General features: G+C 63.7%; 91 protein-coding genes, 2 tRNA genes and 1 other RNA gene (1 of these 94 running past the window's edge). 51 read left to right on the top strand and 43 right to left on the bottom strand.

Going from position 1 to position 89740, the window contains the following annotated elements; all coding sequences use genetic code 11:
• The coding region (locus tag ACTJKX_RS26455) for a transposase (RefSeq protein WP_440727036.1) at positions 1-221 on the bottom strand (221 nt) is incomplete at its 3' end.
• Positions 222-919: 698 nt separating this feature from the next.
• On the opposite strand from ACTJKX_RS26455, the gene ACTJKX_RS26450 reads away from it, so the two are divergent.
• The 3 genes from ACTJKX_RS26450 to ACTJKX_RS26440 all read left to right on the top strand — a co-directional run bounded on the left by ACTJKX_RS26450 (position 920) and on the right by ACTJKX_RS26440 (position 3104).
• Positions 920-1129, top strand: a complete 210-nt coding sequence (locus ACTJKX_RS26450; protein WP_367625459.1) for a cold-shock protein — start codon at positions 920-922, stop codon at positions 1127-1129.
• A gap of 1402 nt (positions 1130-2531) precedes the next feature.
• Positions 2532-2807, top strand: a complete 276-nt coding sequence (rpsU, locus tag ACTJKX_RS26445) for a 30S ribosomal protein S21 (protein ID WP_440727035.1) — start codon at positions 2532-2534, stop codon at positions 2805-2807.
• Between the two features lie 90 nt (positions 2808-2897).
• Positions 2898-3104 carry a hypothetical protein gene (locus tag ACTJKX_RS26440; protein WP_367625457.1) on the top strand — a complete coding sequence of 69 codons (207 nt, stop codon included), beginning with the start codon at positions 2898-2900 and terminating at the stop codon, positions 3102-3104.
• 849 nt (positions 3105-3953) lie between these two features.
• Here the strand turns inward: ACTJKX_RS26440 and ACTJKX_RS26435 are convergent.
• The 9 genes from ACTJKX_RS26435 to ACTJKX_RS26395 form a co-directional block, all read right to left on the bottom strand.
• Positions 3954-4030, bottom strand: a tRNA-Met gene (locus tag ACTJKX_RS26435).
• Positions 4031-4166: 136 nt separating this feature from the next.
• Complete coding sequence (locus ACTJKX_RS26430; RefSeq protein ID WP_311940142.1) at positions 4167-4955, bottom strand: inositol monophosphatase family protein; 789 nt, start codon at positions 4953-4955, stop codon at positions 4167-4169.
• A 138-nt stretch (positions 4956-5093) separates the two neighbouring features.
• Positions 5094-5432: a pyridoxamine 5'-phosphate oxidase family protein gene (locus tag ACTJKX_RS26425; protein ID WP_394313053.1), complete on the bottom strand. Its 339-nt coding sequence runs from the start codon at positions 5430-5432 to the stop codon at positions 5094-5096.
• Positions 5433-5471: 39 nt separating this feature from the next.
• A complete protein-coding gene (locus ACTJKX_RS26420) occupies positions 5472-5639 on the bottom strand; it encodes a pyridoxamine 5'-phosphate oxidase family protein (RefSeq protein ID WP_394313051.1) in 168 nt (55 codons plus the stop codon).
• Between the two features lie 55 nt (positions 5640-5694).
• On the bottom strand, positions 5695-6801 hold the full coding sequence (locus ACTJKX_RS26415; protein WP_440727034.1) for a tetratricopeptide repeat protein: 1107 nt from the start codon (positions 6799-6801) through the stop codon (positions 5695-5697).
• Positions 6798-7448: a thiamine phosphate synthase gene (locus ACTJKX_RS26410; RefSeq protein WP_440727033.1), complete on the bottom strand. Its 651-nt coding sequence runs from the start codon at positions 7446-7448 to the stop codon at positions 6798-6800. Before ACTJKX_RS26410 ends, ACTJKX_RS26415 begins: the two co-directional genes overlap by 4 nt.
• A gap of 129 nt (positions 7449-7577) precedes the next feature.
• Positions 7578-8642 carry a class II fructose-bisphosphate aldolase gene (fba, locus tag ACTJKX_RS26405; RefSeq protein ID WP_440727032.1) on the bottom strand — a complete coding sequence of 355 codons (1065 nt, stop codon included), beginning with the start codon at positions 8640-8642 and terminating at the stop codon, positions 7578-7580.
• A gap of 50 nt (positions 8643-8692) precedes the next feature.
• Positions 8693-9883, bottom strand: a complete 1191-nt coding sequence (locus ACTJKX_RS26400) for a phosphoglycerate kinase (protein ID WP_311939939.1) — start codon at positions 9881-9883, stop codon at positions 8693-8695.
• A gap of 226 nt (positions 9884-10109) precedes the next feature.
• Entirely contained in the window at positions 10110-11006 is an 897-nt protein-coding gene (locus tag ACTJKX_RS26395; protein WP_415086459.1) for a LysR family transcriptional regulator, read from the bottom strand.
• Between the two features lie 97 nt (positions 11007-11103).
• Between ACTJKX_RS26395 and ACTJKX_RS26390 the strand changes: the two genes are divergently transcribed.
• Complete coding sequence (locus ACTJKX_RS26390) at positions 11104-11979, top strand: NmrA/HSCARG family protein (RefSeq protein WP_311939943.1); 876 nt, start codon at positions 11104-11106, stop codon at positions 11977-11979.
• Positions 11980-12075: 96 nt separating this feature from the next.
• On the opposite strand, the gene ACTJKX_RS26385 is transcribed toward ACTJKX_RS26390, so the two are convergent.
• The gene (locus ACTJKX_RS26385; RefSeq protein ID WP_394313045.1) at positions 12076-12255 is read right to left on the bottom strand and encodes a hypothetical protein; all 180 of its coding nucleotides are present in this window, start codon (positions 12253-12255) and stop codon (positions 12076-12078) included.
• 48 nt (positions 12256-12303) lie between these two features.
• Positions 12304-12663 (bottom strand): SPW repeat protein, encoded by a 360-nt coding sequence (locus ACTJKX_RS26380; RefSeq protein ID WP_440727031.1) that lies wholly within the window; start codon positions 12661-12663, stop codon positions 12304-12306.
• Between the two features lie 108 nt (positions 12664-12771).
• On the opposite strand from ACTJKX_RS26380, the gene ACTJKX_RS26375 reads away from it, so the two are divergent.
• The gene (locus tag ACTJKX_RS26375; RefSeq protein WP_440727030.1) at positions 12772-13512 is read left to right on the top strand and encodes a TetR/AcrR family transcriptional regulator; all 741 of its coding nucleotides are present in this window, start codon (positions 12772-12774) and stop codon (positions 13510-13512) included.
• Between the two features lie 27 nt (positions 13513-13539).
• On the opposite strand, the gene ACTJKX_RS26370 is transcribed toward ACTJKX_RS26375, so the two are convergent.
• The 4 genes from ACTJKX_RS26370 to tkt all read right to left on the bottom strand — a co-directional run bounded on the left by ACTJKX_RS26370 (position 13540) and on the right by tkt (position 19670).
• Positions 13540-14253, bottom strand: a complete 714-nt coding sequence (locus ACTJKX_RS26370; protein ID WP_440727029.1) for a DUF3142 domain-containing protein — start codon at positions 14251-14253, stop codon at positions 13540-13542.
• 2 nt (positions 14254-14255) lie between these two features.
• Positions 14256-16373, bottom strand: coding sequence for a hypothetical protein (locus tag ACTJKX_RS26365; RefSeq protein WP_394313038.1), 2118 nt, complete (start codon positions 16371-16373; stop codon positions 14256-14258).
• Between the two features lie 160 nt (positions 16374-16533).
• Positions 16534-17544 (bottom strand): type I glyceraldehyde-3-phosphate dehydrogenase, encoded by a 1011-nt coding sequence (gene gap, locus ACTJKX_RS26360; RefSeq protein WP_311939954.1) that lies wholly within the window; start codon positions 17542-17544, stop codon positions 16534-16536.
• A 137-nt stretch (positions 17545-17681) separates the two neighbouring features.
• A complete protein-coding gene (gene tkt / locus ACTJKX_RS26355) occupies positions 17682-19670 on the bottom strand; it encodes a transketolase (RefSeq protein WP_440727028.1) in 1989 nt (662 codons plus the stop codon).
• A gap of 294 nt (positions 19671-19964) precedes the next feature.
• On the opposite strand from tkt, the gene ACTJKX_RS26350 reads away from it, so the two are divergent.
• The 10 genes from ACTJKX_RS26350 (at position 19965) to ruvB (ending at position 26578) form a co-directional block, all read left to right on the top strand.
• Positions 19965-20216 carry a DUF4164 family protein gene (locus tag ACTJKX_RS26350; RefSeq protein ID WP_376717717.1) on the top strand — a complete coding sequence of 84 codons (252 nt, stop codon included), beginning with the start codon at positions 19965-19967 and terminating at the stop codon, positions 20214-20216.
• Between the two features lies 1 nt (position 20217).
• A complete protein-coding gene (locus ACTJKX_RS26345; RefSeq protein ID WP_068285691.1) occupies positions 20218-20583 on the top strand; it encodes a cell division protein ZapA in 366 nt (121 codons plus the stop codon).
• A gap of 198 nt (positions 20584-20781) precedes the next feature.
• Positions 20782-20939, top strand: a non-coding RNA gene (ssrS, locus tag ACTJKX_RS26340) — 6S RNA.
• A gap of 37 nt (positions 20940-20976) precedes the next feature.
• The gene (locus ACTJKX_RS26335) at positions 20977-21555 is read left to right on the top strand and encodes a 5-formyltetrahydrofolate cyclo-ligase (protein ID WP_311939962.1); all 579 of its coding nucleotides are present in this window, start codon (positions 20977-20979) and stop codon (positions 21553-21555) included.
• 1 nt (position 21556) lies between these two features.
• Positions 21557-22375 carry a TIGR00282 family metallophosphoesterase gene (locus ACTJKX_RS26330; RefSeq protein WP_311939964.1) on the top strand — a complete coding sequence of 273 codons (819 nt, stop codon included), beginning with the start codon at positions 21557-21559 and terminating at the stop codon, positions 22373-22375.
• Between the two features lie 140 nt (positions 22376-22515).
• Positions 22516-23262, top strand: a complete 747-nt coding sequence (locus tag ACTJKX_RS26325) for a YebC/PmpR family DNA-binding transcriptional regulator (protein ID WP_415086449.1) — start codon at positions 22516-22518, stop codon at positions 23260-23262.
• Between the two features lie 123 nt (positions 23263-23385).
• A complete protein-coding gene (gene ruvC, locus ACTJKX_RS26320) occupies positions 23386-23895 on the top strand; it encodes a crossover junction endodeoxyribonuclease RuvC (protein ID WP_311939967.1) in 510 nt (169 codons plus the stop codon).
• Between the two features lie 99 nt (positions 23896-23994).
• Positions 23995-24807: an isocitrate lyase/PEP mutase family protein gene (locus tag ACTJKX_RS26315; RefSeq protein ID WP_311939969.1), complete on the top strand. Its 813-nt coding sequence runs from the start codon at positions 23995-23997 to the stop codon at positions 24805-24807.
• 83 nt (positions 24808-24890) lie between these two features.
• Complete coding sequence (gene ruvA, locus ACTJKX_RS26310) at positions 24891-25508, top strand: Holliday junction branch migration protein RuvA (RefSeq protein ID WP_440727027.1); 618 nt, start codon at positions 24891-24893, stop codon at positions 25506-25508.
• Positions 25505-26578 (top strand): Holliday junction branch migration DNA helicase RuvB, encoded by a 1074-nt coding sequence (ruvB, locus tag ACTJKX_RS26305; RefSeq protein WP_311939972.1) that lies wholly within the window; start codon positions 25505-25507, stop codon positions 26576-26578. Before ruvA ends, ruvB begins: the two co-directional genes overlap by 4 nt.
• Before the next feature lie 170 nt (positions 26579-26748).
• Here the strand turns inward: ruvB and pal are convergent, their stop codons facing one another.
• Positions 26749-27279: a peptidoglycan-associated lipoprotein Pal gene (gene pal, locus ACTJKX_RS26300; RefSeq protein ID WP_068285675.1), complete on the bottom strand. Its 531-nt coding sequence runs from the start codon at positions 27277-27279 to the stop codon at positions 26749-26751.
• A gap of 361 nt (positions 27280-27640) precedes the next feature.
• Here pal and ACTJKX_RS26295 point away from each other — a divergent pair, with 361 nt between their 5' ends.
• The 6 genes from ACTJKX_RS26295 to ACTJKX_RS26270 all read left to right on the top strand — a co-directional run bounded on the left by ACTJKX_RS26295 (position 27641) and on the right by ACTJKX_RS26270 (position 34285).
• Positions 27641-28690, top strand: coding sequence for a sulfate ABC transporter substrate-binding protein (locus tag ACTJKX_RS26295; RefSeq protein WP_440727026.1), 1050 nt, complete (start codon positions 27641-27643; stop codon positions 28688-28690).
• A gap of 222 nt (positions 28691-28912) precedes the next feature.
• Positions 28913-29953 (top strand): sulfate ABC transporter substrate-binding protein, encoded by a 1041-nt coding sequence (locus ACTJKX_RS26290; RefSeq protein ID WP_376717719.1) that lies wholly within the window; start codon positions 28913-28915, stop codon positions 29951-29953.
• Positions 29954-30157: 204 nt separating this feature from the next.
• Positions 30158-31012, top strand: coding sequence for a sulfate ABC transporter permease subunit CysT (gene cysT, locus ACTJKX_RS26285; protein ID WP_311939975.1), 855 nt, complete (start codon positions 30158-30160; stop codon positions 31010-31012).
• Complete coding sequence (gene cysW, locus ACTJKX_RS26280; protein ID WP_311939976.1) at positions 31005-31910, top strand: sulfate ABC transporter permease subunit CysW; 906 nt, start codon at positions 31005-31007, stop codon at positions 31908-31910. Before cysT ends, cysW begins: the two co-directional genes overlap by 8 nt.
• Complete coding sequence (locus ACTJKX_RS26275) at positions 31876-33033, top strand: sulfate/molybdate ABC transporter ATP-binding protein (RefSeq protein WP_415086443.1); 1158 nt, start codon at positions 31876-31878, stop codon at positions 33031-33033. The genes cysW and ACTJKX_RS26275 overlap by 35 nt, the downstream gene beginning before the upstream one ends.
• A gap of 235 nt (positions 33034-33268) precedes the next feature.
• Positions 33269-34285, top strand: coding sequence for a bile acid:sodium symporter family protein (locus tag ACTJKX_RS26270; RefSeq protein ID WP_440727038.1), 1017 nt, complete (start codon positions 33269-33271; stop codon positions 34283-34285).
• Between the two features lie 136 nt (positions 34286-34421).
• Here ACTJKX_RS26270 and tolB read toward each other — a convergent pair whose 3' ends face one another.
• From tolB to ybgC, 5 genes are all read right to left on the bottom strand, one after another.
• Positions 34422-35756, bottom strand: coding sequence for a Tol-Pal system beta propeller repeat protein TolB (tolB, locus tag ACTJKX_RS26265; protein ID WP_440727025.1), 1335 nt, complete (start codon positions 35754-35756; stop codon positions 34422-34424).
• Positions 35757-35787: 31 nt separating this feature from the next.
• Complete coding sequence (tolA, locus tag ACTJKX_RS26260; protein WP_394313025.1) at positions 35788-37152, bottom strand: cell envelope integrity protein TolA; 1365 nt, start codon at positions 37150-37152, stop codon at positions 35788-35790.
• A gap of 140 nt (positions 37153-37292) precedes the next feature.
• Positions 37293-37748 carry an ExbD/TolR family protein gene (locus tag ACTJKX_RS26255; RefSeq protein ID WP_311939984.1) on the bottom strand — a complete coding sequence of 152 codons (456 nt, stop codon included), beginning with the start codon at positions 37746-37748 and terminating at the stop codon, positions 37293-37295.
• A 40-nt stretch (positions 37749-37788) separates the two neighbouring features.
• A complete protein-coding gene (gene tolQ / locus ACTJKX_RS26250; protein ID WP_068285660.1) occupies positions 37789-38508 on the bottom strand; it encodes a protein TolQ in 720 nt (239 codons plus the stop codon).
• Positions 38509-39087: 579 nt separating this feature from the next.
• Positions 39088-39531 (bottom strand): tol-pal system-associated acyl-CoA thioesterase, encoded by a 444-nt coding sequence (gene ybgC / locus ACTJKX_RS26245; RefSeq protein WP_376717721.1) that lies wholly within the window; start codon positions 39529-39531, stop codon positions 39088-39090.
• 188 nt (positions 39532-39719) lie between these two features.
• Here ybgC and ybgF point away from each other — a divergent pair, with 188 nt between their 5' ends.
• The 6 genes from ybgF (at position 39720) to ACTJKX_RS26215 (ending at position 45907) form a co-directional block, all read left to right on the top strand.
• Positions 39720-40880: a tol-pal system protein YbgF gene (ybgF, locus tag ACTJKX_RS26240; protein ID WP_367625442.1), complete on the top strand. Its 1161-nt coding sequence runs from the start codon at positions 39720-39722 to the stop codon at positions 40878-40880.
• A 65-nt stretch (positions 40881-40945) separates the two neighbouring features.
• Positions 40946-42013, top strand: a complete 1068-nt coding sequence (gene tilS, locus ACTJKX_RS26235; RefSeq protein ID WP_440727024.1) for a tRNA lysidine(34) synthetase TilS — start codon at positions 40946-40948, stop codon at positions 42011-42013.
• Positions 42014-42257: 244 nt separating this feature from the next.
• Positions 42258-44186, top strand: a complete 1929-nt coding sequence (gene ftsH / locus ACTJKX_RS26230; protein ID WP_311939993.1) for an ATP-dependent zinc metalloprotease FtsH — start codon at positions 42258-42260, stop codon at positions 44184-44186.
• 301 nt (positions 44187-44487) lie between these two features.
• Entirely contained in the window at positions 44488-44904 is a 417-nt protein-coding gene (locus tag ACTJKX_RS26225) for a hypothetical protein (RefSeq protein ID WP_367625440.1), read from the top strand.
• Between the two features lie 127 nt (positions 44905-45031).
• Positions 45032-45427 carry a DUF6152 family protein gene (locus tag ACTJKX_RS26220; RefSeq protein ID WP_440727023.1) on the top strand — a complete coding sequence of 132 codons (396 nt, stop codon included), beginning with the start codon at positions 45032-45034 and terminating at the stop codon, positions 45425-45427.
• 15 nt (positions 45428-45442) lie between these two features.
• Positions 45443-45907 (top strand): DUF6644 family protein, encoded by a 465-nt coding sequence (locus ACTJKX_RS26215; protein WP_440727022.1) that lies wholly within the window; start codon positions 45443-45445, stop codon positions 45905-45907.
• A gap of 10 nt (positions 45908-45917) precedes the next feature.
• Here the strand turns inward: ACTJKX_RS26215 and ACTJKX_RS26210 are convergent, their stop codons facing one another.
• Positions 45918-47696 carry an ABC transporter transmembrane domain-containing protein gene (locus ACTJKX_RS26210; RefSeq protein ID WP_440727037.1) on the bottom strand — a complete coding sequence of 593 codons (1779 nt, stop codon included), beginning with the start codon at positions 47694-47696 and terminating at the stop codon, positions 45918-45920.
• 357 nt (positions 47697-48053) lie between these two features.
• Between ACTJKX_RS26210 and mgtE the strand changes: the two genes are divergently transcribed.
• On the top strand, positions 48054-49427 hold the full coding sequence (gene mgtE / locus ACTJKX_RS26205; protein WP_311940002.1) for a magnesium transporter: 1374 nt from the start codon (positions 48054-48056) through the stop codon (positions 49425-49427).
• Positions 49428-49574: 147 nt separating this feature from the next.
• On the top strand, positions 49575-49802 hold the full coding sequence (gene rpmE / locus ACTJKX_RS26200; protein ID WP_068285651.1) for a 50S ribosomal protein L31: 228 nt from the start codon (positions 49575-49577) through the stop codon (positions 49800-49802).
• Positions 49803-50105: 303 nt separating this feature from the next.
• Here the strand turns inward: rpmE and ACTJKX_RS26195 are convergent, their stop codons facing one another.
• A complete protein-coding gene (locus ACTJKX_RS26195) occupies positions 50106-51314 on the bottom strand; it encodes an MFS transporter (RefSeq protein WP_440727021.1) in 1209 nt (402 codons plus the stop codon).
• Positions 51315-51446: 132 nt separating this feature from the next.
• On the opposite strand from ACTJKX_RS26195, the gene ACTJKX_RS26190 reads away from it, so the two are divergent.
• Positions 51447-52076, top strand: a complete 630-nt coding sequence (locus ACTJKX_RS26190) for a TetR/AcrR family transcriptional regulator (RefSeq protein ID WP_440727020.1) — start codon at positions 51447-51449, stop codon at positions 52074-52076.
• Here the strand turns inward: ACTJKX_RS26190 and ACTJKX_RS26185 are convergent.
• On the bottom strand, positions 52066-52257 hold the full coding sequence (locus ACTJKX_RS26185; protein WP_394313013.1) for a DUF1192 domain-containing protein: 192 nt from the start codon (positions 52255-52257) through the stop codon (positions 52066-52068). The two genes, ACTJKX_RS26190 and ACTJKX_RS26185, sit on opposite strands and share 11 nt — an antisense overlap.
• A gap of 19 nt (positions 52258-52276) precedes the next feature.
• Positions 52277-53191, bottom strand: a complete 915-nt coding sequence (locus ACTJKX_RS26180; RefSeq protein ID WP_440727019.1) for a DUF1444 family protein — start codon at positions 53189-53191, stop codon at positions 52277-52279.
• A gap of 213 nt (positions 53192-53404) precedes the next feature.
• On the opposite strand from ACTJKX_RS26180, the gene ACTJKX_RS26175 reads away from it, so the two are divergent.
• Positions 53405-54124 carry a DUF1013 domain-containing protein gene (locus tag ACTJKX_RS26175; RefSeq protein WP_322434799.1) on the top strand — a complete coding sequence of 240 codons (720 nt, stop codon included), beginning with the start codon at positions 53405-53407 and terminating at the stop codon, positions 54122-54124.
• Between the two features lie 220 nt (positions 54125-54344).
• Here ACTJKX_RS26175 and ACTJKX_RS26170 read toward each other — a convergent pair whose 3' ends face one another.
• The gene (locus ACTJKX_RS26170; protein WP_440727018.1) at positions 54345-54635 is read right to left on the bottom strand and encodes a hypothetical protein; all 291 of its coding nucleotides are present in this window, start codon (positions 54633-54635) and stop codon (positions 54345-54347) included.
• A gap of 130 nt (positions 54636-54765) precedes the next feature.
• Here ACTJKX_RS26170 and gcvA point away from each other — a divergent pair, with 130 nt between their 5' ends.
• Entirely contained in the window at positions 54766-55686 is a 921-nt protein-coding gene (gene gcvA, locus ACTJKX_RS26165; protein WP_311940016.1) for a transcriptional regulator GcvA, read from the top strand.
• Between the two features lie 63 nt (positions 55687-55749).
• Here the strand turns inward: gcvA and ACTJKX_RS26160 are convergent, their stop codons facing one another.
• Positions 55750-55974 (bottom strand): YdcH family protein, encoded by a 225-nt coding sequence (locus ACTJKX_RS26160; protein ID WP_068285637.1) that lies wholly within the window; start codon positions 55972-55974, stop codon positions 55750-55752.
• Positions 55975-56341: 367 nt separating this feature from the next.
• On the opposite strand from ACTJKX_RS26160, the gene ACTJKX_RS26155 reads away from it, so the two are divergent.
• The 3 genes from ACTJKX_RS26155 to ACTJKX_RS26145 all read left to right on the top strand — a co-directional run bounded on the left by ACTJKX_RS26155 (position 56342) and on the right by ACTJKX_RS26145 (position 58775).
• Positions 56342-56521: a YdcH family protein gene (locus ACTJKX_RS26155; protein ID WP_068285636.1), complete on the top strand. Its 180-nt coding sequence runs from the start codon at positions 56342-56344 to the stop codon at positions 56519-56521.
• 172 nt (positions 56522-56693) lie between these two features.
• A complete protein-coding gene (locus ACTJKX_RS26150) occupies positions 56694-57869 on the top strand; it encodes a DUF6600 domain-containing protein (RefSeq protein ID WP_440727017.1) in 1176 nt (391 codons plus the stop codon).
• 81 nt (positions 57870-57950) lie between these two features.
• Complete coding sequence (locus tag ACTJKX_RS26145) at positions 57951-58775, top strand: creatininase family protein (protein WP_440727016.1); 825 nt, start codon at positions 57951-57953, stop codon at positions 58773-58775.
• A 143-nt stretch (positions 58776-58918) separates the two neighbouring features.
• Here the strand turns inward: ACTJKX_RS26145 and ACTJKX_RS26140 are convergent, their stop codons facing one another.
• From ACTJKX_RS26140 to ACTJKX_RS26125, 4 genes are all read right to left on the bottom strand, one after another.
• A complete protein-coding gene (locus ACTJKX_RS26140; protein WP_367625434.1) occupies positions 58919-59998 on the bottom strand; it encodes an ABC transporter ATP-binding protein in 1080 nt (359 codons plus the stop codon).
• Between the two features lie 20 nt (positions 59999-60018).
• Positions 60019-60804 carry an ABC transporter permease gene (locus tag ACTJKX_RS26135; RefSeq protein ID WP_311940024.1) on the bottom strand — a complete coding sequence of 262 codons (786 nt, stop codon included), beginning with the start codon at positions 60802-60804 and terminating at the stop codon, positions 60019-60021.
• The gene (locus ACTJKX_RS26130; RefSeq protein WP_376717722.1) at positions 60801-61700 is read right to left on the bottom strand and encodes an ABC transporter permease; all 900 of its coding nucleotides are present in this window, start codon (positions 61698-61700) and stop codon (positions 60801-60803) included. Before ACTJKX_RS26130 ends, ACTJKX_RS26135 begins: the two co-directional genes overlap by 4 nt.
• 71 nt (positions 61701-61771) lie before the next feature.
• Complete coding sequence (locus ACTJKX_RS26125; RefSeq protein ID WP_311940152.1) at positions 61772-62815, bottom strand: ABC transporter substrate-binding protein; 1044 nt, start codon at positions 62813-62815, stop codon at positions 61772-61774.
• Positions 62816-63266: 451 nt separating this feature from the next.
• Here ACTJKX_RS26125 and ACTJKX_RS26120 point away from each other — a divergent pair, with 451 nt between their 5' ends.
• On the top strand, positions 63267-64556 hold the full coding sequence (locus ACTJKX_RS26120; RefSeq protein ID WP_068285624.1) for an adenylosuccinate synthase: 1290 nt from the start codon (positions 63267-63269) through the stop codon (positions 64554-64556).
• 290 nt (positions 64557-64846) lie between these two features.
• Positions 64847-66157, top strand: coding sequence for a hypothetical protein (locus ACTJKX_RS26115; RefSeq protein ID WP_440727015.1), 1311 nt, complete (start codon positions 64847-64849; stop codon positions 66155-66157).
• 16 nt (positions 66158-66173) lie between these two features.
• On the opposite strand, the gene rnk is transcribed toward ACTJKX_RS26115, so the two are convergent.
• Together rnk and rpoH are read right to left on the bottom strand one after the other, a co-directional pair.
• Complete coding sequence (rnk, locus tag ACTJKX_RS26110) at positions 66174-66575, bottom strand: nucleoside diphosphate kinase regulator (protein WP_367625431.1); 402 nt, start codon at positions 66573-66575, stop codon at positions 66174-66176.
• Positions 66576-67081: 506 nt separating this feature from the next.
• Positions 67082-67969, bottom strand: a complete 888-nt coding sequence (rpoH, locus tag ACTJKX_RS26105; RefSeq protein ID WP_311940031.1) for an RNA polymerase sigma factor RpoH — start codon at positions 67967-67969, stop codon at positions 67082-67084.
• 536 nt (positions 67970-68505) lie between these two features.
• Between rpoH and ACTJKX_RS26100 the strand changes: the two genes are divergently transcribed.
• Both ACTJKX_RS26100 and ACTJKX_RS26095 read left to right on the top strand, forming a co-directional pair.
• Entirely contained in the window at positions 68506-68871 is a 366-nt protein-coding gene (locus tag ACTJKX_RS26100) for a DUF883 family protein (protein WP_311940032.1), read from the top strand.
• Positions 68868-69266 carry a hypothetical protein gene (locus ACTJKX_RS26095; protein ID WP_394313002.1) on the top strand — a complete coding sequence of 133 codons (399 nt, stop codon included), beginning with the start codon at positions 68868-68870 and terminating at the stop codon, positions 69264-69266. Before ACTJKX_RS26100 ends, ACTJKX_RS26095 begins: the two co-directional genes overlap by 4 nt.
• Before the next feature lie 7 nt (positions 69267-69273).
• Here ACTJKX_RS26095 and ACTJKX_RS26090 read toward each other — a convergent pair whose 3' ends face one another.
• Positions 69274-70320, bottom strand: coding sequence for an RluA family pseudouridine synthase (locus tag ACTJKX_RS26090; RefSeq protein ID WP_440727014.1), 1047 nt, complete (start codon positions 70318-70320; stop codon positions 69274-69276).
• A 221-nt stretch (positions 70321-70541) separates the two neighbouring features.
• On the opposite strand from ACTJKX_RS26090, the gene ACTJKX_RS26085 reads away from it, so the two are divergent.
• Positions 70542-70617, top strand: a tRNA-Glu gene (locus ACTJKX_RS26085).
• A 161-nt stretch (positions 70618-70778) separates the two neighbouring features.
• On the opposite strand, the gene ACTJKX_RS26080 is transcribed toward ACTJKX_RS26085, so the two are convergent.
• Positions 70779-71078 (bottom strand): hypothetical protein, encoded by a 300-nt coding sequence (locus ACTJKX_RS26080; protein ID WP_068285434.1) that lies wholly within the window; start codon positions 71076-71078, stop codon positions 70779-70781.
• A gap of 624 nt (positions 71079-71702) precedes the next feature.
• Between ACTJKX_RS26080 and ACTJKX_RS26075 the strand changes: the two genes are divergently transcribed.
• Entirely contained in the window at positions 71703-72371 is a 669-nt protein-coding gene (locus tag ACTJKX_RS26075; protein ID WP_311940039.1) for a FecR family protein, read from the top strand.
• 84 nt (positions 72372-72455) lie between these two features.
• Here ACTJKX_RS26075 and ACTJKX_RS26070 read toward each other — a convergent pair whose 3' ends face one another.
• Complete coding sequence (locus ACTJKX_RS26070) at positions 72456-73031, bottom strand: DNA-3-methyladenine glycosylase (protein ID WP_440727013.1); 576 nt, start codon at positions 73029-73031, stop codon at positions 72456-72458.
• Positions 73032-73197: 166 nt separating this feature from the next.
• On the opposite strand from ACTJKX_RS26070, the gene ACTJKX_RS26065 reads away from it, so the two are divergent.
• From ACTJKX_RS26065 to ACTJKX_RS26045, 5 genes are all read left to right on the top strand, one after another.
• On the top strand, positions 73198-74793 hold the full coding sequence (locus ACTJKX_RS26065; protein WP_440727012.1) for a glucan biosynthesis protein: 1596 nt from the start codon (positions 73198-73200) through the stop codon (positions 74791-74793).
• Positions 74794-75353: 560 nt separating this feature from the next.
• Positions 75354-75878: a 5-(carboxyamino)imidazole ribonucleotide mutase gene (purE, locus tag ACTJKX_RS26060; protein WP_311940044.1), complete on the top strand. Its 525-nt coding sequence runs from the start codon at positions 75354-75356 to the stop codon at positions 75876-75878.
• Positions 75875-76957, top strand: coding sequence for a 5-(carboxyamino)imidazole ribonucleotide synthase (locus tag ACTJKX_RS26055; protein WP_440727011.1), 1083 nt, complete (start codon positions 75875-75877; stop codon positions 76955-76957). Before purE ends, ACTJKX_RS26055 begins: the two co-directional genes overlap by 4 nt.
• A 150-nt stretch (positions 76958-77107) precedes the next feature.
• A complete protein-coding gene (gene rpsU / locus ACTJKX_RS26050; RefSeq protein ID WP_068285423.1) occupies positions 77108-77341 on the top strand; it encodes a 30S ribosomal protein S21 in 234 nt (77 codons plus the stop codon).
• Between the two features lie 452 nt (positions 77342-77793).
• On the top strand, positions 77794-78663 hold the full coding sequence (locus ACTJKX_RS26045) for a tetratricopeptide repeat protein (RefSeq protein WP_311940048.1): 870 nt from the start codon (positions 77794-77796) through the stop codon (positions 78661-78663).
• Between the two features lie 171 nt (positions 78664-78834).
• Here ACTJKX_RS26045 and ACTJKX_RS26040 read toward each other — a convergent pair whose 3' ends face one another.
• On the bottom strand, positions 78835-80244 hold the full coding sequence (locus ACTJKX_RS26040) for a hypothetical protein (RefSeq protein ID WP_440727010.1): 1410 nt from the start codon (positions 80242-80244) through the stop codon (positions 78835-78837).
• A gap of 360 nt (positions 80245-80604) precedes the next feature.
• Between ACTJKX_RS26040 and ACTJKX_RS26035 the strand changes: the two genes are divergently transcribed.
• From ACTJKX_RS26035 to ACTJKX_RS26025, 3 genes are all read left to right on the top strand, one after another.
• Positions 80605-81660 carry a CobW family GTP-binding protein gene (locus tag ACTJKX_RS26035; protein WP_394312986.1) on the top strand — a complete coding sequence of 352 codons (1056 nt, stop codon included), beginning with the start codon at positions 80605-80607 and terminating at the stop codon, positions 81658-81660.
• A 206-nt stretch (positions 81661-81866) separates the two neighbouring features.
• A complete protein-coding gene (locus tag ACTJKX_RS26030) occupies positions 81867-82877 on the top strand; it encodes a WD40 repeat domain-containing protein (RefSeq protein ID WP_440727009.1) in 1011 nt (336 codons plus the stop codon).
• A 1-nt stretch (position 82878) separates the two neighbouring features.
• Positions 82879-83142, top strand: coding sequence for a hypothetical protein (locus ACTJKX_RS26025; RefSeq protein WP_311940055.1), 264 nt, complete (start codon positions 82879-82881; stop codon positions 83140-83142).
• 60 nt (positions 83143-83202) lie between these two features.
• Here ACTJKX_RS26025 and ACTJKX_RS26020 read toward each other — a convergent pair whose 3' ends face one another.
• Positions 83203-84114 carry a LysR family transcriptional regulator gene (locus tag ACTJKX_RS26020; RefSeq protein ID WP_440727008.1) on the bottom strand — a complete coding sequence of 304 codons (912 nt, stop codon included), beginning with the start codon at positions 84112-84114 and terminating at the stop codon, positions 83203-83205.
• A gap of 153 nt (positions 84115-84267) precedes the next feature.
• Between ACTJKX_RS26020 and ACTJKX_RS26015 the strand changes: the two genes are divergently transcribed.
• Positions 84268-85707, top strand: coding sequence for an MFS transporter (locus ACTJKX_RS26015; protein ID WP_440727007.1), 1440 nt, complete (start codon positions 84268-84270; stop codon positions 85705-85707).
• A gap of 24 nt (positions 85708-85731) precedes the next feature.
• Entirely contained in the window at positions 85732-86505 is a 774-nt protein-coding gene (locus ACTJKX_RS26010) for a siderophore-interacting protein (protein ID WP_311940060.1), read from the top strand.
• Between the two features lie 27 nt (positions 86506-86532).
• Here the strand turns inward: ACTJKX_RS26010 and ACTJKX_RS26005 are convergent, their stop codons facing one another.
• The 4 genes from ACTJKX_RS26005 to ACTJKX_RS25990 form a co-directional block, all read right to left on the bottom strand.
• The gene (locus ACTJKX_RS26005) at positions 86533-87174 is read right to left on the bottom strand and encodes an amino acid ABC transporter permease (RefSeq protein ID WP_311940062.1); all 642 of its coding nucleotides are present in this window, start codon (positions 87172-87174) and stop codon (positions 86533-86535) included.
• Positions 87171-87839 (bottom strand): amino acid ABC transporter permease, encoded by a 669-nt coding sequence (locus ACTJKX_RS26000; RefSeq protein ID WP_311940064.1) that lies wholly within the window; start codon positions 87837-87839, stop codon positions 87171-87173. Before ACTJKX_RS26000 ends, ACTJKX_RS26005 begins: the two co-directional genes overlap by 4 nt.
• Before the next feature lie 198 nt (positions 87840-88037).
• On the bottom strand, positions 88038-88829 hold the full coding sequence (locus ACTJKX_RS25995) for a transporter substrate-binding domain-containing protein (RefSeq protein WP_149252043.1): 792 nt from the start codon (positions 88827-88829) through the stop codon (positions 88038-88040).
• A gap of 48 nt (positions 88830-88877) precedes the next feature.
• On the bottom strand, positions 88878-89740 hold the 3' portion of the coding sequence (locus ACTJKX_RS25990) for an ABC transporter ATP-binding protein (RefSeq protein ID WP_311940066.1). Its footprint extends 229 nt past the window's final position; the window shows 863 of its 1092 coding nt (coding positions 230-1092); the start codon falls outside the window, past its right edge; its stop codon occupies positions 88878-88880.

The following is an 89740-nucleotide window of genomic DNA, read 5'->3' as shown; positions in this document are numbered from 1 at the left end:
ACTTCCTTGCGCAGCCGGTCAATCTCCTGCTGCTCCGGCTTCATCTGCCCATGACCGGGAAACGCACGCAGCGGATCGGCCGATAAATCGCGCACCCATTTGCGCAGCACATTCTCGTGGACATCGAGGTCGCGGGCAGCCTGGGCCACCGCAACGCCCCGATCCTTCACCAATCTCACCGCCTCAAGCTTGAACTCGCGACTGAATTTCCTTCGTTGCATTCCCACTCTCCAGTTCCGTCAAACACCTTATCTCGATGTCCACGAAACCGGCAGCAGGCCAGTGAATCACATCTCAGCACAAATTAATAGGTCCTGAGCCTAGTCGGCCTGAGTACTTCAGGCCGAGCTCAGGACTTTTCTTGTCCTATAGGTAAGACGGCGGCGTGTTTGGACTACTCGGACAAAGTCTGCGACTCTACCTTTGGCGTGTGCGTTAGAAAAAATCTCAATGTTTCGACGAACTGACGTGTTTCCCTGGTGGTTTCGTTTGCAAATCAGACATGGAAAGCTTGAGGAAAAAGGCACTTGAGTAGCCGGCAATTACGATGACTTTAGATCTTGTATCAACCAAGCGTCGGATATGGACGCCATTAGGCAGTGCATCAACCTAGATAATATCAGGCGCTGATATGGCTGAGCATTGCCATCGAGGGCCACAGCCAATGCTAAGTTCCGAAGCAAGGAATCCCGGCCAGGGCTACGCGGGAATAAGCGCCCCTGACCGGTTCCCATCGGCAGTTCGTGCCTCCTGCCGAGTGCTACTGCCATAGCAGCTTCTCAACCAGCTTGCTTGATAAATCGAAGCCCCGCGCACTTAGCATCGTTCGCCCCTGGCAGAAACCGTGACTTGTTCGGGAGCCACAATCAAGGGTATAAGCTCGACGCGCCGAAAGGCTTCTTACTCGGAAAAGGTCGACATGAGCACTGGAACGGTCAAATGGTTCAACGAGCAAAAGGGTTACGGCTTCATTCAGCCGGATGACGGTTCCAAGGATGTGTTCGTTCACATCAGCGCTGTCGAGCGGGCCGGATTCCGCACGCTGCAGGAAGGCCAGAAGATCAGCTACGAAATTACCGAGGATCGGCGCTCCGGCAAGATGTCGGCTGGGAACCTGCGGGCCGACTAAGCGCCCTTGAAACCGTCCTCGGTCCTTCGGGGCCGGCGAGTTCGCAGACACCTGTTTGCGCCCGGCGTTTCGACAGCGCCGGGTTTTTCTTTCAGCACCGGATAGAGTGTCGCCTTGAAAACGGGCCGCCGGGATTCGCGCGGATCTCCGTTTGCTGTTAGAGGTGGGCGGCCAGTTCGTGATACCCGTTCTGCTCCGACATAGTCCCGGCTTCGGAACATGCGGGTATGGGTGAGGTGCCGAGGCGTTCGGAAGGAATGACTGATGGCCCGAAGTCCCCCGCCTCCCAGCAGATCGGAGAAGCGACACGCCGAAACCGATATCGTCGCCAACGCTCTTATCGAAGGTGAGACGCAGGCTCGCGACGCAAAAATTGCACGCCTAAAAGCCTTGCGGGAAAAGCGCGATGGGACCGGTGAGGAACCCAAGCCATCCGTTCAACATGCTCCAGTGAAACGGCAGCGCATTCGCCGTGCCACGACACAGGGGCGACGATAGGCCCAACGCCGGCATCGGAAGGGATGAGCAATGCCCAATAGCGTCGATCCAATTGAGCGCGTCTGTCGCGCCTTGTGCCGGTTTCACGGCAATCCCGAGAACTCGCAATTCGACGGCAGCCCGATGTGGGAGTCCTACAGGGACGAGGCAATGGTCATTCTGTGGGCGTTGAGAGAAGACGATTGGCTACCCAATGGCTTGGTCGTGAGGAAAGACATACGCCGAAGTGTGTGACCGTCGCGGCAGCGCCTCAGCATCGCTTGAGCACGAATAATCAATGACATATCGAAAGTGATGTGCTATTCCAACATATGTCAAAATTAGATTTTCTCGTTCCTGCCGAACTTTTTGTTAAATCAAAATCGGCCGGACGGGCCCGAAATTCCATAAGATATCGGCGCTTTGACAATTTATATTCTGCCGTTCATTTTGCTATGGACGAGTATGGGGCGGACCTTAACAGCATCTCCATACAAACGGATACAGATGAATATTTAGGGTTATCGATCCGATCTCTTTATGAGAATGAGGAATACCCACTAAAGGGAAGACCGGCCGTCAAGCAACGCGCCACGAGTTCAACGTCTAGCACAACTCCCTCGACTATCCGTAAATTCAAGATTGGCGACACCGTCAGATATTCACGTTCTGGTCTGACGGGCCAGGGTGGGCATTACGAGGTGGTCAAAGTCCTTCCTATCGAAAATGCCGAACCAGCCTATCGCATTAAGAGCAAGAGCGAGCAGCACGAGCGCGCTGTCAAAGAGCACGAGATAGCACTGGCCTAATGCCCTGCCGCAGTCGGCCGTATTCGTTCGCTTAGCTTCAAATACTCGACCTCTCGAAGCAATGGACAGTGTCCAGATTGCCTTGAGTTTCACTCAACCGGAAAGGAAATGAGTCGTTGCAAGTATTGGTGCGGGACAACAATGTCGATCAGGCTTTGCGCGTTCTGAAAAAGAAGCTGCAGCGCGAAGGCCTCCTCCGCGAAATGAAGCGCCGCAGGGCCTATGAGAAGCCTTCCGAAAGAAAAACCCGGGAAAAGGCTGAAGCAGTACGTCGAGCAAAAAAGCTGGCCCGAAAACAAGCTCAACGTGAGGGTCTTCTTCCGCCTCCCAAGCCACGTGATACCACGGCCAAGCGTGGAGGTTTAAAGCCACGTCCTGGTCCAGCTGCATAATAGAAGCAGCGGCGATCCATCCCTTTGGTTGTGTGGTCTTGCATTGCCTAGTCGGCACGGCGGCGCTCAGGGCGCCGCACAGGAGACGACGTGATTAGCTTCAAAGGCTATGTCTACGAATCCACCAGCCCCGATATGCCCATTATCGCCGTAATTTTCGATGGCGAGGATAACCCAATTCAATTGCAAGTCGTCGCAAACATCGAGCAGGGAATGCAATTTCTCGCTGATTTTATATCCAATGGCGATGAACTCCGCGAGGTTCTGGGGCGAAGCCAACATTGGACCGCGCATTGAAAAGAAGCCAATACCTGATCACGAGGGCTTCCAGATGAAACCCGTTTTTCTTGTTTTCACACGCGTCGCAGCACCCCGGCTAAGTGTCGCGGTGAATGTTGCGCAAATTCAGTATGTCGAACCCATGCAATCGGGAGGTGGATCGCAGATATATTTTTCTGATAGCTCCCAAGTGAATGTATATGATCCACTCGATGAAGTGTTACGCAAGATCCGTCAGGCTACCAGCGAAGCGTATGCATGATGACGAGGCGTGTCCATCGAATCACGATAGTATAGTTGTCTTGGCTCGCTTCGGCCACCCTCTGTGTGGCGGGCGCTTTTTCGCGGGGAACAACCTGCTGTCCACTTAGTTTGGAGGTCTCTACTCCCGTGGGGACCTCGACCCTATCCCGCTCGCTGGTTCCCCTCGCGCGGCAGGCATTTTTCGCACTTGTCACGCCCAAACACATGGGCAGAAAAGATACGGCAAACCGCCATGGATGCCGCCCAAGACGAGTTTCTTCTCGCGTGTTATCGCCATTGGGCGAGGGATGCGGGTCTGTCGGAAATCGAGATCCAAATGGTTGAGCACGAGGCCAGAAGAAAGAGTGGCCTCGCCATCGAGCACACGATCGCTGAGCGTTTCTACGCGTTGATTTGCCACCTGATTGAGAGTGGGCACTCGTCAGCTGGGCCAGAGTAATGACGAGAAAAAATTATGGTGATGGTGCATTCAATTGGCGACGTGCGGCGCGCAAAGCTACCGCTTTGCCAAAGCCGGCAAAAACACCCGGAGGAACGCAGCCATTCGCAATGGCGGCACACGAAAACCGCTCACTACTCGATCATCTTTTTTCTGAAGAGAAATGGTAGCGGGAGAGGGACTTGAACCCCCGACACGCGGATTATGATTCCGCTGCTCTAACCAGCTGAGCTACCCCGCCACGAGGCCCGGCGCTGCCGGACGGGCGGCTTATGCAAGGCTGGGCCGAAACTGTCAAGCGGGTGGGAGAGGAAATCTTCTCCCCTCCCCGTTTTTGCCACAGCTCCGGCCCTGCAGTTGCGATGCCAGGCCCGATATCAGGCCTTGGCGAAGAGGCCGAGCAGGCCCTTGTGGATGGCCTCGTTGCCGGCCACGATGTCACCGGTGTCCAGCATGGTGTCGCCGCCACGGATGTCGCTGACGAAGCCGCCGGCTTCACGCACCAGCACGATGCCGGCCGCCAGGTCCCAGGAGGAGAGCCAGCGCGAGGCAAGGCCGTCGAGGCGGCCGGAAGCGACATAGGCCAGGTCCAGGGCAGAAGCGCCGAAATTGCGCACGCCGGCGACCTTGCCCATCACGGCGCCGAGATCGGCAAGATTGGTCTGGTGCTGGCCGCGGCCGAGGCGCGCCAGGCTCATGCCCACCATGGAATCCTCCATCAGGCGGCGGCCGGAGACGCGGATGCGGCGTTCGTTGTGGAAGGCGCCCTTGCCGCGCTCGGCCACGAACAGGTCCTCGGTGGCGGGATTGTAGACGACGCCGGCCACCAGCAGGCCCTCGCGCTCCAGCGCCACCGAAACCGCGAAGAAGGGCACGCCATGCAGGAAATTGGTGGTGCCGTCGAGCGGATCGATATGCCAGCGATGGGTCTTGTCCGCGCCTTCGACGACGCCCGCCTCCTCCATCACGAAGCCATAGCCCGGGCGGGCCCGCTCCAGTTCCTGATGCAGCGTGCGCTCGGCCTTCTTGTCGGCGATGGAGACGAAATCGCCCGGCCCCTTGGCCGAGACCTGCAGGTTCTCGAGCTCGCCGAAATCGCGTTTGAGACCCTTGCCGGCCTTGAGCACGGCAGCAACCATCACATTCATCAAAGGTGAACGCAGCATCATGGAACTTTCAAATAACGGTCGCCCCGGAGATCGAGGCGCGGGAATGGGAAGCGGCCTGTCTAATGGAAAATGCCGCCGATATGAACGGGAAAATGCGACCTGTGTGAAAATTCGAATCGCCGTGGCCTGCGACGCTCACAGGGCCTGATAGTAGGCTTTCCAATGGCTGCGCAGCGCCTCTTCCTCGGCGCCGATGTCATAGGCGGGCGATGTGATCGGCTTCACAGCCTCGACGCGCACCCGCACGAAATGGCGGATGCGGTCGGCCAGCGCGCCCCAGCGGTCGAAAGCAGGGCGCAGGGCCGCGAAGGCCACATCCTCGCGCGAGATGATCTCGCAGCGGCCACGGATGCGCACGCCCTTGCGGGCGAGCACGTCGACGAAATTGATCTCCACCACCGGGCGCTCGCGGATGTTGCGCAGGGTACCGGGGGAGCGTGCCTCCCCGAAAACGACATGGTGATCGTCCAGCACCAGAGCAAAGCGCGTTTTAGTAGAAACGCGCTTTTGCTCTCACTCTTTGGCTCGACGCGTCTTTGCGATTCGAGGTGAGGCCTCAAATCGCAAAACGCTTGGCATCATGCCCTTGGGCGACAGGTCGGGCGTACCGTCAGGATTGACGCTCGCCACATAGCCGAGCGAATGGCGCTCGATCACTACCCTCGCCGCTGCATCCAGCACCGCCGGCCTCCCCTTGTCGATCCCCTGGCCACCCCACGGAAAATACCGGTTGGCATCACATGCCGTAGAAGCGGGCCCCCTGAATGGCCGCCGCCCGTACCTCCGGCGTCTGCCGTGCGACATATTCGTCGAGCTGCTTGTCCTCGAGCCCGGCCGCCTTGGCGAGCAGATGCCACATGCAGGCCAGAACCGGATTGGGCGCCAGGCCCATGCCGGCCGCATACATCCGCGCCAGGCGGTTGCGGGCGATCGGCGAACCGCGCAGCGCGGCGCGCTCGAACCAATCGGCCGCCATTTCCTGATCGCGCGGCACGCCCTCGCCGTTGAAGAGGGCGATGGCATATTCCACCATGCCGTCGACATTGTTCGTATTGGCGGAGGCGAGGAAGTAGTCGGCCGCTTTCTTCTTGTCGGCCGCGACGCCCTTGCCTTCCTTGGTGAGTACGCCGAGCGAGTAGAGGGCATCGCCATTGTTGGCGAGCGCCGCCTGGCTGAAACGCTTATAGGCGGTGGCATAGTCGGGCGGGCCATTCGTCGTGCGCAGGGCGATGATGCCGAGATTATAGGCCGCCTCCGGCACGCCCAGCTCGGCGGCGCGGTTGAGCAGCAACATGCCGCCCGGCTCGTCCTTGGGTACGGTCTTGCCCAGGAGCTTGGTCATGCCATAGGCGAACATGGCATTGCGGTCACCACGCTCGGCCGCCTCGGAATACCACTGCGCCGCCTTTGCCGGATCGGGCGGCACACCCAGGCCATTGGCATAGAGCTGCGCGATCAAGGTCATCGCCGCGGGGTCCTTGTCGGACACCACGCGCTTGGTGGCCTCCTCCAGCGCCTTGAGATAGTAGCCGCGCTGGAAGGCGCCATAAGCCAGATCCGGTGGCGGGCCAGCCGGTGCGGCGGGAGCCGCGGCCTCGGCAGGCTTGGCCGGATCGGCCGGGGCGGCGGCTTCTCCAGGCGTACTCTCAGCCGGCTTGGCAGCGTCAGGCGCGGGTTGCGCCGCCGTCGCGGGCGTGCCCGTCTCCACGCGCTTGGCCGCCTCGCCGCCATCGGCGCCGGCGGATTGCGCGGCATCGGCCGGAGCCGATGGCTCCGCCCGGCCCGGCAGCGAGGCAAGAAGGACCGGCAGCGCCAGCGCGGCTGCAACAGCGATGCGCTTCATGCGAGACTCCCTCTCTGCTTCAGCAGCCGGTCCGCCAGCGCAACCGCTTCGGCAGGCCCCTGCTCGTGATTCCAGACGGCATTACCGAGCGCCACGAAATCGGCACCGGCGTCGGCGAGCAGCGGCACGGCCGCCAGATCCGGCGCAAAGGCGACACAGGGCACCTCGAAGAGCTCGGACCACCAGGCAGTGCGCTCAACCACCCCCTCAAGTGGCGGCAGGCGCCCGTCGCGCGCCGGCTCACCGAACATGACATAGTCGACCCCGCTTTCGGCGACGGTCATGGCCTCATCGCGCGTCCGGATGCCGCCTGCCCCGACGATGCGCTCCGGCTTGAAACTGTCGAGTGCATCGGCGAGGCCCTTGCGGCCGTCATTGAGATGCACGCCGTCGGCACCCGCTCGTGCCACCACGGCGCTCCAGCCGCTGACGAGCAGCGCCGCGCCGGCGGCTTGCACCACCGGCGCGATCTCCTTGATCAGCTTCTTGGCGCTGCTGTCGTCGCCGGCCACCGGCGTGAACAGCACGCAGGCAATGTCGCCGGCCGACAGCGCGGCCCGCAGGGCCGGCAGGAAGGCAGCGACATCGTCGATGGCAGGGGTGACCAGATAGATCTGGACGGGGGGGCGGGGTGGAACTTCAGCCATGGCAGGAATCCCGGGTGTCCTTCTTCTCACTACGGCATCGGGGCCGATCCCGGAATCGGCGCCGATGCTGTAAGGTTTCGCCATCGCTTCGCATCGACTGGGGAACGCGAAACGGTTTTCCGGCGCCGCTCAAGCGAATTTCGGCTCGAACTTGCCGGCCTTGTAGTCCTTGGCCATCTCGTGAAGCGGAATGACCTTGATCTTGGCAGCCTGGCCGGCCGTGCCGAATTCCTCATAGCGCTGCTTGCACAGCTTGATCATCGCATCCTGGGCCGGCTTGAGATATTTGCGCGGATCAAATTCGCCCGGATTTTCGGCAAAGATGCGGCGGATCTGGCCGGTGATCGCCATGCGGCAATCGGTATCGATATTCACCTTGCGCACGCCATGCTTGATGCCGAGCTGGATTTCCTCCACCGGCACGCCCCAGGTCTGCGGCATCTCGCCGCCATATTTGTTGATGATGTCCTGGAGTTCCTGCGGCACCGAGGAGGAGCCATGCATGACCAGGTGCATCTCGGGCATGCGCTGGTTGATCTCCTTGATGACATTCATCGCCAGGATGGCGCCATCGGGCTTGCGCGAGAACTTGTAGGCGCCATGCGAGGTGCCCATGGCGATGGCGAGCGCATCGACCTTGGTGTCCTTGACGAACCTCACCGCCTCGTCGGGATCGGTCAGCAGCAGGTCATGCGAGAGCTCGCCTTCGGCACCATGGCCATCCTCAGCCTCGCTCATGCCGCTTTCCAGGCTGCCGAGCACGCCGAGCTCGCCCTCCACCGAGGCGCCGACCCAATGGGCCATGTCGACGACACGGCGGGTGATGCCGGTATTATAGGCATAGTCGGCCGGCGTCTTGCCGTCCTCCTTGAGCGAGCCGTCCATCATCACCGAGGTGAAGCCGGCCTGGATGGCGGTCAGGCAGGTGGCTTCGTTGTCGCCATGGTCCTGATGCACGCAGACCGGGATGTCGGGATAGATCTCGACCGCCGCATCCATCATCTTGGTCAGCATGATGTCGTTGGCATATTGGCGCGCCCCGCGGGAGGCCTGCATGATCACCGGCGAGCCGGTGGCCTTGGCGGCCTCCATGATGGCGATCACCTGCTCCATATTGTTGATGTTGAAGGCAGGGACGCCATAGCCTTGCTCGGCGGCATGGTCGAGCAGCTGGCGAAGGGTGATGCGTGCCATTGCGAGATCTCCGAGACGATCGGCGTGGACGGCGAGCCGTACGGCGCCGTTCAGGCGCGCAGGATCTCCACACCCGGCAACGGCTTGCCTTCCAGCCATTCCAGGAAAGCGCCGCCCGCGGTCGAGACATAGGAGAACTGGTCGGCGACCCCGGCATGGTTGAGCGCCGCCACCGTGTCGCCGCCGCCGGCAACCGACAGCAGCTTGCCGGCCTTGGTGCGCGCGGCGACATGCTTGGCCGCCGCCACCGTGCCGTGGTCGAAGGGGTGCAGCTCGAAAGCCCCCAGCGGGCCGTTCCACACCAGCGTCTCCGCCTCGTCGATGGCGCCCTTGATGCGCTCCACCGATTGCGGGCCGGCATCGAGGATCATGCCGTCGAGCGGGATCGAATCGAGGCCATAGGCATGGTTCGGCGCATCGGCGGCGAAATGATAGGCCACCACGGCGTCGACGGGCAGGATGATGGCGCAATTGGCCTTCTCCGCCTTGGCGAGGATGGAGCGGGCGGTATCGGCAAGGTCACGCTCGGCCAGCGATTTGCCGACGCCGACGCCCTGGGCATGCAGGAAGGTGTTGGCCATGCCGCCGCCGATGATCAGGGCATCGACCTTGGCGACGAGATTGCCGAGGAGCTCGAGCTTGGTCGAGACCTTGGCGCCGCCGACCACCGCGACGACCGGGCGCTTGGGCTGTTCGAGGGCGCGGGACAGCGCCTCGATCTCGGCCTGCATGGTGCGGCCGGCATAGGCGGGCAGGACGTGCCCGAGGCCTTCGGTGGAGGCATGGGCGCGATGCGCAGCCGAGAAGGCATCGTTCACCCAGATATCGCCATTGGCGGCCAGCGCCTTGACGAAGTCCGGATCGTTCTTTTCCTCGCCCGGATGGAAGCGGGTGTTCTCCAGGCAGAGAATGTCGCCCGGCTGCATCGCCGCCACCGCCTTGGCCGCGGCTTCGCCGATGCAGTCCTCGGCAAAGGCGACCGGCCGCTTGGCGATCTCGGCGAGCTTGGCGGCGACGGGCTTCAGGCTTTCCTTGGGGTCCACGCCCTTGGGCCGGCCGAAATGGGCGAGCAGAATGACCTTGGCCTTGGCACGAGCGAGTTCGAGGACGGTGGGGATGATGCGCTCGATGCGGGTGGCATCGCCGACGACACCGTTCTCCATCGGGACGTTCAGGTCGACGCGGACCAGAACGCGCTTGTTTTCCACATTCACGTCGTCGAGGGTGCGAAAAGCGCTCATGCCTGTCCTGTCCATCTGTTTTCGGCAAAGTGCCCGAGGCGTCAGCATGGATTGGCACCAAGCCATACTCACCACACGCCCTAGCACACCCCGCCTGCCTCGCAAAATCACCGGCGAGCAATAGAGCAAGCCGGCGGATCGATAAAGCGTTCAAGACAGCCAAAGGATCTAAATTGCATCGAGAGATAGCTCGGCACGGACATATCGATCCTTTCGGCGTCGGCACTCATCGGAACAATTGCGTGTCGAGCTTTCGCACCGCCAGCTCGATGAAAGCCTTGACCAAAGGCGACAGATGCCGGCTGCTGGGATAGACGACATAGAGACCACCGGCTGACATGGTATGATCTTCGAGAATACGCTGCAGCCGCCCATCCTGCAGGGCCGGTCTTGCGAGCTGGTGGGGCAGTTGGGCGATGCCATAGCCGGCAATGGTCGCCGATAGCGCCGAATGCATGTCGTTGACGGCAAAGCGGCCTGAAACTGCCACTGTTTCCTGGCTCTCCGGCCCCTCAAGCAGCCATGACGCCCCCTCCACCGAGGGGCCGACGATCACGCAGGCATGCCGGGCGAGATCCGCTGGCACCTGCGGCGTTCCGAATCGCGTGAGATAGTCCGGGCTGGCGCACAAAATTCGATGCGTGGTGCCAAGCTTGCGCGCGATCAAAGTGGAATCCGGCAGGATCCCGGTCCGGAAGGCCAGATCGATGCCATGCTCGATCAGGTTGAGCCGGTCGTCGGTCAGGATCAATTCAGCCTTGGTCTTGGGATGGGCGGCCAGGAAGTCGAACACGGCACTATTGAGCAGATGATCGGCAAATCCGGCAGGGGCGGAGATGCGGATCGTCCCCGAAGGTTCCGTTCTTGCTTCGGCAAGGCGCAGGTTTGCCTCGTCGATCAGCCTCAGCGCCTCGCTGCTGCGTTCGTAATAGAGACGCCCGGCCTCCGTCATGGCGAGGCTCCGCGTCGTGCGCTGCAGCAGGCGCGCACCGACGGCCTGTTCGAGTGCGGCGATCCGGCGGCTCACTGTCGTCTTGGGCGCGCGGAGCAGCCGGGCAGCCCCGGTGAAACTGCCGGCCTCGACCACCCGGGCAAAGACCAGAATATCGTTGAGATCGAGCATTATATCCAAATTTGGGACGATGTTTTCCGATAATAGCCCATTATGGTTCGATGCGGCAGCGCTAAATTGGCTTCATCACAAGCAATGGAGCGATGCAATGACCACGAAGCGGACTATATTGGTGACCGGCGCCACGGGTCAGCAGGGAGGTGCCGTTACCCGCGCCCTGCTTTCCAGGGGACACAACGTCAAGGCATTGAGCCGCAGGCCCGACAGTGCCGGCGCGCAGGCCCTGGCGGCGGCGGGTGCACAGATCGTGCCTGGCGATCTCGACGACACGGCCTCCATCGTCAAGGCAGCCAGCAACGTCGACACCATGTTCCTGATGGGAACCATGCTGGCTGATGGCACAGACGGAGAAACCCGCCAGGGCATCGCCGCCGCCGATGCGGCCAAGGCGGCCGGCATCGGGCACTTGATCTACTCGTCGGTCGCCGACGCCGACAAGGCCACCGGCATCCCGCATTTCGACAGCAAATATCAGGTCGAACGGCATATTGCGGGGCTGGGTGTGCCCTATACGATCAGCGCCCCAGTCTTTTTCATGGAAAACATCGTGGCCTCCTGGTCGATCGGCGGCCTGCGCCAAGGCGTGCACGCCCTCGCTGTCCCGGCCAAGCGCGCCTTGCAGCAGGTGGCGCTGGCCGATATCGGTGCATTCAACGCCGCTCTGGTCGAGCGTCGCGAAAGGGTCTTCGGCAAACGCTTCGACTATGCGGGAGACGAACTCTCCGGCGAGGAACAGGTGCGAATTCTCTCGCAGGCAACCGGCCGTCCGATCCGTTACCAGGAAGTACCGACCGCCGCGATCCGCCAGCAGAGCGAGGATGCCGCCATCATGTTCGAGTGGTTCGATCGGATCGGCTACGACGTCGACATCGCTGCCCTGCGCAGGGATTTTCCCGAGGTGAACTGGCACAGCTTCGCCGATTGGGCCGGCAGCTTCGACTGGCGCATCCTCGACCCGCAGTGAACCCGGAGCCACTGCCAGCGGCGGTGATGCACATGACGGCGCCGGGATGACGGGGCGCCGTCGGCTCGAAACGGCAGGCGCACCGGTCCGCCGCCGTCAGACCCTTTTGCGCTCGAGCAGCACCGGCAGATCCTCCACTGCGAAAGACGGGTGTATCCTCAGATCGATGCTGACGACCCGCCAGCCCTCGGCCGCATATTCGTTCAGCCGCTGCACGATATAGGCGGAGCGATCGGCCCGGTCGGCGATATGGATCTTTTCGAGACGATATTCCATCACAAAAGCCTCCTTTGTCGGCAAGGCAGGCGAGCAGTGCGTTCGGCTTCAACTCGTCCGGGCATGGCGAAAACGCCACTCAGCCGCCAGGGAAATCACGATCACCAGCCCGCCCACCAGCCAATGGGCGCGTTCGGGCGCTGTGTCGGAGGAAAAGCGCAGCACCCATGGCGCCACGATGAGCCAGAGGCCCAGTCCCAGCGTCACCCATTCCTCCCATTGCCTGGCCTCGCTCAAAGCCGCCAAGGCCAGATAGGCAAGCAGGAAAGCCATCACCCAGGCGTGCCAAGTCGGCACCTCCATCGCCCTGAACCCGGCGAGCCAGGGCGTACTGAACAGACCGAGCGCCAGCAGGAGCAGCAACCAATCCTGTACCCGCTTTCCGGAAAAAAGAGTCGAAATCATCATGGTCTCCGCGGTTGTCGCAAACGTACTTGTGCATGACATTTATATCGTAATACGATATAAATTTCCAATGCGAAGCTATCGCTCGCGAGGCTGTGAAGGGAGCCGACCGTGACTGCAGATCCCAACTCCGACCTATCCTCCCCTCTCATGACAATGAAGGGCAGTGACGATGCGATCGTCTGCGCCCGGCACTTGCTGCGTGCCGCCCGGAGGAAGTTCTTCACCAGGCCCTACGATGCCGTCAGCATGGAGGACATCGCCGCAAGTGCCGGCATTGCCGAGGCCAAGGCTTGCGGCCTGTTTGCCAGCAAGGAAGAGCTGTTCGCATCGCTCGTCGTGCAGGAGATGGCCGCCGCTGCGGTCGAGATCTGGTGCAGGACGGTCGGATCGACCGACATGGAAACCGTCTTGCTGCAGGTGGCGCGCAACTATGTCGGACTGTTCGGCTCGAACCGGGCCACGGAGATCTATCGCTCGCTGATCTGCGTGTCGGCACGCTTTCCCCATCTCGGCCGCATCATCTACGAGCACGGCGCACGGGTGCTGCTCGAAAGATTGTCCGCCTATATCGCGGCCCGCAGCGCGGAAGGCTGCCTGGCCGTCTCCGATCCCGATCTCGCCGCGCAGCAATTCCTGAGCCTGGTCCACGGCAATCTGCACCTGCGCGAAGTGCTCGCTGCCCAGCCCGTCAGCGATACCGAGATCGACCGCGTGATCGAAAGCGGCGTCCGGCTCTTCCTGTCCGGATATCGGCGGGACCAGCGCCAGGAGTCACGCGTAGCGCGCTCCGAACATCTCGGGAGATCTGCCGATGAGTGCCGCTCCGCCGGCGGCGCGACATCTCATTGAACGAGCGGCAACTGCACGATCCCAAGATCAACGCCGCGCCGGATTCTGCAGGAACACGACATAGCCGCGAAACCAGGGATTGTCGGTGAGGCCAGGCGGCTCCTGCCAGTCGCCGGCCTGCACGAGGCCGATGCGGAAGGGCATCCGCAGCCGGCCCAAACGCGAAAGATAGGCGGCATAGCCGGGGATCGTGCGGCGTCCCTGATAGGTCTGGATGATCACTTCGTCGACGACGCCGCCGAGCGCTTCCAGCCCCTTGGGATCGCCATTGCTGCTCCAATCCATCAGGCCGGTGATGCCGAGCCGGTATTCCACCGGCAATTGACGGCGCAGGCCCGCGAGGAAGGAAGCGTAGCTCTCCAGATGGCGCGTCCGGGCGTCGAAATCGATCTGCAGGCCGATGACGCGGTTACCTGCCGCACGCCAGCGCCCGAGCTGGGCGAGAACCTGGCCGTAGATCTGCGGCGGCCATGCCAGGGTCTCGACGCGCACCACCAGCCACAGCGGCGTATCGGGAAGGTGGGGAACGGCGCTTCGCCGCGAAAGGAGGCGAACCGGTTCCCGTCCACCGACCTCCGACGCCAGGAGATAGAGCTCGCGGGCCCGTGCGAGTTCGGGCTGCGTCCTCACGCCCGCCCACAACCAGAAACTGTAATGGCGGGCGGCATCGACGGGAGCTTCCGCGGCCGCGACACCGCCAGCCGCCAGGGCAATGACGAGGGCACATGCCGAGCGCAGCATGTCTACCAGTAATATTCGAGAGACTGCGCCCAACGTGATTGCGCATAATCGCGTTTCAGCTTCTGGAACCAGGCCTTTCGCTGGGCAACGGGCACGACACTGTCGTCGCAGCCATTCTTGCTCGTCGGCGCGAAGCACCAGATGGCACGATAGAGAGCATAGGCCTTTTGATCGGCGGTCGCACCCGCCGCGCCTGCAACGGAGCGATACACTTCGAGCCGCGAGAATTTCCGGCCCGGGAAAAGTACCCCATTGCCGCCGAGCTCATCCTTCGCCGGCAGCGTGTCCAGGAAAGCCTGATCGAGGCCGTTGAGACGGATGAACTCCCCCAGACACAAGCGTGCCCCGATGTGGCGTGGAGTGGCGGACAGCGTTGCAATGCTGCTCTTGAGATCGGGGCAAGGGAAATCCGACGCCGTTTCCGGTTTGATGAACACATCCGAGGATGGCGCGCCGTCGCCTTCGGCGTCACCGGGATCCGCCTCAGGCTTGGCATCGGTGGGCACCAGCGCCAAATCCCCTGGAAAGGCCTTGTAGGCGCCGCGGGTGAGATCGCGATAGAGCAGCGTGTACAGGGCGGTCGCCCGCTCGGCCGGCGAGGCGGCGGTATCCTTTGCCTGGCCGCGCAGCAATTGGGGACCGGCGCTGTAGCGCAGCAAGGTTTGTCGAATGATCTCGTTGCGCACCGGCGAGGCCGGCTCGAAGCTGCGTTCGGGCTTGCCCGCCCGCTCGTCATGCATGGCCACGGCCAGTTCGATGACGACACGCTGGCTGGTTGGGTTCGCCCCACCGACGAGGTCGAGCCAAAAGCCGCGCGCATTGCGGTCCTTCACAGAATCCAGCGCGACCCCACGCAACACCTGCCGGCTGAATTCCAAGTTGTCATAGTTTTTCTGCTGCGCCCGATCGGCGATGAGGCCCAGCACGGCGCGCGGCTGGCGGGCGACATGCAACTGATAGGACGCGAGCAGAAAATCGAACAGCTCCGTCTTGCCTGCGAAGAATTCGCGTTGTCCGTTCAACTCATCCAAGGTCAGGGCCTTGCTGCAGCACGCCTCGCCGCTGAGGGCACCGCCCTTACGCATGCGGACCAGGTCCAGGGTCGCCAGCAGCAAAGGCGAGCGCACCTGTTCGGTCCCGAGCAGGGGCAACAGCTTGGTATCCAGTTCCTCGGCAAGGTCGGCAGCGGAAACACCCCGCTCGCTCGCCTTCTGGCCCAACAGGCGCTCATAGTCGGCGAGCAGCTTGGCGTTGGCGCCGCTCATCCAATAGACCCGGCGCAGCAGACCGCGGGCAGAGGCGGCATAGCGCCCGTTCGGATAGGCTGTCAGATAGCCCTGCAGGGCCGTTTCCGCCTCGGTCGCCTTGCCGATGTCGCGCTGCGCAACCTCCCTCAGATTGCCATACTCGTCGAAGGCCCCAGCCTGCAGCCTGTTCACCTCGACGCGGCCCAGAAGATAGCGCCCGCTCTCCTTCAGCCAGGGCTGTGCTGAACCGTTCAGAGCAGCAAAATGCCGGGCGGCCGCGTCGAAATCGCCGGCATAGAAGGCCGCCGCTCCCGACAGGTAGGCGGCAAAGTCCCTGGCCCGGGGCGAGCGCGCATGCGCGGCAGCCGCGGAAACGGCCTCCTGCCCAGCGCCGGCTCCCGTGCAATCGGGCCTGAGGCCCTGCCGGGCGGCGATCAACTCGTCCCTTTCGCCCGCCGTCACGCCCTGCTCCGCCTTGAGCGTCGCCACGAAATCGGCGGCGCCTGCATCATTGCTGCGGCAGCGCGAGCCCTCGCCCGCAGCGTAGGGCCCATTGCCGCCGATTGCAGCCGAGGGATAGAGCGTGCCGCGGAAGGTCGCCCAATCGCTCGGTTCTATGAGCGTCTTTTCCGCCCCCTCCTGATCCGGCCGAACCGGGGCAGGCTGCTTGTCCTCCAGATCGGCGAGCAGGAGCAGCAGATTGGCGCGTGTGTCATTACCGGGCTGCAGGACGGCCAGATTGCTGCAGCTGTTGAATTCGGTACCCGCCACTCTCCAGCCCGGTTTGCAGTCGCTATCGGAACTGGCTCGAGCCGCCATCGGGCTCAAAACGACGAAGAGCAGAACGAACAACCAGACGCCTCGCCGAGCCATGTGGCTTCACTCCCCTTCGCTGCAGCACCAGTCAATCACAGCCGCCTGCCCGGGGACAAGCAACCGATTTCGGCCGGCAGTACTTCCGGTCAGGAAGCTACTCAAAAGAAAAGGCGCCGCAGTTACCCGCGGCACCTTGCTCATTTCATTGAAAACGAACTCAGATCAGGCTGGCGAAATGCACCGCCGTGTCGGACATGCGGTTCGAGAAGCCCCACTCATTGTCGTACCAGGTCAGGATGCGCACGAACTTCTCGTCGATGACCTTGGTCTGATCGAGCGCGAAGATCGAGGACGCCGGGTTGTGGTTGAAGTCGCGGCTCACCAGCGGCTCGTCGGTATAGGTCAGCACGCCTTTGAGCGGGCCGCGCTTGGCAGCCTTGATGATGGCCTCGTTGACCTTCTCGACGCTGGTCTTCTTCTTGGTGTTGATCTTGAGGTCGACCACCGAGACGTTGGGCGTAGGCACGCGGACCGAGGTGCCGTCGAGACGGCCCTTCAGCTCGGGCATCACCAGGCCGACGGCCTTGGCGGCACCGGTCGAGGTCGGGATCATCGACAGCGCCGCAGCGCGGGCGCGGTAGAGATCCTTATGCATCTGGTCCAGCGAGGGCTGGTCGTTGGTGTAGGAGTGGATCGTGGTCATGAAGCCGCGCTCGATGCCGAAGGCATCGTGCAGCACCTTGGCCACCGGCGTCAGGCAGTTGGTGGTGCAGGAAGCGTTGGAGATGACCAGGTGATCCTTGGTCAGGTCCTGGTGATTGACGCCATAGACCACGGTGAGGTCGGCGCCGTCGCAGGGCGCGGAGACGATCACGCGCTTGGCGCCGGCCTTGAGATGGGCGGCCGCCTTGTCGCGGGACGTGAAGATGCCGGTGCATTCCATCGCGATGTCGATGTTCAGCTCCTTGTGGGGAAGCTGGGCCGGATCCTTGATCGCAGTGACCTTGATCTTCTTGCCCTGCACGACGATGGAATCGCCCTCGACCTTCACCTCGGCGGGGAAAGTGCCATGGATCGAATCGTAGCGCAGCAGATGGGCGTTGGTCTCCACCGGCCCGAGGTCGTTGATGGCGACGACTTCGATATCCTTGCGCTTGCCTTCGACGATGGCGCGCAGGATGTTGCGGCCGATGCGGCCGAAGCCGTTGATGGCGACACGAACTGTCATCCGATATTTCCTTTCTCTGCCTTCAGCTAGAGCATTTTCCGGAAAAGCCGATCGACTTCTCGATTAGGAAAACGCGTCAAAACAAAGAGTTAGAGCGGAGCGCACTCATATGCGCCCCGCCCGTTTACAGCTCATGCTCAGCCGTTGTGGCGGCGCAGGGCGGTTTCGGCCACGGCTTCCGCCGTGATGCCAAAATGGTTGTAGAGGTCCTTGATCGGGCCGGAGGCGCCGAAACCGGTCATGCCGACAAAGCCGCCATCGGGACCGATCACGGCATCCCAGCCGAAGCGGACGGCCGCTTCCACGGCGACCTTCACCGGTGCATCGCCGATGATCTTGGCCTTGACCTCTTCCGGCTGTGCCAGGAGCAGTTCCAGCGAAGGCACCGAGACCACACGGGTCGGCACGCCGCGCTGGTTCAAGATGGAGCGGGCATTCATGGCGATCTCGACCTCGGAGCCCGAAGCGAACAGCGTCACCGCGGCCTTGCCGCCGCCGGTGCCCGCCAGCTCATAGGCGCCCTGAGCGCACAGATTGGCCGTGGTGGCTTCGCGCAGCAGAGGCAGATTCTGGCGGGTCAGCGCCAGGATGGTCGGCCCGTTGGTGCGCTCCAGCGCGAGCTGCCAGCACTCGGCGGTCTCGATCGCGTCGCAGGGTCGGAAGACGCGCATGTTCGGGATCGCGCGGCAGGCGGCCAGATGCTCGACCGGCTGGTGGGTCGGGCCGTCCTCGCCGAGGCCGATCGAGTCATGGGTCATGACATAGACCGGGCAGGTGCCCATCAAGGCCGCCAAGCGAATGGCCGGGCGGGCATAGTCGGTGAAGACGAAGAAGGTGCCGCCGGCGGGCACGAAGCCGCCATGCAGATAGATGCCGTTCATCGCGGCGGCCATGCCATGCTCGCGAATGCCCCAATGGATATAGCGTCCCTTGAAATCCTTCGGGGTGATCTCGACCAGGCCCTTGGCCTTGGTGTTGTTGGAGGGCGTCAGGTCGGCCGAACCGAGCACCAGTTCCGGCATGACCTCGACGATCACGTTGAGGGCTGCTTCGGACGACTTGCGGGTGGCCATCGCGGTGGGATTGGCGGCGAGCGCCTTCTTATGGGCGAGAATGGCCTTGCCGAGCTTGGCGGGGCGCACGTGATCCATGCGGCGCGTGAACTCGGCCTGCTTGCGCTCGGAGAGGGTCGCGAAACGCTCTTCCCAGGCCTGACGGGCGCCGGCGCCACGCGAGCCGGCCTCGCGCCAGGCCTTGAGCACGTCGGCGGGCACCTCGAAGGGTGCACCGGTAATGCCGAGATTCTCCTTGGAGAGCTTGGCTTCTTCCGGCCCCAGCGGTTCGCCATGGGCCTTGGAGGTGCCGGCGCGGTGGGGCGAACCGAAGCCGATGGTGGTCTTGCAGGCGATCAGCGTCGGCTTGTTCGACTTCTGGGCGGCCTCGATGGCGGCAGCGATGGCATCCTGGTCATGGCCGTCGACATTCACGGCGCGCCAGCCGGCGGACTGGAAGCGCTTGATCTGGTCGACCGAGTCCGAAAGCGTCAGCGGGCCGTCGATGGAGATGCCGTTGTGATCCCACAGGACGATCATCTTGTTGAGCTTGTAGTGGCCGGCGAGCGCGATCGCCTCCTGGCTGACGCCTTCCATCAGGTCGCCGTCGGAAGCGATCACATAGGTGAAATGGTCGACCACCTTCTTGCCGAACTGGGCAGCCAGCATCTTCTCGGCGAAGGCAAAGCCGACGGCAGTAGAGATGCCCTGGCCGAGCGGGCCGGTGGTGGTCTCGACGCCGACGGTGTGGAAGTTCTCCGGATGGCCGGGGGTCTTGTAACCAAGCTGGCGGAAATGCTTGAGCTCCTCGACCGTCATGCCCGGCACGCCAGTCAGATATAGCAGCGAATAGAGCAGCATCGAGCCGTGGCCGGCCGACAGAATGAAGCGATCGCGATCGGCCCAATGGGGATTGGCTGCATCGAACTTCAGGAAACGCGTGAACAGGACGGTGGCGACATCGGCCATGCCCATGGGCATGCCGGGATGGCCGGACTTGGCGGCCTCAACCCCATCAATCGCCAAGCCACGGATGGCGTTGGCCAGGCGGTTCTGCATTTCGGTGAGTGCCATGGAGTGTTTCCTGATGAAATTCGCCGGAATTTGGCAAAAAGAGCGGTGGGTTCTTAGCACCTCATCCCCGACTGTCAATGATCCCCGGGCTTGTGCCTGAAATTCACGCAACCGATGGTGGGGTGATCGAAAGCAGGAGGTATCATCAGGGGAAGGCCGGCGGCTTTCGCTTGGCCGTGGTGCGAAACCGCGATACTTTGATATTTAAGCAAAAACGCGGAGCGGTCCCGTCATGATTCGATGGAATGCCGCCATAGGGAAAGAGTGAGTAGGCCCTTGTCTGTGGATGCAGCCTTGCAACGATTGAATACGGCCCTGGCCCAGCTCGAGGAGGCCGCCGAACATCGCGCGGAACTCGATCGCACCATCGGCGGACATCGCATCGAAGTGCAGGCACTCTCTGAGGATCGCAACCGTCTGGCTCTGGAACTCGACGCGAGCTATGCACGGTTCGCTGCTATGGAAACCGCCAATCGCGATGTATCGCGACGCCTCGACCAGGCGATGGATTCCATCCGTTACGTGCTTGAGCCGCAGGACAGCTAGCATGGCGCATGTATCCGTTACCATTGCGGGCCGCGCCTATCGCATGGCGTGCGACGAGGGCCAGGAAGAACATCTCCTCGGCCTCGGTCGTCAGCTCGACGCCAAGATCGATGCCCTGCGTTCCTCTTTCGGCGAGATCGGCGACATGCGCCTTGCCGTGATGGCCGGCATCATGGTCGCAGACGAATTGTCGGAAATGCAGCGGCGGGCGGCTTCCCTGCAGCATGATCTCGATGAATTGCGCCAGACCCGCGACAATGCGCTGCAGCGCGAGCAGCAGACCCAGATGCGCGTGACGCAGGCCCTGACGGACGCCGCCAGCCGAGTCGAGAAGCTGATCGATTCCTTGTCCAAGACCGGCGTCTAGCGCTTCCGTATTTTCTGGGATCGCAGGCATCCCTGCCTGCTCTTGGAAACACTGTGCTTGCAGAAACGGCAGACAATCGCGACATGCAAGCACGTCGCTGAGATGCCTGCGATCCCGGGAAGTCCGCGCTCCGGGAAAACGCCTGAATATTTTCATCGACCTCTGGCGCTCGCACCGTCTCGCCCTTATTATCTCGGTGCGGTGCTGCCTGGTTCGTCAGGACAACTGTATCCCCGGGGCCATACGACTCCCAAGGGAGCTGTCACTGTTCTCGCTCGAGGGCTTGGACATTACGGCGCCCACCTACATCAGTAGGCGCCCGGGATCGAACCGTCCAACGGCCGAGGTGGCCCGCTCCCTCCTCATTCCAAATTTGTCTTTGCCAAGCGTGTAATGGCCTCCACCGATCACAAGACCCAGTTGCGCCACAAGGCAATGGCGGCGCGCTCAGAGATCCGCGGTCATCAGCGCCAGGCAGCGACGGCCAGAGCCGCCCATCACGCCTTCAGCCGCCTGAAATACACCAGCGGCATCGTCGGCCTCTACCAGGCTTTTCGCGACGAGATCCATCCGGACGAGATTGCCGAACGCCTGCACCATACGGGCCGCAGGCTCGCTTTGCCGACCACGCCTCGCTATGGCCACCCCCTCACTTTCCGCTCCTGGGCGCCGGGCGACCCCCTGGTGGTCGGTCGCCACAACATCCCCGAGCCTGCGCCCGAGGCGGAGGAAGTCCATCCGCAGGTGCTGCTGGTGCCCCCGGTCGCTTTCGATCGCCGCGGCTACCGCATCGGCTATGGCGCGGGCTTCTACGACCGCACCATTCCCCAATTGCGGGCAATGCACCCCGTCTTCACCCTCGGCTATGCCTTTGCCTGCCAGGAAGTCGCGTTCCTGCCGTCCGAGCACCATGACGTGCCGCTCGACGCCATCGCCACCGAAAACGAAATCATCACAGTGACGGGGCGTTGATATGCGTCTGTTGTTCTTGGGGGACATCGTCGGCCGCACCGGTCGCAATGCCGTGATCGAACGCCTGCCGGGCCTGCGCGAAGCCTGGAAGCTCGATGCGGTCATCATCAATGGCGAGAACGCCGCCGGCGGCTTCGGCCTGACCGAGGCGATCTTCGACGAGGTCGTCGCCGCCGGTGCCGATGTGGTCACGCTCGGCAACCATTCCTTCGACCAGCGCGAGGCCCTCGTTTTCATCGAGCGAGCCCCAAGGCTGATCCGCCCGGCCAATTATCCCAAGGGTACGCCGGGGCGCGGCGCCACCCTGGTGGACCTGAAGAACGGCACCCGCCTGCTCGTCATCCAGGTGATGGGCCGCGTCTATATGGATGCACTCGATGACCCCTTCGCAGCCCTCGAGCGCGAACTCGCCGCCTGCCCGCTCGGCCTTGGCGCCGATGCGGTGGTGGTCGACGTGCATGCCGAAGCGACCAGCGAGAAGCAGGCCCTCGGCCATTTCGCCGATGGGCGCGCCAGCCTGGTGATCGGCACCCATACCCATGTGCCGACGGCCGATCATCAGATCCTCAGCCATGGCACCGCCTATATGTCGGATGCCGGCATGTGCGGCGACTATGACAGCGTGCTCGGCATGGACAAGGAGGAGCCGGTGCGCCGCTTCATCCAGAAGACACCGGGCCTGCGCTTCGAGCCGGCGACCGGCGAGGCGACCCTGTCGGGCCTGGCGGTGGAGACCGACGACCGTACGGGCCTGGCGGTGAAGATCGCCCCGGTGAGAATCGGTGGAAAATTGTCGCAGGCCGAGCCGGCGTTTTGGTGAATCCACGGCAAACGACGCGGCGGGATGGATTTTTCTCGCCACCAATTCTATAAGCCGCGCCACAATTGCCGATCTTCGGACCGGCGTTTCATTCGGCTCGTACTTCACCGAGTCCCCAAGACGACATCAAGGCAAGACATATGGCCGGTCATTCCCAGTTCGCCAACATCATGCATCGCAAGGGCAAGCAGGATGCCAAGCGCTCGAAGCTCTTCTCCAAGCTCGCCCGTGAAATCACGGTGTCGGCCAAGCTCGGCCTGCCCGATCCCAACATGAATGCGCGCCTGCGCGCGGCCGTGCTGGCCGCCCGGGCCGAGAACATGCCCAAGGACAATATCGACCGCGCCATCAAGAAGGCTGCCGGCGCCGACGGCGAGAACTATGATGAGATCCGCTATGAGGGCTATGGGCCCGGCGGCGTGGCGCTGATCGTGGAAGCCCTCACCGACAACCGCAACCGCACGGCCTCCGACGTGCGCTCCTATTTCACCAAGGCCGGCGGCAACCTGGCCGAGACGGGCGCGGTGTCCTTCATGTTCGACCGCGTCGGCGTGGTCGAGTACGACGCCGACAAGGGTTCGCCCGATGCCATGCTGGAAGCGGCGCTGGAAGCCGGCGCCGACGATTGCGCCTCCTCCGAGGAGGGACACGAATTCATCTGCGCCGCCGAGAACCTTGCCGAAGTCACCAAGGCCCTGGAAACCCAGCTCGGCGAAGCCCGCAAATCCGGGCTGGTCTGGCGTCCACAGAACACCATCGCCGTCGACGACGAGACCGGGGAGAAGCTGATGCGCCTGGTCGACAATCTCGACGATCATGACGACGTCCAGCATGTCTACGCCAATTTCGAGCTCTCCGACGCGCTGATGGCGAAACTGGCGGAGTAACCCCTTCCGGGTGCGTGGACGTCACAGCGACATGCGAGCATGTCGCGACGTCCGCATCTGCCCATCCTTCCGCGCGCTAGGGTTCCAAGATGCGGACGAGACGTCCGCGCACCCGGGAAAATCATGTCACAGACCCCCATCCGCATCCTCGGCGTCGACCCAGGCCTGCGCCGCACCGGCTGGGGCGTGATCGAGGTGCTGGCCAACCGGCTGTCCTTCATTGCCTGTGGCACGGTGTTTTCCGACGACAATGAGGAGCTCGCCCACCGCCTGCTCGAGCTGCATACGGGCCTCACCGAGGTAGTGACGCGTTTCGAGCCGGACGAGGCGGCGGTGGAGAAAACCTTCGTCAACAAGGATGCCACGGCGACCCTCAAGCTCGGCCAGGCTCGCGGGATCGCCATGCTGGTACCGGCCCAGGCCGGCCTCGCCGTCAACGAATATGCACCGAACCTGGTCAAGAAGACCGTGGTGGGCTCCGGCCATGCCGACAAGAAGCAGATCCGCCTGATGATCAAGGTGTTGCTGCCCAAGGCCGATCCGAAGTCGGACGACGCGGCCGACGCCCTCGCCGTCGCCATCACCCATGCCCATCATCGCACCAGCCACAATCTGGCAGCGCTCCTGAAATAGGTTCCAGGCCGGCTGACGGCTGGCGGTCCCGGGAAATTGCGCTTGCCTCCCGCGATCTCCATCCTTAGAACAAATCGTGAATTTATCCGAGGATTCGCCATGACCCAGGCCAGCCGCGCCGCCGTCTTCTCCGAACTGCATCAGCGTCCCGAACTCTTCCTCATTCCCAATGCCTGGGATGCCGGATCGGCGAAATTGCTGGATTCCCTCGGCTTTTCGGCGATCGCCACCACCAGTGCCGGCCTAGCCTTCACGGTGGGCCGCAAGGACGGCCAGATGTCGCGCGAGGAAACCCTCGCCAATGCGCGAGCCATCGTGGAGGCGACCAGCCTGCCGGTAAGCGCCGATCTCGAAAACGGTTTCGGCGACGCTCCCGAGGACTGCCGGCTCACCATCCTTGCCGGCATCGAGGTGGGGCTTGCCGGCGGCTCGATCGAGGATGCCACAGGTCGGCCCGACCAGCCGATCTATGAATTCGGCCACGCCGTCGACCGGGTGCGTGCAGCGGCAGAGACGGCACGCGCCGGGGGTTTCGTGCTCACCGCCCGCGCCGAGAACTTCCTGCACGGCATCGCCGACCTCGACGACACCATCCGTCGTCTGCAGGCCTTCCAGGAAGCAGGGGCGGAGGTGCTCTACGCACCGGCCCTGACTCGGCTCGACCAGATTTCCAGCGTGCTTAGCTCGATCGACAGGCCGCTCAACGTCCTGTTCACCGTGGGCGGTCAGGATTTCACCGTTGCCGATCTCGCCAGGCTCGGCGTGCGCCGCGTCAGTGTCGGCGGCTCCTTCACCCGGGCGGCTTTCGGCGCCCTGAAGCGGGCTGCCCTCGAACTGCGCGACCAGGGCACCTTCGGCTTTGCCAAGGACGCCATGACCTATGCCGAACTCAGCGCCCTGTTCGGCAAGTGAGAAACCCTGGGGCCGCTGGCGACCAGGATCGCCCCATGCCGCGAATCACGGCAAAGCGCTAGAACTGCCGTGAGAGGACCTTCATGATCGGCAAATTGCGCGGCATCGTTGACAGCTATGGCGAGGACTGGGTGATCCTCGACGTGCAGGGCGTGGGCTACATCGTCTATTGTTCCAGCCGCACGCTCGGCACCCTGCCTTCCCCGGGCGAGGCGACCATGCTCGCCATCGAAACCCATGTGCGCGAGGACCAGATCCGCCTGTTCGGTTTCTCCAGCGACAACGAGCGGGACTGGTTCCGCCTGCTGCAGACCGTGCAGGGCATCGGCACCAAGGTGGCGCTCGCCATTCTGTCCACGCTCAAGCCCGCTGATCTCGCCTCCGCCATCGCCCTCGGCGACAAGGGAGCCGTGGCGCGCTCTCCGGGCGTCGGTCCGAAGGTCGCCCAGCGCATCGTCACCGAGCTCAAGGACAAGGTGCCAAGCTTCGGGCATGTTCCCGCCGACGTCATCAGCCTGCAGGCCGATCTCGGCGAGCAGCGCGCCGCCGGCCCGGTCAGCGATGCGGTATCGGCCCTGGTCAATCTCGGTTACGCCCAGACCCAGGCCTCGGCCGCCGTCGCCGCCGCCTTGCGGGAAACCGGTGAAGGCGCCGAGACGGCCAAGCTCATCCGCCTCGGCCTGAAGGAATTGTCGCGATGAAGCCCACGCGCAAGAACGCCGGCGGCGAGGCGCCCAAATCCGCCCGCCTCCTGAGCGGCGATTCGCGTGACGAGGATGCGACCGACTCAAAGCTGCGCCCGCAGGACCTCGGCGAGTTCGTCGGCCAAGCCAAGGCGCGCGAAAACCTGTCCATCTTCATCGAGGCCGCTCGCAAGCGCGGCGACGCCCTCGACCATGTGCTGTTCGTCGGGCCGCCGGGCCTCGGCAAGACCACCTTGGCCCAGATCGTCTCGCGCGAACTTGGCGTCAATTTCCGCGCCACCTCCGGGCCGGTGATCGCCAAGGCCGGCGACCTCGCCGCTTTGCTCACCAATCTGGAGGAGCGCGACGTCCTGTTCATCGACGAGATCCACCGCCTCAATCCAGCGGTCGAGGAAATCCTCTACCCCGCGATGGAGGATTTCCAGCTCGACCTCATCATCGGCGAGGGACCGGCGGCGCGATCGGTGCGCATCGACCTCGCCAAGTTCACTTTGGTGGGCGCCACCACCAGGGCTGGCCTGTTGACCACGCCGCTGCGCGACCGCTTCGGTATTCCGATCCGCCTGCAGTTCTACACGGTGGAGGAGCTCGAACTGATCGTGAAGCGCGGCGGCCGGGTGATGGGCACGCCGATCGCCGAGGACGGCGCCAACGAGATCGCCCGCAGGGCTCGCGGCACCCCTCGCATCGCCGGCCGCCTGCTGCGCCGCGTGCGCGACTTCGCTTCGGTGCTCGGCGCCGAAACCATCACCAGAGCCATCGCCGACAAGGCCTTGAGCGCGTTGGAAGTCGACCAGGCCGGGCTCGATGCCATGGACAATCGCTATCTCAACCTGGTGGCGCTGAGCTTCGGCGGTGGCCCGGTGGGCATCGAGACGATCGCCGCCGCGTTATCCGAACCGCGCGACGCCATCGAGGACATCATCGAGCCCTATCTGATCCAGCAGGGCTTCCTGCAGCGTACCCCGCGCGGCCGGGTGATGACGCCGCATGCCTATCGCCATCTGGGCCTGGCGGTACCGAGTTCTACACCACCGCAAATGCCGCTGTTCGGCGACGAGGATTGACGCAACTTTTGAAAAGCAAGAGGCGGACGAGACGTCCACGGTCCCAGCCTTGACGTTGCCGTTGCAAACCTCGCAAGGTTCGTGTGGTCAACGCGTCGGCTGTGACCGCGGACATTCTGTCCGCCTCAAATACACGCAGGATCAGGCGGGTCCGAAGACCCGCCTGCAACTCAGGAATTACCGCCGTTCAACACGGTGACGGCGCGGCGGTTCTGCGACCAGCAGGAGATGTCGTTGCAGGTCGCGACCGGGCGCTCCTTGCCGTAGGAGATGGTGCGCATGCGGCCGCCGGAAATGCCCTGCGCCATCAGATAGTCGCGCACCGACTGGGCACGGCGCTGGCCGAGGGCGAAGTTGTAGTCACGCGTGCCGCGCTCGTCGGCATGGCCTTCGATGGTCACGGAGTAGCGCGGATAGGCCTTCAGCCACTGAGCCTGCTTGTTCAGCGTCTGCTGGCCCTCGGGGGTGATGTCGGACTGGTCGACCAGGAAGAGCACGCGATCGCCGACATTCACGACGAAGTCCTGCTGGCTGCCGGGCGATGCAGCACCGCCCGCTCCATAGCCGCCGCCACCGGCACCGCCGGGGCCACCGAGACCGTCGCCGGCACCCGACTTACTCTTACAGGCCGCCAGTGCGAGCACGCAGGTCAGTGCAGCGGCGAAGCGCAGTGCAGGGACCGCGCGCAGGGACGTCATCATTCCGGTTACTCCTCCGGTCGTCAGAATTGGTAAATCAGCCATAGCGAAAGCTGGTTAATCGAACGTTCTGGAAACACGGCTCGCGACGATTTCTTGGCGGTCGCGCAGCCGTCGCGCCTCACTGCAAGAGCCAAACTGCCACTATGGTTAACCAAGTGCTGATCAATTCCGGCACAATGGTGGCCCCGGCTGGGCTCAAGCGAGGCGCACCGTCATTCTCGACCACTGTCGCATTCATGTCACACATCTCCAGCGTGTGAATTGATTTATAATACCATTACTCTATGCATTTTATAGATTGACAAGGTTGATTGATTTAGTGGAGATTTGGCCAAGCTTCTCTCGACTGGAAACCGAACCCATGACGATCAAAACGCTTCGCCTGGCGCGCCTGAGGGATACGCTCGGCGTCCTCCTGGTTCTCGGCCTCGTGCTCTGGCTGATTTTCGGCGCGCTCGCCGGGGCTCGCGCTGCCGAATTGCTGAATGTCTCCTACGACCCGACGCGCGAGCTCTACAAGGAGGTCAACACGGCCTTCATCGCCGACTGGAAGGCCAAGGCTGGCGAAGATCTCACCATCAAGCAATCACATGGCGGCTCCGGCAAGCAGGCGCGCTCGGTCATCGACGGCCTCGAGGCCGATGTGGTCACCCTCGCACTGTCCGGCGACATCGACGCCATCGCCAAGGCGACCAAGAAGCTGCCCGACAATTGGCAGTCGCGCCTGCCGCATAATTCCTCGCCCTACACCTCGACCATCGTCTTCGTGGTGCGCAAGGGCAATCCCAAGGGCGTCAAGGATTGGGACGATCTGGTCAAGCCCGGCATCGCCGTGATCACGCCCAATCCCAAGACCAGCGGCGGCGCGCGCTGGAACTATCTGGCCGCCTGGAGCTATGCCTTCGACAAGAATGGCGGCGACGAGGCCAAGGCCCGCGATTTCGTGGCCGCCCTCTATCGCAACGTTCCGGTGCTCGACTCGGGCGCCCGCGGTTCCACCGTCACCTTCGCCCAGCGCGACACCGGCGACGTGCTGATCGCCTGGGAAAACGAAGCCTTCCTGACGCTGCAGGAGTTCGGCGCCGACAAATACGAGATCGTCTCGCCCTCCTCCTCCATCCTGGCCGAGCCGCCGGTCGCCATCGTCGATGCCAATGTCGACGCCAAGGGCACCCGCAAGCAGGCCGAGGCCTATCTCAACTTCCTCTACACCCCGGCCGCCCAGAAGATCATCGCCCACAATTTCTATCGGCCGATCGATGAGAAGGCCGCCGATCCGGCCGACCTCGCCCGCTTTCCCAAGCTCAAGCTGGTGACGATCGACGACGCCCGCTTCGGGGGCTGGAAGACCGCCCAGCCCAAGCATTTCGGAGATGGCGGGGTCTTCGACCAGATCTACAAGCCGCAATGAGGCAGCGCAGCAATTTTTCGGGGGCGGGTCTTCGGACCCGCCTTTTTTGTACGTGCGCCGGTTCCAGGCGGGTTTGGAGACCCACCCCCCAGGAAACCATATAACACATTATTCTTGTGGATTTTATCACATTTAACACATTGACAATGTCGATTGATTTAGTGGATATATGAAGAAGTTGTAAATTCTCCTTTCCCACTTCCAGGTTGTGAAATGAACGGCATGACCAGCCTCACCCGCCTTCGCGACACTCTTGCCGTGCTGCTGGCCCTCGGCTTCGTGCTGTGGATGACCTTCGGCGCGCCTTCGCGCGCTCACGCCGCCGAGCTCCTCAACGTCTCCTATGATGCCACGCGCGAGCTGTACAAGGAGATCAACAAGGCGTTCGCGGCGGATTGGAAGGCCAAGACGGGCGAGGACCTCACCATCAAGCAGTCCCATGCCGGTTCCGGCAAGCAGGCCCGCGCCGTCATCGACGGGCTCGACGCCGATGTGGTGACGCTGGCCCTGTCCAACGACATCGACTCCATCGCCAAGGCGACCAAGAAGATCCCGGAGAACTGGCAGTCCCGTCTGCCGCGCAATTCCACGCCCTACGCCTCCACCATCGTCTTCGTGGTGCGCAAGGGCAATCCCAAGGGCATCAAGGATTGGGGTGACCTCGTGCGCCCCGACGTTGCCGTGATCACCGGCAATCCCAAGACCGGCGGCGGCACGCGCTGGAACTATCTGGCCGCCTGGGGCTATGCCTGGGACAAGACGGGCGGCGACGAGGACAAGACGCGCGAATTCGTGGCGGCCCTCTATCGCAATGTGCCGGTACTCGACAGTGCCGCCCGCGGCGCTACCATCACCTTCGCGCAGCGCGAGGTAGGTGACGTGATGATCGCCTGGGAGAACGAGGCCTTCCTGACGCTGAAGGAATTCGGTGAGGACAAGCTCGAAGTCGTGGTTCCCTCGATCTCGATCCTGGCCGAGCCGCCGGTCAGCATCGTCGACGCCAATGTCGACGCCAAGGGCACCAGGAAGCAGGCCGAGGCCTATCTCGACTTCCTCTACACCCCGGCCGCCCAGAAGATCATCGCCCATAACGGCTATCGCGCCAGCGACGAAGCCGCCGCCGATCCGGCCGATCTCGCCCGTTTCGCCAAGCTGAAGCTGTTCACCATCTCCGACCCGCAATTCGGCGGCTGGGCCAAGGTCCAGGCCAAGCATTTCGCCGATGGTGGCATCTTCGACCAGATCTACAAGCCGAAGGGGTGAAAAACCTTCTCCCCTTGCGGGATCTGGCATTTCCTATGGAAGTGCCTTAGGTGGCGCGCAGCGCCGGACGAGGGGTCTTGCGACCTGCCCGGTACGTCTTGCGACCGCACGACGAGATAGCGCATCGTTTCACCCTTCATCCGCCCCTCCGGGGCACCTTCTCCCACAAGGGGAGAAGGAAGTCGCCCCCACCAGGAACCGCCCATGGCTCTTGCCGCCACCTTGCGAGCTCCCTTCGTCAAGCCGACCGCCCTGCCGGGCTTCGGGCTGACGCTCGGCTACACGATCTTCTATCTCAGCCTGATCGTGTTGATCCCCCTAGCCGCGCTGCTGCAGAAGGCGGCCGTACTCGGCCCTTCCGGCATCCTGGCCATTGCGGCCGAGGGACAGGTTGCCGCGGCCCTCAGGGTCACCTTCGGCATTTCCCTCATCGCCGCCCTGGTCAATGTCGTCTTCGGCGTCATCGTCGCCTGGGTGCTCGTGCGCTATGACTTCCCGGGCAAGCGCCTGGTCGACGCTGCGGTGGACCTGCCCTTTGCCCTGCCGACGGCCGTGGCGGGCCTCGCTTTGTCGAGCCTCTACGCATCCAATGGCTGGATCGGCCAGTTCTTCGCTCTTGCCGGCATCAAGGTCGCCTTCACCACCAAGGGCATCTTCGTTGCCTTGGTCTTCATCGGCCTGCCCTTCGTGGTGCGCACATTGCAGCCGGTGCTGGCCGAGATCGACAAGGAGATCGAGGAAGCTTCCGCCACGCTCGGCGCCACCCGTTTCCAGACGGTGACGCGCGTGCTGCTGCCCCCGCTGCTGCCCGCCGTGCTGACCGGCTTTGCCCTCGCTTTCGCCCGCGCCGTCGGCGAATACGGTTCGGTGATCTTCATCGCCGGCAACATTCCCTATGTTTCGGAGATCGTGCCCAGCCTGATCTTCCAGAAGCTCGAGCAGAACAAATATGCCGATGCCGCCGCCATCGCCATCATCATGCTGGCGATCTCCTTCGCCATGCTGCTGGCGATCAACCTGATCCAGGCCTGGAGCCGCAGGAGGATGGGCGATGCCTAATTCGACCTCCGAACTGGCGATCGAGCTTTATCGCGAACCGCCCGTCAGCCGTGAACATGCCGTCACCACCGAGACATCCTGGGTCCGCCGCGTGCTGATCGGCATCGCCCTGGTCTTCCTCGCAGCCTTTCTGGTGATGCCGCTGATCGAGGTGTTCTACCAGGCCTTCCGCAGCGGGGCCGCGGCCTATTTTGAATCCTTCGAGGATCCGGACACCCGCACCGCCGTGTGGATGACCGTTATCGTCGCCCTGATCGCCGTGCCGCTCAACATCGTCTTCGGGGTGATCGCGGCCTGGGCCGTAGCCAAGTTCGACTTCAAGGGCAAAAGCCTGCTCATCACCTTGATCGACCTGCCCTTCTCCGTCTCTCCGGTGGTGGCGGGCCTGGTCTTCGTGCTGCTGTTCGGCGCGCAAGGCCTGCTCGGTCCCTGGCTCTCCGCGCATCGCATCCAGATCATCTTCGCTCTGCCCGGCATCGTGCTCGCCACCATCTTCGTCACCTTTCCCTTCGTGGCGCGCGAACTCATCCCGCTGATGCAGGCCCAGGGCAAGGCCGACGAGGAAGCCGCGCTGACCCTCGGCGCCTCGCCGCTGAAAATGTTCTGGACGGTAACCATCCCCAATATCCGCTGGGGCCTGCTCTATGGCGTGCTTCTGTGCAATGCCAGGGCGATGGGCGAGTTCGGCGCGGTCTCGGTGGTGTCCGGCCACGTCATCGGCGGCACCAACACCATGCCGCTGCATATCCAGATTCTCTATGAAGGCGGAGGCTCGGCCGCGATCGCCGCCTTCGCCGTCGCTTCCCTGCTCGCAATGCTCGCGCTCGTCACTCTCGTCGCCAAGACCATCCTCGAATGGCGTTATGGCGACGAGTTGGCGCATGGCGCCAAACACTGAGGACCGTCCCATGGACATCCGCGTAACCGGCCTGACCAAGAGCTACGGCGTCTCGCCGGCCCTGCACGGCATCGACCTCGAGATCAAATCCGGCGAGCTCCTCGGCCTGCTCGGCCCCTCAGGGTCGGGCAAGACCACACTGCTGCGCATCATCGCCGGGCTGGAGCGCCCGACCACGGGCACCGTCTTCTTCGGCGCCGACGATACCGCCGGTCTCACCGTGCAGGAACGCCGGGTCGGTTTCGTGTTCCAGCATTACGCGCTGTTCCGCCATATGAGCGTGGCCGACAATGTCGCCTATGGCCTGCGCGTGCGCCCCCGGGCCAAGCGGCCGGCCGAGGCGGAGATCGTCAGGCGCGTCAACGAATTGCTCGATCTCGTGCAGCTCGGCGCCTTCGGCCAGCGTTTCCCCTCCCAGCTCTCCGGCGGCCAGCGCCAGCGCGTCGCCCTCGCCCGTGCCTTGGCTGTCGAACCCAAGGTGCTGCTGCTCGACGAGCCTTTCGGCGCCCTTGATGCCAAGGTCCGCAAGGATCTGCGCAGCTGGCTGCGCACCATCCACGACAAGACCGGCCACACCACCATCTTCGTCACCCATGACCAGGATGAGGCGCTGGAACTGTCGGACCGCATTGCCGTGCTCGACAAGGGCCGCATCGACCAGCTCGGCGTGCCCGACGAGATCTACGACCATCCGGCCACGCCCTTCATCTTCGGCTTCATCGGCGAGTCCAGCCGTGTGCCGGTGGCGATCTCGCAGGGCCGGATCCTGCTCGACGGCACGGCCCTGCCCTTCAATGCCGACGGCCTGCCGGACGGGCCGGCCAGCCTGTTCGTGCGCCCGCACGACGTTACGCCGGTCGACCCGGGCGCATCGGCTCTCAATGGGCTGATCGTGGCGCAGCGCCGCGTTGGCGCCACCCGCCGCCTCGAGGTCGCCCTCGGTACCCAGGGCACGGTGGTGGAGGTCGACACGCCGAGCCTGCGCAGCAGCGAGAACAACAAGCCGGTCGGCCTCAAACTGCTCAACGCCGCCGTTTTCGCCGCCAATGGCGAGGCCCGCTATTTCCGCGGCGCGGCCACGGAGCCTGTGGTGGTCCGCCCGAGCGCCTTCCAGCGTGCCTGAGGCCACCGATGCCGTGGGGCGGCTGTATCTCCAGTACCCTCGGCCCTACGGCGCGTGCATAGCAGGTCTGCACCGGCACGCGCAGCCGCGAGAGAGGCTTCCGCCCCTCGCAAGGATGGGTTAACGCTGGGCGGCGTTCCAAGGCAGCGGTTCCGGCGCCGGCCCATGAGGCAACGCCGTCTTTCCCGGTCAGGTGGTCATCAACTTGCTTTCGCGCTTCCGCCCCGACAATTTCATGCTGATGCTTCTGGGCGTCGTGGCGTTGGCGAGCTTCCTGCCCATTGCAGGACGGCCAGCCGAAATATTCGCAGCCCTGGCCAATGGTGCGATCGCGCTGCTCTTTTTCCTGCACGGCGCCAGGCTTTCGCGCGACACGGTGATTGCGGGCCTGTCGCACTGGCGCCTGCACCTGACCATCCTGCTCGCGACCTATGCCCTCTTTCCGGTGCTGGCGCTCGCGCTCGATTATGGCCTGGTCTCGGCGCTGACGCCGACGCTCGCCAGCGGCATCCTCTTTCTCGCCATCCTGCCCTCGACGGTGCAGTCCTCGATCGCCTTCACCTCGATAGCGGGCGGCAATGTTCCCGCTGCGGTCTGTGCGGCATCGGGCTCCAACATTCTCGGCATCTTCATCACGCCGCTGCTGGCCGGCCTGCTCTTCGCCTCGCGCGGCGTGGGCTTTTCGGGCTCGGTGCTGATCACCATCGTCACCCAGCTCCTGCTGCCCTTCGTGCTCGGCCAGGTGCTGCAGCCCTGGATCGGCGGCTTCGTGCGCCGGCACCGCTTCGTGCTTGGATTCGTCGACCGCGGCTCGATCCTGATGGTGGTGTATCTGGCCTTTTCCGAGGCCGTCACGGGCGGGCTGTGGCGGCAATTCTCGGCCACGGCCCTGCTCACCATGGTGTTCGTCGATGCCGCCCTGCTCGCTTTGGTGCTGTTGATCACCACCTATGGCAGCCGCCGTCTCGGTTTCTCCAAGGAGGACGAGATCACCATCGTGTTCTGCGGCTCCAAGAAAAGTCTGGCCACCGGCGTGCCGATGGCCACCGTGATCTTCGCCGGCCAGAACATCGGGGCCATCGTGCTGCCGCTGATGCTGTTCCACCAGATCCAGCTGATGACCTGCGCCATCCTGGCCCAGCGCTATGCCCGCCGCCTCAAGGCCCTCGCCGCGAGCAAAGAGGAAGACCCCACCGAAGATTGGCCCGAAATCGAGCCTGGCGCTCAGGAAGCGTCATCCCGCGCCAAATAAAAACCCCTCCCCGGTGATGAAACCGGGGAGGGGAACTTTCGCATTCACGAGCATCTTGCCCGTTTGTCCCGTTGTCAAACGCTGGAATTTCCAGGCGCGGGTCGGGTGTCCGTGCCTCCAGAGCTCGCTCCTTGCGTCAATTCTGCTTGAACAGATTGGTTGACCAGGCTGGATCGGAAGCAAAGCCCTGCGTCGGCACCCGCTGTTCGGGCGTGCCGAAGATCGAGGCCTGCCAGAGCTGCGGGCCTTGGCCGAGATCGCGGAACCACATCAGATAAAGGCCATTCGGCGCCCAGGTCGGGCCTTCATTGTGGAAGCCTTCGGTGATCATGCGCTCGCCCGAACCATCCGGCTTCATGATGCCGATGCCGAACTGGCCGCCCTTCTGGCGGGTGAAGGCGATCAGGTCGGAGCGGGGCGACCAGACCGGCGTGGAATAGCGGGCGCCGCCCTCGCCACTGGAGATACGCTGCTGGTTCGAGCCGTCCGCATTCATGATGTAGATCTGCTGGGTGCCGCCACGATCGGATTCGAACACGATGCGGCTGCCGTCCGGTGAATAGGAAGGCGAGGTGTCGATCGCACTGCCATTGGTGAGCTGGGTCGGCTGCTTCGACTGCAAGTTCAGCACCTGGATGGTCGAGGAACCGTTTTTCTCCAGGCTCATGATCACCTTGCGGCCGTCCGGCGAGAAGCGTGGCGAGAAGGTCATGCCCGGGAAATTGCCGACTACGCCACGCTGGCCGGTCTGGACATTGGCCAGGAAGACGCGAGGATCGGCATCGCCAAAGGACAGATAGGTGAGTTCCTGGTTGGTCGGCGAGAAGCGCGGCGTCAGCACCAGATCGGTGCCGCGGCTGAGATAGACGGTGTTGGCACCGTCCTGATCCATCACGGCCAAGCGCTTGACGCGCTTGTCCTTGGGGCCGGATTCGGAAATGAAGGCGATGCGGGTGTCAAAGGCACCGGGTTCACCCGTCACCGCCTTGAACACGGTGTTGGCGGCGATGTGGCCGAGTTGGCGCCAATTATTGGCCGAGGTCGAGAATTGCTGGCCGGCGATCTGCTTGCCCTGAGCGACGTCCCAAACACGCACCTGGATGCTCAGGCCGTTGCTCGAGGGCACGACCTGGCCGGCAACCACAACCTGGGCGTTCAGCGTCTGCCAGCTGGAGAAGTTCGGCGGCGCATTGGGACCGACTTGCTCGACAAAAGCCTTGGGATCGATCGGTTGGAACAGGCCGGAACGGCTGAGATCGTTGCTGATAACGCCGGAAAGATCGCGCCCGCCGCCATTGATGGGCATGATAGCGACGGAGACGGGCGTAACCGCTGTGCTGCCGTCGTAAGTCAACGTCATTATGTTGCTCTGCGCAACCGCCGGCACCGTTATGCCCCAAGTGGCCATGGCCAATGCGGCCATAAGAAAACGAGCCTTTTTCTGTAGTAGGGAGGCGATGGACATTCTCATCTCTCGATTTCTCGGAAAGCCTTACGTTGGGTCAAAAGCTGCCAGGCTTAACGACATAGTTGAAGACCTTCCAGGACGCGTAGAGGTCTCGTTTGAATTTCAACGGGTTATCTGCAGTGATGCAGCGCCTGACCGCGCGGGTAACGGCGCCGGCAACCGTCGGATTGCTTGCGCTGACCAATTGAGCGTCCGCGATCGTACCATCCTCATTCATATGCAGGCGGATGGTTGCGGTGTCACCGGCTCCGTCCTTACCGAAGGAAGGATTTAGGCAACTCCTGATCTGACTGTTGATCATGCTCTGCATTGCCATCTGGTCACCCATACTGAGGCGGGGCGCATTGGCATCCTGCCTGCCAGTCGTCCCGGTCTGGTTGACATTGTCGCGGGTATTGCCGGCCTTGCCAGATGGCTTGCTCGGCGTCGTGGCAGGGCCGTTGCTGGCAACCTGCTGACCTTCCTTGGCCTTACGCTTGGCCAGGATGCCGTCGATGCCATCGAGCTGCTTGGCATTCTTCGCGGCTGCAGCCTGCTTGGCTTCCTGCGCCTTCTTGTCGGCAATCGCCTTGTCGATGGCGGCCTGTCGCTCGGCGTCAGCCTTGGTCTTGGCATCGGCCAGTTGCTTCTGCTTCTCGGCTTCGGCTTTCTTGGCGGCCTCGGCTTCAGCGATCTTGCGCTGCTTCTCGGCCTCAGCCTTCTTGGCGGCCTCCGCCTCCGCGATCTTGCGCTGCTTCTCGGCTTCCGCCTTCTTGGCTGCCTCCGCCTCGGCAACCTTGCGCTGCTTGTCGGCTTCCGCCTTCTTGGCGGCTTCCGCAGCCTCGGCGAGCTTTTGCTGGCGCTCGGCTTCCGCCGCTTCCTTGGCCGCAGCCTCGGCCTTGGCGGCAAGCTCGGCGCGGGCCTGCGCCTGCGCCTTGGCGGCGGCATCGGCGGCGGCCTTGGCCTGGGCCGCCTTCGCGGCAGCGTCCGCCTTGGCCTGTGCAGCCTTGGCCGCAGCTTCGGCCTTAGCCTGTTCCTGGGCCTTGGCGGCTGCCTCGGCAGCAGCAGCAGCCTCGGCCAGCTTGGCGAGGGCCTTCGTGTCCGGTTTTGGATCGGGCTTGGGCGTCGGCGCGGGCGGCGGGGCGTCGTCGGAAGTGTCGGCGACTTCGGCATCCGGCACGTCACGTGTCGGCGGCGTCGGCGGAGCCTGCACCTGCTGCGGCGCTTCCTGCCCGCCGCCACCGCTAGCGGACGGTGTCGGATCGCCCTTCATGATCTGGTCGTATTGTTCCGGCGTGACCATGTCCACCGGGACGGCGGGGGCCGAGTCGAGCGGCTTGGCGGCCGGAAACGCGAACAGCAACGCTCCCAGCAAAATTGCATGCACCGCCGCCGAAACGGGAAGTCCATAATCACGCATCGTACTCAAACCGGCCTTTCAAACCCCAACCCCGACGTCTTCGTTCGCCCCTTCGACGTCGCCAAGCCATCCCTGTCCCTGTGTCATCCGCCTACCCATGCGGTCATCGGTCGAGACAGGGGAATGTGAATGCCCCGTTCCTAGCTCTGCGGCTGGGTCACCAGCGCGGCCTTCTTGAATCCGGCGCCGGTGATGTCGCTCATCACCTTGGCGATCTGATCCCAGCTCGCCTTGCCGTCGCCCTTGACGAAGATACGCTCATCCGCCCCAGCCCCGTTCTCCGTCATCGCCTTGAGGCGACCGAGCAGATCAGGCTCCGGCTTGTCGCTGTCGTTCAGATAGGACTGGCCGTCCGCCTTGATGGAGACGGTGATCGGGCGCTTGTCCACCGAGATGGCCTTCGCCTGGGTCTGCGGCAGATCGATATCGACGCCCTGGGTCAGCAGCGGCGCGGCGACCATGAAGATGATGAGCAACACCAGCATGACGTCGATGAACGGCGTCATGTTGATATCGGCGATCGGCGCCTTGTGACGGCGCCGGCGGCGCGTCCCGCCGCCCGAGCCGCCGGATCCTGTCGCAACACTTCCACCCATGATGCTTTCCTTGAGATGAAGGACCGAACGAGGTGACCGCTCAGGCGGCCAGGCGCTCGTCGATCTGGCGCGACAGGATGGCGGAGAATTCGTCGGCGAAGCCTTCCAGGCGAGCCTGCTGCTTGGCGACTTCCGCGTTGAACTTGTTGTAGGCGATCACCGCGGGAATGGCGGCGACCAGGCCCATCGCCGTGGCGAACAGGGCTTCGGAAATGCCGGGCGCCACCGCTGCCAGCGAGGTGTTCTTGGTGGCCGCGATCGACTGGAAGGCGGTCATGATGCCGACGACCGTGCCGAACAGGCCAATGAACGGGCTGGAGGAGCCGACGGTGGCGAGCACCAGGAGCTTGGATTCAAGACGCTCCACCTCGCGCTGAACGGTGACATCCATCACCTTCTCGATGCGCGCCTGCAGGCCGAGGAAGGAACGGCCGGGCGATTCGAGCGAGCGCTTCCATTCGCGCATGGCCGAGACGAACAGGCCGGCCATGCCGTAGTTCTGGCGCTGCGACAGCGAGCGATAGAGCTCTTCCAGGCTCTGGCCCGACCAGAACACCTGCTCGAAGCGGTTCATGGCGGCGCGCGACCGGGAAAACAGGATGGCCTTGTCGATGATGATGGCCCAGCACCAAACCGAGGCAGCCATCAGGCCCAGCATGACGATCTGGACGACCAGACCGGCATTCATGATCAATCCGAGCAGGCTCACATCGGTTACCGGAGCCAGGGCCGTCTGGGCCATATCGGCGGTCGCTTCCATTCCTTCAATTCCTCGTCCTGAGGCCGGCGGGCCAAAGCCGATCCCGAGGATCGGCGTCTTCTCAGTCTATCCGGTCCGCGGAGGATCGGCACATTCGTAGCCAGGCAGATCCGCGCAAGATCGGCCTATTCGCAACAATACTCGGCGAGTTCGATCCCGATCCTGAGCTTCAAGCCAAGATCAAGCCTGCCGAAGGCGTTTTGCTCTAGGGCGCCGCCCCGGCACACACCAAACGTTACTCGGGAAATCCACGCGCCTGATTGTGCAGAGCAACAACTCCAGGCGTCACGGGCTCCTTTTGACGTTTGAATGTGACCGCAGTGCGGCACCCCTTCCCAACCGCGATAAACGGCGGATTCCAGGCCTATTGATCATCGGTACCGTTAATGTCGGGTTACGGCCGGCTTCGATTCGCGAATTCTTATTTACGATGCGCTGCAACATTGATGGCAGCGACTTCAACGCCGGCCGATTACTGATTCCGACTGATGCGTTCCGCGATTTGAGGACAACGACCCAAACCGCAAAGAAGTGTCGAAACAAAAAGTTCGAGCCAAAAAGCGTTCACGCCTCGAGCCATCATGCTTTGGACAACACAGTGCGCAGACTCTCCGGCAGACGCTGGGGCCTGCCGTTACGGATACATACCACCAGCACCTTGGCAGTGGTCAGGACTTCCTCGCCCCGCCGGATCGACTGTTCGAGGTGCAGTGAAGGCCCGCGCACCTCGCCAGCCTTGGTCTCCACCTCGATGATGTCGTCCATCAAGGCAGGACGCAGGAATTCAACCTGGATCGAACGTACGGCGAAGGCGATTCCCTCCTCGCGGTGAAGGGCGAGTTGGTCGACGCCGAGCGCGCGGATGAACTCGGTCCGCCCGCGTTCGAAGAAGCGCAGATAATTGGCGTGGTAGACGATACCGGAGAAATCGGTGTCCTCGTAATAGACCCGAAGAGGCAGCCTGTGGCAGATATCGTTAAGCACGCCACCGAAATTTGGCGGGGTTTGCGCCTTTTCTATCATGGGGAAAGCCGTTTGTTCAAAGTTTCGCCTGACTTGACCTGTGTGGTATCGACGTGACCGGAGCATGATGCGTTGTGGTGAGAACGCGCCTTGCTCGAATGCCGAGTTTCGACCCATCCTTGCGATTTACGGCGATTCCGCCAGATCGCAGAACGCCTTGGATTGATTGCAACCGAATGAGCCGCCCTATGCTCCGCCCCGCTTCCGCCGCGCTTTTGCTGGCCGTGACCCTGGCTCTGCCCTCGGGCCCGGTGCGCGCAGCGTCGTATGACGAAGGACTGATGCCGCCCGGCAGCGTCGGGCAGGACCAGTCCGCGCAGGATAATGGCTACACGCCCGACCAGCCCTATCCGCAGCCGCCTGCCCAGGCCGCGTATCCTGCCCAAACCGAGTATGACGGCAACGTCACCGGCTCGACCGCCGAGCCCCCCCCGGCGGCCACGGCTGCGGCACCCAGCCCATCGCAAGGCGGCTATGTCGTGGCCCAGGAATCCACCATGGGCGATCTCCTCGTACGCGTACAGCGGCTGGAGGGTGAGAACCGCCGGCTGCTCGGCACCGTCGAGGATCTGCAGTCGCAGGTGCGCCGCCTCCAGGATGACATGAAGCGCCAGCAGGAAGATACCGAATATCGCCTGCAGGCCCTTGAAGGCGGTGGTGGCAAGGCGTCCGCTCCGAAGCCGGCCCCCAGCACGCCTTCGCGCCAGAAGAGCGGTCAGAACGCCCCTCCCGCCACGCAGCCCAACTCCCTGGGCAGCCTTCCCGCCGGCGGCGGCAACGACGTCGCCATGCAGGACTCCACCGGCGACGTTCCCGACCAGGCTCCGCCGCCCTCGACGCCGCGCCCGCGCAACTCCACCGTCTCCCCCGGCCTGCCGGGCATTGCCGTCGACACGTCGCGGCCGATGGCGAGCAATGAACCCAATGCCGGCGCCGAGCCGGCACCCGCAGCCCCGGCAACTCCGGAGGCCGAATACGCCGCCGACTATCGCCTGATCGAGACCCAGCGCTACGACCAGGCCGAGGCTGCCTTTCGCAACTTCATCGCCAGCCACCCCAAGGACAAGCGCGTGCCCGACGCCGTGCATTGGATCGGCGAGAGCCTCTATCAGCGCAAGCAATATACCGACGCAGCCGAGCAGTTCCTGAAGGTCACCAAGACCTACGCCAATTCCAGGCGCGCGCCGGCAAGCATGCTCAAGCTCGGCATCACATTGGCGGCCATGGGCGAGAAGGATGCGGCCTGCGCCGCGCTTCAGGCCGTCGGCAGCAAATATCCCAAGGCCGGCCCGACCATTCTCAGTGGTGCCGATCGCGAGATCAAGAAGAACGCCTGCAAGGTCGGGTGATCCCGGCCTTCGACGTCCGGGACACCGCCATGGCGGATGCCGGTCGTGCATCCGGGAGCTGAGCCTTGTCCGCACCCATTGCCTTGGGAGAGCTTCGCACCCTCTTTGCCGATTTCGGCAATCGTACTCATGTCCTCCTCGCGGTCTCGGGGGGCGCTGATTCCACTGCCCTCATGCTGCTGGCCGCACGCTGGCACGAGCAAAACCCGCAAACCCACCTGACCGTCGCAAGCATCGACCATGCCCTGCGTCCCGAAAGCGCAGAGGAATGCCGTATCGTTGCCATGAGGGCCGCGGAACTCGGCCTGCTCTGCATCATCAAGCGCTGGGAGGGCGACAAGCCGGCCGCACGCCTGCAGGAAGCAGCCCGCAACGCCCGCTATGCCCTGCTGGCAGAAGCCGCGACCGAAATCGGAGCGGATACGATCGCCACGGCCCATACGCTCGACGACCAGGCCGAAACCGTGCTGATGCGCCTGATGCACGGCTCTGCCGTCGACGGCCTGGCCGCGATGCGCCCCGTCATGCCTCTGGCTGGTCTCAGCCTCATCCGCCCCCTGCTCGGCACGACCCGAGCCCGGCTGGTGGCGACCCTGCAGGCCGCCGACATGGCCTGGCTCGAGGACCCGTCCAATCGCAATGCCCGATTCGAGCGCGTACGCCTGCGCGCCCTTCTCGCCCAGCTTGCCCCGCTCGGCCTCGATCCGGAGCGCCTGGGCCTGCTCGCCCGCCGGGCCGCACGCAGCAGCGACGCGCTGGAAGCCATCGCGGCCGAGCGTTTCGAGGTTCTGGTCCGTCGGGAGCAAGACTGCCTGCAGCTCGACGGCCGCGGCCTTGCGGCCTGCCCCGCCGATATCAGGCTGCGCATCCTGGAGCGGGCAGTGCTCGAGATGCGGGACAGAAACGCGGGATCGGCCTATGGCCTGCGCCTCGAACGCCTGGAGGCACTGGCGGCGGCGCTCGACCAGGTTCTCGGCCAAGCTCTCGACCAACCTCTCGACCCGGGCGACGGCCAGGGCGGCCCCTGGCAGCGCAGCCTCGGCGGCACCCTGCTGCGGCTGGACAAGTCCGGCAATCTCCAAGTCGCCCGCGAGCCTGAACGCCGACGCGGCATCACGAAAACCAAGATGTAGAAATTGTCATTTTCCGCCAGCCTTGCCCTAGAAGCGGCAAAATAATGGCCTATTTCAAGAAATTAGCGGCGCATGCGCCACTCGAATCTTCACCGTGACAAGCCCTCGGCACTTCTGTAAGGGAGCGCAGGGCTATCTATCCCACGGGCTTGCCTTGGCATTTGGCTCGCCTGTGCCTATTTTAGCCGCGATATGCTGTGGCGTCTCCTGCAGAAGGCAGGCCGTCCGCCGCGAAAGGCGAGAGATGAACGCGAACTTCCGAAATTTTGCGCTTTGGGTGATTGTCGTGCTGCTGCTGCTGGCACTTTTCACCCTGTTCCGGCAGACGGGCAGCCAGAGCGCCGCCGCCGACGGCTCGATCTCCTATTCGGAATTGGTGAAGTCCGCCAAGGAAGGCAAAATCAAGGATGTCACCATCCAGGGCAGCGAGCTCAAGGGCACCTACGTCAATGGTGGCACGGGCTTCACCACCCAATTGCCCAATGATCCGAATCTGGCCAAGACGCTGAACGACCTCAACGTGCAGGTCAGCGCTGCCCCGCCCGCCGAGACGCCATGGCTCCTGCAGCTGTTGCTGCAGGCCCTGCCGATCCTGGCGCTGATCGGCGTGTGGATCTTCCTGTCCCGCCAGATGCAGGGCGCCGGCGGCAAGGCCATGGGCTTCGGCAAGTCCAAGGCCAAGCTGCTGACCGAGGCCCATGGCCGCGTCACCTTCGATGACGTCGCCGGCATCGACGAGGCCAAGGAGGACCTGCAGGAAATCGTCGAGTTCCTGCGCGATCCCCAGAAGTTCCAGCGCTTGGGCGGTCGCATTCCGCGCGGCGTGCTGCTGGTCGGGCCTCCCGGCACCGGCAAGACGCTGACGGCGCGTGCCGTCGCCGGCGAAGCCAATGTGCCTTTCTTCACCATTTCAGGCTCCGATTTCGTCGAGATGTTCGTGGGCGTCGGCGCCAGCCGCGTGCGCGACATGTTCGAGCAGGCCAAGAAGAATGCGCCCTGCATCATCTTCATCGACGAAATCGACGCCGTCGGCCGCCATCGTGGCGCGGGCCTCGGCGGCGGCAATGACGAGCGCGAGCAGACCCTCAACCAGTTGCTGGTCGAGATGGACGGCTTCGAGACCAACGAAGGCATCATCATCATCGCGGCGACCAACCGCCCCGACGTGCTCGATCCTGCCTTGCTGCGTCCCGGCCGCTTCGACCGCCAGATCGTGGTCTCCAATCCCGATCTGTCGGGCCGCGAAAAGATCCTGCGCGTGCATGTGCGCAAGGTGCCGCTCGCTCCCGACGTCGACCTGAAGATCATCGCCCGCGGCACGCCCGGCTTCTCCGGCGCGGACCTGATGAACCTGGTCAACGAGGCGGCCCTGCTCGCCGCGCGCCGCAACAAGCGCATGGTCACCCATCTCGAGTTCGAGGACGCCAAGGACAAGATCCTGATGGGTGCCGAGCGCAAGACCATGGCGATGTCGGAAGAGGAAAAGCGCCTCACCGCCTATCATGAGGCGGGCCATGCCATCGTTGGCCTCAACGTGCCCAAGGGCATCCCGGTGCACAAGGCTACGATCATCCCGCGTGGCCGCGCACTCGGCATGGTGAAGTTCCTGCCCGAGGGCGATCGCTACTCGATGAAATATATCGAGTTCACCTCCCAGCTCGCCGTCGCCATGGGTGGCCGCGTGGCCGAGGAGATGATCTTCGGCAAGGAGAACATCACCTCCGGCGCCGCGGGCGACATCGAGCAGGCCACCCGCATGGCAAAGGCCATGGTCACCCGCTACGGCTATTCGGACGAGCTCGGCACCGTGATGTATGGCGAGAACCAGGACGAGGTTTTCCTCGGCATGTCCATGGGCCGCACGCAGAGCGTGTCCGAAGCGACGTCCCAGAAGATCGACGCCGAAGTGCGCCGCCTGATCAACCAGGGCTGGGACGACGCCAAGCACATCCTCACCGAAAAGCGGGACGACCTCGAAGCCCTGGCCCAGGCGCTGCTCGAATATGAGACGCTGACCGGCGACGAGATCCGCGACCTGCTCGACGGCAAGCCGCCATCCCGCGATCCGCTGGAGGAGCCCCAGACGACGCGCGGCTCGGCCATCTCTGCCGGCAAGCCGCGCCGCCCGCCGCCGCAGCCGGAAGGCGGCATGGAGCCTGCTCCTTCGGCCTGAGAGCCAAGGATATCCAATATTGATGGAGGCCGGTCGCGAGACCGGCCTTTTCATGTTGTGGGTGCCTCCAGCAGGGATCGGCCCGCAGCATCCTGATGGATGCCAAGCTGGCGCAAATCGCAGAGGCAGCCGGCAAATCCTTTCCAATGGTGTCACCAGCGAAACAACGCCTCTCCTCGCCTCGAATTGCCACTGTTCAGCTTCAGGGCGGTAAACTATGCAGCAATGTCGCAGTGCCTCTGCAGGCCTAGCGGCGACCTCCTCCAGCCCAGCCGCCCAGGCGGCAGACAGAGACCGTCCCATGCTGAAATATCTCGCCGGCGCCGCCGCGCTTGCCCTCTTCGCCGCATCGCCCGCCGCGGCGCAGAGCTGCGCGCAGAACCTCAAGACTTCCGGCGTTCCCCTGCTCACCGGCCTGACCTACTCGACCTGGGCCGTCTTTCCCAAGGTCGCTCCCGCCAAGGCCCTCGACAATGTCGGCCGCGCCTTGTCCGCCGAAGGCATCGATGTCGTCAGTGTCGACAAGCGGGCCGGCGTACTGATCGCCGACCAGGACAGCGCCAACAACGGCCGTCTCCAGACCATCCGCGTCACCGCCCGCAAGGCCGGCGGCGGCACCCGCATCGATCTGCAATTCCATGTGCAGGCCGGCCAGATCGCCACCCAGGACGCCCTGCGCTCCCATATCTGCCGCGTCGTGAACGCTGCGGGCCGTTAGCATGTGTGGCACCGGGCCCGTTTGCCGGACCGCGGGGCTGGACACGGGGTTTTGATGATCCGCGCATGATTTCCGCCTCATTCGCCGGCCACTCTCCGTCAACCGAAGCCGGCACGAGGGGGCATCGATGACGATTGCGGTCGAACGGCGCGCTTTTCTCCGTCTCGTCGGAGCGGGAGCCGTCATCACCTTTGCGCCCAAGGCCTTTGCCCATCACGGCTGGTCATGGGCCGAAGGCGAACAGATGGAATTGAAGGGCACCATCAAGGCGGTTTCGATGGCTCCGCCCCATCCTTCGCTGGACGTCACCGCCGAGGACGGCGTGCTTTGGCGGGTCGACCTCGCCAATCCCGGCCAGACGCAACGCTCCGGCTTTAGCGACGACACCGCCAGGCCGGGCGACACGGTCACGGTGCTGGGCAACCGCGCCAAGGATCGCAGCAAGGCCTGGATGAAGGCCGTGCGCGTCACCATCGCCGGCAAGAATTACGACATGTATCCCGATCGGATCCAGACACGCTGAACCCGGCGGCCCGCCATGTTGGAAGTTCTCGCTGCCTGGCCAGGCGCGGTGCTGCTGCGCGAGACACCCACGGCCTATATCTTCGTCAATGCCGGGCATATTCTCGGTATCGGCCTGTTGCTCGGCGCCATCCTGCCACTCGATCTGCGGCTTGCCGGATTATGGCCCGCGGTGCCGATCGCGGTCATCGGGCCGTTCCTGACACGCGTGGCCGCCATTGGCCTCGGGCTCACCCTTGCCTGCGGCCTGTGGCTGTTCAGCGTGCGCCCAGGGCATTATGCCGATAATGCCGCCTTTCAGGGCAAGCTCGTTCTGCTCATGCTGGCCCTGATCAATGTCGGCCTCCAGCACAGTCGCCCGGCCTTCCGCGCTGCGCTCGCCGGCGGGCCGTTGGCTGCCAGCGTGCGGGTATCGGCCCTAGGTTCAGCCTTGCTCTGGCTCTCGGTGCTGGTGACCGGGCGCTGGATCGGTTTCCTGTAGCCGACCTCGCTCAGGCTGCATCCCTGAATTGCAGCTGCGCCAGCCGCGCATACAGGCCACCGCGCGCCACCAGGGCTTCGTGCGTGCCCTCTTCGACGATGCGACCGTCATCGAGCACGATGATGCGATCGGCGGCCTGTACCGTGGCCAGACGATGGGCGATCACCAGTGTGGTACGCTCGGTCATCAGGCCATCGAGGGCCGCCTGGACCGCCTTCTCGCTCTCGGAATCGAGTGCGGAGGTCGCCTCGTCGAGCAGAAGCACGGGGGCATCCTTGAGGATGGCGCGAGCGATGGCGATGCGTTGGCGCTGGCCGCCCGACAGTGTCACGCCGCGTTCGCCGATCGGGGTGTCATAGCCCTGCGGCATGGCGCGGATGAAGCCGTCGGCGGCGGCCAGGCGGGCCGCCTCCTCCACCTCGGCATCGCTGGCATCGGGGCGGCCGAAGCGGATATTGTCGCGGGCGGTCGCCGCGAAGACCACCGGGTCCTGCGCCACCACGGCGATGCGCTGGCGCACGCGCTTGGGGTCGGCCTGCGGCAATGCCACCCCGTCCAGCCTCACGTGCCCGAACTGGGGATCGTAATAGCGCAGCAGGAGCTGGAACAGCGTGCTCTTGCCCGCGCCGGACGGTCCGACGATGGCAACCGTCTCGCCCGCCTTCACGGCAAGATCGACATCGTGCAGCACCGGCTTGTCGGGCTGGGCGGGATAGGCGAAGGTCACGCCCTCGAAGGCGACGGCGCCGCGCGCCGGCTCGGGGAGGGCAAGCGGCCGGGCGGGCGCCGAGATCGCCGGCTTTTCGCTGAGAAGCTCGCCCAGGCGCTCTGCGGCGCCGGCCGCCTGCACGATTTCCGCCCAGACCTGGCCGAGCTCCGAAAGGGCGCCGGCGCCGAACACCGCATAAAGCACGAATTGCGACAAGGTGCCGGCTGTCATCGTGCCGGCGACCACGTCATGGGCACCGAGCCAGAGCACGCCGACCACCGAGGCGAACACCAGGAACAGTGCGATCGCCGTCAGCATCGCGCGCGAGCGGGTCGAGGTCGCGGCAGCCTGGTAGGCATTTTCCACTTCACCCGAGAAACGCCCGATGGCCAGCCGTTCGGCCGTGAAGGCCTGCACCACGCGCATCGCGCCGATGATCTCGCTGGCATAGGCGGAGGCGTTGGCCAGCGTGTCCTGCGCCTTGCGCGAGCGCGTGCGCACGGACCGGCCGAAGGCGACCAGCGGCAGCACGATCAGCGGAATGGCGATCAGCACCAGCGCCGAAAGCTTGGGGCTGGTCCACACCATCATCACCACGGCGCCGGCAAACAGGAAGAGGTTACGCAGGGCAACGGAAGCGGAGGAGCCGAAAGCCGCCTTGATCTGCGTGGTGTCCGCCGTGAGGCGCGAGAGCACTTCGCCAGTCTTGACCGTGTCGAAGAACAGGGGCGAAAGCTGGGTGAGATGGGCAAAGACGGCGGTACGGACATCTGCGACCACGCGCTCGCCGAGGGTCATCACCAGATAATAACGGGCCGCACTGGCCAAGGCGAGAATCAGCACCACGCCTGTCATGGCCAGGAAGTAGGAATTGATGGCGGCGGCATGTCCCACCGAGAAGCCGAAATCGATCATGCGGCGCATGGCGACCGGCACCACCAGCGTTGCCGCCGCCGCCACCGTCAAAGCCAGGAAAGCCAGCACGATGCGGCCGCGATAGGCCAGGGCATAAGGTGCCAGCGCCGTCAAAGGGCGCAGAGACCGGCTGTTCCTGGCGGTTTCCGCGGTATTATCTCGGATTTTCGGGTCAGTTTCCGTGGCCACGTACTATTCTTCCTTTCGAGCGCGCGGGACAATGCCCCGCTGTGGGCGCGGCTGCAATCGCACCGGCCCAAACCGCTTCAGTTTGCCGCGCTCACCATATTATCGCGCAGTGCAAAAAAGCGCTTGACTGCGACGGCTGAGAGGCGCAAGTCGCGATTGTTCCGGCCTTTGGATTTATTCCAAAGGAATCGTCCTGGCCGGGCCCCACGAGATCAACGAGATCATGCCAAGCGACAGTAGCAGTCGAATGTTCGCGCCGTTGACGGCCTGTAAGGACTGACCGCTCGCGGGCTCGTCCTTCCGGCCGGCAACGGCCGAGAGGAAGGAAGAGCCATGGAAGACCTGGCTGAAAAGACCGTTGACGTCGCCGACCGCGACATCCTCGAGGTGTGCCTTGGCCTCGAGCACGTAGCCGACATCGTCGAACTGCTCAATGAGCAGGAGATCGAGGAACAGGCTTATGTCCTCGTACACCTGCCCGACGAGCGGGCGATCGAAGTGCTCGACCAGCCGGGCCTGGACGATCCGGCGGCGTTGATCGAGGCCCTTCCTGCCGAACGGGCCCTCAAGCTGATGGCCGGCATGTCCTCGGACCGTGTGGCGGATGTCTTCCGCTACATGAACGATCCGCCGCGCACCGATCTGCTCAACCGGCTCGATCCCGAGACCCGCGCCTCGCTCGACAGGCTGCTGTCCTACCCCGAGGACACCGCCGGCGCACTGATGACCACCGAATTCGTGTCCGTGCCCTCGTCCTGGACGGTGGAGCAGACGCTGGATCACATCCGCCGGGTCGAGCGCACGCGCGAGACGATCTATTCGGTCTATGTCCTCGACCCCAAGACCCGCCAGCTCCTGAAAGCCGTGGCGCTGCGCCGGCTGATCACGGCCGATCCCAAATCCTCGGTGCTGACGGCCGCCCGTTTCGACAAGCCGATCACCGTCGCCCCCACGGCCGACCGCGAGGAAGTGGCAAGGCTGATCGCCAAATACGACCTCCTGGCCGTGCCGGTTGTCGACGACAGCATGCATGTCATCGGCATCTGCACCTTCGACGACATCATCGACGCCATCGTGGCCGAAGGCACCGAGGACGCCCAGAAGTTCGGCGGCATGGAGGCACTTGACGACCCCTATGACCAGATCGGCTTCTGGTCGATGATCAAGAAGCGTGCCGGCTGGCTGTCCGTGCTGCTGCTCGGCGAGATGCTCACGGCGAGCGCCATGCAATTTTTCGAGGGCGAACTCGAGAAGGCGGTGGTGCTCACCCTGTTCATCCCGCTCATCATGTCTTCGGGCGGCAATTCCGGCTCGCAGGCAACCTCCCTGCTCATCCGCGCCCTGGCGCTGAGCGAGGTGAAGCTGAAGGACTGGTGGCGGGTGGCCCTGCGCGAGCTGCCCACCGGCGTCGTGCTCGGCGCCATCCTTGGCCTGATCGGCATCGTGCGCATCGTGGTCTGGCAGAAGGCCGGCTTCTACGATTACGGGCCGCATTGGGCCCTGCTGGCCCTGACCATCGGCTGCGCCCTCACGGCGATCGTCACCTTCGGCTCGCTCACCGGCTCCATGCTGCCCTTCATCCTCAAGAAGGTCGGCTTCGACCCCGCCAGCGCCTCCGCTCCGCTGGTCGCGACCCTGGTCGATGTGACCGGGCTCGTCATCTACTTCACCGTTGCCCTGGTCATTCTGAGAGGAACGTTGCTGTAGACGGTGCAGAAAGGTGATTTCCGCATGTGAGAAATGCGGGGCCAGTGCTTGTATCCGGACCGAAATTGCGCTATCGAGCCGCCCACTCATTCGAATTTGACTTGTCCGACCGGGGTAGCGCTCCGGCACAGAGCAGGATTTGACCCCATGAAGGCCGACATTCATCCCGACTACCACAAGATCAAGGTTGTCTTCGTCGACGGCACCGAGTTCTACACCCATTCGACCTGGGGCAAGGAAGGCGACACCCTTCAGCTCGACATCGACCCCAAGACCCATCCGGCCTGGACCGGCGGTTCGCAGCAGCTTCTCGACCGCGCCGGCCGCGTGTCGAAGTTCAACCAGCGCTTCGCTGGCATCAGCTTCAAGCGCTGAGCACGAACATTCGGATATCGACGCAGGCGGGCCTTCGGGCCCGCTTTTGTTTTGGGCTGTCTTGGTTATGGGAGGCGGGTTTTCAGACCCGCCCTGCTCTCTCATCGAGCCTCGTGTCTCCAGGCGGATCCGAAGATCCGCCCCACACACAAAAAGAAGCCGCGATAAGATATCGCGGCTTGTCCAAGTCGAAACAGGGAGGCGTCAAACAGAGTGAACAGGAGCCACTCGAACATCCAGCAAGCTGGAATGGCAGCGAGGCTATCGCAGAAGTCTTGATATTCGGTTAACGCCCGGTCCCGATCAGGCGGCGGCCGCGCAGAGCCTGTCCTCCTTCGATACCGGCGTCAGCCGGCACGAGCCCAGCAGCGCAGCCGTCAACGCAACGATGCCGGCCGCAAGCGAGATCCAGAAGCCGTCGGCGGCGCCGAAGCGGTCGATGACCCAGCCCGAGGCGAAGGAGCCGACGGCCATGCCGATGCCGATGCCGGTCATCGCCCAGGTGATGCCTTCCGTGAGCTTGGCCGCCGGGACATGCCGCTCGATCAGGCCCATGGCGGTGATCAGCGTCGGTGAGATCGACACGCCGGACAAGAACAGCAACAGCGCCAGCATCGCGACATTGGAAACGAACAGCAGCGGCACGGTGGTGGCCGCGGCCACCGCGATGGCGATCACGAACTGACGCTCGAGCGGCATGCCGAGCTTCAGTGCCCCGAATACCAGCCCGACGATGAGCGAGCCTGCGGCATAGCCGGCGAGCACGAAGCTGGCCGCCGTCGCCTGCCCCAATTCCCTGGTAAAGGCGATCACCGTGACCTCGGCCGTTCCAAAGATGGTGCCGATGGCAATCAGGACGAAGGTCAGGATCTGCACCGACGGCAGGCGGATGGCCGAGGAGCCGCCGCTTTCGGAGAAGCGGACCGGCGGCTCGGTGGATTTCTGCACCACGAAAAGCGCCGTGCCGACGGCAAGAAACACGGTCGAGACCAAGGGACCGGCCTCAGGGAACCAGGCCACGCTCAGGCCGACCGAAAGGATCGATCCAGCCATGTAGACAACCTCGTCGGCCACCGATTCGAAGGCGAAGGCCGTGTGCAGTTGCGGCGTGTCGCGATAGAGCTCCGACCAGCGGGCCCTGACCATGGCCGGCATGCTGGGCATGGTGGTGGCGAACAGCGCCGCGACGAACAGGATCCAGGCCGGCCAGTGGAAATGGGCGGCCAGCAGCAAAACCGAAAAAGCGGCAACCGATAGGCTGGTGGCGGGAACGAGGACTCGGCTCTGGCCGTAGCGGTCCACCATGCGGGAGATCTGCGGGGACATGAAGGCATTGCCGAGGGCGAAGGTGGCCGATACAGCGCCGGCCAGCCAATATTCACCGTGTGTCTGAGAGATCATGGCGACGATACCCATGGTCACCATCGCGAGCGGCAGTCGCGCCAGGAATCCGGCAGCCGCGAAGGCCTTTGCCCCCCGCGCTCGAAAAATCTGGCTGTAAGGATTGGACATCGGTCACTCCAAAGCGGAAGAGGATGCATTGACATACGCAACGTATGTATTCGACATAGTTGCATACACCTCGTATGTCAAATAATATACACAACGTATGTGAAGGGGATGATTGGCTGCGAAGGAGATGCCATGGCCCGTAGGCCGCGAACCCAGATGATCGCCGAGACGCGCGCCAAACTGGTCGCCGTAGCGCGCGCGGCCTTCGGCACTGTCGGTTATGCGCAAGCGTCGATGGACGATTTCACCGCGGCGGCCGGCCTGACGCGCGGCGCGCTCTATCATCATTTCGGCGACAAGAAGGGCCTGTTCGCAGCGGTTATCACGGAACTCGACGCCGAAATGTCCAAGCGCCTCTCCGCAATTTCAGCCCAGACCGAAGATCCCTGGCAGGGCTTCGTCGCCGAATGCTCGGCCTATATCGAGATGGCTTTGGAGCCGGAGATCCAGCGCATCCTGTTTCGCGACGGTCCGGCCGTCCTCGGCGATCCCTCGCAATGGCCGAGCCAGGATGGCTGCATCGCCGCGATGCGTGCGACATTGATCGCGCTGAAGCGGAACGGGGTTCTGGCCGATGTCGACCCGGAGGCTGCGGCCCGGCTGGTCAATGGCGCCACCTGGCATGCCTCGCAATGGATCGCCAATGCCGCCGATCCCAAGGCAGCGTCAAAGCAGGCGGTGAAGGCCTTTCATGCGTTACTGAACGGCCTACTGCGTCATCCCGCTGACCGGCGGAGCTCTCCTGCAAGGCTCAACTCTTGAAAAAGGCGCTCGCCGCCGAAAGCGAGGCTGCCTTGCTGGCCTTGGCTTCCTCCAGGCGCGCGATCTCCTGCTTCAGGGCCGCGATGCGTTCGTCGAGTTCATGCAGCGACAGGGTCGAGAGGTCCTGCCCGATCTGATGTCCCACCGTCACCTTTCGCGGCTCTTCATCGAAAATCGCCATCTCGTCTCCTCACCTCCCATCATATGCGGCGCTGCTCGACGAGCTCGGCCGCGGTGGCCACTCTAAACCCATTCGCCTCGATTACGAAAAGCTCATCGGTGAGCGGATGTGAGCGCGACTTGGAATCTTCGCTCACTTTTGCGGCAAAACCGGCCCGCGCTGAAAAATCGGGCGTCCAGGCCACCAGAAAGTCCCGATTGGGAATGCCGGCGATGGCTAGGTCACTGCCCAACGCCTGCAGCAGTCTCTGCCGGACCGAGGGCAACAGCAAGCGGGCGGCATCATAACCATCATTGGTCAGGATGGTGGCGTAGGCGCCCCGACCTTTCGCCGATCTCTCTGCCTCGATCGCCAGCTTGCCGGAGGCGGCCTCCAGCCCGGCCAGAGCTGCTTCATGGATCGCATCGGCATCCACGCCCAATGTCTTCAGGTCATCCGTGGTGACGAGCGCATAGCGCTCACCCTGATCGAGCGCATAGGCGATCACCACCCTGGCCGCCAGGTCGCGTGAGACCAGTTCCTTGGCCTGCCGGCGATATTCGATCGGCACGACCTGCAGGCGCAGTTTGGTTCGCGCCTCCTGCCAGCGCGCGCGCTCTTCGTCATCGGCGGGCCTGACTGCCACGATACGGTCGAAAAAGTCGAGGATCTGCCCTTCCCGGTCCATCCCCCTCGCTTTGCCGAGCTGACGCTCCAGATTGCCGAGATAGACCTGGAGCGTATTCCCGCCGACCTTGACATGAATACCCTCGGGATCATCGCCGGGCAGCGTGAATGCCAAAGCAGGCCGCCGTCGGCGCAGCAGGGCGACCACCTCTTCGCGAAAGCTTTCGTCGGCGCGCGCCGCCACGGCTGTGACGCCGGCAGCGGCCAGCCCGAATATTGCTTGCAGCACCCGACGACGCCCGATTCCGCCCTGGCTCCGCCTCGTCATCACGCCCTCGCGCATTCGCCCCTCGAGGCGATCACCTTAGCCAGGACGGTTCCTTCTCGACAATCCTGGCGAGAAAGCGGCGTAACAGGCTTTCCTTTCGAGCCGACGACGACTATATGAAGTGTTGAATCCCGACAATCAGCTCGCGTCGGGCTTCGTTCCAGGAGGCTGGAGCGAGGCGGCAGCGAGCCCATGCTTTCCGAGGAGATGCAAATGTCGACCGCCCCGCTGATGCCGAAGGCCACTGCTGTCTGGCTGGTTGAGAACACCGCCCTCACCTTCGACCAGATCGCCGAGTTCTGCAAACTGCATCCGTTGGAGGTCAAGGGCATTGCCGACGGTGAAGTCGCGGCCGGCATCAAGGGCCAGGATCCCGTGATCTCCAACCAGCTAACCCGTGAGGAGATCGCCCGCGGCGAGCGCGATTCCCATCATCGCCTCCGACTGGCCGAACCGAAGGTCAAGATCGCCGTCGCCAAGGTCAAGAAGGGCCCTCGCTATACACCGGTCTCGCGGCGCCAGGACCGTCCCAACGCCATTCTCTGGCTGGTCAAGAACCATCCCGAGCTCAAGGACGCCCAGATCATGCGTCTGGTCGGCACCACCAAGACGACGATCGCAGCCATCCGCGACCGCACCCATTGGAACACCGCGCAGTTGACCCCGGCCGATCCGGTCATGCTGGGCCTGTGCACGCAGATCGACCTCGACTTCGAAGTCGCCCGGGCCTCCAAGGACCGGCCGCCCGAGGCCGAGAGCGCCACGCTGCTGCCTGCCGAGATCACCACGGGGCCGGCAGCCGACCGGAGCCAGAGGCAGGACGACCCCTTCGCTTCACTCGGCAACAAGCCGCGCCAGACGGAAGACGAGGACGAACTCGACGTCGCCAACGTGTTCGCCAAGCTCAAGGGCATCAAGCAGAAGGAAGACTGACGCCCTCGCCGGCCAGTCCAACTCCGTCATCGAAAAGGGCTTTTCCGCCGGGGCGGAAAGGCCCTTTTGCTTGCGTAAGCCATCGACGGTGCCCACGATCCCCGGCGCAGCGCCTCTTCGCCGGCCCCTGCTGCGTCGAATCCCGGCAGTACCGGCAACAGGAAAAGGGCGCGATCGACGATCACGCCCTCATATCCCACCGAATTACCGGTCTCTACGCTTATGGAAGCGGACGCCCGAATTCGTCTCGCACGCCCTCGTAACGGACATAGCCGACAGGCGGTACGTCGTCGTCGCCATAGAGGTCGCGCTGGCGCCCCGCCTTCGCGGCTGCCTGATCCTGCCTCCTGAACTGCGCCAGGCCGGTGGACGCCGCCTCGACGACGGCGTTGGTGGCGCCCACCACAGCGGCGACGATCGAATAATGCAGGCGCACCTGCGTCCCGTGCAGGGCCGGGGCATAGCTCCAGTGCCGGCCCCATTCATCTTCGTGGAATTCGACGCTCGACATACTCGTACCCTCAACAAAAAGTAAATGCGCTCTTGCGATATGTTTCCTATTTTCAATGGTTTATGCTAGGTTATCAACGGGGATGACCTTTCTTCACCATCAACAAAAGCTTGATGATCATAGGGTGAGCATGAGCAAATCGGGAGCCGGTCTGGGAGCGCTGTGGACCTTTGCCGTCGCCGCTCGCCATCTGAGCTTCGCCAAGGCCGCGATCGAGCTCGATGTGACCCCCGCTGCGGTCAGCAGCCAGATCCGCGCTTTCGAAGACCGCCTCGGCACCCGGCTGTTCTTCCGCACCAGTCGCAGCATGAAGCTCACCCATGCCGGCGAAGAGCTGCTCGAATCGACCAGCGGCGCCCTGCGTACCATCGACGAAGCGCTGCGCCGGGCCGCCAACACCACCCAGCGCATGAGTTTCACCGTTTCTTCCGGTTCATCCTTCGCCGCCAAATGGCTGGTGCCGCGCCTGCCACGCTTCCGCCAGCAATTTCCCGATATCGACATGCGCATCGACATTTCCGATACGCTCGCCGATTTCAGCCGCCAGGAAATCGACGTCGCCATCCGCTTCGGCCGCGGCGCCTATGCTGGCCTGCGCTCGGATCGCCTGTTCGTCGAGGACGTCTTTCCGATCTGCAGCCCGCAGCTTCTGCACGGGCCCGTGCCCCTGCGGGAACCCGACGACCTGCAATATTTCACCCTGATCCATCTCGACTGGCACAGTCAGGATTCGATGTGGCCGGACTGGCGCATGTGGCTGATGGCCGCCAAGGCGGACAAGCCCGATCCCACGCGCGGCCTGCATTTCAGCCAGTCGATCATGACCCTGCAGGCGGCCGTGGACGGCCAGGGCGTAGCGCTCGGCAATACCAGCCTTGTGGGCGACGACCTGGCTGCGGGCCGGCTGGTACGCCCCTTCGACCTGTCTTTGAAGATCGCGCCGGAATTCGCCTATCACCTGGTGGCGCCGAGGGCCAAGGCGGACAAGCCGATGATCAAGGCGTTCCGGGACTGGGTGCTCGCCGAAATCGCCAGCGGCAAGGCGGTTTGATCGCCCGGATCGCCTCCATCCCCGTCGAAGCCACGCCGGCGCAATACCCGACGGCCACAAGCGTCAGGCGATGATGTCCGGCGTCAGCAGGTCCTCGAGCAGGGACATGCGGTCCTTGAGATGGAGCTTGCGCTTCTTCAGGCGCTGAAGCTGCAGACGGTCGGGCGTTCCCACCTGTTCCAGAGCGGCAATCGCGGCATCGAGATCGCGGTGTTCCTGGCGAAGCTGCCCCAGCTCCGCAACCATCGCGGCTTCCTCCTCCTCGGTGAGCGGATTTGACAAGCCCATACCCTTCCATTCCGAATGGCAGCTTCGGTATTTCGACCATTCTGCCGCTCCATGCCCATCCGGGCACGGTGCCGAACTATGCCGAGCCGATTCCTCGCCCGCAAGCGCTGCGGCAAGATATCGCCATCTATTTACACCCGTTTGGCGAAGCTTGCCGGACAACTTTCACAAGCCCTTCCTAGGCCTTTGATCCAGCATTCTTTTTGGCCCGGCCACACTGCATTACCGTGCGGTAAGCTATTGTTCTGACTAAATTTATTGTTGCTTTGCACAATCGATTCAACGTCGGAATCCGCGATTTTCCTTCGACATGCGCGCCTTTTCGTGAGAACGTTGAATGTCGGAACTGTGACACAAGGAGCCGTTAATGCCTGTGCAGTCGCATTTGGTCGAACTGGAGCGCAAACATCACGCTCTTGAAACAGAACTCACCATCGCACTGGCTCATCCCTCCTCGGATGACCTCAAAATCGCAGAGCTGAAGCGTAAGAAACTCCTTCTCAAAGACGAAATTGCAAGATTGAAGAGCGCCGAGAGGCTGCACTGAACCAGTCACCGCTGGTGTATGTTGACCGCCGGACCGGAGCATAATCCGGTACCGGCGGTTTCATTTTGTGGCCGGATCTCAGTTGATCCACGTGCCAATTGATACGGACGTCTCCCCCAGACAGGTTCAGGATCGGCTGCGATCGAAGCAATAACCCATGGAGGGGTTTGCTATGGCCAGCACGAGTCGGCATTGGGGGCTTGGCCTCGTTTCTTCTTTCCTGCTGGCGTGCGCCGTCCTGCCCGCTCCCGGCGCTCTGACCGACCCGGCCCGGGCTGCGCCCGTCGCCGCCATCCAGGCGCAGGCGCCCAGCCTCGACGAATTCAAGGCCGTGTTGTCGGGCTACGGCCAATACATCTATTCCGAACGCTACGGCGAAGTCTGGAAACCCTCGGTGGTCCCCGCCGGCTGGCATCCCTATCCAGCCTGCCGCTGGGTCTATGACCACACTTACGGCTGGACGTATGACGATCCCTCCGTCTGGGGCAAGATCGTCCATCACTATGGACGCTGGGCCTCGGACGGCAGCAATGGCTGGGTCTGGGTGCCCGGCACGCAGTGGAGCCCCGCCTGGGTGATCTGGCGCAGCGGTGGTGACTGGACCGGCTGGGCGCCGACACCACCTGCAAGCGACCAGCAGGAGATCAGCCTCGCCAATTTCAACGTCGACAGGCAATGGACCTTCATCGAGACGGTCAAGCTCGGCAATCGCTGCGACAATGGGCCTTCCGCCGCGCCAGCCGGCACTTTCGCCGGCTCGACCCCGGTGACGCGTTTCAAGATCGTACGGGGCATCGCCGTGTTCGTGCTGCCGCCGCCGACCCTCATCGTCGATTACGACACCGGCCCGGTGGCGCCCTGGTCGAGTGAATTCCTGGGCGAATGGCTGCTCTGGCTGAACACCGCCGCCTCCGCCGCCTCGCTCAGCGTCGGCGACAGTCTCGCCGCCTGCGCACCTCCCCCACCCCCGGCGGCGCCGATGGCCACGCCCATCGCCGTGCCCGCCCCCGCCGCGCCCCGCATGAAATCCTGGAGCCCGCCGCCACCCCGCTCCAGCAGGCGGCAGGAAGTACGCCAGACCGTGATCCCGGACGCCCCCCGTAGCCGACGGCGGGTCTATGACGAGCCCGGGCCGTATTATGGCGACGAACCGCCGATCTACATCCCGCCGCGCCGGCGCCGCCCACCCGTCTGGAACGAGGGGCCGGTGGTCCAGAGGCCGCCCCGCTATCCGAGGCCCGGTCCGGTGATCACCCCCTCCAACAACCCGACCAAGCCCAATTCCGGTCAGCGCTATCGCTGGCGCCCGCGGTCCACCCCCGACAGCGCTCCGTCATCCGGGTGGTGATTCGACGATCGCAGCAGGCGGGGCGTTGAAATAGCGCCTCGCAGCGCTATGGTTCAGGCAGTTCCCGCCCTGGATTCGATCATGACCACCACCGCTTCCCTGCCCCGCCGCCATTGGTTCGAGATGACGACGGAGGATTTCCGCACCGGCGATACCGCCAACTGGATCGCAGTATTGCCGATCGCCGCCGTGGAACAGCATGGCCCGCATCTGCCGGTCGGGGTCGACTCGATGATCATGCAGGGTTATCTCGACCGTGCCATCCCGCTGATCCCGGCCGACATTCCGGCGACCTTCCTGCCGATCCAGACCATCGGCAAGTCCAACGAGCACCTGGAATTCCCGGGCACCCTCAGCCTCTCGGCCGAAACCGTGATCCGGGCCTGGACCGAGATCGGCGAGAGCGTGCATCGGGCCGGCATCCGCAAGCTTTTGATCGTCAATTCCCATGGCGGCAACATGTCGGCGATGGACATCGTCGCCCGCGAATTGCGCGTACGCCACGGCATGCTGGTCGCCTTCACGTCCTGGCACATGTTCGGCTACCCCAAGGGCGCCTTCTCGGACGACGAAACCCGCCTGGGCATCCATGCCGGCGAGATCGAGACGGCGCTGATGCTCGCCTTCCGCCCCGACCTCGTGCGCATGGACAAGGCCAAGGACTTCCGCCCTGTTACCTATGAGATGGAAGAGATCTTCAAATATCTGCGCACCGGCCGCCCCGGCGGCTTTGGCTGGATGGCGCAGGACATCCGCCCGGAAGGCGCGGCGGGCGATGCCAGCAAGGCCACGCCGGAGCATGGCGAACTCTCTGCCGGGTTCGGCGCGCAGGCGCTGGTCGACCTGCTCAGGGATATCCGCGACTTCGACCTTTCGCGGCTGAGGAAAGGACCGCTGAAAGACTGAGCGCGGTGGCGCCAAGCGCCGGATGAGGGGTTGATGAAACCTGTCCTTATAGGCAGCTCCCTGGAAGGTGATCAGGAAGGGTCGCAAGACCCCTCATCCCCTGCCGGGACCTTCTCCCACAAGGGGAGAAGGGAGCTCTATTCTCAAGCCGCGACCTTCTCGGCCTCTTCCAGCAATTGCAGGTCGCCGCGGCCGAAGGATACCGTGACGTCCTCGCCCATCTGCGGCGGCGGGGCGCCCGGATTGTTGAAGGTATCGAGCGAAACCACATTCTCGTTGAAGCGCACGCGGATGCGTACGATCGAACCGAGGAAGCTGACGAGCTCAATGCGGCCGGTGAGGCTGTTGCGTCCCTCGCCACCGCTGCCCAGCACCACCGCTTCCGGGCGCAGGGCCAGCGTGCGCGTCTCACCATTGCTGGCGCCCTGCAGGCCGCGGCTGGTGATCACTTCCTGCCCGTCGACGGAGAAACGCCCGGCAGCGGCATCGACGACCTTGCCGGTGAGGAAGTTGAGCGTACCGACGAAGGAGGAGACGAAGCGGGTCTTGGGGAAGTTGTAGATCTCGAAGGGGGTGCCGACCTGTTCCATCTGCCCGGCGCTCATCACCACGATGCGGTCGGACATCGACAGCGCCTCTTCCTGGTCGTGGGTGACGAAGAGCGTGGTGATGCCGAGTTCCTGCTGCAGCACGCGAATCTCGTCGCGCAAGGACACGCGGATCTTGGCGTCGAGGGCCGAGAGCGGCTCGTCCAGCAGCAGGATCTTCGGACGCACCGCAATCGCCCGCGCCAGCGCCACGCGCTGCTGCTGGCCGCCGGAGAGCTGGAAGGGATAGCGATCGGCGATCTGCGGCAGCTTGATCATCTCCAGCATCTGCTTGACGCGGGCATCGATCTCCGGTTGCGGCTTCTTGGCGATCTTCAGCCCGAAGCCGATATTCTCGGCCACCGTCATGTTGGGGAACAGAGCGTAGGCCTGGAACACCATACCGACATTGCGCTGGTTGGGCGCCAGCCCCGAAATCTCCTTGCCGTCCATGCGGATGGAGCCGGCGGACGGTGTTTCGAAGCCCGCGACCATGCGCAGCACCGTGGTCTTGCCGCAGCCGGACGGGCCGAGCAGGGTGATGAATTCACCCTTCTGGACCGACAGATCGAAGCGTTTCACCACCTGGTTGGCGCCGAAGCTCTTCTGCAGCCCGGTGATCTCGAGAAAGGACATGCTGGCCTCCCAGTGCTGGTTCAACGCGCCGCCCGCGCGCCGCGCGAGCGGCCGACGAGCTGCAGCAGGCCCATGCAGGCCCAGGTGATGATGAAGGCAACGATGGCGAGCGCCGACGGCTCATAGGCCCGGTTCGCGCCGATCAATTGCAGATAGGTACCGAAGACCGGCCGGTTGAGCAGGCTGGCAAAGGTGAATTCGCCTATGACGATGGCGAAGGCGATGAAGGATCCGCTGAGCACGCCCGAGCGGATGTTCGGCAGGATGACCTGCCAGAGGATGGTGAAGCTGCTCGCCCCCAGGCTCTGGGCCGCCTCAGTCAGTGTCTTGACGTCGATGGCGCGCAGACCCGCATCGACAGAACGATACATGTAGGGCAGCGCCAGCACGACATAGCCGAAGGTCAGCAGGAGGTCCGTGGTCCACTCGCTGTCGGTCAGCGGCAGCCAGGACGAGGAGTTGAACATGCGGATATAGCCGAAGACGATGATGATCGCCGGAATCACCAGTGGCAGCAGCGTGACGAACTCGACCGGCGAGCGCCAGCTCGGCAGGCGCAGGCGCACCAGATAGGCTGCCGGCACCACCAGCACGATACTCAGCACGATGGTAGCGAGCGCCAGCAGGATCGAGCGGATGAAGGCATGCTGGAACTCCGCCTGGGCGAACACCACGCGATAGGCTTCGAAGCTGTACTGCCCGCGCAGCATGCGCAGCGAGAACTCGAAGGTGGAGAGCAGCGGGATGATGAAATAGCTGATCGCCAGGAGGATGATCAGCCAGGATAATACGGAGGACTTTTTCATCGCACCCACCGCTCGCTATAGCTGCGCAGCCAGATATAGGCGCCGCTGGAAATGCTGGTGATCACCACCATGCCGAAGGCGATGGCGTAGCCCAGATTGGGATTGCTGAGCACGTCGCCACGGATCTGGGCGAAGAGCTGGATGGGAATGATCGGCAGGCTGGAGCCGGTCAGCGCATAGGCGGTCGCCACCGCGCCGAAAGCATTGGCGAACAGGAGCAGCGTCGCGCCCAAGATGCTCGGCAGCAGGATCGGCAAGGCAATATGCCGCCAATAGTGGAAATTGCTGCCGCCCAGCACGGCATTGGCCTCGCGCCATTCGCGCTTCAGCCCGTCCAGGGCCGGCGCGATCACCAGCACCATCAGGGGAATCTGGAAATAGAGATAGACCAGGGTCAGACCGGTGAAGCTGAGGATGTTGAATCCGGTCGAGTAGAGGTTGAACCCGAGCCAGTCCCGCAGCAGCACGGTGACGAGCCCCACCCGCCCCAGCGTCGCCAGGAAGGCGAAGGCCAGCGGCACGCCGGCAAAGTTCGAGGCGACGCCCGAAAATGTCATCACGGCGCCGCGCATCCATTCCGGCAGGCCGCCTAGAATGACCGCATAGGCCACGAAGAAACCGATGAAGGCACCGCCGAGGGCTGAGGCGAAGCTGATCTTGATACTGAGCCAGAAGGAGGAAACGATCGCCGGATTGGTGAAGAGTTCGGTGATGTTGCCGAAGGTGAAATGCCCTTCCCGGTCGAAGAAAGCCCCAACCAGCAGCAAGGCCGTCGGAACCACCAGGAAGAGCAGGGCGAAGAGGACGAAGGGCGCCATGCCCAGCACGGCCAGCCCTCCACTGGCTCTGACCGAGCCTGGAGCTGCAGCTGGGGCAGTGTTTGCGGTGGTATTCATCGCGGCGACCACAATAGCACGCGTCCCGCCTGGAGAAACCGGGCAGGACGCGCAGGAGATGACAAATGATCTTACTTGACGGCGGCGCCGACCACGCTGTCCCAATCCTTGGTGATCTCGGCCTTGGCGGCACTCTGCTCATCAAGCGTCGGGAACACGGCCTTGGCATAGGCTTCGGCCGGCGGGAGCTTGGCCAGCAAGTCGGCCGGAATCTTCTTCTTGGCGACGAGGTCGTTGAAGCGGATCGGGTGGCAATAGCCCTTCAGATAGCCGATCTGGCCTTCGTCGGAGTAAAGGTACTCCATCCACAGCTTGGCGGCATTGGGATGGGGTGCATAGGCACTGATGGCCTGGACATAGACGCCGGCAACCACGCCGCTGGCCGGAATCACCACGTCGACGTCCGGATTGCCCTTGAGCGTGTCGCGATCGGTGAGCGCATTGTAGTCCCAGCGCAGGACGATGGGGGTCGCACCCTGGGCCAGCGAGGCGGCCTTGCCGATGGTGGGCACGAAATTGCCCTTCTTGTTCAGCTCGGCGAAAAATTTCAGGCCTTCGGCCGCAGCCTTGCTGGCATCGCCCTTGGCGGCCGACAAACCGGCGGCATAGACGCCCTGGATCGCCTGGTTGGCGGTGCGGGGGTCGCCGGCCAGCGCCACGGCATTGGCGTAGTCGGAGCTCAACAGGTCGGACCAATCCTTCGGCGAATTCTTGACGATGTCCTTGTTCACCTCGAAGGCGAGCACGCCGTAATAGTCACCATACCAATGGCCGTCGGCATCCTTGGCATTGTCCGGAATCGTATCCCAGGTCGCCACCTTGTAAGGTTGGATCAGGCCGTCCTTCTTGGAGGTCGGGCCGAAGGAAAGACCGACGTCGATCACGTCGGGAGCCTGCGGGCCGGTATTGCCCTTGTTGGCCTTGATGGCCTCGACCTCGTCGCCCGAACCGGCGTCCGGATTGAGCTCGTTGACCTTGAGGCCATACTTGGCCTTGAAGCCTTCGATGATGGCGCCATAGCCACACCAGTCATGCGGCAACGCGATCGTGGTGAGCTGGCCTTCCTTCTTGGCGGCGTCGATCAGCTCCTGGCTCTGGGCAAACGCGCTGCCCATCGAAGCCGCCACAGCCAGCACGGATACCGATGCGATACCCAGCCACGTTTTCCTGCTCATTGTCCAACTCCTTGATGGTGCCGCAAGGCCCATTTTCTCCGTAAGGGTTTTTACAGCGGCGCTGGTATCAATGACGGTTGACACTTTTGTGTCAATAGCGGCTGTCATATATGACAGCCCGCAAATTCACTGTTTGCAGCTATTTTTACGGGTTTACGACGCCCGTCCGATCCGTTAGGAAGTGAAAAAGCCCGGCCATCGGATGAGCCGGGCTTTTGCGTGTCCGGGTTTTGGAATTCCGCACGAAAGCGTTTCGCGATTTTGGTGGATCCGCCGAGAATCGCAAAGCGCGTCGAAGCGAACGAACGGAGGCAAAACGGCGTTTCCATCTGAACGCGTTTTGCTCTCGGGAATTTCGGGGCCGAGGGCCAGAGAGAGAAGGGAGATCACCATGGCCAATGTCGTCGTGGTCGGGTCGCAATGGGGCGACGAAGGCAAGGGTAAGATCGTCGACTGGCTGTCGGAACAGGCCGACGTCGTCGTGCGCTTCCAGGGCGGGCACAATGCCGGCCACACTCTCGTCATCGGCGACAATGTCTATAAGCTGTCGCTGCTGCCCTCGGGCATCGTGCGCGGCAAGCTCTCGGTGATCGGCAATGGCGTCGTGCTCGACCCGCGCGCCTTCATCGCCGAGGTGAAGAAGCTGAAGGAGCAGGGCGTGTCCGTGACGCCCGAAGCCTTGCGCATCGCCGAGAACACCCCGCTCATCCTCTCCCTGCACCAGGACCTCGACCGCCTGCGCGAGTCGGCGACCGACGGCACCAAGATCGGCACGACCGGGCGTGGCATCGGCCCCGCCTATGAAGACAAGGTGGGCCGGCGCGCCATCCGCCTGATGGACCTGGCTGATCTCGGCGCCCTGCGCCCGAAGATCGCCCGCCTGCTCAACCACCACAACGCCCTGCGCCGCGGCACCGGCCAGAGCGAAATCGATCCGGAAGCGCTCTATCAGGAACTGGCGGACGTCGCGCCGCAGGTTCTGCCCTTCATGGACGATGTCGGCGCCCTGCTCGACAAGGAGCGCAAGGCCGGCAGCCGTATCCTGTTCGAGGGCGCCCAGGGCGCCTTGCTCGACATCGACCACGGCACCTATCCCTATGTGACCTCCTCCAACACGGTCGCGGGGCAGGCTGCCGTCGGCTCAGGCCTCGGGCCGGGTGCGCTCGACTATGTGCTCGGCATCACCAAGGCCTATACCACGCGCGTGGGCGAAGGCCCCTTCCCGACCGAGCTCACCGACGAGACCGGCCGCCTGATCGGCGAGCGCGGCCGCGAATTCGGCACGGTCACCGGCCGGGCCCGCCGTTGCGGCTGGTTCGACGCCGCCCTGGTGCGCCAGACCATCCGCACCTCCGGCATCACCGGCATCGCCCTCACCAAGCTCGACATCCTCGATGGCTTCGAAACCATCAAAGTGTGCGTGCGCTACGAGCTCGATGGTCGTGAAATCGACTATCTGCCGGCCAGCCAGGCTGCCCAGGCCCGCGTGAAACCCATCTATGAAGAGATCGAGGGCTGGCAGGAAACCACGGCCAAGGCCCGCTCCTGGGCGGACCTGCCGGCGCAGGCGATCAAATATGTCCGCCGCATCGAGGAACTGATCGGAGCGCCGGTGGCCGTGCTCTCCACCAGCCCCGACCGTGACGACACGATCCTTGTGCAAAATCCCTTTCAAGTCTAAGAGCAGACCTAATCCCGTCAGATTCGGGCATTAGTGCGTGATCTGCTGCGATGGCACTGCGCGGGTTGCGATCCGCGTGGCGCCGTGCTTGCCCTTCGGGGCAGGATCGGGCGTGGCTTCCGCCACATCTTGGCGGGCAGGCCTGTCTGCAGCGGACCATGGGCCCGGAGCAAGTGCGATTCCTCCGAATCGTATTTTGCTCTAACGTCTTGTTTTGACGCATTTTCTTGATTGAAAAGTCCATCGACTTTTCCAGAAAATGCTTCTGTGAAGAGATCGAGCCAGAACGCGTGTCGACGGACTATTTTCCTCCCATTCAGCGAGCCGTGCAGGGTCTTTCCCCCAATACGCAGGAAACCCGCCAGGCGCTCTATGAGAAAGCCCGCTCCGCCCTTCTCCGCCAGCTTAATGCCGCTGATCCCGCGCTGACCGAAGGACAGATTGCCAGGGAACGCAACCTGCTCGAAGAGGCGATCCGACGCGTCGAGCACCATTATGACGAAGCCGAATTCACACCTGAACCGGTGGTCTCCGAGCGCCCGGCCGCCCCGCAGTCTCAGTCCGACGACAAGCCAGCCAATGGTGACGCGACCGATGACGAGGCATCGACCTCTGCCTCGCCACGATCCAACGGCCTTCCGGCTTTTGCCGAGCGCAGGGCGGAGAAGCGACGGCCCCAGGCACCCCGCCGCACCAGATCCAACGGCAATCTCAGGCGGTATGCCATCATGGCCGCGACGGCGGCCGTCATCATTGGCGGAGGCGCCGCCACCGCACTCTATTTGCGCGGTAGCGACGACAGCCCCGTCCTGGTGCCTCAACAGGCAACTGCACCGCAGACGGCGCCCAAGCCGGCGCCCGAACCCGGCAAGCTGAATGACCGCCTCGGCGGCACGCCGGGCACGCCCCAGACCGAGGTGGCTACCGGCAATCCCCCGCCCCCGGCCCCCTCGCCAGCGCCCCCGGAACCTGCTGCGCCGGCTCCGCAGGCTCCGTCTGCTCCGGCACCTTTGCTGCCCTCGACCCAATCCGAGGCGCCGGAGGGACAGCGCGCGCGCCTGATGGAGGAAGATCCGAGCGCCCCGATGAAGGGCCGCCTCTTCGAAGGTACCGTGAACTGGCGCACGGAATCGCAGGCCAGCGGCACCAATGGCCCGCTCGATACCGTCGTCGTCGGCGAGATCAATGTTCCCGACCGGAAGATGAAGGTGCTGCTCACCCTCAGGCATAATTCCGATCGCTCGCTGCCGGCGAACTACCTCCTGAACATCCAGATGAGCGTGCCGGCCGACTACCCGAGCGGCGCCGTCGGCGACGTCAAGAGCGTCAACGTCAAGTCCGACCCTCAGGTCCCGGGCTTGCAGCTCGACGGCGCCTTGATGAAGGTCACGACCGGCGTCTTCCTGATGGGCCTGCTCGACCCGCCCGACGAGAAGGGCCGCAACGCCAAGATGTTGCAGGCCAATCAGTGGTTCGATCTGGTGTTCACCTTCGCCAATGGCCGCAACGCCGTGTTCACCTTCGAGAAGGGACCGACGGGCGAGAAGGCCTTCAACGACGCCATGGCCGCCTGGAACGCCGACGCCGCGGCGGCGCAATAGGTCTCAGGCGCCCCTTTCAGGACGCCTTCACGACCGTGACGCGCAATTCGTGCTCGCGACCGTCACGGGCCTTCCAGGTGATCGACTGCCCCGGCGACAGGCCGAGCAAGGCCGTGCCGATCGGCGTGAGGATCGAGACCTTGCCCTCGGCAATATCGGCCTCACCCGGATAGACCAGCTTCACCTCGCGCAGGGCACCGCCTTCCGTCTCGAAGGTGACGACGGAGCCGATCTGCACCACGTTGTTGCCGACCTGCAGCGCGGGAACGATCTCCGCCCGGTCGAGTTCGCCGAGCAACGCCTCGGCCACCTCCGGGAACCGATCGAGGGCAGAGGTCGCGAGCTGGGTCAGGCGCTCGAAATCGACCTCATTCACGATGATATTGGGCTTCGCCTGGTTCTTCAGGGGTTGATTCATGACTGGATACCTCAAAATTGGGCGCGACGTAGCGCCCCCGCCTGCCCGCGGCTAGCCACCGGGCATGACGACAAGAAGGGATGCACAGGCCCTCGCGCGTGGCGAGAGCCTGGCGGCTATGATGTGTGATTTGACGGATTGAGCATGCGCCGGATGATAGGCCGCATCCTATGAGGAGCGGCGTGCCCCGTAGCTCGGGGCGCAAATGGCCGAGCCCGGGGCTACGCTTCCGCGATCGGGAAGAGACGAAGGGTGATTTTGACCACGGTGCTCATGGTTCCACCATGTTGGTCGATGCCGATCCTGTCAAGCCGGCTCGAACGATGTCTCTTCACCGGCCGGAAATGCCGAGGCCGGAGGCATTTTCTGATGCGGCGACCGGGCTTCCTGATCCCGAAAATAGGCCAGGACAAGGAAGTCGGGCCTAAACGCGAATTACTCGCACCGCACTCTGCTCAAGGAAAAGCCGCCCGAAGGCGGCTCCCCATTCGGCTATCACAAGCGGATCAGGCCGGTGCGTGCGCCGCTTCGAGGCGGGCGACGCCGGAGCGCACAGCCGCCTGCACCTTTTCGAAGGCTCTCACCTCGATCTGGCGCACACGCTCGCGCGAGACCCCGAACTCGTCGGAGAGTTCCTCCAGCGTGATGGGATCGTCGACCAGACGGCGCGCCTCGAAGATGCGGCGCTCACGATCGTTCAGCACGTTCAAGGCCTGGCGCAGAGCAGTGGAGCGGTTCTCGCTCTGCTCCGTCTCGGCCAGACGGGTCTCCTGGTTGGCCGTATCATCCACCAGCCAATCCTGCCATTCGCCGTCGCCTTCCTCGCGCACGGGAGCATTGAGCGAAGCGTCGCCGCCGAGACGGCGGTTCATCTCCACCACTTCCTGCTCCTGCACGCCGAGCGATTTGGCAATCGACTTGACCTGGTCGGGACGCAGATCCCCTTCATCCAGCGCCGAAATCTGGCTCTTGGCCTTGCGCAGGTTGAAGAAGAGCTTCTTCTGGTTGGCGGTAGTGCCCATCTTCACCAGCGACCACGAGCGCAGGATATATTCCTGGATCGAGGCCCGGATCCACCACATCGCATAGGTGGCGAGCCGAAAGCCTTTCTCCGGCTCGAAGCGCTTAACGGCCTGCATCAGGCCAATATTGCCTTCCGAGACCACTTCGCCCAGCGGCAAGCCATAGCCACGATAGCCCATGGCGATCTTGGCCACGAGCCGCAGATGCGAGGTCACCAATTGATGTGCGGCTTCACGATCGCCATGCTCGCGCCAACGCTTGGCAAGCATGTATTCCTGCTCCGGCTGGAGCATCGGGAAGCGGCGAATTTCATCGAGATAACGCGACAGGCCACTCTCGGTGGCCAAGACGGGAAGCGCGGCAGAAGCCATATGTTCCTCTCCTCTGAACCCCCATCGAGGGCGGTTCAAATCGCCATCCCTCCTTCAGAGCAGACGGCGCCTACGTGATATGGGGACGACACCGGCCTTTGTGAAGACCCTGGCGGACCTTCCAAAGCGCGATATCTAGCGGCCCCGCATGTGCCACCCCGGCAAATCTATTGACCTGCTTCCACCGAGGACATCTCGCCTGCCATGGGACATTCGTCACCCAGGCCGCTGAGGCACGGACCAATCCCGATCACCCGAACTATCATGCGCCCGATTGCGGCGATTTCGCGTTGCAATCTTTTGCGGGCGGCCATGCATTAATGTGACAGCTCGGTAACATTGTCAAATTAAGGGATGTTAATCGATTTCCGGGCGGAGGGAACCGCCGCCCGCCCCACCGCGTTTACCGTAACGTTTTGTTTACCTTGCACCTGCGGCCAGCCGGCTTAACTCTTCCAGGAATGCCTTCCGCCATCGCAACCCGCGATCGGAAACCGGCGCGGCCCTTCACTGTTGACCAGACAGGAGACACCAGTATGGACGGCGACAAGCGCACCGCTCAGGCCAAGGCCGATCTTTCCGAAAGCCTCGGCAAGGACCTCGATGCTTTGAGGGCCGAAGTTGCCCGCCTGACCGAACAGCTCAGCGCCTATGTCGATGCGGAGAAGAGCTCCTGGTCGAAATTCCTGTCCAAAGAAGCCAGGCATGCCAGGCAGGTCTTCGACGACAAGGTGAACGAGGCAGGGGCCAAGGCCAGCGAACTTCGCGGTGCCGCCCAGGAACAGGCATCCGACCTGCAGAAGGCGACACTCGACTACATCACCCGCAAGCCGCTGCAATCGGTAGCGCTCGCCGCCGGCATTGGCCTGATCCTCGGCTTGTGGAGCAAGGGGCGTTCGTGACCCGTCTTCTTGCCCTGGGCGCCCTCGCCAAGGAGGAGTTGAGCGCCGTCCTGCGTCAGTACGGGACCGTCATCCTCTGGCGCCTCGTCGCCGGCTGCTGCCTTGTCGCGATGGCGATCATCGGGCTGATCAGCCTGCACCGCTTCCTGGCTGAAACCTATGGCCCCTATTGGGCCGACGCAGCGCTCGGCGGCGGATTTGCGGTGCTCGCCGTCCTTGCCTTGGTGGTGGCCCAGGCCGCCGAGAAGAAAGCCAAGCGCCGCCGGCTCCTGGCTGCGACCCTAGTGACGGCGGCTGGCGTCGTGCAGGAGAGCCTGCCAGACAAGAAGACGGTCAGCGGCGCCCTGGCGCTCGCAGCCCTGGCCGGTGGCTTCTGGCTCGGCCGCAAACGCTGAATAGCTCTTAGCCGCTGCGCAGGGCCTCGGCCAAGGCCGCAAGATCGGCCGGTAGTGGGCTTTCGAACACCAGATGCCTGCCGTTGACCGGATGCTCGAAACCGAGCAGCCGGGCGTGCAGCGCTTGGCGGCCGAGGCCGGCGAGCACTGCGCGGGGGGCCTCCGGCAGCAGGGCGGCCTTGGTCTTGAAGCCGCCGCCATAAACCGCATCGCCGAGCAGCGGATGGCCGAGATGGGCCATATGCACGCGGATCTGGTGGGTCCTGCCGGTCTCCAGCCGGCACTCCACCAGGCTAACCAGCGGCTGGCCGCCGTGGCTGCCCGAAAGCTGGCTGCCCAAAGCCTCGACCAGCGAATAATGGGTGATGGCTTCCCGCCCGCGGCCGAGCGCCACCACGGCCATCTTCTCGCGATTGCGGGTCGAGCGGTCGATGCCGGTCTCGATCGTGCCGTGCGGGCGCGTCGCACCCCACACGAAGGCGAGATAGGCCCGCTCCAGCGGTCCCGTGCGGCCGTGATCGGCGAACTGGGCCGCCAAGCCCTGATGCGCCCTGTCGTTCTTGGCGACCACCAGCAGGCCCGACGTGTCCTTGTCGAGGCGATGCACGATGCCGGGCCGCTTCACGCCGCCCACGCCCGAGAGCGAATCACCGCAATGGGCGATGAGCGCATTCACCAGCGTGCCGCTCTCATGGCCGGCGGCCGGATGCACCACCAGACCGACCGGCTTGTCGATGACCAGGAGATCGTCATCCTCATAGACGATGGCAAGGGGAATGTCTTCGCCCTGCGGTTCGGCAGGCTCAGGTTCCGGCACCCGAAGCGCCACCCGTTGCCCTGGCTTGAGGATCTGGCCGGCATCGAGCACCGCCCGGCCGTCGATACTGGCATGGCCGGCCTCGATCAGGGCCTTGATGCGCGTACGCGACAAGGGCTGCAGGTCGGGCCTGCTATCGGCCGCCTGGCATTGGCGAGCCAGGAAGCGGTCGATGCGCTCGCCGGCTTCGGTGACCTCGAAAAACGTCTCTTCGGCACTGCTGTCGATGCTGTTCATGGGCGGGTACTAGAGCAAAATGGGGCTGAGTGGAAACGCGATTTTTCTCTAACTCTTTGTTTCGACGCGCCTTTGCAATTCTCGCAATTCCGTTGGATCGCATGCCGCGCCCGGCGCGGAAAACCAGCAATGCCAGGAATTCAAACCACAAATGCGCCGATCGCACAGATTGCCGCTTGCCGCCGGCCTTTTTTGCCGCTATAGGCGCACTCCTTGCCGCTGCTCCCATCGTCTAGTGGCCTAGGACGTCGCCCTCTCACGGCGAAAACAGGGGTTCGAGTCCCCTTGGGAGCGCCATTCGCTTTTTCAGGCGCCTGAGCAAGTATTTCCATTGCATCCACCGGTTTGCAGCGCCTTCTGGCGCCTTGGGGTTGCTCATTGCATGCGCAAATGAAAAGCGCCGCGGTTTCCCACGGCGCCCGGTAGATTTTCGTCAGGGATGGGAAGCAGCCGGCGCCTCAGCGCATGCCGACCAGGCGCTTGGGCGTACGATATTCGACCACCACGGCGCGCGGCGCGACAGCCGCACGGGGGGACTTGGCGATCGGCAGGCTGAGACGGCGCTCGACCGGCTTCACCGACCGCTTGGCGACTGCACGCACTTCCTCGACACCGACACCGAGCAGCGATGCGGCAATCTCGACCTGCTGGTCGAAGTCGTCATTGAGGCACTCGGCGGCGAACAAGGCTTCCTCGATGGTCGGAAGGGCCTGCTTGACGCGCCTGCTGCCGAATTTCGTGTTCCAGGTCTCGCTCACGGATCTATGCCTTCTCTTTCACTTGACGGCACCATAGCAGGATTCGCGCAATGTTGCAGTGCAACAAAGGCTGAGCAGCTATGCGTTGCAATTTCGGCAAATGTTGGGACGACCGCGCCCCGGACGCCGCCAGCCCTGTACGAACAATGCCGCTGCCTTAGGGATGTCCGGCACGTCTCTCCAGCCGGGTCAGCAATAATTTCCGGCCAAACAAAGTACCATCGACGACGGCGAGACCTCATTCAGCAACCCATGCGTGATTAGGGCGGGATCAGACGACGCAAGGAGGCACGGCGCCTCAAATACCTCTGCGTAAGAAATACCCAAAAAGGATGAATGACCCAATGGAATTCTAGAAAACCCCCTCCCTAAATCGCCTAATCATGACAATTCTAATCCGAGCGTTTCCGTAGCTACTGCTATCAGAACACCTGTCACCATCTGATCGCAACGCGATAGATTGCGCTAGATCGCGATGCAAAAACGCAACAGGCCGCCCGATTTCCAAGGGATGAGCTCGGAACATGCTTAATAAGCCTTCACTTTTCAGCTGCCGCAGCGCTATGATCGTTTCAATTGGATACCGCGTTGATCCCACCTTCGAGTAACGGTTCGATATTTGTCATGACATTACGTTTCCTCCGCCTGGCACCGGTGCTGCTCACCCTGCTTGCTGCCTTCTCCGCGCAGACGGCCGCCGCTCAGACCGCCCCGGCGAAACAGGGACCCGAAGTCATCGGCGACGTCGTCGGCCTGACGCCGGCCGTGCACGGTTCGATGTCCGGGCGCCTGGAAATCGGCTCCAGCGTGCATCAGGGCGAGAAGATCGTCACCGGACCGAGCGGCGTGATCGAATTGCGTTTTCTCGACAACACCCATCTGATGCTCGGCTCAAAGTCGTCGGTCACGCTCGATAGCTTCGTCTATGCCGGCAATGGCAAGGCCAAGTCGGTCGTGCTGCAATTCGCCAAGGGCGCCTTCCGCTTCGCCACCGGCGATTCGGCCAAGAGCGCCTACAAGATCCACGCTCCCCAAGCCTCGATCGGCGTACGCGGCACCAAATTCCAGGTCGATTCGCGCACCCCTACCAGCGCCATCACGCTCTATGAGGGCAAGACCTTCATCTGCCCACCGCGCCGCCCCATCCGCTACTGCAAGCTGGTCAAGCCGGGTGAGACCGCGCTGGTCGGCGAAGACCGCATCATCCGCATCGTGCCTGCCGCGGGTTCGCCCACCGAGCATTGCACGGGTACGCCCAATTCCAAGATCTGCGACACCTTCGGCGGCAAGTAAGGGCGTCGAGCCAAGCAGCCAGGCCATTGCAATGCGCGTTTGACGGGCCCCTACGGGGCCCGTTTCCGTTTGGGCGCCGGAATATCAGAACTTCTTGCTGAGGAATTTCGAGCCGCTCCAGCCGAAACGCCAGGGCCGCTCGACCGCCTTGCTGATGCCGATGCGTGGCCCGGAAACGATGGGCGGCTCATGGGATCGGCGCAGCAGTTCGAAGGGAGGCTGCGTCAGCGCCAGCCCGTTCTGGCTGCCGGTCAACCCCAAGGCCTGGCAAAGCCGCCCGGGTCCGGAACACAACAGGGCCGGATTGTCGAGCCCCCGCCTCCGCGCCATGCGATCCAGCCCCACCGTCGGCTCCAGCGCCCGCAGCAGCACAGCACTGGCGCGGCCGGGCTCCCCCGAGACGATATTGGCGCACCAATGCATGCCGTAGGACAGGTAGATATAGATGTGGCCCGGCGGGCCGAACATCACGGCGTTGCGCGGCGTCGGCCCGCGAAAAGTATGGGAGGCCGGATCGTCGCGATCATAGGCTTCGGTCTCGACAATGACGCCTCCGACCCCATCGACCAGAAGAGTCATGCCGATCAGATCTTCGGCAACGGCGAGAACGTCGCGGCTGTAGAAGGCGGCGGGAGCATAGGCCAGTGCAGAATCGGGCATTTCTCAGATTTTGAAAGATTATTGGGCGCTTTTGCGCTTTTTTGCGCAAAATCCCCGGTGAAATTAATCTATTGTCACGAAATCGATGCGGTTTGAAGCGCCACGGCATTGACAGGCGATAATCCCTGTTTAGCTTGCGGACGCAGTAGAAGTTAGGAACTTTTTGATGAACGACGCTTTCGACCGACGGCTTTTCCTCCAGGGAGCCGTAAGTCTCTCGACCCTGATGGCACTGGGCCTTCCCACCGCAGCATTCGCCGACGAGGGCGTGCTGACCTTCGGTCCGCCTGCGCCTTTTTCCTTCGAGGGCCTAGTCGAACGCGCCAAGAAGCTTGCGATGGAGGCCTATGTTCCGACCGAGAAGCCGGCACCGGACATCACCTCCAAGCTGACCTATGAGGAACTCGGCAAGATCAAGTTCAAGACCGAAGACGCCTTGTGGGCCAACGGTCCGGCACCCTTCCCGGTCACCTTCTTCCACCTCGGCACCTTCTTCCAGAAGAAGGTGACCATCAATGTGGTCGAAGGCAAGAACGCCAGCGAGATCATCTACCGCAAGGCCTCCTTCGACATGCCGCCGGACAGCCCTGCCCAGGCCATGCCCGACGGCGTCGGCTTTGCCGGCTTCCGCTTCCAGGAGCCTCGCACCGGCTCCGTCGACTGGAAGAAGAACGACTGGGTCGCCTTCCTCGGCGCTTCCTATTTCCGCGCCATCGGCGAACTCTACCAATATGGCCTGTCGGCCCGCGGCCTTGCTGTCAATGCTGCCGACCCCAACCCGCCTCATCAGGAAGAATTCCCCGATTTCAAGGAGTTCTGGCTGGAAGCGGTCCCGGGTTCCACTGACCAGGTCAAGGTCTATGCCCTCTTGGACGGCCCCTCCGTCGCCGGTGCCTTCTCCTTCCTGATGACGCGCTCCAAGGCCGTGCTGATGGACATCGAGGCGCAGGTCTTCACCCGCAACGACATCAGCCGCTTCGGCCTGACGCCGCTGACCTCGATGTACTGGTTCTCCGAGACGGCCAAGCAGACCGCGATCGACTGGCGTCCCGAAGTGCACGATTCCGACGGCCTGGCCATGTGGACGGGCGGCGGCGAGCATATCTGGCGTCCGCTCAACAACGTGCCGGCCACCACCACCTCGACCTTCACCGACAGCAATCCGCGCGGCTTCGGGCTCCTGCAGCGCGACCGCCTGTTCGATCACTATCTCGACGGCGTCAAATATGATCTGCGCCCTTCGCTGTGGGTGGAGCCGCTGGCTCCGTTCGGCGAAGGCACCGTCCAACTCATCGAGATCCCCACCAATGACGAGATCCACGACAATGTCGTGGCGATGTGGGTGCCGAAGGATCCGGTCAAGGCAGGCCAGCAATTCACGCTGAAATACCGCCTGCATTGGGCCGCGGACGAGCCCTTCCCCACCAATCTCGCCCGCGTGGTGGCGACGAGGCTGGGCAATGGCGGCCATCCCGGCACGCAGCGCCCGGTGGGGCTGCGCAAATTCGTCATCGAATTCCTCGGCGACCCGCTCAAGGACCTGCCCTATGGCGTCAAGCCCGAGCCGATCATCACGGCCTCGCGCGGCGAACTGTCCTATATCTTCACCGAGGCGGTGCCCGACGGCATCAACGGCCATTGGCGCGCCCAGTTCGACCTACACGCCACCGGACCGGAACCGGTGGAACTGCGCTGCTATCTCAAGCTCGGTGACAAGGTGCTGAGCGAGACCTGGCTCTATCAGTATCATCCGTTCGCATAGCGCCGGACGGTGCGAGACATCAGATGGCTTCCGGGGAAAATCCCCGGAAGCCATTGCTGAAAAAGAAGAAATCGCGCAATGTCGATCGCGAGAGAGACCGCCGCAAAGGTCTCTCTCTGGCTTGAATGAAACGACAGACGCCGGGCATATTGGCCATGAGTGGAGTTCCAGCATTCACGCAGTGATATGTGAGCCCATCAATTACTGCCGTGTCTGCGGTCTCAAGCAGCCTTATGCTCAATATGACCACGACGGCCGCAGTCCGACCTATGAAATCTGCTCATGCTGCGGTGTCGAATTCGGATATGAAGATCAGCTGGTTGGATCAGCGATCGATTTTCGAAAAGCTTGGTTGGCGAAAGGAGCAGGCTGGTTTCATCCGAAGCACAGACCCCCCGGCTGGGAATTGGCGCGTCAACTCCGGCAGATCCCAGCAGCTTTTGCAGACGACGAGAGTGTCTCGCGATCGTGCTGATGCGCGACTCAACTATGTAAAGCGTTGCCACCTTCCCAAAAACGGCGTCTTGCTCTAGACACCCCTTTTACCGAAGGGAGTCCCGATGCCATCCAGCACCGCGGCGGGGCAGGCCGTACCTGTCGCCATCATCATGGGAAGTCAGTCCGATTGGGCCACGATGCGTCACGCGGCGCAGACTCTGGACACGCTCGGCATCGGTTATGAAGCTCGCATCGTCTCGGCGCACCGCACGCCGGACCGCCTCTACGACTTCGCCAAATCGGCCAAGGGGAAAGGCTTCAAGCTGGTCATCGCCGGCGCCGGCGGAGCGGCCCATCTGCCCGGCATGGCCGCGGCCCTGACCCCCCTGCCCGTCTTCGGCGTCCCTGTCGAATCCAAGGCATTGTCCGGCGTCGACAGCCTGCATTCCATCGTGCAGATGCCCGCCGGCATACCGGTGGGCACCCTGGCGATCGGACGGGCTGGTGCCGTCAACGCCGCCTTGCTTGCAGCCGCCGTGCTCGCCCTCGGCGACGAAGCCCTGGCGACAAGGCTCGAGCGCTGGCGCGCCGCCCAGACGGCCGCGGTCGCCGATCACCCCGTTTCCGACGACACGGTGAAGGCATGAATGCGGTACGTGTCGGCCCGGGCGGCATGCTCGGCATTCTCGGTGGCGGTCAGCTCGGCCGCATGCTGACCCTGGCGGCCAGCCAGCTCGGCATACGCTGCCACATCTATTGCCCCGACGATACCAGCCCTGCCTTCCAGGTCGCCGAGCGCTTCACCTGCGCGGCCTATGAGGACGAGGCGGCGTTGGCGGCATTCGCTGAAAGCGTCGACGCCATCACCTACGAGTTCGAGAACATCCCTGCCGCCACGGCCGCCATCCTCTCCGCAGCCCGGCCGGTCCTGCCCGCCGTGCGGGCGCTGGAAACCACGGCGGACCGCCTGACGGAAAAGAGCTTCGTGCGTTCGCTCGGTATCGGCACCGCCGAATTCCGGGCCGTCGACAGCCATGCCGACCTTGCTTCCGCCGTTGCGGCCCTGGGCCGGCCCAGCGTGCTCAAGACCCGGCGCTTCGGCTATGACGGCAAGGGTCAGACCATCATCCGCCCCGGCAACGACCTCTCCGAAGCACTGGCGCGCATGGGCGGCCAGCCCGCCATCCTGGAGGCCTTCGTCCCCTTCGAGACGGAAGTCTCGGTGATCGCCGTCCGGGCCGACGACGGGGCCGTGCGCACTTACGACCTCACCGAAAATCTGCATCACGACCACATTCTCGACCAGTCGATCGTGCCTTCGCACTTTTCAGCCCTGGTCGAGGTCGAGGCCCGCGACATCGCAGCCCGGATCATCGCAGCCCTCGATTATGTCGGCGTGCTCGCCGTCGAAATGTTCGTCACCTCGGACCGCCAGGTCCTGGTCAACGAAATCGCCCCGCGCGTGCACAATTCCGGGCACTGGACGCAGGACGCCTGCCTAGTCAGCCAGTTCGAGAATCATGTGCGCGCCGTCTGTGGCTGGCCGCTCGGTTCAACCGAACGCCATTCCGATGCCGTGATGACCAATCTGATCGGCGACAGCGTGCATTCCTGGCAGGGTCTGGCCGCCGAACCGAACGCCTCGGTGCATCTCTACGGCAAGCGTGAAGCGCGTCCCGGCCGGAAAATGGGCCATGTCACCCGGATCAGCCCAAGGTCCCGCTAATTGGATCTCACCAATCCATGCTAATCAATATGGACAGCGGCGATCCCTTCTGTTATGACGCCGCTTCCAAATTCGGCGGTGCCTTGGCACCGGGTCTCTCTGTTGCCAAGCCGCCGCAGCGATTCACACCAGGATAATAGGACAGCACGCGTGCAGGTTCTCGTTCGCGATAACAATGTTGATCAGGCGCTGAAGGCGCTCAAGAAGAAGATGCAGCGTGAAGGCATCTTCCGTGAAATGAAGCTGCGCGGCCATTACGAGAAGCCGTCCGAGAAGCGCGCCCGCGAGGCTGCCGAGGCCGTTCGCCGCGCCCGCAAGCTGGCCCGCAAGAAGCTGCAGCGCGAAGGCCTGATTCCCGCAACGCCTCGCGTTGTGAAGAAGTAAGTCTGATTCTCCGAGCCATTGACTGGTTGGGACGAACGCCCGGGCAATTTGGCCGGGCGTTTGCGTTTGTGTTGACCATGGCGTTTCGCCACCCGGTGGAACCAGCAGGAATCGCACAGGCGCATTCGAACGACGAACTCGCGCAAAGGAGCGTTTTCGCTCGGACGCACTTTGCTTTCGCGGGCGCGGCCCATCGTCAACGGGCAGATGGGCGGAGAGGCTTTACTTTCCGGCAAGGTTAATCCGGCAGATTGCCCCCCGTATCGCTTTTTCCAATCTGTCCGGACCACCATGGCTCAGTTTCCGTCCTGTCCGCTGATGCGCATCGCCGCAATGCCGAACACCGGCATTGCGGGCGCCGGGATAGGACCGGTAGGATTGGGCAGCAGTTGGACCTTGGCCAGATTTACGGCCCCCTTGTAAATTCGTCTCGATGGACCCGGACCGACAAGATGACACTTTCCACGACAACCACGGCAGAGCCCCCAGCCAGAACCTCCATCTCCCGCATTGCCGCGCTCCTGATGCTGGGCGTTGCGGGCCTCGGCCTGGTCGGCTGCGCCTCCACCGGCGGCGGTGGCGATGATGGCGATGCCAGCAGCCGTCAGGTGGCATCCGCCGACATCGGTTCGCTTTCCTCGGTGATCGAAAAGAATCCCAACGATCCGGAAGCCTGGAACATGCGCGGCTCGGCCTATGCCCGTTCCAACCAGTACGGACCGGCCATTTCCGACTTCAACCGCGCGCTGCAGATCGACCCGAATTTCGTGCAGGCCCTGGCCAACCGCGCTCTGGTCTACCGCAAGACCGGCCAGACCGCCCAGGCGATGGCCGATTACAGCCAGGTGATCACCAACGATCCCAACTATGCGCCCGCCTATGTCGGCCGCGGCAATATCTACCGCCTGCAGGGCCAGACCCAGCAAGCCATGGCCGACTATGACAAGGCCATCAAAATCAAGCCCGAAACGGCCGAGGCCTATTACAATCGCGGCCTGATCCGCCAGGCCGGCGGCAATCATGAAGTGGCGATCGACGACTTCACCTCGGCGATCTCCAACGATCCGCGCGCCGAAGCCCCCTATTATTCGCGCGGCAGCTCCTATCTGCAGCTGCAGAAATACAAGGAGGCGCTGTCCGACTTCGACCAGGCCCTGCAGATCAACAACCGCAATGCCGCCTCCTGGGCCGGCCGCGGCTATGCCCAGGCCGGCTTGAACGACACCCAGAAGGCACGCGAGAGCTTCCAGCGCGCGCTAGCGATCGATTCGAGCAATGCCGCGGCCAAGAGCGGCCTCAGCCGCCTCGGCGGCGGCGCCTGACGACGGCCGCAGGCTTAGACCACGCCGAAAGAGGCACTACGAGCCTTCCCCGGCCTCGGGGAAGGTGTCACTTTGCCGTCGATCCGATCGCAAAGACCGATCGGCTGTGCAGCTTCGCCACGCAGTTTTCGAAGCCCCCATTGCTGGCCGATGGCCATGTGACGGCAGGTCTCAGGCAATCGCCATTCGACGCAGCTTGATGCCGAGGCGGCGTTCGTCCGGACCGATGCCGAGTTCCTTCGGGCTGATCGCGGTGTCCATGCCGATCGAAATTTCCAGCATCGAACCGGCCGGTGCCGGCGGAAGCGGAATCCGCAATTCGCGTATTTCTGCGGTTGCCAATATGATTTTCTCGATGAAGCCAACGGACGGTGATGAAATCGTCAGTTCCTGTCGGTGGGACGCATCCGGCGCGAACGCATTGAGCGTCAGAACCAGTGTCGATGCCAGCCCGTCAATACAGGCGGGCAGCTGAAGAACCGCCAAGGCTCCGTCGCTCCAGACGCCATCCGGTTCCGTTCCGCTCCAGCCGAATACGCAATAGGGCTGGATATTCGTCGTCGTTTCGCCTCGCGAAAGCGGCAAGGGGGCAATGGCCGTCATGGGCCGCGGCAGCCCCCAGTTTGCCCCGAACAGATGACGCAGCGGGGGAAGCGGGGATGCTCGGCTCGGCATCTGAACGGCTTGATCGAGCAGGTCCCCCCAGAAAGGCGCGCTCGCAGCCCTGCCGTCGATGCGCTGGAACGGGCCGATCACGTCGGGCTCGACAAACTCCACATCGGGCTTGATCAGCCGGATGGCAGGCTTGTCGAAATACGCGGCTTCCGTCGCCACGCTCGATGAAAGGGTGACGATGGCCCCAAGCCAGGGAGCCGCCATCAAGGCGTAGATGTTGTCGCGCGTGAAGCGGCTAATGGGCAAAGCGCGATGCAGCATGGCAAGGTCGGGATTGCCGGGCGCGTAGGGATGCGGCTTCAGCAGAATGTGGCGTCCGGCGGCAATCTCGTTCAATCGATCGGCAAAAGGCGCTGCGCTTTGAATGCGGCTCCCGGCAATCAGGCTGCTGTCATCGGGAACCTGTCCTGCGAACACGATGGCCTCTGGCTGGGCAGGCAACGGCTGCATTCGGGCTTTGAGCTCTGCCGCGCCGGCAGCGATCTGTGCGGATGGCGCGGACTGTTCGGCCAGCCGCGCCTGAAGCAGGGGGTCGTTGCTGCGCATGCGCAGAAACAAATCCTCGCAGAAGCGGATGGGATCGACCGAGATATCAACCAGTCTTTGTCCGTTGGCATGGAGAGCGCGGATCAAATTGGGAGGCATCTCGAATCCCAGCACCAGGTCGAATGTCCGGAGCCGCTCGAGTGTCGGCATGATCAGGCCGGCGACATCCGGGTGGGAAAAGACATGCGCCCAACCCTTCTTGTCCCGTGGCCACCCATGCCGGGCCACGAGGTCCTCGAGCAGGGAAGGCTCGCCATTCGCCAGGATTGAGACACGCTCGACCTCGATTCGAAGCGGCCTCAAAATCTGGAGGAACCGATTGTAGAACCAGTGGCCGATGACGGGATCGGCCTCCGGCATGCCGAGCACGCTGGAACGAAAGATATCGTGGATGGTCGCTATTCTCATCGGTTCATTTTGGCTGAATCGAAGGATGCATCATGGCCCAGATCCTGCACGACACCCGCAGTCCGTCGAGCAACGCAGTATAGCCATGTGTGCTGCGCCGTTCCCAGAGCCAATAGGGTGTAGGCGCTTCCCAAAACAAGGGAACGGCAAGCCACGCTCCATCTTCGAAGCGGCGGGAAGAATCGCACTTTGGGGCTTACATCCGACGGCATCGATCCAATATAAGGCTGAGCGAATGCGGCCGGGGTAGCAGCGCCCCTTGCCGCGCGCCTGTTCTTTGCTGAAGAGCGCGCCTGCGCTCCGGAGATTGCCATGGCCGATACGATTGCCTCGCAGGATAAGACGTCCGACAAGATTCCCGTTACCGTTCTCACCGGCTATCTCGGCGCCGGCAAGACCACCCTGCTCAACCGCATCCTGACCGAGCCGCACGGCCAGCGTTTCGCCGTCATCGTCAACGAATTCGGCGAAATCGGCATCGACAACGACCTCATCGTCGACGCCGACGAAGAAGTCTTCGAGATGAACAATGGCTGCGTGTGCTGCACGGTGCGCGGCGACCTCATCCGCATCATCGACGGCCTGCTGAAGCGCAAGGGCAAGTTCGACGCCATCCTGGTGGAGACCACGGGCCTGGCCGATCCTGCCCCGGTGGCTCAGACCTTCTTCGTCGACCAGGACGTCGCCGAGAAGACCCGCCTCGATGCCGTGGTCACGGTGGCCGACGCCAAATGGCTGAAGGATCGCCTCAAGGATGCACCCGAGGCCAAGAACCAGATCGCCTTCGCCGACGTCATCGTCCTGAACAAGACCGATCTCGTCACGGCGCCGGAGCTGCATGAGGTTGAGATGCGCATCCGCGCCCTCAATCCCTATGCCAAGCTGCACAAGGCGACGCGCTCCAACGTGGCGATCGCGGACGTGCTCGGCCGCAACGCCTTCGACCTCGACCGCATCCTCGACCTGGAGCCCGCCTTCCTCGAGGTCGACGAGCACGACCACGACCATGATCATCATCACGGCCATGACCACCATCATCACCATGATCACGGCCTGAAGCACTATCACGACGAGACCATGCAATCCCTGTCGCTGAAGATCGACGGCGATGTCGACCCGGCCAAGTTCATGCCCTGGATCGACCGCATCGCCCAGAGCGAAGGCCCGAGCCTGCTGCGCTGGAAGGGCATCCTCGCCTTCAAGGACGAGCCGCGCCGCTTCGTGCTGCAGGGCGTCCACATGATCGTGGACGGCGACCTCCAGCGCGACTGGAAGCCGGACGAAAAGCGCGAGTCGCGCCTAGTCTTCATCGGGCACAATCTCAATCGCGATGAGCTCGAAAAGGGTTTCAAAGCCTGCGCGGCGTGACGTCATCCTCCGTTACGACTTGCGATGCAAGTCGTAACGAGTGCGCGGAGCGGCATGCAATGCCGTGCCGCAGTCAGACCAAACCGTCGGTTTAGTCCGTGGACCGCGCGCCTGAGAAGGCGTCTTTCTCCTCCTGCGATCCCGGATCCGCACAGCATCGCTTCGCAATGCAGCGCGTCCGGGATGACATTTTCCGCGAGTTTCCCTTGAACACCGCAAGCTTCCCCTCCCTGTCCGAGAGCGTCACCCCGATCGAGGCCGGCAGCCATGTGCTGGCCTGCCATTGGTTGAGCCGCACGCCCGTCTTCGCCTTGGCCGACGGCACCGTGCTCAGGGCGGAGATCGGTGAAGAGAAGCGCGATGCCCTGTTCGGCGATGCCGGCCTGCTCGCCGTCACCGCCAATGCCAATATGCTGGTGGCTGGCGGCGACGACGGGCGCATCATGACGCTCTCTGCCAATGGCGAGATCAGCCAGGTCGGGCAAGCCGGCAACAAATGGATCGATGCGGTGGCGGTGTCCACAGGCGGCGCCACGGCCTGGTCGGCGGGCAAAGCCGTCTATGCCCGCGACGAAAAGGGCAATGTGAAGCAGTGGACGGCACCGTCTAGCGTGCGGGGCCTTGCCTTCATGCCCAAGGGCTACCGCCTCGCCATCGCCCATTACAACGGCGTCTCGGCCTGGTTCCCCAATTCGAACGCAGCGCCTGAATTCTACGAATGGAAGGGCAGCCACCTCGACATCACGATTTCGCCCGACAACCGCTTCATCGTCACCTCCATGCAGGAAAACACCCTGCATGGCTGGACGGTCGCCGAGAAGAAGCACATGCGCATGTCGGGCTATCCCTCCAAGACGCGCTCCTTCTCCTGGTCGCATGACGGCAACTGGCTGGCGACCTCGGGCGCCGATGCCGGCATCGTCTGGCCCTTCCAGAGCAAGGACGGCCCGATGGGCAAGGCGCCGCGCGAATGCGGCATCCGCCATGCCAAGGTGACTCGGGTCGCCTTCCACCCCAAGGCGCTGGTGCTGGCGCTCGGCTATGAGGACGGCTGCGTGCTGCTCTGCCGCCTGACGGACGCCTCCGAAATCCTGGTGCGCCGCGCCATGCCCGGATCAGGCATCACGGCACTTGCCTGGGACAAGACCGGCGCCCAGCTCGCCCTCGGCGCCGAGGATGGCGCCGCCGGCATCCTTACTCTGCCCGGAGCCGCCTGAGGTGGTGTTCGGCCTGTTCCGCAAACCCAGCCAGGCCGACCGCGACAAGGCCGCCGCCATCAAGCAGATGGTGCGGGAGATCCTGGATCTCGGCGAGGACACCACCATCTCCGTCAGCGAAATCCAGTGCGGGGACGCCGCCTGCCCGGGAACCGAGACGGTGATCCTGGTGATGCAGCCGGGCGTCAAGACCAAGGCCTACAAGGTGCTGGCGCCGCTTGTCGAGGTCGAACGAGTCCAGGTCGAACAGGCGCTGGCCGGATAGGGTGGGCATCGCTCGGCATGGCGTTCCCTGGAACCGCAAGCCAAGCCGCATGCCTCTGGATCAGCGGACGCAGGCCCTGACGCGCGACCTCAACCAGCGATGGGCCGGGTCGGCATCGAAGCGTGGGTGCCAGGCCATGGAGATGGCGACGGCGTCGGTCTTCACCGGCAGGTCGAAAGTGACCATGCCGTCGCGCAGCGGCTCGGTCAGGCGCGCGGCGACGCAGGCGATGTGATCGCTCGAGCGCACCAGCGTCAGCGCATCGGCAAAATTGGCGACGGCGACCGAAACGGTACGCGTGAAACCCAGAACGGCAAGCCCCGTATCCACCGGCCCCTCGAAGCGCCCGCGCCGCGACACGGAGACGTGGGGAAAGCGCGCGAAAGCCTCAGATGTCACCGGCCCGCCAGCCAGCGGATGGCCCTGCCTGATCACCCCGACGAAGCGATCATGCAGCAGGGCCTGGAGCCGAACCTCCGGTCCCATGGCGCCGATGACGCCGATGTCCAGATCGACGCTGCCTTCGCGCAGCGGTGCAACATCCTCCTTGCCCTGCGGTGCAAAGCGCACCCTGACCTTCGGCGCCTCGCGCGCCAGGGTCGTGGCGATCGCCGCGCCGAAGGCAGCGACGAAGCCGTCATTGGTGCGCAGGCAGAAACTGCGCTCCAACATCGCTGGATCGATCTCCCCCTCGCCGCGGATCACCGCCTCCGCATCGAGCACCAGGCGCCGCAGGCGCTCGCGCAATGCCTCGGCACGCGGGGTCGGCACGAGGCTGCGCCCGGCCCGCACCAGCACGGGGTCACGCAGCAAATGGCGGATGCGGGTGAGCTGGCGGCTCATGGCAGGGGCACTGAGATTCATGCGCTGCGCCGCACCGGCCACGCTGCCCTCCGAGAGCAGGGCATCGAGGGCGACCAGAAGGTTCATGTCCACCAGGGACGACGGCGTGACAGGGGCAGGACGGTTCATCGGAATCGATATCTATAGATGCATATGATGCAATCATACATTTCCATCATTGCACTGTATGCATCATTTGAAGGCACCTACAAACGGATCGACATCAGCCCGGCCTCGCCCGGGCTCACCGCTCCCCTCGGAGCCTCGAATGCGCGGTCCATCATGAATCAAGCCCTTCATTCCCATCCCGCCGCCCGGGCAGTGCCCCACCGGCCTCTTCGCAGCGGCCTTGTGCTCACCGGCCTGTCCCTCGCCATCCTGCTCTCCCAGCTCGGCACCGGCATCGTCAATGTCGGCCTGCCGCATATGGTGACGGCGTTCGGCACCTCCTTCGGGGCGGTGCAATGGGTGGTGGTGAGCTATCTGCTCGTCGTCACCGCCCTGATCGTCGGCGTCGGCCGCTTCGGCGACCAGCTCGGCAAGAAGCGGCTCTATCTGGCCGGTCTCGTCATCTTCATGGCGGCCTCGGTCACTTGCGCCCTGGCGCCCAGCCTGCCCGTGCTCATCGCAGGGCGAGCCGTGCAAGGGCTCGGCGGCGCCATCATCATGGCCCTGTCCTTCGCCTTTGTCGGCGAGGTCTTCCCGCGGGGACGCACCGGCTTTGCCATGGGCGTGCTCTCCACCATGGTCTCGTTCGGCATCGCACTCGGCCCCTCGCTCGGCTCGCTGGCGCTGGCCGCCTTCGGCTGGCCGGCGATGTTCTGGCTCAACCTGCCCTTCGGCCTGCTGGCTTTCGTGCTGATCAGCCGCTATCTGCCCACGGCCGTCGATGCGCCGAAGCACCCGATGCCCGCCACCCGCTTCGACTGGCTCGGCACGGCGCTGTTCGCCGCCACGCTCGCCGCCTATTGCCTGGCCATGACCCTGTCCGGTTCGCGCGGCTTTGCCGACCCGCTGGTCCTGCAGTTGATCGTCGCCGCGCTTGCCGGCCTGGTGCTCTTCCTTGCCGCCCAGGTCAAAACGGCCACGCCGCTGCTGCGTCTTGCGATGTTCCGCAATCTGCTGCTGTCGGCCAGCATGGCGATGAGCGTGCTGATCTATGCCGTGATGATGGCGACACTGGTGCTCGGCCCCTTCTTCCTCGCCAAGGTCGCCGGCCTGGATACGCGCAGCGTCGGCATGGCGATGACCGTCGGCCCGATCGCCGCGGCGCTGATGGGCGTTCCCGCCGGTTACGTCGCCGACCGTTTCGGCGCTCGAAAGACCATGGTGGCCGGCATCGGCCTGTTCACCGTCGGCACCTTCGGCATGGCCCAGCTCACGGTGAGCAACGGCTTGCCGGTCTATATCGCCGCCATCCTGCTGATCAGCATCGGCCTCGCCTTCTTCCAGACGCCGAACAACACGGCGGTGATGGCCGATGCCCGCCCCGAACAGCGCGGCCTCGTCTCCGGGCTGCTGGCGCTCTCGCGCAATCTCGGCCTGGTCACCGGCGCCTCGCTGATGGGGGCCGTCTTCGCCCTGGCGGTCGGCGGCGACAGCGCCACCGCTGCGCCCGAGGCCATCGCCCACGGCATGCGCATCGTTTTCGAATGGGGCGGCGCCATGGGCGTCCTGGCCCTCCTCCTGGCGCTCGCCACGCTCCGCCGTCGCCGCGCCTGACCTTCCTCCCACAGGACAACAGCCATGACACCCCATGACATCGATGAACGGACCGAAGCGCGTCCGGTTTCGCCCGAGCGCCGCCTGCACGTCGCCGAAGTCTGCACCACCAGGCAGCTGACCCCGCATATGCAGCGCATCACCCTCGCGAGCACGGCCCTGGTGCATTTTCTGGCAAACAGGCCCGCCCAATGGGTGAAGGTCTTCGTACCGACGCCCTGTTTGGAACGGCCGAGCGGCCGCGCCTATACCATCCGCGCCTTCCGCCAGGCCGAGGGTGAGATGGATATCGACTTCGTCCTGCATGGCGATGGCCCCTGCTCGCTCTGGGCCGCACAGGCAAAACCCGGCGACGTCATCCAGATCGCCGGGCCTCGCAGCGGCTTCCGGCTCGAGCCCGAGTTGCGCCATCTCCTGATCGGCGGCGACGAGACCGCCCTGCCGGCCATCGGTGCCATCATCGAGGCGTTGCCGGCGGGTCTCACGGTGGAGGCTTTCGTCGAAATCCCCGATCCCGCCGATATCCAGATCCTGCATACGCAGGCGCAGCTTCATCTCACCTGGTTGCCTCGCCACGGCTTGCCGGCCGGCGTCGGTACGGCTCTGCAGGATGCCATGATGGCGGCGGTGCTGCCCCCGCAGGCGAGCCAGGTATGGCTCGCTGCCGAAGCCGGCACCGTGCGCACGCTGCGCCGTCACTTCCAGCTCGATCTCGGCCTCGATCGCCGCCGCATCACCGCATCCGGTTACTGGAAGAAGGGCGAGACCGATTTCCGGGATCGCGACGGCGACCAGTGAGCCGGCACGGCGGCTTGTGTCGCCACTCTACGCCCTGCGCTTTTCCAGTGCATCGACATAGCGCGTCAGCGGGAAGCAGATCACGAAGAAGATCAGCGCCACGAAGCCATAGACGGTGAAGGGCTGGAAGGTGGCGTTGTTGATGGCGTTGGCCGTGCGCAGCAATTCCTCGAAGCCGATGATCGAGGTCAGCGCCGTGCTCTTCACCAGCTGCACCAGGAAGCCGACGGTCGGAGCGCGCGTCATCGAGAGCACTTGCGGCAAGACAATCAGACGCAACTGCCGCCAATAGTGCAGGCCGAGGCTCGCGCTCGCCTCCCACTGGCCGCGCGGCAGGGCTTCGACGCCGCCACGCCAGATCTCGGCCAGGAAGGCGCTGGCGCACAGGGTGAGGCCGAGCACCGCCGTCAGCCAGGGATCGATGCGCAGGCCGATGCGCGGCAGGCCGAAGAAGACCAGGAAGAGTTGCAGCAGCAGCGGCGTGCCCTGAAACAGCCCGATATACCATTCGGCCGGCCGGCTCAGCCATTTGCGACGGTCGATGCGCGCGATCAGAATGGCGAGGCCGACCAGGCCGCCGCCGATGAAGGCGACGATGGACAGAAGCACGGTCCAGCGGGCGGCCAGCATCAGGTTGCGGGCAATGTCCCAGAAGGTGAACTCGATCATGCCAAGCCTCCGAACAGGTAGCGACGGCCGCCGAACTGCAGCAGGCGCCGCAGGGCGATGCTCAGCACCAGATAGATCAGGGCCACCACCAGATAGGTCTCGAACGGCAGGAAGGTGCGGGCCTGGATGAGATCGGCCTCATAGGTCAGCTCCTTCACGGCGATCTGCGAGACGGCGGCCGATTCCAGCATCATGATGACGATCTGGCTGCTGAGCGCGGGAAAGATCACCTTCAGGGCCTGAGGCAGCACGATCTTGACGAAGACCTGGCGGGGGCGCAGGCCGAGCGCAAGCCCTGCCTCCTTCTGCCCTCGCGAAACGGCATCGAGCCCCGCCCCGACGATCTCGATGCCATAGGCCGTGAGGTTGATGGTAACGGCCAGGATGGCGACCACCAGGGGATTGAGCAGGATGCCCACTGTCGGCAGTCCGAAGAAGATGAAGAACATCTGCACGATGAAAGGCGTGTTGCGGATCAGCTCCACATAGGCGGTCACCGCATAGCGCAACGGCGCCTGGCGGCTGCGCCGGGCGGCCGCCCCGAGAACGCTGAGGATGATGCCGAGCAGGGCCGAGACCAGGATCATCAGGATCGTGATCCCCGCCCCCCTTGCGATTGCGGCGAAGGCCTCGCCGAGCCAGCCGAAGTCGAGACTACTGCCCATTATAAGGCCCTTCCCCTCAAAGCCGCGCCGCACCGACGGCTGTGCATTTGACCGATCGACCGATGTCTTTGTCATTCCCGGCACCGCCGAAGGCGGGGGAAGGGGAATCCAGGGGCAATCGCGGCGGCGTTGGCCCTTGGACCCCCTTTCCGGGCCTTTGGCCCGCCGGGGATGACAGATCGAACATCTGCCTTGGCATCAGTCCTTGAGATCCTTGGGGTCCAACGGCTTCTGCAGCCACTTCACCGAGATCTCGTTGAGCTTGCCATCCGCCAGCAGCTTGGCGACGGCGTCATTGAGGGCCTGCTTGAGGCGGGGCTCGTTCTTGTTGATGGCGATATGGTCGGGCGAGGACAAAAGCTGGAACTTCTGCTCGGGCTTGAGGTCCACCCGCTTGGCCAGCACCTGCGAGCCGACATCGTTGCCCACCACCATCACCTGGGCCTGGCCGGAGAGGAAGGCCTGGATCACCGAGTTATAGTTGTCGAAGCGGCGGACATCGGCCGATGCAGGCACCACTGCCGTCAGGGAGGTGTCCTCCAGCGTGCCGCGATTGACGGCGATGGACTTGTCGGCCAGGTCTTCCTTGCCGCTGACCTTGAGGGCCTGCGGGCCGATCACGGCGATATAATAGGGCGCGTAGGCCGAGACATAGTCGACCACCTTCTCGCGCTCGGCGCTGTAGCCGACGCTCATCAGGAGGTCGACGCGCTTTTCGGTCAGGAAGGGAATGCGGTTCTGGCCGGTCACGCTGACCAGGTTGAGCTTGACCTTCAGTCCGTCGGCGAGGATCTGCGCGACGTCGATATCATAGCCCTTCAGGCTCATGTCCGGATTGACCGAGGAGAAGGGCGGGAAGTCGGCGAAGACGCCGACATTGATCACGCCGGCCTTGGTGATGTCGTCGAGCGCGTCGGCCTTGGCGGCGAGGCTGCCCGCGAACAGGGCGGCCGTCAGGGCGGCCGCGCGCAGGATGTTGCGAAGGATCATGATGTCGTTCCTTTCTCTGGATGGTTGATGGTAACGGCAGGCAAAGGCTCAGGCGGCGACCGGCACGACCACGCAGCCCTCCGCCGGCAGGCCGACGATCACAGGCTGCCCGGGGCCGTGCGCCTCGCCGCTACGGTTGGGCTGGACGGCAAGCACCTGCCCGCCGCCCTGCAGTTCGACGAGGATCTGCCGCATGGCGCCGAGCGGCGTCACCTCCAGCACCTGGCCGGGAATGCGGTTGCGCTCACCGGAAGTGGCTGCGGCCTGCAACGGCATCAGATCAATGCTTTCTGGCCGCACGCACAGATCCACCTCCCCGCGCCCGGCGGCATCGTCGAAGGTGGAGACCACCAGCTTCATGCCATTGGCGCCGACAAAGGCGGCAAGCCCGTTGCCATGGGCTTCCAGGCGGCCGCGGAACCAGTTGGCCCGGCCCATGAACTCGGCCACGAAGCGCGAGCGCGGCTGGCCATAGACCTCGTTGGGCGGCCCGGCCTGCACGATCGTGCCGCTTTTCATCACGAAGACCCGTTCGCCCAGGCTCATCGCCTCCTCCTGGTCATGGGTGACCACGATAGTAGTGGCGTCGACGGCGGCCAGCACCTGCTTGAGCTCGGCCCGCAATTCCTGGCGCAATTTGGCGTCGAGGGCGGAGAGCGGCTCGTCGAGCAGGACCAGGCCGGGGCGCGTGGCCAGGGCGCGGGCCAGGGCGACGCGCTGCTGCTGGCCGCCTGAAAGCTGATGGGGCTTGCGATGGCCGAAATCCGGCAGGCGCACCAGCTCCAGCATCTGGGCGACGCGGTCGTCGATCTCGTTGCGCGGGCAGCCCCGGTAGCGCAGCCCATAGGCGACGTTTTCCGCGATGGTCATGTGCGGGAACAGCGCATAGTGCTGGAACAGGAGGCCGACAT

Origin of the sequence: Labrys sp. 22185 (assembly GCF_052045555.1) — a bacterium.
Classification (GTDB): domain Bacteria; phylum Pseudomonadota; class Alphaproteobacteria; order Rhizobiales; family Labraceae; genus Labrys; species Labrys neptuniae.
This window is presented reverse-complemented; position numbering and strand designations above follow the sequence as displayed.

What these genes read in the sequence shown, in the direction of transcription:
- ACTJKX_RS26450 (WP_367625459.1), top strand. Translation starts at nt 920, where the DNA reads ATGAGCACTGGAACGGTCAAATGGTTCAACGAGCAAAAGGGTTACGGC.
- ACTJKX_RS26430 (WP_311940142.1), bottom strand. Translation starts at nt 4,955, where the DNA reads ATGCTGCGTTCACCTTTGATGAATGTGATGGTTGCTGCCGTGCTCAAG.
- ACTJKX_RS26415 (WP_440727034.1), bottom strand. Translation starts at nt 6,801, where the DNA reads ATGAAGCGCATCGCTGTTGCAGCCGCGCTGGCGCTGCCGGTCCTTCTT.
- ACTJKX_RS26410 (WP_440727033.1), bottom strand. Translation starts at nt 7,448, where the DNA reads ATGGCTGAAGTTCCACCCCGCCCCCCCGTCCAGATCTATCTGGTCACC.
- fba (WP_440727032.1), bottom strand. Translation starts at nt 8,642, where the DNA reads ATGGCACGCATCACCCTTCGCCAGCTGCTCGACCATGCCGCCGAGCAA.
- ACTJKX_RS26400 (WP_311939939.1), bottom strand. Translation starts at nt 9,883, where the DNA reads ATGAGCGCTTTTCGCACCCTCGACGACGTGAATGTGGAAAACAAGCGC.
- ACTJKX_RS26395 (WP_415086459.1), bottom strand. Translation starts at nt 11,006, where the DNA reads ATGCTCGATCTCAACGATATTCTGGTCTTTGCCCGGGTGGTCGAGGCC.
- ACTJKX_RS26390 (WP_311939943.1), top strand. Translation starts at nt 11,104, where the DNA reads ATGACCACGAAGCGGACTATATTGGTGACCGGCGCCACGGGTCAGCAG.
- ACTJKX_RS26385 (WP_394313045.1), bottom strand. Translation starts at nt 12,255, where the DNA reads ATGGAATATCGTCTCGAAAAGATCCATATCGCCGACCGGGCCGATCGC.
- ACTJKX_RS26380 (WP_440727031.1), bottom strand. Translation starts at nt 12,663, where the DNA reads ATGATGATTTCGACTCTTTTTTCCGGAAAGCGGGTACAGGATTGGTTG.
- ACTJKX_RS26370 (WP_440727029.1), bottom strand. Translation starts at nt 14,253, where the DNA reads ATGCTGCGCTCGGCATGTGCCCTCGTCATTGCCCTGGCGGCTGGCGGT.
- ACTJKX_RS26365 (WP_394313038.1), bottom strand. Translation starts at nt 16,373, where the DNA reads ATGGCTCGGCGAGGCGTCTGGTTGTTCGTTCTGCTCTTCGTCGTTTTG.
- gap (WP_311939954.1), bottom strand. Translation starts at nt 17,544, where the DNA reads ATGACAGTTCGTGTCGCCATCAACGGCTTCGGCCGCATCGGCCGCAAC.
- tkt (WP_440727028.1), bottom strand. Translation starts at nt 19,670, where the DNA reads ATGGCACTCACCGAAATGCAGAACCGCCTGGCCAACGCCATCCGTGGC.
- ACTJKX_RS26345 (WP_068285691.1), top strand. Translation starts at nt 20,218, where the DNA reads ATGGCGCATGTATCCGTTACCATTGCGGGCCGCGCCTATCGCATGGCG.
- ACTJKX_RS26335 (WP_311939962.1), top strand. Translation starts at nt 20,977, where the DNA reads ATGGCCTCCACCGATCACAAGACCCAGTTGCGCCACAAGGCAATGGCG.
- ACTJKX_RS26330 (WP_311939964.1), top strand. Translation starts at nt 21,557, where the DNA reads ATGCGTCTGTTGTTCTTGGGGGACATCGTCGGCCGCACCGGTCGCAAT.
- ACTJKX_RS26325 (WP_415086449.1), top strand. Translation starts at nt 22,516, where the DNA reads ATGGCCGGTCATTCCCAGTTCGCCAACATCATGCATCGCAAGGGCAAG.
- ruvC (WP_311939967.1), top strand. Translation starts at nt 23,386, where the DNA reads ATGTCACAGACCCCCATCCGCATCCTCGGCGTCGACCCAGGCCTGCGC.
- ACTJKX_RS26315 (WP_311939969.1), top strand. Translation starts at nt 23,995, where the DNA reads ATGACCCAGGCCAGCCGCGCCGCCGTCTTCTCCGAACTGCATCAGCGT.
- ruvA (WP_440727027.1), top strand. Translation starts at nt 24,891, where the DNA reads ATGATCGGCAAATTGCGCGGCATCGTTGACAGCTATGGCGAGGACTGG.
- ruvB (WP_311939972.1), top strand. Translation starts at nt 25,505, where the DNA reads ATGAAGCCCACGCGCAAGAACGCCGGCGGCGAGGCGCCCAAATCCGCC.
- pal (WP_068285675.1), bottom strand. Translation starts at nt 27,279, where the DNA reads ATGATGACGTCCCTGCGCGCGGTCCCTGCACTGCGCTTCGCCGCTGCA.
- ACTJKX_RS26295 (WP_440727026.1), top strand. Translation starts at nt 27,641, where the DNA reads ATGACGATCAAAACGCTTCGCCTGGCGCGCCTGAGGGATACGCTCGGC.
- ACTJKX_RS26290 (WP_376717719.1), top strand. Translation starts at nt 28,913, where the DNA reads ATGACCAGCCTCACCCGCCTTCGCGACACTCTTGCCGTGCTGCTGGCC.
- cysT (WP_311939975.1), top strand. Translation starts at nt 30,158, where the DNA reads ATGGCTCTTGCCGCCACCTTGCGAGCTCCCTTCGTCAAGCCGACCGCC.
- cysW (WP_311939976.1), top strand. Translation starts at nt 31,005, where the DNA reads ATGCCTAATTCGACCTCCGAACTGGCGATCGAGCTTTATCGCGAACCG.
- ACTJKX_RS26275 (WP_415086443.1), top strand. Translation starts at nt 31,876, where the DNA reads ATGGCGACGAGTTGGCGCATGGCGCCAAACACTGAGGACCGTCCCATG.
- ACTJKX_RS26270 (WP_440727038.1), top strand. Translation starts at nt 33,269, where the DNA reads ATGCTGATGCTTCTGGGCGTCGTGGCGTTGGCGAGCTTCCTGCCCATT.
- tolB (WP_440727025.1), bottom strand. Translation starts at nt 35,756, where the DNA reads ATGAGAATGTCCATCGCCTCCCTACTACAGAAAAAGGCTCGTTTTCTT.
- tolA (WP_394313025.1), bottom strand. Translation starts at nt 37,152, where the DNA reads ATGCGTGATTATGGACTTCCCGTTTCGGCGGCGGTGCATGCAATTTTG.
- ACTJKX_RS26255 (WP_311939984.1), bottom strand. Translation starts at nt 37,748, where the DNA reads ATGGGTGGAAGTGTTGCGACAGGATCCGGCGGCTCGGGCGGCGGGACG.
- tolQ (WP_068285660.1), bottom strand. Translation starts at nt 38,508, where the DNA reads ATGGAAGCGACCGCCGATATGGCCCAGACGGCCCTGGCTCCGGTAACC.
- ybgC (WP_376717721.1), bottom strand. Translation starts at nt 39,531, where the DNA reads ATGATAGAAAAGGCGCAAACCCCGCCAAATTTCGGTGGCGTGCTTAAC.
- ybgF (WP_367625442.1), top strand. Translation starts at nt 39,720, where the DNA reads ATGCTCCGCCCCGCTTCCGCCGCGCTTTTGCTGGCCGTGACCCTGGCT.
- ftsH (WP_311939993.1), top strand. Translation starts at nt 42,258, where the DNA reads ATGAACGCGAACTTCCGAAATTTTGCGCTTTGGGTGATTGTCGTGCTG.
- ACTJKX_RS26225 (WP_367625440.1), top strand. Translation starts at nt 44,488, where the DNA reads ATGCTGAAATATCTCGCCGGCGCCGCCGCGCTTGCCCTCTTCGCCGCA.
- ACTJKX_RS26220 (WP_440727023.1), top strand. Translation starts at nt 45,032, where the DNA reads ATGACGATTGCGGTCGAACGGCGCGCTTTTCTCCGTCTCGTCGGAGCG.
- ACTJKX_RS26215 (WP_440727022.1), top strand. Translation starts at nt 45,443, where the DNA reads ATGTTGGAAGTTCTCGCTGCCTGGCCAGGCGCGGTGCTGCTGCGCGAG.
- mgtE (WP_311940002.1), top strand. Translation starts at nt 48,054, where the DNA reads ATGGAAGACCTGGCTGAAAAGACCGTTGACGTCGCCGACCGCGACATC.
- rpmE (WP_068285651.1), top strand. Translation starts at nt 49,575, where the DNA reads ATGAAGGCCGACATTCATCCCGACTACCACAAGATCAAGGTTGTCTTC.
- ACTJKX_RS26195 (WP_440727021.1), bottom strand. Translation starts at nt 51,314, where the DNA reads ATGTCCAATCCTTACAGCCAGATTTTTCGAGCGCGGGGGGCAAAGGCC.
- ACTJKX_RS26190 (WP_440727020.1), top strand. Translation starts at nt 51,447, where the DNA reads ATGGCCCGTAGGCCGCGAACCCAGATGATCGCCGAGACGCGCGCCAAA.
- ACTJKX_RS26185 (WP_394313013.1), bottom strand. Translation starts at nt 52,257, where the DNA reads ATGGCGATTTTCGATGAAGAGCCGCGAAAGGTGACGGTGGGACATCAG.
- ACTJKX_RS26180 (WP_440727019.1), bottom strand. Translation starts at nt 53,191, where the DNA reads ATGACGAGGCGGAGCCAGGGCGGAATCGGGCGTCGTCGGGTGCTGCAA.
- ACTJKX_RS26175 (WP_322434799.1), top strand. Translation starts at nt 53,405, where the DNA reads ATGTCGACCGCCCCGCTGATGCCGAAGGCCACTGCTGTCTGGCTGGTT.
- ACTJKX_RS26170 (WP_440727018.1), bottom strand. Translation starts at nt 54,635, where the DNA reads ATGTCGAGCGTCGAATTCCACGAAGATGAATGGGGCCGGCACTGGAGC.
- gcvA (WP_311940016.1), top strand. Translation starts at nt 54,766, where the DNA reads ATGAGCAAATCGGGAGCCGGTCTGGGAGCGCTGTGGACCTTTGCCGTC.
- ACTJKX_RS26160 (WP_068285637.1), bottom strand. Translation starts at nt 55,974, where the DNA reads ATGGGCTTGTCAAATCCGCTCACCGAGGAGGAGGAAGCCGCGATGGTT.
- ACTJKX_RS26155 (WP_068285636.1), top strand. Translation starts at nt 56,342, where the DNA reads ATGCCTGTGCAGTCGCATTTGGTCGAACTGGAGCGCAAACATCACGCT.
- ACTJKX_RS26150 (WP_440727017.1), top strand. Translation starts at nt 56,694, where the DNA reads ATGGCCAGCACGAGTCGGCATTGGGGGCTTGGCCTCGTTTCTTCTTTC.
- ACTJKX_RS26145 (WP_440727016.1), top strand. Translation starts at nt 57,951, where the DNA reads ATGACCACCACCGCTTCCCTGCCCCGCCGCCATTGGTTCGAGATGACG.
- ACTJKX_RS26140 (WP_367625434.1), bottom strand. Translation starts at nt 59,998, where the DNA reads ATGTCCTTTCTCGAGATCACCGGGCTGCAGAAGAGCTTCGGCGCCAAC.
- ACTJKX_RS26135 (WP_311940024.1), bottom strand. Translation starts at nt 60,804, where the DNA reads ATGAAAAAGTCCTCCGTATTATCCTGGCTGATCATCCTCCTGGCGATC.
- ACTJKX_RS26130 (WP_376717722.1), bottom strand. Translation starts at nt 61,700, where the DNA reads ATGAATACCACCGCAAACACTGCCCCAGCTGCAGCTCCAGGCTCGGTC.
- ACTJKX_RS26125 (WP_311940152.1), bottom strand. Translation starts at nt 62,815, where the DNA reads ATGGGCAGCGCGTTTGCCCAGAGCCAGGAGCTGATCGACGCCGCCAAG.
- ACTJKX_RS26120 (WP_068285624.1), top strand. Translation starts at nt 63,267, where the DNA reads ATGGCCAATGTCGTCGTGGTCGGGTCGCAATGGGGCGACGAAGGCAAG.
- rnk (WP_367625431.1), bottom strand. Translation starts at nt 66,575, where the DNA reads ATGAATCAACCCCTGAAGAACCAGGCGAAGCCCAATATCATCGTGAAT.
- rpoH (WP_311940031.1), bottom strand. Translation starts at nt 67,969, where the DNA reads ATGGCTTCTGCCGCGCTTCCCGTCTTGGCCACCGAGAGTGGCCTGTCG.
- ACTJKX_RS26100 (WP_311940032.1), top strand. Translation starts at nt 68,506, where the DNA reads ATGGACGGCGACAAGCGCACCGCTCAGGCCAAGGCCGATCTTTCCGAA.
- ACTJKX_RS26090 (WP_440727014.1), bottom strand. Translation starts at nt 70,320, where the DNA reads ATGAACAGCATCGACAGCAGTGCCGAAGAGACGTTTTTCGAGGTCACC.
- ACTJKX_RS26075 (WP_311940039.1), top strand. Translation starts at nt 71,703, where the DNA reads ATGACATTACGTTTCCTCCGCCTGGCACCGGTGCTGCTCACCCTGCTT.
- ACTJKX_RS26070 (WP_440727013.1), bottom strand. Translation starts at nt 73,031, where the DNA reads ATGCCCGATTCTGCACTGGCCTATGCTCCCGCCGCCTTCTACAGCCGC.
- ACTJKX_RS26065 (WP_440727012.1), top strand. Translation starts at nt 73,198, where the DNA reads ATGAACGACGCTTTCGACCGACGGCTTTTCCTCCAGGGAGCCGTAAGT.
- purE (WP_311940044.1), top strand. Translation starts at nt 75,354, where the DNA reads ATGCCATCCAGCACCGCGGCGGGGCAGGCCGTACCTGTCGCCATCATC.
- ACTJKX_RS26055 (WP_440727011.1), top strand. Translation starts at nt 75,875, where the DNA reads ATGAATGCGGTACGTGTCGGCCCGGGCGGCATGCTCGGCATTCTCGGT.
- ACTJKX_RS26045 (WP_311940048.1), top strand. Translation starts at nt 77,794, where the DNA reads ATGACACTTTCCACGACAACCACGGCAGAGCCCCCAGCCAGAACCTCC.
- ACTJKX_RS26040 (WP_440727010.1), bottom strand. Translation starts at nt 80,244, where the DNA reads ATGCCGGAGGCCGATCCCGTCATCGGCCACTGGTTCTACAATCGGTTC.
- ACTJKX_RS26035 (WP_394312986.1), top strand. Translation starts at nt 80,605, where the DNA reads ATGGCCGATACGATTGCCTCGCAGGATAAGACGTCCGACAAGATTCCC.
- ACTJKX_RS26020 (WP_440727008.1), bottom strand. Translation starts at nt 84,114, where the DNA reads ATGAACCGTCCTGCCCCTGTCACGCCGTCGTCCCTGGTGGACATGAAC.
- ACTJKX_RS26015 (WP_440727007.1), top strand. Translation starts at nt 84,268, where the DNA reads ATGAATCAAGCCCTTCATTCCCATCCCGCCGCCCGGGCAGTGCCCCAC.
- ACTJKX_RS26010 (WP_311940060.1), top strand. Translation starts at nt 85,732, where the DNA reads ATGACACCCCATGACATCGATGAACGGACCGAAGCGCGTCCGGTTTCG.
- ACTJKX_RS26005 (WP_311940062.1), bottom strand. Translation starts at nt 87,174, where the DNA reads ATGATCGAGTTCACCTTCTGGGACATTGCCCGCAACCTGATGCTGGCC.
- ACTJKX_RS26000 (WP_311940064.1), bottom strand. Translation starts at nt 87,839, where the DNA reads ATGGGCAGTAGTCTCGACTTCGGCTGGCTCGGCGAGGCCTTCGCCGCA.
- ACTJKX_RS25995 (WP_149252043.1), bottom strand. Translation starts at nt 88,829, where the DNA reads ATGATCCTTCGCAACATCCTGCGCGCGGCCGCCCTGACGGCCGCCCTG.